Origin of the sequence: Prevotella sp. P5-50 (genome assembly GCF_002251295.1) — a bacterium.
Taxonomy (GTDB): Bacteria; Bacteroidota; Bacteroidia; order Bacteroidales; family Bacteroidaceae; genus Prevotella.
In genome coordinates this window covers 1-85,268 of record NZ_NPJA01000021.1, presented here as the reverse complement: position 1 = coordinate 85,268, position 85,268 = coordinate 1, and the positions used below count along the sequence as shown (strand labels likewise).

The window sequence follows — 85,268 nt, the reverse complement described above, 5'->3', positions numbered from 1 at the left end:
TGATACACAATTTCTACAAGACCATCATGAGCAGGCTTGACACCAAGGCTTTTGGGCTCAAGAAAACGAGTCGCATAAAGGCTTTTGTCTTCAGATTCATCTCCGTACCTGCCAAGTGGATCATGACAGCAAGGCAATACGTGCTGAATATCTATACTGAAAACCGGGCTTATGCAAGACCTTTCAAAACTGGATTCGGATAAAGTCCGTTCCTTATGGTTTTAATCTGCGTATTGCCTCAAGTCGCATTGTGGGGTAAGGGGAAGGTATGCACAAATCGGACAAAATTCACGCTCATACTATCATGATGCATAGTGTTCAAGCTCTTTACTGCAATTGAGATTGCCATTGAGATTGCTTGCGGATTTTAGGTATATTTCATACTCTCTTTAGTATGATATTTTGTTTTTATCTTTATGTGTGTGAAATCATGTATGATTCTATGGGTTTGTCAAACAAAAAATATCAGTATAATAATGATTCTGAATATTATTGTGTACCTTTGCATGTGAATCATATCTATTTAAGATTAAGTTTTGACTTTTCTGTTATCTATAGGCATATAACTATCAAATTATCAGTCAATAATATATTTTGATATGGCAAAAGTGGGCTACATAATGGCAACCTCTCAGTATGACAAACTGGAGGAAGACCGAAAGTGGATGAACGACTATGGTTGCATCCGTATCGTTGAAGAAAGTGACGAGAACGAACGCAACAGACCATTGTGGAAACAACTGATGGTTGCCCTGCAAAGGGGCGACGAACTTGTTATATCCAAGTTTTCCAATGCCTTGCGTGGCAGTCGGGAACTGGCAACATTTCTGGAATTTTGCCAAGTCAAGGTCATCCGTATTGTCAGCATCCATGACCAGATTGATTCAAGGAACGAGCTGTTTCCCGAAACAAGGCCGTCCGATGTATTGGAAATGATGGATGCTTTGCCGGAAGAGGTTCTTCCCCTGCGTAAGTCTGCGGAGCATGTCGTCAATTTACAGGAGAAGATGATAGTGTCACTACCTCCCGTCTCGTCAGCAAAGATGCAGAAGCTCGACAGAGAAAAGACAGTCATCAACCTGTATGTTGCAGGTCATCCCATTGATGAAGTATGGAGAGCCAGCGGTTTCAGAAGCCGAAGCTCTGTGTTCCGCATACTGAACAAACATGGCATCAAGCTGAACCGCGGCAATCATTCTGGGCCAATCAAGAGAAAGGGCATATCTGACAATCCACAAGACAAAGAATAAATAGCATGAAAAAGATACTGTTCCTACATGGTTTCTTTGCTACTGGCAGCTGTCCGATGGCGAGAGCACTGAGGGAGGCCTTTGATGGGCAAGCCATCGTGCTGACTCCCGATCTGCCTCTCCATCCCAAGGAAGCACTGAAATACATACGCATGCTTATCGACAAGGAGAAGCCAGACCTGCTCATAGGCAACAGTTGCGGGGCTTTCCTTGCACAGATGCTTTCTCCTGTCGTTGGCATCCCCGCCCTACTTGGCAATCCTCATTTCAAGATGACGGACTTCCTGAGAGAACGCATTGGCGAACATGAGTACAAGGCTCCGCGTATGGACGGTAATCAGACAATAGTCATCAACGAATCACTCATCAATGAGTTTGGGGAACTCGAAGCCACACAGTTTGATTATTGCAATCCGTATTACAAGGATCGTGTGTGGGGACTCTTTGGTGAACAAGACACACTGGCTCATTTTGAGCCGTTGTTCTTGCATCACTATAACAACAGCTATCACTTCCCTGGCGGACACACGCCCACAGAGCAGGAAGTCAGGACTTGGTATGCCCCGTTGGCACAGAAGATACTCATGGAGTATTCAGTTAAAGAAGAAAGATTTTTCCGTCACTTCAAGGGAGGAATGTACAAGTATATCCATTCCGCATATGACAGCGAAACTCAGGAACTCATGGTAGTATATCAAGCACTATATGGTGAGGAAGCATACTGGGTTCGTCCCGAGAAGATGTTTTTCGAGCAAATAACAAGAGACGGAAGGACATTTAACCGATTCACAGAAATAGACAGATAAAGATGGAAACATTCAAAGACGTTATATCAGGCGACCAACTGGTATTGGTCGATTTCTTTGCCACATGGTGCCAGCCATGCAAGATGATGCACCCCATCTTAGAGCAGGTGAAGGAATTGCTGGGTGACAGAATCCGCATCATCAAGGTAGATGTGGACAAGTATGGGGTAACTGCAAACCAGTATGGCATACAGTCTGTGCCCACACTCATGTTGTTTAGACACGGAGAAGTACTTTGGAGAACAAGCGGCGTTGTGCAAAGAGCAGAGCTGTTGGCAACGATTGACCCATTTTTGAAGTAAAGGTATAAACAATTTAAGCCACAGTAAGAATATGAAAAGTCAAGAACTATGCGAACTGAAAGATTATCTTTCATATTCATCCGTCAATCCTCAGCGCAGATATTTTGTAAAGACAGATAATGCCTTTACTCGCAAAGCACGTCTTCTACAGGCTATGCACAGAAAAGAATCGGGCTCTCCGTGTGGTTCTATAACAAAGAAAGGGACAACATACTTTCACCCCAATCTGGCAACGGACGGAAGTGATACAGGATGTAATTTTCTAAGTCAGGAAATCTTCGAATATGCAAAATGGCGTATCGAACAAAAAAAAGCATACGAAACCATCAATGAGGACAGGCTATTCAATAATTTCCTGTCAAGCCAACCCATGGCATTCAACTTGTTTGTTCCCCTGATGAACATTGCTCACACAGATGAGGGGAGAAGCAAACTTGCCAAAGTTGTGGCAGGACAAGTCACCAATTCAGATTCATCGACATTCAACAAAATCACAGAAGTAGGTATTGAGTTTATACCCCCATACTACTCAGGATGTCTGAATGACAAGACAGCGATGGATGCCTATTTTTTGTATGAGAGAACAGACGGAAAGCATGGTATTATCGCAATTGAGACAAAATATACAGACATATTGGGAACGAATCCGGCTTCCAATCCGTCTTTTGCTATAAGACAAGCTACGGAAAACATTGGAATCTCTCAATTGTTGACGGACGAAGGGATTGCAGGGATTACCAAGAGAGACATAAAACTCTCACAGGTATATAGAAATTTCTTGTTGACCGAAACAGTAAGGCTACATGAGCATCTTGACGATTCTATATCCATCATATTGTCTCCAAAAGAAAACATAAGCAATGAGGAGGATGAGAGTAGCCTAAGATCAATTCTAAAGGATGAGTATAAATACAAATTCCAATCTGTAACATTGGAGAATTTTGTATCTGCGCTTATAAGAGAATTTCCCGACATAGACATCTTCCGAGGATTTGAAAAGAGATACCTTGATTTTGAACGAGTGGAAAAGCTAATCAACCGTGCAGGAATCCATGAAAATTCAAAATGATAACGAATTTACGAGTAAATAATGAAAGCATACACATATATAGATAAAGGTAGGTTTGAATTGGTTGAAAAGCCTAAGCCTATGATCCAGGAGCCTACGGATGCCATCGTCCGTGTGACCATGAGCAGCATCTGTACAAGTGACCTGCATATCAAGCACGGCAGCGTACCAAGGGCTGTGCCTGGTATCACCGTCGGGCATGAGATGGTTGGCATCGTGGAAGAACTGGGCAGTGAAGTCCAAGGATTCTGTAAAGGAGACCGTGTGACGGTGAATGTGGAAACTTTCTGTGGAGAATGTTTCTACTGCAAGCATGGCTATGTGAACAACTGTACATCGCCACACGGTGGATGGGCACTTGGCTGCCGCATCGATGGCGGTCAGACGGAATATGTTCGTGTACCATTGGCACAGCAGGGACTGAACCATATCCCCGACGGTGTTACAGACGAACAGGCGTTGTTTGTGGGTGACATCCTCGCCACAGGTTTCTGGGCGGCACGTATCAGCGAAATCTCTACAGATGACACTGTGTTGATTATTGGAGCAGGACCTACAGGCATCTGCACTTTGCTTTGCACCATGCTGAAACATCCCAAGCACATCATTGTCTGTGAGCAATCAGCTGAACGTCGGGCTTTCGTTAAAGCGCATTACGCCGATGTATTGCTGACGACTCCAGATGAATGTTCCGACTTCGTAATGCAGCACAGCGACCATGGAGGTGCTGACCGAGTACTGGAAGTGGCTGGTGGTAAGGACACTTTCCAACTGGCCTGGCAATGTGCTCGTCCCAATGCAATAGTGACTGTTGTTGCCCTTTATGATGAGCCACAGGTACTGCCTCTGCCTCAGATGTACGGCAAGAACCTTACCTTTAAGACGGGAGGTGTGGATGGATGTGATTGCCAGGAAATCCTGCAACTCATCAAGGAGGAAAAGATTGACACCACACCGCTCATCACCCACCGTTTTCCGTTGGAGAGGATAGCTGAAGCCTATGAACTCTTTGAGCAGAAGCGAGATGGAGTCATCAAAGTGTCTATAACTCAATAAACAGATAAAGGAAAGATGAAGATACATCAAATCATATTCAACCCCACAGAAGGGACTCGACGTGTGAGCGAAATCCTACATTTTCTGCTTCTCACCTTTTTCCTGGCTTACATCCAGACTACAGAGGCGAAAGGTCAATCCTCATATTTTTCATATGGGGCAAGCATGATGAATGGGGATTTGTATTGCGGTCATCAGGAGGACAGTGTTTTTGCTATGCATAGCGTCATGAAATTTCCACAGGCTTTATACGTAGCAGACTACTTGCACAAGAAAGGACTGACACTGAGCGACTCTGTTCTTGTACACAAGGATAGCCTGGACGCTGAGACATGGTCGCCCATGCTGTCAAAATTTGAAGGGGCACGTTATTTCACGTTTGCTGAGTTAATAGAATGGTCTTTGCAGCAGAGCGACAATAATGCTTGCGACCTTTTGTTTGCATCATGTGGACAACCGGATGCAGTAGAGAAATATATCCATACGCTTGGATTCAAAGACATCCATGTGCGACTGACAGAGAAGGAGATGAAAAAGAATCCTCATAGAGCCATAGAAAACTCAGCTACTTCGAAAGAAATGACCAGACTCTTGGAGTGGTTCTATCTTCATAGGAATGACAACAAGAATCTCTCCTTTATCTGGAATACAATGGCAGATTGTAATACTGGTAAGCAACGCATAGCAGCAATCTTGCCCAAAGACGGCAAACTGATTCACAAGACAGGTTCTGGTTTTCCTTCTTCTGACGGAAGACAAGACAGAAACGATGTTGGAATCGTTCTTTTGCCCGACGGTTCTCACTTGTCTATTGCCATCTTCTTGCAAAAGTCAAAGGAGGAGAAAGAGGTGGCAGAGATCGCAGAACAATGTTTGATGCGCATCCAGGCGGATAAATTCCTACGCAACATGCCGCCAGACCTACAACACAAACAGACATTGGCTATACTCAGTGCTATTGATGGAGATAACAAAGCGTTGATGGCTGTCCGCAATGCCCGGAATGCTCCACCCAAGTATTCTGACCATGTGGAAACAAAGATGATTACCCCAAACATGCGCCTATATGAGCCCAAGGGAAGTCAAGACCAACACCTTCCTGTATTGTTGTATCTGCATGGAGGTGGCTGGACTTTTGGCAGCATCAACAGTTGTGGAAGATTCTGTGATGCCCTGGCTGCATCGGGCAAGATGAGAGTCATCGCTCTTGACTATCGCTTGGCTCCAGAGCATCCTTATCCTGAAGGACTGGACGACTGTATCTCTGCCGTCAATTACATCATCGACCATGCTGCAGAGCTACATATTGATGCCAACCACATCACCATTGGCGGTGACAGTTCGGGAGGCAACCTTGCTTTGGCCACGGCTTTGTCAGAAACATGCTGCGGCAAAATAGAATCCTTGCTTCTGTTCTACCCTGTGACAAAGGCTTTTGACGATGGTTCGGAATCATGGCAGCACTATGGTAAAGGCTTTGGTCTGGATACCGAAATCATGGAAGCTTTCAATCGGGCGTACACCATCAATGCTGACAATCGCTGTTCTGCCATTAGCGTAGGCCTGTGTAGTGATGAAGTGTTGAATATGCTTCCGAGAACCTTGCTCATCGCTGCTGAAAGGGACATTCTGCGCGATCAAGGATTGAATCTTGCAGAAAGGATGTGCGGAAATATACAACGGATAGAATATAAAGGAGCCGTACATCTTTTCATCACAGTTCCCGGCCAGGATACGGCATTTGACAGAGCAGTCAAAGATGCCATTGGATTTATTTGTAACAAATAATAAAACGAAATATTCAGTTATGAGCAAAATTGAAGAACTAAAGCAATTAATGTCTATTGAAGGCTGTAATACAGCACCAGACATCAAACGACATTTCGACCATATAGCAAAATTGTTGTTTGAATGTTTCGTCATTGAGTACGAAGGCTCACTCTATTTATTCAATGATATTGAGTTCTATTATTACAACAAGAACCATCGAGACATTATTACCCATCCACGTATCTCCAAGGCAATGCGATGGTATATAAACGATTTTGGTGGGATTGACTTAAATTTTGAAAGTTCGATAAAAGCCAAAATCATCTCCAATGACAAGAAGAAATCTTCAAAACATTATTTTTTGGATGATAATGCTTCTTTCGGCGGAATTCTTCTACGCAAATTAACGAAGGAAGATGGCAGTGAGATACTGGACGGTCCATGGGCTTGCGCTGAGCTTTTCAGGACTTTCAATGCAGTTAGTGGAGATGGTGATTTCCCTCGCCTGGTTGAACATAACAATGGCAGTGTAGCATATGTATGTGAGAAAAGAAAAAATCTTCGAACGCAGCAGCAAAACATTGAAAAAAAAGTATGTAGCATTATTGGAAAATTTGAGTCATATCCAAAATTTGAACTCCTATGCAACGACTTCGCGATATTCGAGGAGAAAAGATATAGGTATGTTCGTTGTGAAAATCTGATGCATGATTCCGACACTAATGAAGTGTATTTCTCCACATGGCTAAAGGATAAACGTGACGGCCATCCAGAGTTCTATCATAGGCTTATTGACTTGCTGAATGATATTGGAATAACGACAAAAGAGTTACATTACACGGAGGATTACTGGGCTCGTGACTACATGCCCATTCAATTGGGAAAAGAAGAGTTCGTGAAGTATCGTTATTATCCAGATTATCTTGTAAATAGCAACAAACCAGGCGATGCTGACACAATAACAGATTGCACAAAAGTGCTACATGGAATGGGTATAAACTGTCGGAAAACAAACCTTATTATTGATGGTGGTAATATGGTTTGTTGTGGCCCTTATATCGTCATGACTGATAAGGTATATACAGAAAATCATTACGAAAAGGGAGACATGGCGTTCAAGCATAAATTGGAATCAGAACTTGGTCATCCTGTGATAATCATTCCTTGGACTTTACATGGAGATTTCAACTCTGATGATACTGATAAATATGGGCACTCTGATGGTTTTCTCAGGTGGTGTGGAGATAATCGTATTCTAATGGGAAACCATGGTGATGAATATCCAGAAGAAGCAAAAGAGATAAAAGATATTCTGGTAGAATATGGATTCTCTGTCACAGAAATGCGTTTCAACGATATTGTTTCTTCTCCTTGTAAAGAACTTAACTGGGCATATATCAATTTTCTTCAGGTTGGAAAGCATATTGTTATGCCATCCTTCAATATCGAGGAAGACAATATAGCGTATCAGTATGTCAAAAACGCCTTTCCTGATTGTCATATACATCTGTTAGAAATGACGGAAATAGCAAAAGAAGGAGGAGCTTTGCATTGTATTAGTTGGAACATTCAAAGATGAGGACTGAATAAACCCAACAATAATGACCGCACCGAATATTGAATCATCCACACGAGAAGAGCGTTTGGATTACGTCTTGAACGAATGGCGATGTCTGCATAACTGCGAGATATGCGGCAAATGCCATGTTCTTAAAGGTCGAAGCGAAGAATCGCTATATGCCGACTATATAGACGGCAAGCGGTCGTATATGGATATAACATTGGAAATCAGAAGTAACAGATAATGGTGTCACAGAAATACATATATCCATCATTGTTCCCTGAGGAAGAATTGAATGAGAACATTTCTTCTGAGAGGAAAGAATATGACCTGACGAATCTCTTTGAGAGATTGGCAAAGTCAGATTTCCGTAGCCGTTTCCATCTGTCAATGAAAGACAGGGAATATATAATGGAAAAGGGGTTGCCTACGATACGAAATCACGCTGAGGACTTCATAGCAAAAAGACTTGCTCCGGCTGTTATACCGAACGACGGCAAGCAGACTCCTATGCGTGGGCATCCTGTTTTTTTGGCCCAACATGCCACTGGCTGTTGTTGCCGGGGCTGTTTCTTCAAGTGGCATCATATTCCAGCAGGCAGGGCACTGACAAAGGAAGAACAGGAATATGCTGTTGCTGTATTGATGGCATGGATTGAAAAACAGATGAATAAAGGATGAAGATAGAAGAAGCCATAGTATATGTGATTGTGAAGAGAAATGGCGGTATGACTACCGATCAAATTGCTGATGCCATCAATCGCCAAGGGTTGCACCAACGAAAAGACGGGCAACCTGTGACGAGCAATCAAGTGTATGCAACGATTTGCCGCTTTCCTGAAATGTTCACAAAAGAAGCAGGCAGGATTATGTTGATGATATAAACTTAATGAGATGACAATAGATACAACCAATATGTGCTCACACCTTCAGAAGAAGCTGTTTGAACCTGATGGTGTGTATTATCCGATATGGCAAGCCATGAAGGATGATGAGACCTTGACGGCTGTGATACGGAGCAGGCAGTTGAACATCTACAGGAATGGGAAGAAGATTCTCATTCTGGCAGGTAAGGCACAACCGAAGATAATACGAGAAGATAAATTGAATGAATTGATAACAATATAATGAATAGAACAATGAACCGACGAACGAAGGAAACGCAGAGTAATGTAGGCATTAACTCTGCTTTACAAGGAGGAGGAAGACCAAAGGTCAAATCATTTGGACAAAAATCGTGGATGCTTCCACAGCCGGTACTGATTATCGGCACATACGACAAGAACGGCAAGCCCAATGCTATGAATGCAGCTTGGGGCGGTCAATGGGACGCAAAGGAGATTATGATTTCCATGGGCGCACATGCCACCACCGCCAACCTGAACAACTGCCCTGATTTTACCGTGGCATTTGCTACAAAGCAGACCATGGTAGCTGCTGACTTCGTGGGCATCGTATCAGCCAAGAACGATGCCGACAAGATGGCGAAAGCAGGTTGGAAATGCGAGAAGTCAGAGAATGTAAACGCACCCGTCTTCACCGACTTTCCGATGACCTTGGAGTGCCGCATCAAGGAAAAGATTGACGAGTCGGAAGAGGGCTATTACATCGTGGCAGAGATAGTCAACATCCTTGTGGATGAGAACTATCTGGCAGAGGACGGCAAGCCCGACATGGAGAAGATGGAACTCATCGTGTTCGACCCGATACATCATGGTTACATCGAACTTGGCAAGACCATCGGAAAGGCATTCTCAGATGGCAAGACTTTGAAATGATGACACTCAGATACATCTTCCATAGTGGATTCCTGCTTGAAACGGCTCGGTGCATCCTGGTCTTTGACTACTGGATGGATCCTGCCGATGTTATGAGTGGGTACATGAATACATGTAAACATGTGTACGTGTTTTCAAGCCACTTCCACGAGGACCACTTCACGAAAGCAATCCTCAGATGGAAGAATAGCATCCCCAATATTACATACATCCTGTCAAAGGATATACTCAAACGAAGAAGAGCGCAGAAAGAGGATGCCGATGTATGGATGGCCAAAGGAACGGTATGGGAAGATGAAAACCTGAAAGTGACAGCCACGGGCAGCAATGACAGTGGCGTGAGCTGGATTGTGGAGACAGAAGGTAAAACCATCTTTCATGCTGGCGACTTGTGCAACTGGTACGCACGCTTTCTTGTTGACGGCACGCCTGAAGGAGAGGTCTTCAGTGAAGAGTTTGGTCAATACATCAATCCTGTGGCAGAGGAAAAGCGGTTCCTTGGTGAACTTAAAGACATCCGAAAGATTACCGACTCCTTTGACCTTGTGATGTTCCCTGTGGACGGACGCATCGGCAACGGCTATACGCTCGGAGGGCGTCAGTTTATCGACCGCTTCAAGGTTGGAATGTTCGTTCCAATGCACTTTGTCATGAGTGGGTTTGAGAGCTCGTGGCGCATGGAGCCTTTCTGCAAAGGAAAGGATGTCCCCTTTTGGTGCATCGGGCACGAAGGAGACAGCATAACAATATAATAATAACACATTAAATCGTTAAAACAATGGACACAAAAGAAAAAGTATTAGCAACAATGAAAGAGGCAGGTCAGCCTCTTAACGCAGGTAAAATCGCAGAACTCAGCGGTCTCGACCGCAAAGAGGTAGATGCAGCCATGAAGCAGCTCAAGGCAGAGGGCGCAATCGTCTCTCCTGTTCGTTGCAAATGGGCACCTGCAGAGTGATGGTACAGGACTCGACAACATATTATGTATGGATAGGCGGGTCTTGTGATTATGGCCATAAAGAGCGAGCTGGTGGTGCTGCCGTTGTGATTGAGCATAACGGTAGCATCATCAGCCGTGATGTAATCAGCGACTTGCATACCACAGAGTTCCGTATGATGCTAACGCTTATGGTGAAGGTAATGCAGGAAATCCCTGAAAGTTCCGACATTATCTTCCTGACCAATGCCGCCTATATTCAAAACTTTGACAAGACTCCAACATCAAAGTCGACCAACCGAACGAGCAGCGAGAGCAAAGATGCAAGCTCGCTTGCAATCTCTGCCGAGTCGCGAGGGAAGAAGGCGAGAGCCAACTCCGACTTGATTATTCAATGCATCGAGGAAAAGAAGAGACACAAGTCTGTTGGAGTCAAAATCGTACATTATCATAAGAGCCCATTGCTGATAGAGACCCATGATAGGGCTACGGAAGCAATGGCTAAGACAAGGAAGGAGTTTCATCAGAAGCTGCAATAGAATTTCTCTTTAAACATTCAGGCACGATTTGCGTCTAATTCTTAGGTAATGGCGTTTAAGCACCCATCGCTTTTTAGGTATTATAAATTTTTAATTTTTAGCTTATGAAAAGAATTTTTCGAATATTGATGATTGCCATTTGCTGCATGGTTTCATGCAATATGGCAGCGAATGCGGGCAACGACAAGCCTATCTCTGTAAATGCACTTCCTGCCAAGGCCCAGACCTTGCTCAATAATCATTTCAATAGTCAGAAGGTGATGCTTGCAACGATTGAATCGGGAGTTGTCAGCAGAAACTATGATGTGGTTCTGCAGAATGGCACGAAGCTGGAATTCGACAAAAAAGGAAATCTTACAGAGATAAACTGCAAGCAGGGAATCGTGCCAGCTCTGTTGATTCCGCAAACCATCAAGAACTACTTGAAGGATAATTATGCAGGACAATCGGTGAAAAAGATTGAAATGAACAAGAATGAATACGAGGTGGAACTGACAAACGGATTGGATTTGACCTTCAACAAGCATTTCCAATTAATAGATATTGACTGATCTGCATTTTGTAAATAGATGTTCCTGCATAGGGTGAAAACAACAGATAAATTATATGACTGTTTTAAGTAAAAAGTTACAGAGAATATGAATTATCTCCGTAACTTTTTACATTTTCATCTTATATGTTTTGGGAGCATTTCACTCCAAACCATACCGTATTAGAAATCACATGTATCTGGGTCTGCACCTATTCTGTCAGCTTTCAGCGATGCGATTTCAAACATTTCCTGCTAAGAGAGTTCAAAGTCGAAGACATCGAAGTTTTCCTTGATTCGGCTTGGAGTAACCGACTTTACCAGTGGCAGCACGCCTGTCTGCATCACCCAACGGATAACTACCTGAGCTACACTCTTGCCATGGTTGGCAGCAATCGACTTCAAGAGAGGATTATCCAAGACATTACCTCTTCCCTATGAGCTCCATGCTTCCACAAGAATGTTGTTCTTCTTGCAGAACTCAACACACTCCTTCTGGGTGAATCCAGGATGATACTCTATCTGGTCAACCATCGGACAGATGTTTGCCTTCGCCATTACTGGCTCTGCATGATGCTGCATGAAGTTGGAAAGACCGATGCTGCAAATCAAGCCCTCTTCATGCAGACGATCCATCGCTTTCCAAGTATCTACATTCTGCTGATTTGCATCCTTGCCAAACTGCAACTCGTTGGCTGGCCAATGGCTGAGGTTGAGATCGAGATAATCGAGACCTAAATCGCTCAAAGTCTTGTCAAACGCCTTCAAGGTCTTGTCGTAGCCACACTCCGTGTTCCAAACCTTGCTGGTAACAAAGAGATTCTCACGTTTGATTCCAATTTCCTTGATTTCCTCGCCCACGCTCTTCTCATTTTTATAGACAGCAGCGGTGTCGATGTGGGTGTAGCCTGCAGCGATGGCAGCTTTCACAGCTTCAACGCAGGTTGCTCCATCAGGAGTAAGAAAGGCTCATCTGATAGAATGGGCGCTGGATAACATGGCTGTGATTCTGAAGGATAGGGATAAGGCAGCAGGCTGATTTCCAAGATGAGTTTTCCGGAAAATCATTCATTTTTTCTGTAGTTTGGGTAATGCGTGTTTCCTGGATTCTTCGTATCTTTGCACCCGGAAATGATGATCATCATATAATCATAACTATAAGTATAAAAAATATGTATATTGAGAAAATAAAGTCGCCAACCGACTTGAAGAAGCTGGATTTGAAGGAGTTGCAGGTTGTGGCTGATGAAACCAGACAGGCTGTGCTGAACCGTGTGAGCAAGCATGGCGGTCATGTGGGGCCGAACCTGGGATTCGTGGAGGCTACCGTGGCGCTTCACTACGTTTTTAATGCGCCAAAGGATAAGCTCGTGTTTGACGTAAGCCACCAATGCTATCCGCATAAGGTGCTTACCGGGCGCGCTGCGGGATTCCTCGGCGATGTGGATGACATGAATGCCATTTCGGGCTATTCTTCTCCTGCCGAATGTCCGGAATATGATAACTTCGAGGTGGGGCATACTTCAACTTCCGTGAGTCTTGCCACCGGTTTGCAAAAGGCGCGCGACATCAAGGGAACCGATGAGAACATCATAGCCATTATCGGCGACGGCTCACTTTCTGGCGGCGAGGCTTTCGAGGGACTAGACGAGGCTTCGGAACTCGGCACGGGTATCATCATCGTGGTAAACGACAACGAAATGTCTATCGCCGAAAATCATGGCGGAATCTATAAGAACCTGCGTGCCTTGCGCCAGAGCAACGGCACCTGCAAGCACAACTGGTTCAAGGCGTGGGGCTTTGAATACAAGTACCTGGAAGAGGGTAACGACATCGAAAAACTCATCCAGATTTTCAAGAGCGTGAAGGATACGGATAAGCCTACCGTGGTTCACATTCACACAGAGAAAGGTCATGGATTTGCGCCAGCCGTAACCAACAAGGAGGCATGGCATTGGGGAATGCCTTTCAATCTGGAAGACGGCAGCCGACCAAGAAAGAATGCCGATGGAACTCTCCCGGTGGTTGCTCCAACAGAGGATTACGGCACATTATTCTCCGACTGGATGCTGGGCGAGATGAAGCAGGATAAGACTCTAATCGCCGTAACCGCCGGTACTCCTACCGCAGGTGGTTTTACTGCCGATAAGCGAAAGTTGGCTGGCAAGCAGCACATTGATATGGGAATCGCCGAAGAGCAGGCAGTAGCGATGATTTCGGGAATGGCAAAGGGCGGATTGCATCCTGTCTGGACCGTTTACAGCACCTTCATCCAGCGTACCTACGACCAGATTGCGCAAGACCTCTGCATCAATTCCAACCCAGCCGTAATCAACGTGGTAGGAGGCGGAGTGAACTCGATGAACGACATCACCCACATCTGCCTTTTCGATATTCCGATGCTCTGCAGCATTCCGGGGCTCATCTATCTGGCTCCAACCACCTGCGAGGAGTATTTCGCCATGCTCCGCTGGAGCATTCTGCAGGATAAGAAACCTATCGCCATCCGCGTGCCAAGCAATGGCGTGGTTCATACGTCCGAAGCCGTTGATGCTGAATATGGTTACGAGGCAAAGTACAAGGTGATGCACCAGGGCGAGAAGGTGGCAGTCATCGCCGCCGGTTCGTTCTATCAGAAGGGCGAGAATGTAGTCCGCCTGTTGGCTGATAAGGGCATCGATGCTACGCTCATCAATCCACGTTATCTGAACGAGGTGGATGCCGAAGTGCTGGATAGCCTGAAGGCAAACCATCAGTTGGTGGTAACCCTGGAAGATGGCTCGAAGGATGGCGGATTCGGCGAGCGTATCGCCTCTTACTATGGCACTTCAGATATGAAGGTGATGGTGGGCGGTATCAGGAAGGGACTCTTTGACAGATACGATGTGAAGAAGTTGCTTTCGGATAATCGCCTGCTCGATGAGCAGATTGTGGAAGACGTTTTGTTAGTTATTAATGATTAATGATTAGTTAGTCGGCATAGTTAGTTTTTATTTAACGAGAAATCCAAGCCGGAGAATCATCTCTAGCTTGGATTTCTTCTGTTTTATCATCGAATGTTTGTCTTAATCTTAGTCATCATCCCAATCTCTATCGTGCTTCCACTTCTTCTTGTCGTGCTTCCACTTCTTATCGTGCTTGTGATGCTTGTGATGCTTGCACGGCTTTCCTGGTCCATAAGTTACATGGGTTCCGCCTGGGCATCCTGGTCTTCCGTAGCTGCACTCAGAGCGAGGGCGGCGCTTGTCGTGTCCCCAGTTATGCTTTGGATACTTGGTGTAAATATGGTGAACATACACATGATTCTGCCAGCCGATAGGGCGATAGAAATAGTATGAGTTCTTAAATTTCTTCCATTGTCTGGCGGTCATCATGCGCTTGAGCTGCTTGTTGCGGTAATGCCAGCCGTAGGCATCGATGTCGCGATAGCTGCGGATGCCATTGAGATAATTGAGATTGATGTTCAGGATGCTGTTGCGCTGGGCGCTGCTCAATCCCAGTTCCACCACCATCTTATCTGTGATAAAACGGGCTTCTGCCTGAATATTTGTCAGTCTCTGAGCATTCATAGATGTAATCATCATCCATACTGCTACCAATGTCATAATCATTCTTTTCATAACAATCTTCTCTTTAAAGGGTTATTACTGCATTTATTTATTTCTGGTGCAAAGAAAGTGCAAACGAGTACAATGAAAGCTTGCTTTCAAATTGTCGAGTGCAGCCTTTCTTCTAACGTAGTGCAAAGATAGAGAGAATAGCTGAAAATAACAAGGGGAAAACCATAAACCAGCGTATGATTTTCCCTAAAAGCATCGGGGGAAACTCCCGTAATAAAATTGTAGTAACAGCACCCTCAAATTTGGGAAACATATTGCCTGTTTTCGACGTCTTATTCTGCAAATGAAACACACAGAATGAACGCAAAAAGAAAGGGTAAGTGTCTTTCACGCAGACGCTTACCCTTTATATTACTGAATTTCAGCATTTTCTGTCTATTCTTCGACAGCTGCCTGCGCCGCTGCTAGACGATGCTGATTATCAACAAGTTACAGAGCTATTGCAAACTACTGGCGACTCTTTTACGACACATTCTGCACGTTTTTACACGTTCATGGCAACGATAAACGTGTTTAATGGCTGATGATAGTCTTTTCTATGTCAACTTCATGTTTTCACTAAATTGGAATTTATTTGTTGATTTTATATATTCTCTACATCATATGCATCTACTATCTATATTTTAGGATTTCCTTTATAATCCCATGGGTATGCTGCATATCCCTTGTGTTCAGTCCATAGTTCTTTTGGAATGCAGTATCGGAAATATTGTTTTTCTGATATATTATAGCGTGTAGAAGCAACAGGCTCAATCGCTTTTGCCCTTGGACAATATTCTAGCGTAGGAACAGCGCCCTTTTCCCCAAAAGCATCAAACTGAAATAGCAAGGCTCGGGTCTTTAATGGCCCATTGCAAAATTTCCCATTGCACTCGATGGAGCGGATGAGTATTCCTCCGTATGACTTTTCATTACTCTTGAATGCAAGATCAACACCATAGTCATGGTTGAACCACTCTCCAGCCTCAGTCATACGCTTGTACGTTATATGCGCTGTGTCAGTTAAGTTATAATAAAACTCTATCTCGACCATGCGATATAACTCATCTCCCTTCCTGATGACAAAATTGTTAAGCAAATTCTTCGCAATGTCTTTGAAAATGCTTTCAATTTTAGAAGGATCTGTCTCTGTTAACACAAGACTATTTCTTAAACATTCCAATTCTGTCATATAATAATCAAATCAACTTAATCAATTATTACATTTATTGTATTGGCACAAGTTTGCCAAATGCTTTCCAACTAATATCCTTCTTATACTTTTTAACTACGGGAACATGCACGGTAACTTGTTCCAAAGGTACACCATAAAGTGACCCATCTATCTCTGGTGGCATCTCCGAATAGCAGTATATGTCCGTGAGGCTCTCACAGGAATAGAATAAACCGGAACTGATTTTAGTCACTCCCTCTGGAACAACGATTTCAACAAGCGATGAGCAATCTTGAAACACACTGCCATTTAATGCAGTCAAATTTCTTGGTAGCTCTACTTTTTTCAAACTCGTACATTCCCTGAAGGCAGAGCTTCCTATTTTGTATATACTATTGGGGAGCTCTATGCTAGTGAGTGCCCCACATTTCATAAATGCTGCATCAGGAACCACTTTTAACGATTCCGGGAGTTTAACACTTCTAAGAGAAGTGCAGCCATAAAAAGCATGAATACCTAATGCTTTAAGACTGTTCGGTAGAATAATAGAATCTAATGCAGTACAATAAGAAAAAGCCCCCTTTCCTATTAATAGGAGGCCCTCATTAAAGTTTATAGTTTTCAAATTTACACAATTAACGAACACCTCTTCTCCTATCTCTGAAACAGTCGAAGGTATCGTTATGGATGAAAGTTGCTGACAATTGTGAAATACGCCTGACTCGATACGAGCAACACTACTAGGAATAACAATCGATTTGAGCTTAACACAATTATAGAAGGCGCGATAACCTAGTGTGGAAAGTCCCTCAGGTAAGACTACACTCTCCAACTCAACACATTCTTTAAAAGCATTGCTGCCAATTTCTTTTACACTAGAGGGTATTGTTATATTTTTTAATCCATGGCAACGTGCAAATCCTTTAATTCTGGTTACACCTTCTGGTATAATTACCTTCTCGAGCTTTTCGTTTTGGTTACCTGCCTCGTCACCGAGAGCAACAATCTTATATGTCACTCCGTTATAATCTATAGACGAAGGAATTATGAGTTCTGTATCGTTCTCACGGCCATACCACCTTTTAAAAATAGCCGTATGGGTATTTTCGTCAATATCATAAAAATATCGACCACCTATCTCTAATTGTACAACATTTATGAAATTTCCATCATCATCCATACTACGATATTCAGAGCGTCTTATCTCTGTTTGCTGTGCGTACAATTGCATTATTGATAACGCAATCGTTAGAAATGTAAAAAGCTTCTTCATCATTTTGTACAAATTGTTTGTTTATATGAAAAATAATGTGGGCAGATATATTCCGATTTATCTGTTTGTTGAACTATGCTTTATTGCTTCCAACTACATACGAGCAGTATTTACTGAGCAGATTGGATAATGGCAAATCGCCTTTTTGGTATCTGTCAGCATCGAGTTTTAGAATTCTTTCGCATATAGTTTTCTTACCTTTATACAACGCATTGAGATATGGAATGCCATTTTCCTCTGTGATGCTCACCTCGTTGAAAAACTGCGTCAAGTCTTCTGCATCATAGACGATGGAATAACTTGGGCGCTTTGCCCCAGGAATGTCCTCTATGAGTATATTCTTATCGACAAGATCCTGTATGTCGCGTATGGCGGTGTCTTTCGAGCACTTTGCCAATGTTGCCCATGTCTTTGACGTTATCTTTGCCTCGTAGCCGTCAAGGAACAGATTGAGCATCTGTGTCTGTCGCTCAGTCATTGGAACAGACGAAGCTTTCTGCCAGAAGAAACTCTTATTCAGGATTGTGGTCACGATGGTGTCTGCCTCGTCAAGTGCATCTACCAATTTCTGCATGTACCACACCAACCACTCCGTTATATCGCCATCGCCATGCTGCATCCGCTCCAGAATGTCATAGTAGTGATTCTTGTCCTTGTTAATCTGTGATGAGACATTGTAGAAACGGAAATCGCTCTTTTCTCCACGAGCAAGAAGCATGTCTGAAAGGATGCGGGCCAACCGCCCATTACCGTCCTCGAAGGGATGTATGCTCACAAACCAGAAATGGGCAATGGCAGAACGGATGACGCTACTTACAGGCTCCTCTCCGTCAAACCAGGCAATAAACTTTTCCATCTCCTCTTCTACGCGGTCTGGCGAAGGAGCAATATAGTGAATCTTCTCACGTCCAAACATTCCGCTGACAATATGCTCCTCGTTTGTGCGGTACTGACCAATTTCGATCTGACTTCCTTCACTGTAGCCAGTTGGAAAGAAAGCTGCTTGCCAAGCACACAGCTTCTCTTTACTGAGGTTCATGTCATAGTGCTGAACCGCTTCCAACATTACACCAACAACAGAATCGACATAGTGTGAAGGCGCAGTATCTTTCACGTTCTCAATACCAAGTTTTCGGGCAATGGAAGAACGAACCTGCTCAACGTTCAGTCGTATGCCTTCTATTTCCGAAGAATATACTACATCGTATGTCAGGTTCTCTGCCATTGCACGGAGTTTGCTGTCAAATCCCAATGAACTTAACCTGCCATAAAGTAACCCCTGCTTACGGAATACTTTCTCCTGAAGGAGTGACACTTGGGACATGTCCCAACGAAAGTCCGTCCAATTGTCTCTTTCGTGTATATACATAACACATTCCTACTTTGTGCGACATAAAACAGTGATTAACGTCGCAAATTCTGCGACAAAGATACAAAATTAATGTCGAATAGCCAAACAAATCTGCAAATTACCACATATTATGCGACGTTTTTAGTCAATAATCGTCGGAAGCTTTCTTCCGAAGACTAAAAAAGGACCTGCCCAAACGGACAGGTCCCTTTCATTATATAAGAGTGCTAATTTACTCCTCTACGGCTGCCTGCGCAGCAGCAAGTCTTGCGATGGGCACGCGGAAAGGAGAACATGATGCATAGTTCATACCAATCTTGGCACAGAACTTCACAGAACTTGGTTCACCACCATGCTCACCACAGATGCCACAACGGAGATCAGGACGTGTTTCACGACCCTCTTTAACGGCATACTTGATGAGACGGCCTACGCCCTCTTGGTCGAGTACCTGGAATGGGTCAACCTTAAGAATCTTCTTGTCGAGATATACAGGCAGGAACGAAGCAATATCGTCACGGCTGTAACCGAAGGTCATCTGGGTAAGGTCGTTAGTACCGAATGAGAAGTACTGTGCTTCGCTGGCAATAAGACCTGCTGTAAGGGCAGCACGTGGAATCTCAATCATAGTACCAATCTCAAACTCTACCTTGATGCCATATTCAGCAAATACCTCCTTGGCAGCATACTGAATAACATCCTTCTGCTGTTTGAGCTCCTTGATGGTACCGATCAATGGAACCATAATCTCTGGCATAGGATTCTTTCCTTCCTTCTTCAGTTCACATGCTGCGCTGAGAATAGCACGGGTCTGCATGGCTGTAATTTCAGGGAAGGTAATACCCAGACGACATCCGCGATGTCCAAGCATCGGGTTGTTCTCTGCCAGAGAATCCACACGACGCTGGATGGTGGCGAGATCTACGCCCATCTCCTTGGCCATTACTTTTTGACCTTCGATATCGTGGGGAACGAACTCGTGGAGAGGTGGATCGAGCAGACGGATATTTACGGGCAGCCCGTCCATTGCTTCAAGAATTCCCTTGAAGTCAGCTTTCTGATAAGGAAGAAGTTTGGCGAGTGCCTTTTCGCGTCCTGCGATACTATCAGAAAGGATCATTTCACGCATAGCCACGATCTTCTTGTCCTCGAAGAACATGTGCTCGGTACGAGTCAAACCAATACCCTTGGCACCAAACTGACGTGCAACCTGTGCATCGTGTGGAGTGTCTGCATTGGTACGAACCTGAAGTTTGGTGTATTTATCGCAAAGGTCCATGAGTTCTTTGAAGTCGCCACTCAGTTCTGCAGCCTTGGTAGGTACTTCGCCTGCATAAACCTGACCTGTGGTACCATTAAGTGAGATGTAGTCACCTTCTTTATATACGACTCCGTCAATCTCAACGGTCTTAGCATGATAATCAACATTGAGTGAACCTACACCTGATACACAGCATTTACCCATGCCACGTGCTACAACGGCAGCGTGAGAGGTCATACCGCCACGTGCTGTCAGGATGCCTTCTGCGGCAGACATACCGGCGAGGTCTTCTGGAGAGGTTTCAATACGTACAAGTACCACTTTGTGGCCATCTTCATGCCATTCCTGTGCATCGTCAGCATGGAATACAATCTGTCCGCATGCTGCTCCTGGAGATGCAGGCAGACCCTGTGCAATAACTTTTGCTGTGGTAAGAGCTTTTTTATCAAAGATGGGGTGAAGCAGTTCATCAAGCTTCTGTGGTTCACAACGCATGATAGCGGTCTTCTCGTCGATTTTTCCTTCGTGAAGCAGGTCGATGGCAATCTTCACCATGGCAGCACCTGTACGTTTTCCGTTACGGGTCTGAAGGAACCAGAGTTTGCCCTCCTGTACGGTGAACTCCATATCCTGCATATCGCGATAGTGCTCTTCGAGTTTCTCCTGAATGCCGTTAAGCTGTGCGTAAATCTCTGGCATAGCTTCTTCCATTGAAGGATATTTAGCGACACGCTCTTCTTCTGAGATTCCTGCACGTTCTGCCCAACGCTGTGACCCCAGCTTTGTAATCTGCTGTGGTGTGCGGATACCAGCCACAACATCTTCACCCTGTGCATTAACGAGATACTCACCATTGAATACGTTTTCACCATTAGCAGCATCACGGCTGAAGCATACACCAGTAGCTGAAGTCTCACCCATATTACCGAATACCATGGCCATTACCGAAACAGCTGTACCCCACTCGTCTGGAATGCTTTCCATCTTACGATAGAGGATGGCACGTTCGTTCATCCATGAACGGAACACCGCACAAATAGCACCCCACAGCTGTTCAATAGGATTGTCTGGGAATACTTTGCCTGTACGTTCTTTGATAGCTGCTTTAAACAGCTGAACGAGTTTCTTCAACTCATCCACAGAAAGGTCTTTGTCGAGTTTCACACCACGCTCAGCCTTCACTTGTTCGATAATCTCCTCAAACGGATCGATATCCTCTTTATTCACAGGTTTCATTTCGAGTACGACGTCGCCATACATCTGTACGAAACGGCGATATGAGTCATAAACGAAGTGAGGGTTGTTTGTCTTCTTTACCAATCCTTCTGCCACCTCGTCGTTAAGACCAAGGTTCAGGATGGTATCCATCATACCAGGCATGGAAGCACGTGCTCCAGAACGAACAGACACGAGCAATGGATTTTCTTTGTCTCCGAACTTAGAGTTCATCAGTTCCTCGATGTGCTTGACAGCAGCCATGACATCATCGTTAAGCAACTGCATGATTTTCTCTTGTCCTACCTGATAGTATTCGTTGCAACAGTCAGTAGTAATGGTGAATCCTGGAGGCACAGGCACTCCAATAAGGTTCATTTCGGCAAGGTTGGCACCCTTACCACCAAGTTGTTCACGCATTTTTGCATTACCTTCAGCTTTTCCATTACCAAAGGTATAAACTCTTTTTTGGCTCATAAGTTAGCTTTGATATTTGTTTATTAATTATTGTTATTGATTTTTCTATTCGGCAAAGATAACATATTTCCTTGTATTATGCAAGAAAAGAGTAATTTTTTTCATCATTTCTTTATATAAGTCATTCATTACGGCTTCCTACATGACAGAGGTGGCAACTTATGCTTACTTATATTTATATAGGAAGTAAGTCCCATTAAACTCCCATTTTTATAGTACTTAGAAGAGACTTATTGAAGAGGTAAGCATAGGATCGTATTAACCCGAAGACATTTCCAAAACATCCCGAAGAAGAATAAAGTGTCATAAGTTCACGAAACACAAACAGGGGCGATCATTCAAAAGATGCCCCTGTCTGTATTTTATTGTAATAATCAAAATGTATGATTACAATATTATGCTTCTTCTTTCAACAACGGTACTAAGAAACTGAAGGTAGAGCCTTCTCCTAAGGTTGATTCCACCATCACGTCGCCACCATTCTTGCGAGCGAAATCTGCACAAAGCTGGAGTCCAAGTCCAGAACCTTCCTCACCACCTGTACCATAAGTGGTTTCTCCTTTATGGAACAAGGTATCAATACGTTCTGGAGCAATTCCGACACCATGGTCGCGAACGCTGATTTTGGCAAACTCGCCCGACTTCTTATAATATACCTCGATTCCCTTGCCTTCTGGGGTAAACTTAATAGCGTTTGAAATGAAGTTGCGCACCACGGTTTTCATCATATCGTTGTCAGCTCGTACTTTCAGATGCTCCTCAGAAGGAATATACTGAAGTTTGATCTTCTTCATCTCAGCAATCATCGTGAAGATATCAACCACACCAGGAACGATATCATCGAGTTCGAGATTCTGATAAGCCACTTCAAGGCGTCCAGTCTGACTCTTGGTCCACTTCAACAGGTTGTCAAGCAAGTCATGAGTCTCTTCTGATTCACGATTGGCCTTATCGAGCAAACCAAAGATCTCCTCGCCAACCATATCCGGCGTCACCACGTTGACACAGAGGTTAAGTACCATACGGATGGATGCCATAGGCGAACGCAAGTCATGTGCGATTACTGAATACATCTTATCACGGTTAGAAATGATCCTCTTGAGCTTTTCATTTTGCTCTATAATATAGCGTTTGGCTGCCACCAATGAAATCTGGTGCATGACGCGCATGATCAGTTCTTCCTTATTGAAAGGCTTCGTCAAAAAGTCATGAGCTCCAACTTGGAATCCATGTACAAGATCACTTGGGCTATTGAGAGCCGTCAGAAATATAATAGGTATATCTGCTGTCAGGGGATCTTTTTTCAATATAACCGCCGTGTCAAATCCGTTGAGTTCGGGCATCATTACATCGAGCAATATCAAGTCAGGATGTTCGCTACGTGCCACTTCTACACATTGATGGCCGTTAGACGCTGTGCATATTTGAAACTTCTCATTGGTCAGAAGAATCTTCAATAGCAACACGTTACTCGTCACATCATCGACAATAAGTATCTTATAGTCACTTCGGTTTATTTTAGATTCAAGTATGTCACCAAGTTCCATAGTTTTATAATCTTTAAGAGTTTTGACTGTGCAAATATAGTAAACATTTGGCAACCTGCCAAATGTTTACATAATTATTTTTGTCAATACTCTCTCCAAGACTTGATTCCTATATTGTCTAACGATACCGTACAGAACGCCTGGATAAAAGCAGAAGCCAATCGACTGTTGGTAATGAGCGGCACGTTGAGATCGATGGAGGCACGACGGATGAGATAACCATTACTCAGTTCTCCTTCGGTCAGATTTTTGGGGATATTGACTACCATATCCACCTTGTGGTCATGGAGGAGTGTAAGAGCCTGTGGCTGTTTGTCTGATTCGCTGGGCCAATAGACAGTCGTGTTTTCTATACCATTTTCTGTCAGATAGCGTGATGTTCCACCTGTAGCATAGAGTTTGTAGCCATGATCTACTAACATACGGGCAGCATCAATCATTTCAGCTTTCTGTTTAGGTGTACCTGTAGATAAGAGGACAGTCTTTTTCGGAATGCGATGTCCCACGCTCAGCATGGCTTTCAGCAAAGCCGTAGATGTATTGTCACCCAAGCATCCCACCTCACCTGTTGAAGCCATATCAACGCCAAGTACAGGATCAGCTTTCTGCAATCTGTTGAACGAGAACTGACTGGCTTTGATACCTACATAATCGAGGTCGAAAAGGTTTTTATGAGGTTTCTCAACAGGAAGACCAAGCATTACTTTAGTGGCAAGCTCAATCAAGTTGATTTTCAACACCTTTGATACAAACGGGAAGGAGCGTGAGGCGCGCAAGTTACATTCAATCACGAGAATGTCATTATCACGTGCCATGAACTGAATATTGAAAGGTCCGTTGATGTGAAGCGCTTTGGCAATCTGGCGACTGATGCGCTTGATGCGGCGAACTGTTTCTACATAAAGTTTCTGTGGAGGGAACTGAATCGTAGCATCTCCAGAATGGACGCCAGCAAACTCGATATGTTCTGAAATGGCATAGGCAAATATTTCGCCATCTTTAGCAACAGCATCCATTTCTATTTCCTTGGCATGTTCGATAAACTTGGAAACAACCACAGGGTGGTCTTCGCTCACATTTGCAGCCAACTGGAGGAAGCGCTCAAGTTCTTCACGATTGGAACAAACATTCATGGCCGCTCCACTCAACACATACGATGGGCGCACGAGAACTGGGAATCCTACCCTATCCACAAAGCGGTCTATGTCATCCATCGAGGTCAAAGCGCTCCATTCAGGTTGGTTGACTCCAAGTTCGTTGAGCATCTGTGAGAACTTTGCACGATCTTCTGCTCCGTCAATATCGATGGCAGACGTACCCAGAATCGGCACGTGCTGTTCTGCCAAAGGCATGGCAAGATTATTAGGAATCTGTCCACCAGTCGATACGATGACACCATGAGGCTGTTCGAGGTCAATAATATCCATGACGCGTTCGAAGGTCAGTTCGTCGAAATACAGGCGGTCGCACATATCATAATCGGTAGAAACCGTTTCCGGATTATAATTGATCATGACACTTCTCCAACCTTCCTTGCGTATGGTATTAAGAGCCTGCACACCACACCAGTCGAACTCTACACTCGAACCGATGCGGTAAGCTCCTGAGCCAAGTACGATAATACTCTTTCCATCTTGTTCATATTGAATATCGCTTTCCACCCCACTATACGTCACATAAAGATAATTGGTCTGGGCAGGATATTCCGCAGCAAGCGTGTCTATCTGTTTAACCACGGGAACAATACCCATCGACTTACGTATCTTACGAACAGCAAGTACAGCCTCATGCATATTGTTCATGGTTTCCTCAAGTCCGATGGCACGTGCAATTTGGAAATCGGTAAATCCATAGACTTTTGCCTCACGAAGTAATGTCGCATCAAGTTTTTCTGCCGATGTACCATCATTATTTTTCAGGCCTTTCAACGCCTCGTCGATATCTATGATGTGTTTCAGTTTGTAGAGGAACCACTTATCGATACGGGTAAGTTCGTGAATACGGTCAATATCATATTGCGGAAGATGCATAGCCTTTGAAATGACGAAGATGCGCTTATCGGTAGGTTCACGGAGGGCCGCGTCAACATCCTCAATCTTCAGTTCCTTATTTTCCACGAAACCATGCATTCCCTGTCCTATCATGCGCAGTCCCTTCTGTATAGCCTCTTCAAAGGTACGTCCGATAGCCATGACCTCACCTACAGACTTCATAGATGATCCAAGTTCCTTGTCAACACCACGGAATTTGGACAAGTCCCAACGTGGAATTTTGCAGACCACATAGTCAAGGGCAGGTTCGAAGAATGCACTTGTCGTTTTGGTAACCGAATTATTGAGTTCAAAGAGTCCATAACCCATACCAAGTTTGGCAGCCACAAATGCCAAGGGATAACCAGTTGCTTTAGATGCCAAAGCAGAAGAACGACTCAGGCGTGCATTAACCTCAATCACTCGATAGTCTTCCGACTGTGGGTCGAAAGCGTATTGTACATTACATTCTCCAACAATTCCGATATGACGGATAATCTTGATGGCAAGGGCACGGAGTTTGTGATATTCTGAGTTTGTCAAGGTCTGAGAAGGAGCAACAACTATTGATTCGCCCGTATGTATTCCCAGCGGGTCGAAGTTTTCCATATTGCAGACGGTAATGCAATTATCGTAACGGTCTCGCACCACCTCGTATTCAATCTCCTTCCAACCTTTGAGAGATTTCTCGACCAATACCTGTGGAGAGAAAGAGAACGCTTTTTCAGCAAGTTTGTTGAGTTCTTCTTCATTATCGGCAAAACCAGAACCTAATCCGCCAAGTGCGTATGCTGCACGAAGAATGACAGGATAGCCCAATTCCGCAGCAGCTTTGCGTGTTTGTTCTATGTTTTCACAAGCCTCACTCTTAATAGTCTTTACGTTGATTTCATCGAGTTTCTCCACAAAGAGTTCGCGGTCTTCTGTATCCATAATGGCCTGTACGGGAGTTCCTAATACGCGTACGCCATATTTATCGAGCACTCCACTCTGATAGAGTTCTACTCCACAGTTCAACGCGGTCTGACCACCAAAAGAAAGCAGGATACCGTCTGGTCGTTCTTTTTCTATCACACGTTCAACAAAATATGGTTGAACGGGTAAGAAGTATATTTCATCGGCTACCCCTTCTGACGTCTGTACGGTAGCAATATTCGGATTGATAAGTACGGTTTTCACCCCTTCCTCGCGTAATGCTTTAAGGGCTTGTGAACCAGAATAATCAAATTCTCCAGCTTCTCCGATTTTGAGCGCTCCACTTCCAAGGAGCAATACTTTTTTGATATTATCGTATTTCATTATTGTTCTTATTACATAAAAATGGTTTGATGGATTATAATGCCTCTACGAAGCGGTCGAACATAAACTCAGTATCGACTGGTCCAGAACAAGCCTCAGGATGGAACTGGCTGCTAAACCAAGGGTTGGTCTGATGGCGAATGCCTTCATTAGAACCGTCGTTCATATTGACAAAGAGTTCGCGCCATTCTTTTCCTAGTGTAGAAGCATCAACGGCATAACCATGGTTCTGACTGGTCACATAACAACGGTTGGTACCTACTTCGCGAACTGGTTGGTTGTGGCTGCGATGTCCATATTTCAACTTATAGATTGAGGCGCCACCCGCCTTGGCCAACAATTGATTTCCCATACATATTCCACATATAGGTTTACGGCTAACAGACATCTGCTTACGGATAATATCAACGGCATCTCCACACATGTCAGGGTCGCCAGGTCCGTTAGCCAAAAAGAGTCCATCAAATTCCATTCCAGTATAATCGTAGTTCCATGGCACCCGAATAACTTCCACTCCACGATTGATAAGACAACGAATGATATTGGCTTTCACTCCACAATCGACGAGTACCACTTTTCGTCCTGCGCCTTCATTATATCGGATGATGTCTTTACAGGAAACACGATCCACGAAATTCACACCTTCATAATCGGCTTCTGGAATATTGTCAGGTTCGTCGTCCATGAGTATTTTACCCATCATCACACCATGTTCACGAAGAACCTTTGTCAATTGGCGGGTGTCAATACCTGTTATACCAGGTACTTTTTCTCTTTTCAACCAGTCGGCAAGACTTTCGTTAGCATTCCAATGGGAATATTGCTCACTATAATCGCTTACGATAATAGCAGAAGCATAGATACGGTCGCTTTCCATGAAGGTCGGTAGGCCGTTCTTTTCGAAAGAAAACTGAGGTACTCCATAGTTTCCAACCAGCGGATATGTAAGCGTCATGAGTTGTCCGGCATAAGATGGGTCTGTTAATGACTCGGGGTAGCCCATCATAGCCGTGTTGAACACGACTTCTCCTGCTACTGGTGCATCATAGCCGAATGATTTTCCTTTGAATTGCGTTCCGTCTTCCAGAACAAGTGTTACGTCTTTCATTATTTATTATTTTGTTTCCTGATTATATACATTTTCTATATAGTTCACGAATGCCATGAGGCAGAGTCTTGTACCTCCTGGCGTTGGATAGTCGCCTGTAAAATACCAATCGCCATGATGATTGGGACAAGCTTTATGAAGGCCTTCTATGCTTTGGAATACCAGTTCTATAGGTGTTTCCACATCAGCAGGGCACAACATTTCAACCATCTTAACGTTGAGTTCTTCTACGGTAAACGGACGGTAGAGTTCCTTGACAGCACACTCCATGCTTCCGTCGTTTTTCTGAAGTTCGTCTTTACACTTCCGATAAACCGTATCTATGAGAGACTCCATATGTCTGTCTTTCAACAGTTGGATGCACGCACGGAAGGCGCAAAATTCCTCAAGGCGCGCCATGTCGATACCATAATAGTCTGGATAACGAATCTGTGGAGCGCTACTAACGATAACGATTTTCTTGGGTTGAAGTCGCGCGAGTATTTTTATGATGCTTTCCTTCAGGGTTGTTCCTCGCACAATAGAATCATCGATAATGACGAGATTGTCGCGTTGAGGTTCCAGAATCCCATAGGTTACATCATAGACATGTGAAGCCAAGTCGTTACGAGAATTTCCTTCGGTAATAAAGGTTCTCAATTTAATATCTTTCCATGCCGCCTTTTCCGAGCGCACGTAATCTTTAAGGATATCCTCCAATTCCTCTGGAGTAGGTATGTGGCCAAGATTCGAGATACGCTCTATCTTGCGTTGGTTGATATACTGTTTGAAACCACGCAACATACCATAGTATGCCACTTCTGCGGTATTGGGGATAAATGAGAATACCGTATGATGGACATCCTTATCGATAGCCTTGAGAATGCTACCAGTCAATTGTTCTCCTAAGAGGAGTCGTTCTTTATAAATATCCTCATCATTACCACGGCTGAAATAAATACGTTCAAACGAACAAGCTTTATCGCCACGTTGAGGAATTATTTGCCGTACATCCACCTTACCATTCTGCTTGACGAGTAAAGCCTGTCCGGCTTTGAGTTCGCAGACGGCATCCGAAGAAATATCAAAGGTGGTTTGCAATACAGGCCGTTCACTTGCTAAAGCCACGACTTCATCGTCACGATAGTAAAATGCCGGTCTGATTCCCCACGGATCTCTCATGGCAAACATTTCGCCACTTCCAGTCAATCCACACACAACATATCCTCCATCAAAGTCGGGCATCGTGGTTTGAAGGACATTACTCATTTCTACGTGTTGATCGATATAATCGGTAATATCGCGTCCTTCCAACCCTTGGCGTTGAGCTTCTACGAAGTTACGCTCCACTTCTCGGTCAAGGCGATGGCCCATCCATTCCAGCATGATATAGGAGTCTGAATAGATGCGTGGACATTGGCCCTGTGCTGTGATTTTCTGAAAGACATGGTCAATATTTGTCATATTGAAATTACCACAAATACAGAGATTCTTCGCCTTCCAGTTGTTTCGTCGCAGGAATGGATGAACATAAGTCAGTCCAGACTTTCCTGTAGTGGAATAGCGAAGATGGCCCATATAAAGTTCTCCAACCATGTCTTGTTTTACGCGCGAGAAAATTTCTGTGATAGCGTCTTTACCTTCAGCCTTTTCACGAAACATATATTCGTTTCCGGGCTCAGTATTTAGTTTTACCGTAGCAAAACCTGCGCCTTCTTGTCCGCGGTTGTGCTGTTTCTCCATCATCAGATAGAGTTTGTTGAAACCATACGCCCATGTACCATACTTCTTTTCGTAGTATTCTAACGGCTTAAGTAGCCTGATCATGGCCACACCACATTCGTGCTTGAGTTCTTCCACGTTTTTGTCTCCTTTGTTTATTTGTGTTTGTATTGTCTGTTCTTCTCTCTTTTCACTACGTCGCAAAAAAAAGTCGGTAACTGTTGAAATCATTCAACGGTTACCGACTTTGCGAGATTACGGGGTTGGTCAACATCAAGACCTTTACATACTGCAACATGATACGCCAGCAATTGCAAGGGTATTGTTGTCAATAACGGTTCAAGACATTCGATGGTGTCTGGCAGTTCGATGACTTCATCGGCAATTTTGCTGATAGTATTGTCGTCGTGACTGACAATAGCGATAACCTTTCCCTTACGAGCTTTTACTTCCTGGATATTGGATAATACTTTCTCGTACATGGCATTATGTGTTGCGATGACCACCACAGGCATGTCTGAGTCAATCAAGGCAATCGGACCATGTTTCATTTCTGCAGCCGGATAACCTTCTGCATGAATATAGGAAATTTCCTTCAGTTTCAAGGCTCCTTCAAGGGCAACCGGATAACTGAATCCACGTCCGAGATATAAGAAATTTCGTGCATAGGTGAATGTACGACTTAAATCTGCGATACGGTCGTTAAGTTGAAGTACTGTTTTTATCTTGTTGGGGATTTCGTGGAGTTCTTTCACCACATGCATGTAATTCTCCGTGGAGATTGTTCCTTTTTCTTTTGCCAAAGCAAGAGCCAGCATGGTCAATACGGTAACCTGTCCAGTAAAGGCTTTAGTAGAAGCGACTCCTATCTCTGGTCCTACGTGAATATACGAACCGGTATCTGTGGCACGGGGAATACTTGATCCGATGGCATTACATATTCCATAAATAAATGCGCCGTGCTCTTTGGCAAGTTGTATGGCGGCAAGGGTGTCTGCGGTCTCACCGCTTTGTGAGATGGCAATTACCACGTCTTTTGACGTAATGACGGGATTACGATATCTGAACTCTGACGCATATTCCACTTCTACAGGAATGCGACAGAGTTGTTCTATCATTTGTTTGCCTATCAATCCTGCGTGCCACGACGTACCACAGGCTACGATGATGAAGCGATTGGCATCAAGCAGTTGTTTCTTATAATCGATTACTGCCGAGAGTACTACGTTGTCGGTATCCACGTTGACGCGTCCTCGCATACAGTTGGTCAGACATTCGGGCTGCTCAAAGATTTCCTTAAGCATGAAGTGTGGGAATCCACCTTTTTCAAGTTGTCCAAGGTTAATATCCACCTTTTTCACCTTGAGTTGCTGTTCCTCTCCAAAAATACTTACCACTTTAAGTTCTTCTCCGCGACGGATCACGGCGATATTTCCATCTTCGAGATAGACGACCTTGTCGGTATATTCCACCAGTGGTGTTGCGTCTGAACCTAAGAAGAATTCGTCTTTACCTATTCCGACCACAAGTGGACTCTGCTTACGGGCTGCAATAATCTGATTGGGGTCGCGTTTGTCGATAATGGCAATTGCATAGGCGCCAATGACCTGGAAGAGAGCTACCTGTACGGCTGTGAGAAGATCGACATCCTTATGCTCCATAATATACTCTACCAGTTGCACGAGTACTTCTGTATCCGTATCAGAACGAAACTCTACGCCTTTGGATTGAAGTTTACGCTTCAAGTCTGCGTAGTTTTCTATAATACCATTATGTATAATTGCGAGATTCTTGGATTCAGAATAGTGAGGGTGTGCATTTACGGCAGATGGTTCTCCGTGGGTAGCCCAACGGGTATGAGCAATACCTACTGTTCCGCTTACATCCTTGTCTTTGCAATATTCCTCCAGGTTATCGACCTTGCCTTTTGTCTTACAGACATTAAGGTTGCCATTATCATTGATAAGGGCAACACCGGCAGAATCATAACCACGGTATTCAAGACGTCGCAAGCCTTTTATCAAGATGGGATAGGCTTGTTTGTTGCCTATGTATCCTACTATTCCACACATATATTTCCTCGTTTATAAAGTTTGTGTTCGCTATTTCGGGTGCAAAGATAAAAAAAAATCGGCTATCATGTGCAACGATAGCCGATTTTTTTATTAATAGAATTTGAAATATCTTCTTGCGTTGTTGTAAGAGATGTCTTCTACCATCTTTCCGAGCAACTCGCGATCGTCGGGAAGAAGTCCCTTTTCTACGTCATTTCCGAGCATATTGCAAAGGATGCGACGGAAATATTCGTGACGTGGATAGCTGAGGAACGAACGGCTGTCGGTAAGCATTCCAACGAAACGGCTGAGAAGGCCAAGTACCGAGAGTGCGTTCATCTGGCGCTCCATACCATCTTTCTGATCGTTGAACCACCATCCTGAACCAAACTGGATTTTTCCAGGTTCTCCGCCTTGGAAGTTACCGAGCATAGTAGCGATTACTTCGTTGGCGCAAGGATTCAACGTATATAATATGGTACGTGTGAGCTTATCTTCCATGTTGAGCTTGTTGAGGAACTTCGACATGGCCTTAGCGGTATTGAATTCGCCGATAGAGTCGAAACCGGTATCAGGACCGAGAGCATTATACATCTTCGTGTTGTTATCGCGGATTGCTCCGTAGTGGAACTGTTGGGTCCAGTCTGCATCAGCATCCATTTCTGCCATAATGGTCAGGAAACAGTTTTTGTACTGACGAGTCTCTAAGGCAGAGAGCTGCTGACCACGAAGTGCCTTTTCGAAAATCACTTCAATCTGTGAATCTGTATATTCCTCATCATAGAATTCTTCAATTCCATGGTCTGAGAGTTTACAGCCATTGGCACTGAAGAAATCGTGACGTTTCTTAAGAGCGTCAACCATATCGGCAAACTTGGTAATGGTTACTCCGCTAACCTCTTCGAGCTGGTGAACATAAGCGCCAAAATCAGGTTTTTCGATATTCATGGCCTTGTCAGGACGCCATGCTGGAATCATCATGGGATCATCGGCTGCCTTGCTCTTTGCATATTCAATGTGGTTGTGAAGGTCGTCAACGGGATCATCGGTAGTACATACGCACTCCACATTATAGTGTTTCATGAGACCTCGTGCAGAGAACTCAGGCTGCTTGAGCTTCTCATTACACTCGTCGAAAATCTCACGTGCGGTCTTTGGAGACAGAAGTTTTTCGATTCCGAAAGCGGTTTTCAACTCAAGGTGTGTCCAGTGGTAAAGTGGGTTGCGAAGAGTATAGGGAACAGTCTCAGCCCATTTCTCAAATTTTTCCCAATCGCTGGTGTCCTTTCCTGTACAATAGCGCTCATCCACGCCATTGGTACGCATTGCACGCCATTTGTAGTGGTCGCCGCCGAGCCAAAGTTCAGTAATACTGTTGAATTTGTGATCCTTGGCTACCATCTCTGGAATCAGATGGCAATGGTAGTCGATGATTGGCATTTTGGACGCATGATTGTGGAAGAGGTCCTGAGCCACTTCGTTGTCAAGAACGAAGTTTTTGTCATTGAATTGCTTCATTTCTTATTGTTTTAGTTTGATTCGTTTTAATTTTAACCTTGCAAAGGTAGCATTTTTTTTTGTTTTATAAAATATTATATATTAAAATATTGTCTTTTTTTACGTAAACGATGACGGAAAGACAACCTAAGATTTACGTTTTTCCATTTACTTTTCTTCTCTCCTTCCCCTTCATCTCCCATCCTTCTCCCATCAAGTTCGCATGATTGTAGAAAGATAATGGGACTTAATTGGGACTTAATTGGGACTTGCTTGGGACTATAACATAAACTTCCATATTCACAAATCCCGAACCCATCCCGAACCCATCCCGAAGGCTTCCCGAAGCCGAGAGCAGAGCCCAAAAAGCAGTAATAATTTCTCATTAGCACGACTCATTTTCACGAAAGTTTAGTTACATTTCTTCCACTTCTTGCTCCACCATTCTTCCTTCATTATTTCCAAACCATTTGAGATTTTTCCGACTCTCTCCACGTTTCTATGTTTGTTTTTGCTGATTTTCAACTAAGAACCACATAGAATAGCGAAAAAAGCAGGATTTTTCTTTGTAATTCGATTGATTTGCAGTAACTTTGCAAGAAATATATATTTTAAATAAAGAGAAAAGAAGAAATGATTACAGTCACAAACTTGGCTATTCAGTTTGGAAAGAAGACGCTCTACAAAGACGTCAACATGAAATTTACCAATGGGAACATTTACGGCATTATCGGTGCCAATGGTGCAGGAAAATCTACATATCTTCGAGCTATCAGCGGAGAACTTGAACCCAACAAGGGCACTATCGAACAAGGACCTGGTGAGCGTATGTCTGTGCTCGAGCAGGACCACTTCAAATACGATGCATTCTCGGTAATGGATACCGTCCTCATGGGACACCAGCCACTTTGGCAGAACATGAAAGAGCGTGAAGCACTCTATGCGAAAGACGAAATGACAGAAGAGGATGGAAACCGTGCCGCAGAACTGGAAATGGCTTTCGCCGAAATGAATGGATGGGAAGCAGAAAGCGAAGCCGCACAACTCTTGCAAAACCTTGGTGTGGCAGACTCACAGCACTACAAGCAGATGGAAGAAATATCAAACAACGAGAAGGTGCGCGTCATGCTGGCCAAAGCACTTTTCGGTCACCCCGACAACCTTCTGCTCGACGAGCCGACCAACGACCTCGACCTCGATACCGTACAATGGCTGGAAGAATATCTTTCAAACCTTGAACAATGCGTATTGGTAGTCAGCCACGACCGTCACTTCCTCGATGCCGTTTCCACCCAGACCGTCGATATCGACTTTGGAAAGGTCACCCTTTTCTCAGGAAACTATTCTTTCTGGTATGAATCAAGTCAATTGGCACTCCGTCAGGCTCAGAACCAGAAAATGAAAAACGAAGAAAAAAGAAAGCAGTTGGAGGAGTTTATCCGCCGATTCTCTGCCAATGTGGCAAAGTCAAAGCAAACAACATCACGAAAAAAGATGTTGGAGAAACTCAACGTGGAAGAAATTCGTCCGTCAAGCCGCAAATATCCAGGAATTATATTCACTATGGACCGCGAACCTGGAACACAAATCCTCGAAGTAGAAGGACTCAAGGCTGTTGACACAGACGGAACCGTACTCTTTGACAATGTTAACTTCACCATCGAAAAGGGACAAAAGACCGTATTTCTGTCACACAACCCCAAAGCCATGACTGCTCTCTTCGAAATCATCAACGACAACAGAAAAGCCGATGCAGGAACATACAAATGGGGCGTTACCATTACAACAGCATATCTGCCGTTGGACAACACCTCTTTCTTCGAATCCGATATGAATCTCGTGGAATGGCTCTCACAATGGGGAAAAGGTAACGAAGTGACTATGAAGTCGTTCCTCGGAAGAATGCTCTTCAAAGAAGAAGATGTGCTCAAGCATGTCAACGTACTCTCAGGAGGTGAGAAAATGCGCTGTATGATTGCACGTATGCAATTAAAAAATGCCAACTGCCTCATCCTCGACACACCAACCAACCACCTCGATCTGGAGTCTATTCAGGCATTCAACAATAACCTTGTCAACTTCAAGGGAAATATTCTCTTCTCTTCACACGACCACGAATTCATCAATACCGTTGCCGACAGAATCATCGAACTCACACCAAAAGGAACAATTGACAAACTGACAACCTATGATGACTACATTTATGATGAGGCCATCAAGGAACAACGCGCGTCTATGTATGAGTAAATGAAAACATGGCACAGAATTTGCATGTTCCTTAAGAAAACAAATAAAAACATTATGAAAGAGAATAAAGAAGAGCAAATAAATTGCGAAGAACAGGAAATGAATAAAGAGGAGGAATGCACACAGCAAGAATCCGCTCAGCAAGAATCTGCTGATAACACACAGCAGGCAGAAAACGAAAATCCTGAAGAAGAAGAAGAAGAAAAGGATCCGCTGGCTGCTGCGCAAGAGGAAATCGAACAACTCAAAGACCAAGTATTGAGAAAGGCTGCGGAATTTGAAAACCTCCGCAAGCGCACCATCAAGGAAAAAGCAGAACTCATACTCAACGGAGGCGAGAAGGCAATTGTCACTATCCTGCCCATCATCGACGATATGGAGCGAGCTATTGAGAATGGCACCAAGACGGACGATCCTAAAGTGCTCAGAGAAGGCATGGAAATCATCTATCATAAATGTATCAAAGCATTGGAGTCGCTCGGAGTGAAGACCATCGACACAACAGACGCAGACTTCGATACCGACGAACATGAAGCAGTTGCCATGGTACCTGGTATGGGCGACGATAAAAAAGGAAAAGTCATCGATTGCATCCAAACAGGATACAAACTCAACGACAAAGTCATTCGCCATGCCAAAGTGGCAGTTGGACAATAAAGATTCATAGAATCAAAAAAAATAAGACAACACAATTATGGCAAAGAGAGACTATTATGAAGTTCTGGGCATTGACAAAAATGCCACAGAAGACCAAATAAAGAAAGCCTACCGCACCATCGCCATCAAATACCACCCTGACAGAAACCCTGGCGACAAAGAAGCCGAGGAGAAATTCAAGGAGGCGGCTGAAGCGTATGATGTGCTCCATGACCCTCAAAAACGTCAGCAATACGACCAATTCGGATTCAACGGACCACAAGGTGCGGGAGGATTCGGAGGATTCGGCGGACAAAGCATGAACATGGACGATATCTTCTCTATGTTCGGCGACATCTTCGGAGGTGGCGGAGGATTCGGAGGATTCGGCGGAAGCAGAAGAAGTGCCGGACCCAAAGAACATCGAGGAAGTGACCTTCGCCTGAAAGTCAAACTCACCTTGGAAGAAATCGCCACAGGAGTGACCAAGAAGTTCAAAGTGCGCAAAGACGTGCCTTGCTCACATTGCCACGGAACTGGATCAGAAGACGGCAGCGGCACAGAAAACTGCCCCACATGTCATGGTTCGGGAGTAATCACACATACCACACAAAGTCTTTTCGGCATGATGCAGACACAAGGTGTTTGTCCTACATGCGGCGGAACTGGCCGTGTCATCAAGAACAAATGCAAATATTGTGGCGGTACTGGCGTAGAGAAAGGTGAAGAAGTAGTTGAAATCAACATCCCTGCAGGAGTCGCACAGGGCATGATCGTCAACGTTCCTGGCAAGGGTAATGCCGGACACAACAAAGGAGCTAACGGAAACATTCAAGTATATGTGGAAGAAATCGAACACGACACCTTCATACGAGACGATAACGACCTCATATACAACCTATTGCTCGATTTCCCAACAGCATCACTTGGAGGTGAAGTGGAGATTCCGACCATCTACGGAACACGCCTGAGAGTGAAAATCGAACCAGGCACACAACCTGGCAAGACTCTCCGTCTGCGCGGTAAAGGCCTTCCTTCCGTACAGGGCTATGGACGTGGCACAGGAGACCTCGTTGTCAACATCAGCGTTTATGTGCCAAAGACACTCAGCAGCGATGAAAAGAAAGCAATAGAAAGCTTCAAAAGTAGCGACAACTTCAAAGGTGACGCTTCAACCAAGCGATCTATCTTCCAACGCTTCAAGAATTATTTCAACTGATTCTGTTTCAAAAACACATAAAAAAGTATAGTCCATGACCTATCAGGAAACTTGCGAATACCTATTCAGCAGAACCACAGCTTTCGAAACTCAAGGAAAGAGTGGCTACAAAGAAGGATTAGAAAACACACTGGCGCTGGACGAACATTTCGGTCATCCACACCAAAAGTATCTCACCATCCATGTGGCAGGTACCAACGGCAAAGGTTCCGTTTCTAATATGCTCTCTGCAGCACTACAAAGCTGCGGATACAGAGTAGGACTATACACCTCTCCACATCTCGTCGATTTCAGAGAAAGAATTCGTGTCAACGGCGAGATGATTCCAGAGGACTATGTGATGAATTTCGTTGAAGACGAAAGAAATTTTTGGGAACCATTGTCGCCGTCATTCTTTGAAGTGACGACGGCAATGGCTTTCAAGTATTTTGCAGAACAAAATGTTGATATTGCAATTATTGAAGTAGGGCTTGGGGGACGACTCGATTGTACCAACATCATCCACCCTATCCTATCCATCATCACCAATATCAGTCTGGATCATACAGAATTCTTAGGAAACACCATCGCAGAAATAGCACGAGAGAAAGCAGGCATCATCAAACATGCCACAACGGTCATCATCGGAGAAAACCAAAACGAGACACGACCTGTCTTCGAAGAAAAGGCACGGGAAATGGAAGCACCCATCATCTTTGCCGAAGACGACAATTTCATCAAAAGTGCAGAAATAACTGACCAAGGCGACATCAAATGCGAAACAGCAAAATACGGAAACGTATTTTGCGATCTCGGAGGAATCTACCAACCAAAGAATATCAATACCACATTACACGCCCTTCAGATTCTTGAAGACAAAGGCTATCTGATCATTGACAAAGACGCAACAAGCGGAAATGTGCTCAAAGCATTCGACAACGTCAAGAAGCTCACAGGATTGGCAGGAAGATGGCAAACAATAAGTTCGTCACCACATGTAATTTGCGACACAGGACATAATCCTGGCGGTTGGCACTTCATCAGCCAACAGCTAAACCATGTGATTGCCCATTGCCACCAATTACATATTATATTTGGAATGGTCAACGACAAAGATGTAGATGCAATACTTCAGATGCTTCCAAAAGAGGCAATCTACTATTTTACTAAAGCCAAAACAAAACGAGCACTCAACGAGCAGATTATTTTCGCATTGGCACAGAAGTATCAACTGAAAGGAAAGACGTATTTATCTGTAAGTGAGGCATATCACGAAGCAGAGAAAGCTGCAGGAAACAACGATGTTATATTTGTTGGAGGCAGCAACTATATCGTCGGAGAATTGCTCAAAGATGGCATTTAGTTGTTTTTAACATTCCTTTTGCTCAATTTTTCGCCATTAAATTTGTTAAACTCACTTTTTTTTGGTTACTTTGCAATATAATTTAGTAACTAAAAACAACTGATTATGGCGAACACAACGGAAAACGTTAATTTGTGTGGTTTGAATCGCAAAGATTTTCAAACCACAGTAAACGGGAAAAAAACAGATTTATATATCCTACGCAACCGCAAAGGATACGAAGTAGCAGTAACCAATTTCGGTGGAGCAATTGTGGCCATCATGGTTCCAGATAAAGACGGAAAAGTAGCAAACGTCATTCAGGGACATGACAACATCCAAGATGTTATCAATAGCCCAGAGCCTTTCCTCTCAACACTTATCGGACGCTACGGAAACCGTATTTGCAAAGGTACCTACACCCTCAACGGTAAAGAATACCAGCTTGCTCTCAACGATGGTCCTAACCATCTGCACGGCGGTCCTACAGGTTTCCACTCTCGCATCTGGGATGCCAAGCAAATGGGACCTCGCGCCTTGGCTTTATCATACATCTCATCGTATGGAGAAGAAGGATTCTCAGGTGAATGTCGCATCAACGTGGAATATACTTTCACAGACAACAATGAACTGGTTATTGAATATCTTGCCACAACCAACAAGAAGACCATCATCAACCTGACTCACCACGCATTTTTCTCATTGGCAGGTATTGCTAACCCCACACCTGCCGTTGACAACGTAGAATTACAGCTCAACGCAGATTTCTATCTTCCTATTGATAAGGTATCAATCCCTACCGGCGAAATTCTTAAGGTCGAAGGAACTCCATTCGATTTCCGCACACCAAAGCCAATCGGTCAGGATATCAACGCCGACAACGAGCAACTGAAAAATGGATCTGGATACGACCACAACTACGTTCTTAATAAAAAGGAAGAAGGAGAACTCAGTTTTGCCGCTAAACTAAAAGAGCCTAATAGCGGTCGTACCATGGAGGTTTATACCACAGAACCAGGACTCCAACTCTATACAGGTAATTTCGAATCAGGAATCTCTGGAACTCACGGTTCAACTTATCCTTGGCGTAGTGCTGTTTGTCTTGAAGCACAACACTTCCCCGATACTCCAAATCGTCCTTACTTCCCTTCTGTAGTACTCCGACCAGGTGAACAGTACAAGCAGAAAACCATCTATAAGTTTGGAGCAGAAAAATAATATAAAACAACAAAAAGAGTGGCTGATAGCTATCAGCCACCCATTTTGTGTATAATAGCTATCTTTGTATAACAGGAAAAATCAAAACATAGAATTATAATACACAATTCTTATTGTTCTATAATCGAAAACACATTTTTCGTAATTACTAACAACATTAAAATCCTATAAAACCAATGTCACAAACAAACAAAAACCAGAAGAACCTCGTAGCTATCATCACAATGTTCTTCATCTTTGCCATGATTAGCTTTGTAACAAACATGGCAGCTCCCTTCGGAAACATTTGGGGTATGTCATACAACTGGGCAGGTATGGCCGGCAACCTCATGAACTTTACTGCCTACCTCATCATGGGTATTCCTGCCGGAAACATGCTCATCAAGTACGGATACAAAAAGACCGCGCTTATCGCACTTATTATTGGTGCAATAGGTCTGGGTGTTCAGCTGCTCTCTGGCGTAGTCAACAATATCTTTGTTTACCTACTCGGTGCTCTTATCTGCGGATTCTGCGTATGTATGCTCAACACCGTAGTAAACCCCATGCTTAACCTACTCGGTGGCGGCGGTAACACCGGAAATCAGCTCGTACAGGCAGGGGGTACCCTCAATTCTCTTTCTGCAACAGCAACTCCTATCCTCACTGGTTTCCTCGTAGGAACTTTGACAAAGGATTCTTTCCCCGATGTTGCACCACTTATCATTACAGGTATCGTAGTATTCTTGGCAGCCTTCTTCGTCATTTCTGCCATCCAGATTAACGAGCCTCAAGGTGACTTGAAGAATGTAACATACGAAAAATCACCTCTCGCTTTCCGCCATTGTCTCCTCGGCATCATCGCCATTTTCTTCTATGTAGGAATCGAGATTGCCACTCCTGGTATGATGAACCAATGGATTAGCCGTGAAGGAGGATTTGAAGGTGCAGCAGCCGTTGCAGGATCATTGGCTGGTATCTACTGGTTCCTGATGCTCTGTGGCCGCCTTATCTCAACAGTTATCTCAGGTAAGGTTTCTACCCGTGCACAGATGATTACCGTTTCAACAGTAGGTATTGCACTTATTGTCGCTGCCATCTTCACAGGTGATGTGACTACAACACTCAATATCGATCTCAACATCATCAAGATTGAGAACGCTACAGTTCCTTTGTCTTGTGTGTTCATTTTCCTCTGCGGTCTCTGCACATCTGTCATGTGGGGAGGAATCTTCAACCTTTCAACAGAAGGACTTGGCAAATATACCGCTAAAGCATCAGGCCTGTTCATGGTCATGGTATTCGGTGGAGGTATGATGCCTTTCTTCCAGGATCTCGTACTCGTTCAACAGCTTGGAATCAGCTACCTCAATTCTTATTGGCTGATTGTTGCCATGTTGGCATACATCCTCTACTATGCGATCTGGGGATGCAAGAACGTAAACAAAGACATCAAAGTGGATTAAGACAACATGATTTGTCACGTTCCACATTATAAAAAGATACTTCAAACCTTTAAACAACAAGACTATGAACATCGAATCAGTAAGAACACGTTTTGCCAAGCATTTTGATGGCAAGGAAGGTAATGTTTATGCATCACCCGGACGTATCAATCTCATCGGTGAACACACCGACTATAATGGAGGATTTGTTTTTCCAGGAGCCGTAGATAAAGGTGTTGTTGCAGAAATGCGTGCAAACGGAACAGAAGATACCGTTATGGCTTATGCCATTGACTTGAAAGACCGCGTAGATTTCAAACTCTCTGATCCCAATGGACCTAAAGCTAGCTGGGCACGTTATATTTACGGTATCGCATTGGAAATGAAAAAGCTCGGAGTACCTGTTAAAGGATTCAATATTGCATTCTCAGGCGATGTTCCCTTGGGTGCAGGTATGTCATCTTCTGCTGCCATGGAGAGTTGCTTTGCCTGTGGTCTCAACGACATCTTCGGTGATAACAAGGTAAGCCAGTGGGATATGGTATTGGCAGGTCAAGCTACAGAACACAACTACTGTGGTGTGAAATGCGGTATCATGGACCAGTTTGCTTCTGTATTCGGAAAAGCAGGTTGTCTGATGCGTCTCGACTGCCGTTCTCGCGAATTTGAATATTTCCCATTCAAACCGGATGGCTACCGTTTGGTATTGCTCGATTCTGTTGTAAAACACCAGTTGGCAGGATCTCCTTACAACGACCGCCGCAATTCTTGTGAAAATGTTGTTCGCCATATTGCTGCCAAACATCCAGAAGGAAAGTTTGAAACACTTCGCGACTGCACATGGGAACAACTTGAAGAAGTCAAAGCCGAAGTGGGCGAAGAAGACTACAAGCGTGCTAAATTCGTGTTGGGCGAAAAAGACCGTGTACTTGCCGTTTGCGATGCTCTGAACGAAGGCGACTATGAAAAAGTTGGCGAGTTGATGTACAAGACTCACGAAGGTCTGTCAAGAGACTATGAGGTTTCTTGTGAAGAACTCGATTTTCTCAATGATCTTGCCAAGGAATGTGGAGTTACCGGTTCACGTATCATGGGTGGCGGTTTCGGAGGTTGCACCATCAACCTTGTCCGCAACGACCTCTACAACCAGTTTATCGCCACAGCAAAAGAGAAGTTTAATGCCAAATACGGCCACGAACCAAAAGTCTATGATGTTGTCATCGGCGATGGTTCACGTAAGATTTGCTAATCAGAACCAGCTATTTAAAGTGTATTCCGGTCTGAAAAACAACCCTTTAATTCACGTATAGAATAGCGCGTTTTATTTCTCTATAAAACGGAAATGAATATCAATTTCATTTCCGTTTTTTTATGCTATGTAACAAGAAACTATAAAAAATAGTGTAAGCACAACACTTTTCTCCGTAATATCTTTGTCAATTCAGAAAATAGTCGTAACTTAGCACGCAGAATTAGAAAACATAACTAACAACTAAAAACTCTTCGCAATGAGAAAAATCAATTCAATGCTTATTGGCCTTGGCACCATTGCCATTCTTTCAGCATCATGTGCCCCTAAACAAAATGCCACATTAACAGTTTCCGGACTTGACACAGCTAAGTTTGACACCATCCTTCAAGAAAAGCCCGTCAAACTGTATGTACTTAAAAACAATAATGGCATGGAAGCCTGCATCACCAACTATGGTGGTCGCGTGGTAAGCCTTGTGGTGCCCGACAAAGACGGTAAACCCACCGATGTTGTCCTTGGATTCGATAATATCGCTCAGTATGCTGATACGATCAAAACACCTTCTGATTACGGATCAAGTGTAGGTCGTTATGCAAACCGAATCAACAAAGGTAAGTTCACCCTTTCAGGTACAACCTACCAGTTGCGTCAGAACAATGCCCTCCATTGCCTTCACGGAGGTGGAAATACCGGATGGATGCATAAAGTCTATGATGCCGAACAGGTTGGTGACTCTATCCTCAAACTCACCATCGTAGCTCCAGACGGAGAAAATGGATTCCCCGGTACTGTTACCGCCACTACCACTTATAAGGTAACTGCCGACAACACCCTTGACATCGTTTGGGAAGCCACTACCGACAAGGAAACGATCATCAACATGACCAACCACAACTACTACAATCTTAGTGGTGATTTCACCAAACCTTGTTATGACCAAATACTCTATGTTAATGCTGATAATTTCACTCCCTCTGACGCTACCAACATGACAACGGGTGAGATTCTTCCTGTAGCTGGTACTGCAATGGATTTCCGCACTCCTCATGCTGTAGGTGACAGTATCCATTCTGACTATCAACAGATCAAGAATGCCACAGGCTACGACCACAACTATTGTCTGAACACTTATAAAGACGGAAAGGGCGATGATACACAGGTATGTGCTTCACTCTATAGTCCCAAGAGTGGCATCTTTATGGAGATGTTCACCAACGAACCAGGTGTTCAGGTATATTCTGGAAACTTCCAGGGGGTTGGTGCTGATGCGAAGATAGCCCGGAAACATGGTCTTACCTATCCCAAGCATGTAAGCATCTGCTTGGAGAGTCAGAAGTATCCCGACAGTCCTAATAAGAAAGACTGGCCTCAGCCCACACTTAAACCCGGTGAGAAATACTACAGTCATGCTGCCTACCGTTTCTCAATCAAATAATATGTTTTATTCACTAATATACCTATAATTATTATGAATAGTATTTCAGGAGCAATTGCAATGTCTGGTTTCAAGACCATCGACTTTGTAATTCTCGCATTCTACCTAATCTTGTTGGTTGGTTTAGGATTATTTTTAAGTCGCAACAAAGACGGAAAAGAAAAAAGTGCCAACGACTACTTCCTTGCTGGCAACACACTAACATGGTGGGCTGTAGGTGCATCATTGATAGCTGCTAACATTTCTGCCGAACAGTTTATCGGAATGTCAGGAACAGGATTCCGTGACGGTATCGCTATTGCCGCCTATGAAGTAATGGCAGCTGCCGCATTGGTAGTCATTGGAAAGTTCTTGCTTCCCGTCATGCTTGAGCGTAAGATTTTCACTATTCCACAATTTCTCCGTGAACGCTATAATGATGGCGTAGGCCTTGCCTTCTCTATTCTGTGGCTTTTCCTTTATGTCTTCGTCAACCTGACTTCTGTAGCATGGCTGGGCGCTTTGGCCATCGAACAAATTCTCGGTCTTCAAGGTCTTGGCGTCAGCATCTTCGGCATGGAGGTTTCCATCCGTATGTTGATCATCCTCGGATTGTTCATTGTGGCAGGAACCTATTCTATCTATGGCGGACTTGCCTCTGTGGCTTGGACCGATGTGATGCAGGTCACCTTCCTCGTAGGTGGCGGTATTATTACCGCTTACATCGCATTACAGGAAATGGGTATAGTAATGGGAACCGACGCATTAGGCGCCCTTGGACAGGTTTATAACGACATGACGACAGGCGCCCATGCACAGGATGTTCATTTCCACTTAGTCATCCAGCAAAGCCATAATGCTGATGCCTTTGCCAATGTTCCTGGTATTGCCGCTGTAGTAGGTGGAGTTTGGCTTACCAATCTCGGTTATTGGGGTTTCAACCAATATATCATTCAGAAAGGACTTGCCGCCAAGAGTATCAACGAAGCCAAGAAGGGTCTTATCTTCGCCGGTTTCCTTAAGATTCTCATTCCTTTCATCGTAGTACTTCCTGGCATTTGCGCCTATTATATTATGGAGAATCCCGAATTCTTCAAGAACATGGAATTGGCAGGCAATATCAACGTTGCCGATGATGCCTATCCTTGGCTCATCCGCAACTTCACACCTACAGGTATCAAGGGCTTGAGTTTTGCCGCTCTTGTAGCTGCCATCATCTCTTCTTTGGCTTCTATGTTCAACTCCACCTCAACCCTTTTCACGATGGACATATACAAGAAGTACATCAACAAGGGTGCGAGTGACAAGCAGTTGGTAAATACCGGCCGTATCGTAGCCGTTGTGTCATTGGTTATAGCCCTTGTTACCGTTAAACCGTTGCTGGGCGGACTTGACCAGGCATTCCAGTACATTCAGGAATATTCAGGTTTCATCTATCCAGGTATCATCACCGTCTTTGGTCTTGGTCTGCTGTGGAAGCGTGCCTCTTCTACTGCAGCAGTATGGACGGCCATCCTAACCATCCCCATGGGTGTACTCTTCAAGGTTTGCTTCCCCGATGTAGCCTTCCAGTTCCGTGCTTCCTACATTTTCATCATCCTTGTCACCTTCTTCATCCTTGTATCATATCTCGATAAGAAATATGTAAGTGCAGAAACTCCTTCTGCCGCAGATCAGAAGCAGATGATGACATGGGCACGCATCCTGGCAGTAGCTGGTCTTGCCATGATTATCGTGGCTGCAATAGTAGTAATTCTCGGCGCCACTCACGATGTGAAGTCTCCAGAAACAAATTTCATCGACTATCTGAACGACATCGGTTTCCAGGCATTCATCTTCTTCGGCGTACTCGTAGGCTGCAATGCCGTATGGCTCTACAGCAACTCACATGATAAGGTCAAGGACGAGAAAGCCCTTCCTATCAATCTCTCTATCTTCTCTACCGACCGCAACTACACATACGGTGCCGTAGGAATCTGTGTCATTACCTTGTTGCTTTACGCCATACTTTGGTAGTATTATGACAAGTTTCTATCAAGATAAAACAAAAGTCCTCGTATCGGTCGATTGTATCATTTTCGGATTCGACCAGAACGAACTCAAGATCCTGATCGGCAAACGTCAGATGGATCCTGGGCGTGGTGAATGGAGTCTCTACGGAGGCTTCATCCACCTCGATGAGGGCATCGACGAAGCTGCCGACCGCGTGCTCTACGAACTTACCGGTATGCGCAATGTATATATGCGTCAAGTAGGCGCTTTCGGTAGTGTTGACCGTGACCCAGGTGAACGTGTGGTCTCTATTGCCTACTACGCCCTGATCAACGTCAAACAATACGACGACGAACTGCGCGAACAGCATGGCGTGGAATGGGTGAGCATAGACAATATCCCCCCACTCTATTCTGACCATAAAATAATGGTGGAGAAGGCACGTCGCATCATGAAAGAAAAGATTCGCACCGCACCAATTGGCTTCACGCTGTTACCGAGTCTCTTCACCCTTACCCAACTTCAACATCTGTATGAAGCTGTCAACGGCGAGGAACTCGACAAGCGCAATTTCCGTAAGCGCGTGAAGGAAATGGACTTCATCGAGAAGACAGAACTGATAGATAAGACCAGTTCACGTCGTGGCGCCTATCTCTACCGTTTCAACAAGAAAGCGTACAACGAAGATCCTAATTTCAAACTATAGGATTGCTGTGCCACACGACACAGTTATCCTTGTCTAATTTATAAATCTAAACATCATGTTAGAAGAACTGAAAGAAAAAGTATTCCAAGCCAATCTCGACCTTGTGAAACACAATCTCGTGATTTTCACGTGGGGCAACGTTTCTGCCATCGACCGCGAAAAGGGATTGGTAGTCATCAAGCCCTCTGGAGTCAGCTATGACACCATGAAGGCATCCGATATGGTTGTTGTAGATCTCCACAGCGGCAAAGTAGTGGAAGGTGACCTCAACCCCTCATCCGACACTCCTACCCATTTGGTACTCTACCGTGCCTTCCCTGAAATCGGAGGTGTAGTCCATACCCACTCTACCTATGCCACCGCTTGGGCACAGGCAGGACGCGACATTCCCAATATCGGTACTACCCATGCCGACTATTTCCACGATGATATTCCGTGTACTGCCGATATGACAGCCGACCAGATGGCAGAATACGAATACCATACTGGTGTTGTCATCGTCAACCGCATCTCTTCTGGTAATATCAATCCCGTCCACACCCCTGGTGTCTTGGTCAAGAACCATGGCCCTTTCTCATGGGGTAAAGATGCCGACCAGGCAGTCTATAACGCCGTAGTGATGGAACAAGTGGCAAAAATGGCATTCATCTCTCTGTCGGTCAATCCCGACACCACGATGAATCCCCTGCTCGTTGAAAAGCATTTCTCACGCAAGCATGGTCCCAATGCCTACTATGGCCAGAAGAAGAAACAATAGATTTCATACTTCAACAATTCATGGATCCCATCCTTCATTAACAAAACAGTAGAAAAATGACAAATAATGCAAAACAAACAATAGAAAGCGGTAAGGCTGTACTCGGCATCGAGTTTGGTTCTACCCGCATCAAGGCTGTTCTCATCGATGAGAACCACCACCCCATAGCACAAGGTGCTCACGAATGGGAGAACCAGCTCGTTGACGGTCTGTGGACCTACAGCATCGACGCCATTTGGAAAGGTCTTCAAGACTGCTATGCAGACCTCCGTGCCAATGTACGCAAGGAATATGATGTCGAATTGGAAACGCTGGCAAGCCTTGGCTTTAGCGCTATGATGCACGGCTATATGGCATTCAACCAAGACGAGCAGATACTCGTGCCCTTCCGTACTTGGCGCAATACCAATACGCAGAAGGCTGCTGCCGAACTTTCAAAACTGTTTCAATACAACATTCCCTTGCGCTGGAGCATCAGCCACCTTTACCAATGTATTCTCGATGGAGAGGCACATGTGAAAGACATCAAATATCTGACCACTTTGGCAGGATATGTTCATTGGCAGCTGACTGGCGAATTTGTACTCGGCATCGGCGACGCTTCAGGTATGATTCCCGTTGATCCCAACACCAAGACCTACGACGCAACCATGGTTGACAAGTTCAACACCCTCGTTGCCTCTAAGCACTATCCCTGGCAATTACTTGACATCCTCCCCACCACGCTGAATGCAGGAGAAAAGGCTGGTTGCCTGACGGAGAAAGGTGCCAGTCTGCTCGATGTATCGGGTCATCTGAAGGCCGGATGCCCCTTATGTCCTCCTGAGGGCGATGCTGGCACAGGCATGGTAGCCACCAATGCTGTCAAGCAACGCACAGGAAACGTAAGTGCAGGCACCTCGTCGTTCTCTATGATTGTATTGGAGAAAGAACTCTCCAAACCCTACGAGATGATCGACATGGTGACCACTCCTGATGGTTCTCTCGTCGCCATGGTTCATTGCAACAACTGCACCAGCGACCTCAACGCATGGGTCAATATTTTCAAGGAGTACCAGCAGTTGCTCGGCGTACCTGTTGATATGAATGAGGTATTCGGTAAACTCTATAACCACGCTATGACAGGCGATGCAGACTGTGGCGGACTTGTAGCCTACAACTATTTCTCAGGCGAACCGGTAACCGGACTGGCTGAAGGTCGCCCCCTCTTTGTGCGCTCTGCCAACGACCATTTCTCATTAGCCAATTTCATGCGTGCCAACCTCTATGCCTCTGTTGCAGTATTGAAAATCGGTAACGACATCCTTTTCAACGACGAACACGTGAAGGTAGATCGTATCACCGGACACGGTGGACTTTTCAAGACCGAAGGTGTTGGGCAACGCGTATTGGCAGCAGCCATCAATTCTCCCATCTCTGTCATGAAGACTGCAGGTGAAGGCGGAGCATGGGGTATTGCCCTTTTGGCAGACTACCTGGTCAACAACGACAAGCAACAGACCCTTGCCGACTATCTCGAGCACAAGGTATTCAACGGCAATACAGGTACGGAGATCGCTCCTGACGCTCATGACGTGGCAGGATTCAATGCCTATATTGAAAACTACAAGAGCGGTCTCGCCATAGAACAGGCTGCCACAGCAAACAAAAAATAAATCCAATACAAATTTAAAATACAATACTAATTATGCATTACAATTATTTCCTATCAGCAGCCTTTGCCCTATGCGCTTCTCAGGTTTCTGCAGAAAGCATCAAGGCAACACTCAAAACCGACCAAGGTAAGAACACCATCAACCGTGAGATCTACGGACAGTTTGCCGAACATCTCGGATCTTGCATCTATGGTGGTCTCTGGGTGGGCGAGAACTCTCCCATCCCCAATATCAACGGCTACCGAAAAGACGTGTTTGAAGCACTCAAAGACTTGAACGTTCCTGTACTCCGTTGGCCTGGTGGATGCTTTGCCGACGACTACCATTGGATGGACGGTATCGGTCCTCGCGACAAGCGTCCTTCGCTGCGCAACAACACCTGGGGCGGAACGATTGAAGACAACTCTTTTGGCACACACGAATTTCTGAACCTCTGTGAAATGCTGGGTTGCGAACCCTACGTCAGCGGTAACGTTGGAAGCGGAACAGTCAAGGAGATGGCACAATGGGTGGAGTATATGACCAGCAACGAAGATACTCCGATGGCACGTCTGCGTCGCCAGAACGGTCGCGACAAGGCTTGGCACGTGAAGTATTTCGGTATCGGCAACGAGGCATGGGGCTGTGGTGGCAACATGACACCAGAATACTACTCAGACGAATTCCGTAAATTCAATACCTACCTGCGCGACCAACCAGGCAACCACCTCTACCGCATCGGAAGTGGTGCTTCCGACTGCGACTACAAATGGACCAGCGTATTGATGGATCGCATCGGCGAACGCATGAACGGCGTATCGCTCCACTACTATACCGCGGCAGGTTGGAATGGTTCGAAGGGTTCTGCTATCAAGTTCGACAACGACCAGTACTACTGGGCACTCGGCAAATGTCTGGAGATAGAAGAGGTCATCAAGAAGCACAAAGCTATCATGGATGAGAAAGACCCCAACCATAGAGTAGATCTTGTGGTTGACGAATGGGGCACCTGGTGGGACGAAGAACCTGGTACCATCGCCGGTCACCTCTATCAGCAGAATGCCCTGCGCGACGCTTTTGTGGCTTCTCTCTCCCTCGACGTTTTCCATCGTCATACCGACCGTGTGAAGATGGCGAATATCGCACAGGTTGTCAACGTACTGCAATCCATGATTCTTACCGACCAAGAAGGCACAGGCCACATGGTACTCACCCCAACCTACTATGTTTTCAAGATGTACGCTCCTTTCCAGGATGCCACCTATCTGCCCATGACAATAGCCTGCGACACCATGAAGGTGCGCCACGAGTATTTCACCCCTATGGATGCTCAGAAGGCTAATGGCTATCGCAACCTGCCCTTGCTGTCCTATTCTGCAGCCAAGACCAAGGATGGTCAGATTGTCATTGCCCTTACCAATGTCAGCCTTGACAAAGAACAGGCGATCGACATCGCCCTCGAAGGTACAAATGCCAAGAGCGTCAACGGACAGATTCTTACCGCTAAAAACGTAGCAGACTTCAACGATTTCGATCACCCCGACCGCGTAAAAGTTGCCGATTTCAAGCAAGCCAAACTCAAGAAAAACGTGCTCTCGGTGAAGATTCCTGCTAAGAGTTTGGTAGTAATGACCTTGAAATAAGCGACATTAAAGGACTTTATTTAGGAAATTCACAAAAAAAGCAATACACAAAGTAATCTTTTCGGATTTTTTCTGTATATTTGCATGTGATATTACAACAAAACTAACGTTATCAAAATAAAACATTGATTATGAACGACAACAAAATCATGAACAAGGCTGCAGATAATATTCGTATTCTCGCAGCTTCAATGGTAGAGAAAGCCAAGTCTGGACACCCCGGAGGAGCTATGGGTGGTGCCGATTTCATCAACACCCTCTATAGCGAATTCCTCGTATATGATCCAGAGCATCCTGAGTGGGAAGGACGCGACCGTTTCTTCCTCGACCCAGGTCACATGGCTCCTATGCTTTACTCACAGCTCGCCCTCATCGGCAAGTTCACCCTTGAAGACCTTAAAAACCTCCGTCAATGGGGTTCCGTAACTCCTGGTCACCCTGAGCGCGAAATCGCCCGTGGTATCGAGAATACCTCTGGACCTCTCGGACAAGGCCATTGCTTTGCCGTAGGTGCTGCCATTGCTGCCAAGTTCCTCAAGGCACGCATGGGCGACGTGATGGGACAGACCATCTATGCCTACATCTCTGACGGTGGTGTACAGGAGGAAATCTCACAGGGCGCAGGACGTATTGCCGGAACATTAGGACTCGACAACCTCATCATGTTCTATGATGCCAACGATATCCAACTCTCCACCAAGACAGAAGTGGTGACCAATGAGGATACCGCCAAGAAATACGAAGCATGGGGATGGTACGTACAGAAGATCAATGGTAACGACGTTGACCAGATTCGCGAAGCCATCAAGAATGCTCAGAAGGAAACCGATCGTCCAAGCCTGATCATCGGCCATTGTGTCATGGGTAAGGGCGCTCGCAAGGCTGACAACAGCAGCTACGAATGCAACTGTGCTACCCACGGCGCTCCACTCGGCGGCGATGCTTACGTCAACACGATGAAGAACCTTGGTGCTGATCCTGAGAATCCATTCCAGATCTTCCCAGAAGTGAAAGAGATGTACGCTAAACGCGCAGAAGAACTTAAGAAAATTGTGGCAGAGCGTTACGCACAGAAAGCTGCATGGGCAAAGGAGAATCCTGAAAAGGCTCAACTCCTGGAAGAGTGGTTCAGCGGTAAAGCTCCCAAGATTGACTGGAGTCTCGTACAGCAGAAGGCAGGTGCAGCTACACGTGGTGCAAGCGCTACCGTACTCGGTGTATTAGCAGAACAGGTGCCCAACATGATCTGCGCCTCTGCCGACCTTTCAAACTCAGATAAGACCGATGGATTCCTCAAGAAGACCCACGACATCGTACGTGGCGATTTCAGCGGTGCCTTCTTCCAGGCTGGTGTTGCAGAGCTCACCATGGCATGCTGCTGCATCGGTATGGCTCTCCACGGAGGTGTAATCCCTGCATGCGGCACATTCTTTGTATTCTCCGACTATATGAAACCTGCCGTACGTATGGCAGCCCTCATGGAACTCCCCGTGAAGTTCATCTGGACCCACGATGCCTTCCGTGTAGGTGAAGACGGACCTACCCATGAGCCCGTAGAGCAAGAGGCACAGATTCGCCTGATGGAGAAACTCAAGAACCACCACGGCAAGAACTCCGTACTCGTTGTACGTCCTGCCGATGCAGAAGAGACCACCGTATGCTGGCGCATGGCGATGGAGAATACCGATACTCCTACCGCCCTAATCTTCTCACGTCAGAATATCGACATGCTGCCCGCAGGCAACGACTACAGCCAGGCCACCAAGGGTGCTTATGTAGTAGCAGGTAGCGACGAAGACTACGATGTCATCCTGCTCGCTTCTGGTTCTGAGGTATCTACCCTTGAGGCAGGTGCTGACCTGTTGCGCAAAGACGGCGTGAAGGTTCGCGTAGTCAGCGTACCTTCAGAAGGTCTGTTCCGCAGCCAGCCTAAGGAGTATCAGGAGAGCGTTCTCCCCGCAGGCAAGAAGAAGTTTGGTATGACCGCAGGGCTTCCCGTCACCCTCGAAGGTCTCGTAGGAGCCGACGGTACTGTATGGGGGCTCAACAGCTTCGGCTTCTCTGCTCCCTACAAGGTGCTCGACGAGAAACTCGGTTATACTGGCGAAAACGTCTATAAGCAGGTGAAGGCCCTGTTGGCATAAACAATCTCAAAACACAATTAATATGGAAGTAAAGACAGTTGGCGTGGCATGCGACCACGCAGGATTCGCTCTCAAGAAGTATGTGCTTCAGTATCTTGAAGAGCATGGTTATGCCTATAAGGACTACGGCACATGGAGTGACGCCTCCGTCGATTATCCCGACTTCGGTCATGCTTTGGCAGAAGGCATCGAGAGTGGCGAGGTATATCCAGGTATAGGCATCTGCGGTTCAGGCGAAGGTATTGCCATGACCCTCAACAAGCATCAGGGTGTTCGTGCCGGACTGGCTTGGATTCCTGAGATTTCCCACCTCATCCGTCAGCACAACGATGCCAACGTCCTGGTCATGCCAGGTCGTTTCATCGACAACAAGATGGCGGAGAAGATTATGGACGAATTCTTCAAAACCACTTTTGAAGGCGGTCGCCATCAGAAGCGTGTTGACAAGATTCCCGTAACTCGCTAAACTGGTAACGGGAGGTATCCCCCTCCCCGTCTCCCACATAGATTCCCGACCCACCATCATAGGTGCGGTCGGGATTTTTTGTATTCCCTCCGAAAAGGTTGCACCTTACACAGAATAAACCATTAAACTTCTGTAATCATAACGACAAACAAATCTCCAACAGAATGGGCACAGACACTTGATGATGAAGTAATAGCATCTGCATTGTTGGATCGTTGACTGTACAAATGTGAAGTGATAAACTTAAAGGGAAGCTGTTATAGAATGGAGAACAGATAGACAATTTTCGATAAAAACAGTAAAAATAATAAAAAACAAACTGGTGGGTTAACTTTACGAAAAATTGGTGGGTTTAAATTTGCTTATTACAATGGAGCAGTGAGAGCAGAGAATAAACCAAAAATTATTCTTTGCCGAATGAGATAAAAACAACCTATGACGTAAATCTTACGCTAGAATCTTTAGAATAATCTTTAACTAGAATCACAGATCATAAATCAGAAATAAAAGTCCGCGGTATCTGTGGGATGTTAAAAAGGGAGGGTACATGAGAGGTACATAAAGAAAATGTGTGTTCTCTTTGCTTTCGCTGCTTCAAAATTTGGATATTAAAAGTCTATATCGTATCTTTGCAAGCGAATTAAGAAAAACGAAAAAAGAAAGATATGAAAGATTCTTCAACGAAAAAAGCATTAAATCTGAAAGCACTTACTAAGAGTTTGGTATGGGACGTGCAGGAAAACGACATCTTCCGCATTTTGGACGGCGGCAGTAAAGACCCCGACTTCAAGGAAAATATCCGTCGCTACACAGACATCATACGCTCTGCATTCAATGTAGAAGAAATAAAGAAAGACTCTCCTGCTATTCGCGCTGCCTACGAGAAACAAGGATATAAGGTTGGAGCATTCTCTATCGATGAGAATGCAAAAATGATTATTGCCATCCGTAAACGCCCTATTATGCGCGTTACTGACCTGACCTACGAAAATATCCGCCACATTACTGCTTCCAAACTTATGGAGGTGCTGGAACGTAATTTCGGAGGTGGATGGGACTCACTGTCACAGTCTATCCAAGACATCATAGAAAGCGGTTTTGAAATCTCTACCACTACCTTGCCAAAAGACAGACTCCATAAGAAAGGTGGTATGTATGAAAAGAAGGTCGCTGATGGCTTTGAGGTTCTTGAAGTAGAAAAAGGTACATGGGTTGAGGCGATCTTCGCAAAACTTAAACCAGAGACTGTTAAACCAAGAATGAAATTTGAAACTCACGACGAGGACGAAATCCCTGAAGACAATTACAACAGTCCTGACGAGGATGACGATTCGTTTGACGATGACGTGATGAACGAAGATAATTATCGTACCACTTTTGAGATTGAAAGTGATCCCGACGAAGAGGCGGAAAGTATTTCCGATTTCGGCGGAGAAGATTAAAAAGAAACGAATAGAACACCAAATAAAATGGTGGAAAAGGGCTTCAAATGATGAATTTGAGGCTTTTTTTATGTTTTTTCAAAAAAAAACTCAAAAAAGTTTGGTGGGGAAAAAAAAACGTCGTACCTTTGCAACCGCAAACAAGAAAACAACGCGCTTGTAGCTCAGTTGGTAGAGCACCTGACTCTTAATCAGGGTGTCCAGGGTTCGAACCCCTGCAGGCGTACAAAGAGAGAAAAATATTATTTTTCTCTCTTTTTTTTTGTATCTCACCTACCCGATTAATGGCCCACACGGATTACGGCTCACCCGATAAACCTAGGGGGAAAGCTTTTTGATTCTACAGAAAATTTATATCTTTGCACCATGAACAATCAAGGATTATTAACATCGGCACAGTTGATACTGCCATCAGAGATACTTTCAAATTTTGAAGTAGTACGTGTAGAAGAAGAGGCATCCCTTATTCGCATCTATCTTGACGAATCGGTTATGGCTGAATATAAAGAGAACCCGGAGATTGAATTCAAAGGGTTCTGTGAGGCCGTAACTATACGTGACTTCCCGATCCGCGACAAAGGTGTTGATCTAATCGTCAGAAGACGCAAATGGTACGACAAGCAGAATAACCGATACTTCTCCGACTCTTATGAGCTGAAGGCTGAAGGAACCCGCTACTCCAAGGAGTTTGCGGCTTTTTTAAAAGGAGTGTATGGAGACGATTCCTACGACCTCCCGTTCGCTTGACCACTATTATCACATAAACGGGTATACGTTTGAAAAGCAATACAAGGAAGTGCTCAGCGGCTATCGCGAATGGTCCGAACTATCGCATGCAGAAGACTGGCTTGTCTTTCCCGAAAACATAGGTGAAAGCATCTGCATTGACGAAACGGCTCCAAGCAACGGTGAACTGTACACGATAGTAAGCAACAGATCTTCACATGGGGGTAAAGGTACCATCATTGCTATTGTAAAAGGTGTGGCGGCAGATGTTGTCACGGAAGCACTTATGCGCATTGATGAGGACAAGAGACTGATGGTTAAGGAGATAACAATGGACATGTCGAATTCCATGCGACTTATAGCCAGACGCTGTTTCCCGAATGCAATGCGTACCATAGACCGCTTTCATATACAGAAACTTGCATGTGATGCCTTGCAGGAGATGCGCATCGCGCATAGATGGGACGCTATTCAAGCAGACACGGACACCAGGGAAGAGGCCAAATGTTTGGGTGAAGCATACACTCCAATTGTGCTTGCAAACGGTGACACCACAAGCAGTTGTTGGCTCGCAGCAGATATTTGCTTTTCAAATCTGCCGACAAATGGACAGAAAGTCAGAGACAAAGAGCTGAGGTGCTCTTTGAAACATATCCTGATCTTAAAGAAGCATATTCGCTTACGCATATTCATTAAGAATGATATTTTCCAAGAATACCGTCAAAGATGCTGCAAGACTCTCGCTTGCACGCTGGTATAACAAAGTGGACGACTCTGTCTTTAAGAGTTTCAATGTTATTGCCGCCACGCTTTACGAGCATTATGATGAAGTCTTGAACTTCTTTGTCAACAGGGCAACTAATGCTTTTGCAGAGTCATTCAATGCTAAAATTAAGGCGTTTAGAGCTGCTTCAAGGGGAGTAACGGATATAAAGTTCTTTCTTTTCAGACTTACAAAGCTATATGCTTAATCCCCCTGGTTTGTCGGGTGCGCCATTAAATGGGAGGGAACTTGCAAAAATAAATAGGAGAGAAACGATGCTTCTCTCCTACTCTATATTGTTGCATGCTATTGCTTATTGCATATCATATACAACCTGCATGAGCTTCTTGCCGATTTCGTCAGCCTCTTCCATGGTTGGGGCTTCACTATACACCCGGATGATAGGCTCGGTATTGGACTTACGCAGATGTACCCATTTGGTGGGGAAATCAATCTTCACACCGTCGATATCGTTAACATGGGCTGTGGCGTCGGCAGAGAACATCTGCTTCACCTTGACGAGGATGGCGTCAACATCGGTATCAGGAGTGAGGTCGATGCGATTCTTGGCTATCTGATAGTCGGGGAACTGAGCACGCAGTTCGCTAACCTTACAGCCTTTCTGGGCAAGAGAGGTAAGGAAGAGGGCTATGCCTACAAGGGCATCACGACCGTAATGACATTCGGGATAGATGACTCCACCGTTTCCTTCGCCACCAATAACAGCATCTACTTCCTTCATCTTGGTAGTCACGTTTACTTCGCCTACGGCTGATGCGTAATAAGTTCCTCCATGACGCTCTGTGACATCGCGCAGGGCACGAGTGGATGACAGGTTGCTGACGGTATTGCCTTTGGTCTTCGACAGGACGTAGTCTGCCACGCTGACGAGCGTGTATTCTTCGCCAAACATACGACCATCTTCACAGATGAAGGCGAGGCGGTCAACATCGGGGTCAACAACAATACCGAGGTCGTATTTACCGGTTTTCATCTCGTCCATGATGCCTTGAAGGTTTTTCTCCAGGGGTTCGGGGTTATGGGCGAAATCACCTGTAGGTTCGCCATTAAGTATGGTGTATTCCACTCCCAGCTCATCAAGGAGTTTAGGGAGAATGATGCCTCCTACGCTATTGATAGTATCGACACATACTTTGAAGCCAGCCTTTTTGATAGCTTCCTGATCTACGAGGTCAAGTCCAAGTACTTCTTCTATGTGCCAACTGTCGGCTTCGTCGCAATTGATATAATGACCGAGGTGATCTACATCGGCATAATCGAAGCACTCACTTTCTGCCGTTGCCAACACTTCAGCGCCATCGGCAGCGGTAAGAAACTCTCCATTGCTGTTGAGCAATTTGAGGGCGTTCCACTGGCGTGGATTATGTGAGGCGGTAATGATGATACCACCATCGGCACCGAGCATGCTTACAGCCAGTTCTGTGGTAGGTGTAGTGGCGAGACCGATATTGACCACATCGAATCCCATACCGATGAGTGTGCCACAAACCACATTATCGACCATTACTCCCGACATGCGAGCGTCACGTCCTACGACGATGGTTGGACGATGGTTGTTGAAATCGGCTTTAGCACCATTATTGCCCTGCTTTTTGATGAACTGGGCATAAGCCGTTGTGAACTTTACAATGTCAAGAGGATTAAGCGTATCGCCTGTGGGACCTCCTATAGTTCCACGGATACCAGAGATAGACTTGATGAGTGTCATGATGTTGGTTTATATTAGTGTGATTTTAATTGTCTCGTTGATAGGTAATGACGTAAAAGGCAGGATAAACCGACTGACTGGCAGTCTGTGTGCCTTGTGAATGGGGTACGATAAGTTTCACCTTAGCAATCTCGTCACCTTCCTGGAGGGGGCGTCCTACGTTGATATAAAGCAAGGGGACAAGCCATCCGGAGGGTACGGAAGATGTGCCGTGGTAGAGTTGCATCATGCCCGAAACGAAGGATGCCTGGAAGGTGCTTCCATTGCGCTGTACGGTCATCTTATCCACATACTGTGACACGTCGATATACTGACCATTCATATAGATGGTTCCTACTATATCGTTGCGGATGAGCATAGAGTCGGTCAGGATATTTGTTTCAGAGAAGCGACAGAGCACGTTGACGGTTTTTCCACTCTCTACCTGCTGTCCGCAGCCTTTACGGATAATCTGCATATAGACGCCACTCTTGTCGAGCAACACATATTGATTTTTCTTAAGATCAGTGGTTTGTCCTTGTTCTTCAAACTGTTTTTCACTAATGACGTTGATAGCCGAATCGACAAGAAATTTGCTGATAGCCTGTCGTTCCTTCTTTTTCAAGTCGCTATAGGTTTCATAGTCGTTACAAGCTGCAAAGAGCGATACGACCATCGCCAGTAGCATCAGATAGGATGTTTTTTTCATTCTTTGTTGTTACTATTGGGTTTATCGGCACAAAATTACGAATTATTCCGCAATTATTGTCACGTTTAGACTACTTTAACTTGTCTTCGTATGCCAAAAAAGCTCTTTCCACCACTTTCACGGCCTCTTCTATGGTGCAATGCAACTTGCCACCTGAGGCATTGAGGTGTCCTCCCCCGTTGAAAAAGTCGGCAGCCATCAAGTTGCATGGGAAATCATCAACCGAGCGAAGGCTTACCATAACGAGATTGGGTTTCTCAGTATCTTCTCGAAGCGAGATAGAAAGTCGTAATCCTTTAATTTGCAATGGCATATTAACAATTCCCTCCGCATCTCCTTTAATGAAGTTGAAGTTTTTTTGGTCTTCACGCGTGAGGGTGTAATAGGCAGCGTGACGCTTAGCATCAACCACGAGGCGATTGCACAACACATGGCCTACAAGGCGCAGGCGCGACTCGCTGTAATTATGATAGACATTACGATAAATCTTATCCTTATTGATGTGCTTGGTCAGGAGTTGGCTGATGATATAAAATGTCTCAGGCGAGTTGGAGTTGAAAGTAAACCCTCCTGTATCTGTCATCATGCCACAATAGACGGCTGTTGCAAAATGGCGTCCGAGCTGTTCAAACAGTCCCAACTGCCAAGCCACACGGAACACAAGTTCGCTGGCAGATGACATATTGGGATGGGACACGCAGACCTGACACGCTATGCTGGGGTTGAGATGATGGTCTATGAGTACACGGGGTGCAGTACATGCCTCCAGGGCGGCTTCCATATCGTCGGTACGAGACAGAGCGTTGAAATCGAGACAGATTACAAGGTCAGCTATTTTCAACACCATATCGACATAATCGCTTCGCTTATCGTAGCGTACTATCTTTTCGGTATTAGGCAACCATTGCAGATAGTCTGGAAACTGGTCAGGTACCACCATTACGGGTTCCTTGCCCATGCACTTGAGAACTTCTGCCATTCCCAATACCGAACCTATGGCGTCACCATCAGGACTGACATGACAGCATAAAACGATGTTGTTGGCATGATGTATAAGGGAGCGCAGTTTACTGCACTCCCCTTCAGTCATAATGTTATTCAGCATCAAAACAATTTGTTAGGATAGACACCTTCATTTACCAGTTTCTTAATTCTCTTCACGGTATCTTCACGGTCGGCTGCGTAGGTCACTCCAAACCACTTAGAGGTGGTGTCTAGTACCTTAACGGTAGCAGTCTTCTCGTTGATGAGTTTGTTGACCATCAATGGAATGAAAAATTCTGCCTTCAGATTTTCTATGTTCTTCGGATCTGAGAGGAATGCTTTAAACTCATCCTGTGAATAGTTGAAATAGTCGGGAGTGAAGCCCCACATGTTCATTGACACAGGAGTATTGTCTGCTACTTCAATCCATTTACCATTTTCATCCTTATAGCGGATGGCTTCTGTTACTGCACCGGCATTTGAACCATCTTCTGCGCAACGTACAATCTCGGTACGTTCAACAACGGTTGTCAGATGTCCTTCTGCATCGGTAGAGCAGATGCCGCGTGCTACGGTACCATTCTCGCTCAGGGTGTTTCCTACGCGGAATCCAACCATAGCATACTGGTTTTTAGCACCTTCAGGCAGTTCGCTAAGGAACTTTCCGATGACCATAAAGGCGTCGCGATTATAGAAGTCATCGCAGTTGATGACACAGAATGGTTCTTTGATAACATCCTTACCCATCAGTACGGCATGATTGGTACCCCATGGTTTCTGTCGTCCTTCTGGAACGCTAAAGCCTTCGGGTAATGCGTCAAGTGCCTGGAAGCAGAGTTCGCATGGAACCTTATGTTGATACTTAGCAAGAATCTGTGTACGGAACTGCTCTTCAAAGTCTTTTCTGATTACCCATACGATTTTGCCAAATCCGGCTTGTATGGCATCATAGATACTATAGTCCATAATGGTTTCACCATTAGGTCCCAGTCCGTCAAGTTGTTTGAGTCCGCCGTAACGACTTCCCATTCCGGCAGCCAATAAGAATAATGTAGGTTTCATAATTCTGTTAATTCTGATAGATTATATTTTTCTGCAAAGGTACGAATAAGTGAGCGGAATACAAAAAGAAAAACACGTTTTCTTTTTTTATTCCCGAACGAAAGTACCTTGGTACAAGCGAAAGAAAGAACCAAAGCGCGTTAGCTCTGAGGTTCTTTCTCTTTCACCGTAACTTTAGCTTTTACGGGACGGCTCTCGTTAGCAAGTCTGTTGAGTGCCGTTACATAATAGACATATCGTCCTGGTTCTCCAACAATCTCATGATGACAATCAGCTGTGATGCAAACGATATGTGAGGCATCATCGAGATTGACCGGTTCGCCTTTTGCAAAGTGATATACCACATAGCGTACAGCCTCATTCTGCCATGCCTTACCCTTGGGTGGTGTCCAGAAAAGCACCTGCTGGTTGGCAATACGTAAAGGTTTGAGTTTACGTACCTTTTTAGGAGCCTTATCACACAGATGGGGCATAAGGGGTTGAAGTGCGGGTTTCTTCCAATACACCTGTCGAAGATTGGTGCCATAGTTGCCAACATTATCTACGGCAGCTTTCGCATACCACAACACCGTACCTTGTATTCCAGGCAATTCTGCATGATATTTCATCTTGGCAGGCAACTGATTGCGACTGGGTTGTTCCGGGTCAGGAAACTTCACGGTACGCTCCACATCCTCGCCGATAAATAGCGGACGCGCAGCGGCATGATCATTCCACCATTTCACGAGTTCGGCATAATCAGCCGCAGGATGACCAATCTGCCAATACAGCTGTGGAACTGTATAATCAACCCATCCGTTGTCTATCCATTTGATGACATCGGCATAGAGATCATCATAGTTTTGAAGACCGCGTGTACGGCTTCCTTCTGGGTCGTTCGCTTTATTACGATAGATGCCGAAAGGACTCACTCCAAATTTCACCCATGGCTTGACCCGATGGATCGTTGTGTTGAGTTGCTCTATCAACAGGTCAACCTGATAGCGTCGCCAATCACCACGATTGCTGAAGCCTTGGGGATCAGCCTTATACTGTGCGTCATCAGGAATATCCACTCCTGCCACAGGATAAGGATAGAAATAGTCATCGATATGAAGTCCGTCGATATCGTAACGTTTCACGATGTCCTCAACTACTTTACAGATATAATCACGATTCTCCTGAAGAGCAGGATTCATCACCACTAATCCGTCATAGCGAAAGCTCCATTCTGGATGTTTTGTCACGATATGGTTTGAAGCCAACATGTAAGACGACTTAGTCTTGGCACGATATGGGTTGATCCAGGCATGGAGTTCCATGCCCCGCTTATGACATTCATCAATCATCCATTGCAAAGGATCCCAATAAGGCACAGGTGCTTTTCCCTGTACTCCTGTCAGAAAATGACTCCATGGCTCTATGCTGCTTTCGTAGAGTGCATCACATGCTGGACGAACTTGAAATATAATGGCGTTGGCACCATCTTTCTGCAGTTCATCCAGTTGGTAGGCAAGTGTTTTCTGCATCTGTTGCGTTCCCATGCCTTGAAACTGTCCGTTGACACATTGAATCCATGCGCCACGGAATTCACGTTTTACAGACTGTGCCGACAGTCCTAAAGATATCAGCATACACATGATGCCGAGGAGGATAATGTTTTTTCTCATATTGCTCATTGTGCAGTATCATTAAAGAAATCTTTTTTCTGACTACGCGCTTCGTCGAGCGAAAGCAGTTGTTGCTGTTGTTGTTGATAATCGTCGCGCAGGTGTTGGTAACGCTCGTCAAGTCCGTTGACGATCTGAGTCTTTTCGGTTTCGCTCATCAAGCGGGCAGCAACGGTTGCGTTTTGCGAAGCATCCTTCATCCACACCACAGGGCCTCCATAGACGGGTGCAATCTTCAATGCCACATGGAGTTCGCTCGTTGTGGCTCCACCTATCATGATCGGGATATGAAGTCCTGCACGTTGCATTTCACGCGCCACGTTGACCATCTCTTCCAGACTGGGTGTTATCAGTCCTGAGAGTCCTATCATATCGACGCCCTCTTCTATGGCTTTCGCCACAATCTGTTCGGCAGGAACCATGACACCCATATCTACAATATCATAACCATTACAAGCCATGACGACCGCTACGATATTCTTACCAATATCATGAACGTCGCCTTTGACCGTAGCTAACAATACTTTTCCTGCCTTACGGTCGCTATCGCCCTTCTCTTGTTCGATATAGGGTTGTAGAATCTGCACAGCCTGTTTCATGGTTCGTGCAGTTTTTACCACCTGTGGCAGAAACATCTTGCCTTGTCCGAAGAGTCGTCCCACCTCATTCATACCCGCCATTAGCGGTCCTTCGATGATCTCTACCGCACGTGCGTACTGTTGCAGTGCTTCTTCCAGATCAGAGGCAAGATAGTCGCCCACACCTTTTATCAACGCCTGTTGCAACCTACTTTCCACATTCCCTTCACGCCATTGTTCTTTGCGTTGGTTTGTTGCGGCATCAGCAGGTGTCTGTGCTTTGAGGGCCTGTTGTTGTTCCAAGAGTTTGTTTGCCAACTGCGTGAGTTCATCGGCAGCTCCTGCATGACGATTAAGAATCACATCCTCAATAACCTTCAGTTCATCGGCAGGAATATCGGAATAGAGCACTTTCGTGGCAGGATTGACAATACCGAAATCCATTCCCCGTTGAATGGCATGATAGAGGAATACCGCATGCATGGCTTCGCGGATGTAATTATTTCCACGGAAGGAGAAAGAGAGATTGCTGACACCCCCGCTCACATGGGCACCAGGAAGGTTTTTCCTGATCCATTCGGCAGCACGGATGAAGTCGAGCGCATAACTGTCATGTTCTTCCATACCTGTTGCCACAGCCAGAATATTAGGGTCGAAGATTATATCGAGCGGATTAAATCCAACACGTTCTGTAAGAATACGATATGACCGCTCTGCAATCTCAATACGTCGCTCAAAACTGGTCGCTTGACCTTGTTCATCGAAGCACATCACCACAACTGCCGCCCCATAGCGTTTGACGTCCTGTGCATGGCGTATAAACACCTCTTCTCCTTCTTTCAGCGAAATGGAGTTGACGATGGATTTACCCTGTACACATTGCAGTCCGGCAGTAATCACCTGCCAATCTGAAGAGTCGATCATCACAGGAACTGCAGCAATATCGGGCTCTGACGCAATGCGATTGAGGAAATTGACCATTTCGCTCTTCGCATCAAGCAGTCCATCGTCCATATTGACGTCAATGACCAAGGCCCCATCCTCCACTTGTTTGCGGGCAATGGCAACAGCCTCATCGTATTGTTTCTCTTTGATGAGTCGCAAGAACTTACGCGATCCTGCCACATTACACCGTTCACCAACGTTGACAAAATGGACCTCTGGAGTCACCTCCAGCAATTCAAGTCCACTCAGTTGCATATAGGGAGACGCTTCAGCCGGACGATGCGGTGTCTTTCCAGCAACAAGCGGGAGGTATTCGGCAATGAAGTGTTCGTCAGTACCGCAGCATCCGCCGATGATATTGACAAGTCCCTCGTCAATCATAGCGCCAATCTTCGGAGCCATGGACTCAGGAGTCTCATCATAGAGTCCCATTGAGTTGGGGAGTCCTGCATTGGGATAGGCACTAATATAATAAGGAGCACGTCGTGCCAGTTGGCGAAGGAATCCTATCATCTGGTCTGCACCGAAAGAGCAGTTGAGACCTACCGAAAAGATAGGGTAACTGCTGATGCTGGCAAGGAAAGCCTCAAGTGTTTGTCCGCTGAGCGTTCGTCCTGCAAGGTCGCTCACGGTAGCGCTAACCATGATAGGCAGTTCGATATTGCGTTGTGTCATTACCGCCATGGCAGCATCTATAGCCACTTTAGCGTTCAGCGTATCAAATACCGTTTCGATGAGAATAGCATCCACCCCACCCTCAACAAGTGCGTCCATCTGCTCTACGTAGGCATCATAGAGTTGGGGGTAAGTCAATTCGCGGGCGGCAGGATTACTGACATCGGGAGACATTGAGCAGGTTTTATTGGTAGGTCCCACACTACCAGCCACGAATCGTGGTTTATCGGGTGTGGAAAATTCGTCTGCCATACGTCGGGCGATACGAGCACCGGCAAGGGCCACTTCGTGACAACGGTCTTCCATGTGGTAGTCCGCCTGCGAAATACGTTGTGCATTGAAAGTATTTGTCGTGATGATATCAGCCCCTGCAATAAGATATTTTTTGTGAATATCCTCTATCACATCAGGACGTGTCAGACAGAGGATATCGTTATTCCCACGCATCTGTCCACGTTGGTTGGTATAGATATTTCCACGAAAGTCCTGTTCAGTAAGTTCATACTTCTGAATCATCGTTCCCATAGCTCCATCAAGCACAAGGATGCGTTGTTTGGCAATTTCTTTGAGTGTTGTCATTTAGTAGTGTTTCATTGCACGGTCCATTTCCCTGCGGTCTTCTTTCTCTTTGAGGGTCTGACGCTTGTCAAACTCCTTTTTACCCTTACAGAGTGCAATATCCATCTTAGCGCGTCCGTGTTCATCAATAAACACGAGAAGTGGCACGATAGTATAACCCGTCTGTTTGGTGGCAGACTGCAATTTCTGTATCTCACGTTTGGTAAGCAGGAGTTTGCGGTCTCGTTTCATCTCATGGTTGTTGTATGAACCATAGAAATAAGGTGACACATTCATGCCCTTGACCCATATTTCTCCATTATGTATAAAGCAATAGGTATCTACCAGACTCGCTTTACCAAGTCTGATAGACTTTATTTCTGTACCTGTCAGTACGATTCCTGCGGTATATGTTTCAATAAAGAAGTATTCGAACGAAGCCTTCTTGTTTCTTATCTGCACAGGACTTTTCTTACGTATTTTCTCGTCGTCCTTATTCATAGCAATCTTCTCATTCGTTTGTCACAACGACAAAATGATCGATGTGTTGGTCTATATATGTTGCAATTTCTGAGGTCCACTCTTCTTCCTTTTCTACAAAAGTATCGTCAAGGTCATCAAACTCCGGCATTTGCTCAAAAAGTGCCATAAACTCCTCTTCACTGCACTCCCGCTCAATGGTAACATGATATTTCTCATAGAGCGTATGTGCATCGTATATGAGTTTGGAGAGGTCACGAAGTCCCCACTGTTTGATGGCCTTGGCAAATGGATTTTTGAAGATAAAAGGTCCGTAACCATTGTGGATGAGCTGTACAAAACCACCGTCCATTACCTCTTCATGGAGTGCATTCCACGCCAACAGGGTTATTTGGTCTGCATTGAGCATGCCCATATTATCTGCTGTAAGCTGTCCTCCTATGGCTTGGTGTATGGCGTTGACGAAAGCATCGACGAAGGCATCCATACCTTCTTCGGCAGCCTGTCTCAGTGTCAGGTCTTGTATTTTAACTTCGTTTGACATAGATATTTTGTTTGATGTATAGTTATGGATTATATCAGTTATCTTGATAGGCCTCTTCTCCTATCTGCTCACGTGCACCGATAGTGAGTTTGCGTAAGTCGTAATAAGAACCGTTGTAGATATTGAAATCAACATCCCCTTTAATGCCCGGCAAACGTCCCACATCGGTATGTTGCCAGAACTTCCAGTTACCTTGATACTCCACCTTGTCCACATAATAGTGAGCAATCCAATAGGGATATTGGTCGAAGACGGGGTCGCTGAGGTAACGCATCTTAAATTTATAATAAGTATAGATGATGGGCTTCACACCATATTGGTGTTCTACCAGCTGCAACCAGAGTAGAATGCTCTCCTTAAACTCTTGGTCGGTTTGAGTGTTTGGTTTCTTCTCTACGTCTAATACCGGTGGCAAATCGCCATTCTCCAGTTTCACTTCGCTGATAAAATGCTCGGCTTGGTCTTTTGCCGATGACCGAACACTATAGAAATGATAGGCGCCTCGTGTAAAGCCGTGTTCTCGAGCCTGTTCGAAATTATCATGAAAGTTTTCGTCTATCAGACTGGCACCTTCTGTGGCTTTGATCATAACGAACCGGATGGGGTATTTATCTATCATTCCATTGTCACGAAGTTCGTCCCAGTCAATCTCTCCCTGATGATGAGAGATGTCGATACCGTGAATTTCATAACCTTCAGGGTAATTGACGTCACCATAGAGTGCACGCCATCGGAAGCCGAAGGGTCCAACAAAGATATAGTAGAAAAACCAAATATACGCCGCTACAAGTAAGAATCCGCCTAACCACCAGGACCATCCTGGAAGACGACGTAACAAACGCACAAAGAGCCCTGGCCGCTTGCGGCGGACAGGACTCGATATGCGTCTTTTATGTTGCTTTCTACGTGAAGTCGGCATAAATCAGATTAAGCCTGCTCCAAAGCCAGTGTTCTGGTTGTCTGATCACATACTTCTGATGGACCCCAGTACTGGATTGGGCCGGGATAAACATAAGCAGTCTCTTTAGCCCACTGCGCTCTATGAGCGGCAAAGAACTTGAATGGTGCACCATCAAGCTCTACAAGAGCCTTGCGGATAACGGGCTTGTTCTTACCATTACGACGCTCAATGTTCATCATCATAGTGATGGGCACACCACCGGCAATCCATTGTTCTGCAGGTGCTGTTGTGTTCTTGATGATTGACATATAACCAGTCTTGCCATTAGCAATCAGGCGTGAAGCGTTGAAACCGAGTGAATAGCAATAGTCTGCATCATAGTTTGATGGAGCAGCGCAACGGCCTTCGTAACCAAAGAAGTGATGCTGTGCAGCAAACTTACCATTGTACTTACCCTCTTTCGCCCAAAGATCAAGTTTAGCCTCAACCATGCAAGAGAGGAGCTTCTCTGTTTCGATCAATGACACCTGAACGTTTCCATGAGGGTCGCGGTCGAGACAAAGCTGACGAGCCACGTCTGCAGGAAGTGATTCGAGTACTGCGAGGTTGTCCTTGGCAATAGCGTTCTTTACGAAAGAAATCTGTTCTTCTGCATTAGCAAATACGCGAGGCTCACCTGTTGCAGGATCAGTCAGTACTTCGTTCAGTTCGGCAATCAGTTTCTTGATAGCAGGAATGAACTCGATAAGTCCTTCTGGAATAAGTACGGTACCGAAGTTATTACCTTCGTTGGCACGGACTACCACTGCATTTGCGATGTAGGTTACAACATCGTCAAGTGACATTTCCTTAGCCTCTACCTCTTCTGAAATCAGACAGAGATTTGGCTGGGTCTGAAGTGCACATTCCAAAGCAATGTGTGAAGCAGAACGACCCATCAGTTTGATGAAGTGCCAATATTTGCGGGCTGAGTTACAGTCACGCTCAATATTACCAATGAGTTCACTATAGGTCTTACAAGCGGTATCAAAACCAAACGAGGTCTCAATCTGAGCGTTCTTCAAGTCACCGTCAATAGTCTTAGGACAACCAATTACCTGTACGCCGTATTTCTTTGCAGCATAATACTCTGCAAGAACACAGGCATTTGTATTAGAGTCGTCACCGCCAATGATAACCAAAGCCTTGATGCCAAGCTCCCGAAGGATTTCAATACCCTTCTCGAACTGATCTTCCTTTTCCAATTTGGTACGTCCAGAACCGATAATATCGAAACCACCGGTATTACGGTAGTTGTCCATGATCTCGGCTGTTATTTCCATATAATTATGGTCAACCAAACCGCCAGGACCAAGAATAAATCCATACAGTTTATTTGCTGGGTTAAGAGACTTAACACCGTCAAAAAGACCAGAAATAACATTGTGTCCGCCAGGAGCCTGACCACCAGAAAGGATAACACCTACGTTAAATGCAGGCAGCTGTGTGGCTTCACCTGGTTCAAAGGTAATTACAGGCATTCCATAAGTGTTAGGGAACAATGCCTTGATCTCATCCTGATTTCCTACTGATTGTGTTGGTTCACCCTCTACAGCTTTTACAGCACCCTGAAGAGCCTTGGGTAATTTGGGCTGATACGCAGCTCTTGCAATTTGCAATGCACTTTTTTCCATAAGTTGATTTTATTTACTTTTTGAATAATGAACTCTTTTTTGGGTTACAAAAGTAGTCATTTTCTTCAAAAAATAAGAATTAAAATGGCAAAAAACACATTTTTAATATTTTTTTAAACGATAAAGATTGTAAATTAGAATATTATCTGTATCTTTGAACAAAAATTAAAATAAATCACAAAAAAACAAAGGAGGAATATTATGGCAAACAAAAGAGCACTAAAAAAGAACGTCAATCTGATCTGTGATGAACTTTACATCGATTTTATTGCCGCTTCACTTTATGGCAATACCCATGACGATAAAATTTTAGCAAATATTCTAGAGACAATAGACAAGATGCAAAGCAATACGCTCAGCCGCATTTCTCATCCAGAACCAGGCATGAGCAAAGGCAAATATTTCAAAGACCTCAAAATACAATTCAAGACTTCTGTCCTTGAAATAGCAGATCAAATCAGCAATCTCTAAATAATGAATATGTGGAAATCATTCTGTAACTGGCTGTTATATAAACGTATGGGGTGGACTGCAGATGTCACAGAACCCCACCCCGACAAATACATCATTTGCTTAGCTCCACACACCAGCAACTGGGACTTTCTTATTGGACAACTGTATGCTGGAGCAAATAGCATCAGCAGTAACTTTCTCATGAAGAAAGAATGGTTCTTCTGGCCTCTGGGACCTATTTTCCGACGTATGGGAGGCATTCCTGTATGGCGTTCAAAACACACAAGCATGACCGATAACTTGGCAGAATATGCCAAGCAATCAAAATGTTTTCATCTCACCATTACACCAGAGGGAACACGATCGCCCAATCCAGAGTGGAAGAAAGGCTTTTATTATATTGCTTTGAAAGCAGGAATACCTATTCTGCTTTATGGAGTAGATTACAAGAAACGACGCATCCAGTGCACCAAGACCATTATTCCTAATGGCAATATTGACGACCAGATGCATGAAATAAAAATATATTTCAAAGATTTCCAAGGTAAGAAACCTGAGAATTTCTGTTTAGGAGACATCTGATGAAAAAACTGACGCTGATACTATTGCTGGTTTGTATGCTGCCAAAAGGGACATATGGACAGACTACAGACGATGCACTATTACGTAATCGCTTAGAATCATATTTTTCTCACTACAAACCCATTGGCGCGCAGTTCTTACGGCGCGCCCATCTGTCTGCATGCGAAATTGATACTACTGAGAGAAACATCACGATACTGGCCAATGAGACGTTTGCCGAACAGGCATTCACGCCGCAGTCGGTAGAACGTATCGAACAGGAGGTACGAAAACTGTTGGTTGGACAGTATGCGGACTACAGTTTCTCGATACTTACCCACAACAGAGATATTCACGAACTCATCCCCAACCGACTACGCGAAAAACCGGATAAGAAGCGCCAATGGAACAATATCGACTACCATGGAGCACCATGGGTCAGAAACGTTTCCTCACCTATTAGTATCCGACATGGTCTGGATGGACGTCATGTGGCATTATGGGCAAGCCATGGCTATTATTACAACATTGCCAAAGAAGAATGGGAATGGCAACGTCCACGCCTTTTCGCCACAAGCGAGGACTTATATACGCAAACCATCGTAGTGCCCTATCTCATTCCTATGTTGGAAAACGCAGGAGCCATTGTGTTTACCCCGCGCGAAAGAGTATGGCAGAAAGAAGAAATCATCGTGGATAACGACGGTTCGAAGCGCAACTATATCGAAGCGACTGCCAGCAACAAATGGAAAAACACCCCCAACAGCGGATTTGCTTTCCACCAGGGGCCTTATGTAGATGGGGAGAATCCCTTTCAGGCGGGTACAGCACGCATGGTGAAGACGACGGGCAGCAAAACCCGCTATTCCCTTGTCAGTTATCAGCCCGAATTTCCCCGTACTGGAAAATATGCCGTTTATGTCAGCTATCAAACATTACCCAACAGTATTGACGATGCTCACTATACCGTATGGCACCGAGGAGAACGAACTGAATTTCGTATCAACCAACGCATGGGCGGAGGAACATGGGTCTATCTCGGAACATTCGAATTTGACAAAGGGTATAGTGAATTCAACCGGATAACCCTCACCAACCACAGCAGCAAGAACGGCGTGATTACAACCGATGCTGTCAGGTTTGGCGGAGGAATGGGCAATATTCAACGGGGAGATCGGGTCAGCGGAATGCCTCGGGCTTTGGAAGGCGCACGCTATTATGCCCAATGGGCAGGAATGCCATACAGCGTCTATAGTTCAAAAAACGGACAGGATGACTATGGCGACGATATCAACGCCAGATCCAACATGGTCAACTATCTGGGGGGCGGTTCACCATTCATGCCCGATAGTGCCGGACTCCATGTACCCATAGAACTCTCATTGGCTGTCCATTCCGATGCAGGACTCCGTCGCGACGGACAAAGTCTGATAGGCACACTGTCAATCTGTACCACCGATTTCAACGAAGGACTGCTGGGAAGCAAAGTGTCCCGACTGGCTTCGCGTGATTATGCCGATGCCCTTTTGGATGGTATTGTTACTGACATGCGGTATAAGTATGGAAAGTGGAACCGTCGTGAAATATACGACCGCAACTACTCTGAAACCCGTCAACCCGACGTGCCGAGTGCTATCATCGAAACGCTCTCTCACCAGAATTTTGCGGATATGCGCTATGCCCTCGACCCCAATTTCCGCTTCACGCTGGCACGTTCACTCTACAAGACTACGTTGCGCTTCATGAGTGAAATGCACAATAAAGAATATGTCGTCACCCCATTGGCTCCTACCAATTTCCGCATCAGCCTTGACAACAAAGGTATGGCGCGTCTGGAATGGGACGGTGTGGATGATCCACAGGAGAAGACAGCCTCGCCCTCTGGATACATTATATATAAAGGTATAGAAGGTATGGATTTCGACAATGGTACCGTGGTCCGCAGCAGAAACAATTACGAGGTCCGACTGGAACCCGGATTGCTTTACCACTTCAAAGTGGCTGCCTTCAACGATGGCGGCAAGAGTTTCACAACAGAGACTCTTTCAGCTGTCTATCAGCCTGAAGCAAAGGGAAACATTCTCATCATCAACGGATTCAACCGACTGTCTTCACCTGCAGTGAGATTCTCTGACACCGAACAGGGTTTCGACCTGGACGAAGACCCTGGAGTAACAAGAGGTTGCATGCCTGGATGGATGGGACGCCAGTTGAATTTCGACAATAACAGCAGGAGCTTTGGCGACAGCGGAGACGAGATGGCTGGGACTTTCTTGGCTGGTAACGACTTCAACTATGTTTCAACTCATGCCAAGGCGATTGTTGCGGCAGGAAAATACAATATCGTCAGCGCTTCGGTAAAAGCCGTGGAAAGCAAACAGTTGCCGTTGGAGCAATTCGACATGATAGACCTGCTATTAGGACTGGAGCGTGACGATGCACACAGTTTGGTATATTATAAAACCATGAAGCCCGCCCTGCAACATCTGTTGCGCCAGTACGCCAACCAGGGCGGTTCTCTACTGGTGAGCGGCGCCTACGTCGGTTCTGATATGAAATCAGACGAAGACAAGAACATGCTCGCAGAGGTATTGAAATGCCAAAGTGCCTCGTCTTACAAGGCTGCCAACGACAGCATCACGGGCATGGGAACCACCTTCGATTTTTACCATCAGATGAACGAAGAGCATTATGCGGCAACGGCAGCAGACGTGATAAACCCCGTAGGGAAATCCTTTGCCGCCATGCGCTATGCAGACGGTCAAACGGCAGCTGTTGCCTATCAAGGCAACGACTATCGCGCCTTGACCATGGGATTCCCCTTCGAATGCATCAAAAGCGATAAAAAGCGCAATACACTCATGCGTGGCATGATCAATTTCCTGATCAACAGACAGTAATAACTCAAAACAAAACAATATTAACTCAAAAAATCAACAATCTATGTACAGAATCCAGAGCAACCCCACAGGAACCCGCAGTATAGAAGTCAGCGAGCAACACCTTGCAACAATCGAGAAGTATCAACTCTTCCGCGATCTTATTGACTCCAATGGGTATATTGACGAACAGGTCTTAGACAAACTCAAACTCAACATTCGCGCCCTGCTCGAATCTGAAGCCACAACAGACAAGGCACTTCTTGACCTTTGCCTCGACGTCATCTACCATCATAACATGAAAGCTTTCGGCTTGCAACAGCTCATTCTGCTGTTCATCAACTGGAAGAACCAAAACGAAGATCCTATCGGAGTGGACGCTGACGTCATACAGGGCACTCCCCTCAACTAAAATACATATACATTGGCAAACAGCAAATATCAACTGACAGACTTTCTTCCTACTACGAAGAAAGAAATAGAACTACGCGGCTGGACAGAACTCGACGTTATTCTGTTCAGCGGAGACGCTTATGTAGATCACCCGTCGTTTGGCGCAGCAGTCATCGGACGCATACTGGAAGCCGCCGGCTATAAAGTGGCTATCGTACCACAGCCCGACTGGCATGGTGACTACCGTGACTTTAAGAAACTGGGACGACCACGCCTGTTTTTCGGCATCTCACCGGGATGTATGGATTCCATGGTCAATAAATATACAGCCAACAGACGGTTGCGTTCCGAAGATGCATACACCCCTGACGGGCGACATGATATGCGTCCTGAATATCCAACGGTGGTCTATAGTAATATTCTCCGTCAGCTCTACCCAGATGTCCCTATCGTACTTGGAGGCATCGAGGCTTCTTTGCGACGCCTCACTCACTACGACTATTGGCAAGACCGATTAAGGCCGTGCCTGCTTTGTGACGCACCGGCTGATATCATCTCATACGGCATGGGAGAGAAAACCATTCTTGAAATTGCCCGTTGCTTAAACGATGGACTGCCCCTCTCTTCACTTCACGAATTGCCCCAGGTCGTCTATCTTGCCCGTCGCAACGAAATTGTCGATGGCATCAGCGATCATGATATCGTGCTCCATAGCCACGAAGACTGTCTTAGAGACAAGCGGAAACAAGCCGAGAATTTCCGGCACATCGAAGAACAGTCGAATATGATGCACGCCCAACGCCTCATTCAAGCCGTCGGCGACAAATATGCTGTTGTCAATCCGCCCTATCCGCCCATGACAACCGAAGAACTGGATGCCTCGTTTGATCTGCCCTACACGCGCCAACCGCATCCGAAATACAAAGACAAGCGGATTCCGGCGTATGAGATGATCAAATACTCCGTCAACATCCATCGAGGATGCTTCGGAGGATGCGCTTTCTGCACCATCTCTGCCCATCAGGGAAAATTCATTGCCTGTCGCTCCAAACAGAGCATCTTGCGCGAGGTTAAACAGGTCATGGGGATGCCTGGCTTCAAGGGTTACATCTCAGACCTTGGCGGACCTTCTGCCAATATGTATGGCATGCGAGGACGCAATCTGAATGCGTGCGAGAAGTGCAAACGACCCAGTTGCATCCACCCGCAGATTTGTCCCAATCTCAATACCGACCATACCGCCCTGCTGGATATCTACCGTAGCGTCGATGCTATTCCCGGCATCAAGAAGAGTTTCATCGGCAGCGGTGTGCGCTACGACCTCATTCTGCATCATAGCAAAGACGAAGAAAGCAACAAGGCTGCCATGGAGTATGCCCGCGAACTCATCACCAAACATGTCAGCGGACGACTGAAGGTAGCTCCAGAACACACCAGCGACAACGTATTGCAGCTGATGCGCAAACCGCCATTCAGACAGTTTGACGATTTCAAGCACATCTTCGACCGCATCAATCGCGAGGCACACCTCAACCAACAGATCATCCCCTATTTCATCTCCAGCCATCCAGGCTGCAGAGAAGAGGACATGGCACAACTGGCTGTGCTCACCAAACGCCTCGATTTCCAGTTGGAGCAAGTGCAAGACTTCACACCCACCCCCATGACCGTTTCTACCGAGACATGGTACACAGGCTACGACCCTTACACCCTCCAGGAGGTGTATAGTGCCCATAGCCCAAAGGAGAAACTTGCCCAACGCCAATATTTCTTCTGGTACAAACCAGAGGAACGCAGATCCATAGAACAGAGTCTGCGACGCATCGGGCGTTCCGATCTGATTAGAGAACTATGCCCAGGATCTGGCGGAAACACATACCGCCAACAGCCGACAGGAATGCCTCACTATAAGAAATACAACAATGAAAATCATCGAACAGAAAATACAGGGAAAGGATCCGGAAAAGAAATGCGAGGACGGAATCGTCGTAACAGATGATTTCATCGCAGTCATTGATGGGTCAACAGCCAAGACCAACTACCGGCACAGCCGGTTTCGTTCCAACGGGCGACAGGCCATGCGGTTGACCGGCAAATACATCAAGAAAATGCCCAAGGGAATTGATTGCCATCAGTTTCTGATAGGGGTGACCAACTATATCCGTAGAGAGTATAAGAAATCGGAAACAGAACACCTCCTCCTGCATCCGGAAGATCGCCTCACCTGTTCTGCCATCATCTATAGCCGCCTTCAACGGCAATTATGGCTGGTGGGCGACTGCCAATGCTTGATAGACGGCGAACTGATAGACAATCCGAAACCCGAAGAGGCTGTTCATGCCGCCAAACGGTCTGAATATGCCAAAAAGCTGTTGAGTCAGGGCACTACCGTAGATCAACTGCTCACCAAGGACACCAGTCGCGAATATATTATGGCTGATATGGTGGAGAGCATGAAACAACAGAACGTCAGTTATGCCGTGATAGACGGTTTTCGCATTGCCGAACAGTTTGTGAAGGTCATCACCCTTGATTTCCAACCTCACCATATCGTCATGGCAAGCGATGGCTACCCCTTCCTGCGTGAGACACTCGATGAGAGCGAACGGCTGCTCCGGCAACAGCAGGAGAACGACCCACTCAATATCGACACGTTCTTAGCCTGCAAGGCATTCCTCAACGGCCAGGATTCATTCGACGACAGGAGTTACATCCGCTTCGAAATCTGATTCCATCGTTCCAGAAACAATGGCAGGCTAATCATCAAAAATCCACGGAGTGTTTAGGTTAGAGGTTAAAGGTTAGAGGTTAGAGGTTAGAGATTCTATTTGAAGATTATTTTTAAGATTTTAGTTAAGATTTCGAGCATCTCCGATGCGATCCATAACAAAACCTTTCCCAAAAGCGAGGTACTCGAGCGCATTTTCAGTCGAGATGTTCGTTAAAGATTTTGTTTGCTGCCTCCCTGAATTACAGATTATTTCTTGCGAAGCAACTTCTTAATCAAGATTTCCCCCAAAGATTTCTTGCCGTAGGCAACTAAAAAAAATCCACGGAACACACGGAGAACACAGAGAAAAATTTTCGTAGGATGATAAAGACCACTCCCTCAGACTTCAGACCTCAGACTTCAGACCTCAGACCTCAGACTTCAGACTTCAGACCTCAGACCTCAGACTTCAGACCTCAGACCTCAGACTTCAGACCTCAGACCTCAGACTTCAGACCTCAGACCTCAGACCTCAGACCTCAGACTTCATCATTCGTTTTTCAGCTTGGGTAGTGATAAATGATACTTCACCGCCATGAAACGTATCAGACAGGTTGTAGTAAACGAGACGATGACAGTCACCTCAATAGGAACATTCAAGACCACCAGTCCCCAATACGCAAGACCGCCGGCAACGGCAGCAATGGCATAGATCTCCTTGCGGAAAATCACAGGTTCGTTGTTGAGAAGCACATCACGGATCACTCCTCCAGCCGCCCCTGTAATACATCCCATGATGATGGCGACCCAAAACGGCTGTCCAAAGACGATAGACTTCTGAATACCGGCAATATTAAAGAGAGCCAGACCCAGTGTGTCAAAAGCAAACCATGCGTTGCTCAACCTTTTAAGGTGTCGGGCAAAGACAATCACAAACAATAACGCCATTGCCGTACATTCTATATAAATAGGATTGGTCATCCAGAAAGGAGTAGTTCCCAGCATCACGTCACGTATCGTACCGCCGCCGATAGCCACCGCAATTCCGCAAACATAGCCGCCAAACCAGTCAAATCTTTTGGATGCAGCATGCCGAATACCGGATATCGCAAAGGCAAATGTTCCGAGAAACTCAATAATCTGCTGCACCAGGATATCATATTCCATATTCATTGTTTATACCTTTCCCCCCAATAGTTAACCATTCTTTCATAGAGTTTTTCTTCTGCCGGCGAGTGTTGCCCATGCCATATCCGTTCGTCAACAAGAGCATCAGGCATATATTGCTGTGGTGTGAAATGACCGGGATAGTCATGCGGGTAGAGATAACCGTCATGATAGCCCAACTGCTTCATGAGTTGCGTAGGCGCATTGCGAATAGGAAGCGGAACAGGCTGGTTGCCAGTCCGTCTGACAAGTTCCAAGGCAGCATCAATACCTAAATAGGCAGAGTTGCTTTTCGGACTCGTTGCCAGATACACAGTAGCTTCTGCAAGCGGAATGCGCCCTTCAGGCCATCCGATCTTCTGCACCGCATCAAAGGCTGCATTAGCCAGCAATAACGCATTAGGATTGGCCAATCCGATATCTTCTGAAGCAGAAATCACCAAACGGCGTGCTATGAATTTAGGATCTTCCCCACCCTCTATCATCCTCGCCAACCAATAGAGTGCCGCATCGGGATCAGACCCACGGATACTCTTGATGAAAGCAGAGATAATATCGTAGTGCATCTCACCATCCTTGTCGTAAGCCAGCGGATTCTGTTGCAAGCGCTCAGCCACCATTTTGTCGTCAATAACAATAGGCTTACTCTTGTCCGATGCTTCTATCACCAGTTCCAAGATATTGAGAAGCTTACGCGCATCGCCACCGCTGAACCGCAACAAGGCATCCGTCTCTTGCAGCGTAATATCCAACTCTTTCAGATAGACATCCTTCGTGATAGCCCTGTCGAGCAACTGCAACAAATCATCTTTTTCCAATGATTTCAGCACATAGAGTTGACAGCGGGAAAGTAGAGGTCGTATCACTTCAAACGAAGGATTTTCGGTAGTAGCGCCAATAAGCGTCACCACACCTTTCTCAACAGCCCCCAACAGAGAATCCTGTTGCGACTTAGAGAAGCGATGAATCTCGTCGATAAACAATATCGGTGATGCCTCGTTGAAGAAGCGCCCTTTCTGTGCACGTTCTATCACATCCCTTACATCCTTTACCCCACTCGTCACGGCAGAGAGCGTATAGAATGGAGTTTCAAGCCGATGTGCTATGATCTGCGCCAAGGTAGTCTTGCCGACTCCCGGTGGTCCCCACAATATAAACGAGGAAATCCGCCCAGCGTCTATCATCTTGCGCAAGACAGCCCCTTGTCCAACAAGGTGCTGCTGTCCTATATAGTCATCGAGCGTCCTTGGACGCAAGCGTTCTGCCAATGGTTCTGCCATAGATTCTTATCAATTTTGATACAAAGGTACTCTTTTTTTTTATAATACCATCGTTTTCTGTAAGTCAAATGAGCACAACCGAATTTTATTCGGATTTTGCCATGACGAGAAAACGAAGAACGAAGTTCATGGTTTTCGTTAAGTCAAATGAGCACAACCGAATTTTATTCGGATTTTGCCATGACGAGAAAACGAAGAACGAAGTTCATCGTTTTCCAAAAGTTTTTTTCAAGACTCTTTATCATCATCGGATCTTAACGGAACTTAAACAGATTTCTTGCGAAGCAACCCCCATAAGAATCCACGGAACACACGGAGAACACGGAAAGATTACAGTTAAATTCTTGTAAAGATTATAGTTAAGATGTCGAGCCGTAGGCGATCCATAATAAAATTCCTCCCAGAAGCGAGGAACTCGAGCGCATTTTCAGTTGAGATTTATATTAAAGATTTTACAAGGGAGATAATCTGCGAATCCCTAAAATATTTCTTGCGAAGCAACATCTTAAAAAAGATTTCCTCCAAAGATTTCTTGCGAAGCAACTAAAAAACATTCCGTATAAATTCCGTATAAATTCCGATGATCCGATGATTGATTTCTGGCCAAAGGCCATATTTTCTCAAAGATTTCCTCCAAAGATTTCTAGCCTTCAGGCTACTAAAAAAATTCATTTCCCAAAACTGTTATCTGTTATCTGTTATTTGTAACGCAAAAAATTCATTTTTGGAAACTGTCAACTGTCAAACTGTAACGTCTGGTGTGAATTGGCATTGTCCAAGAAACAGAAACCTGTCCTCGTGTTTTAAGAATTCGAAACCTATTTTTCCTTTCCAAAAACTGTAATACTGTAAGCTGTAAGAATTGAAAGTCATGATGTCAATGACCTGTCCCTGTGACATCTCTGTCACTGTGACATCTAGAAAAAAATGCGAGACTTTGCAACCAAACATGATTTCATCGCGTCAAATAAGCGAATATAAAATTTATCAATCATGAAAAGAGCAACATCAACTATCATTATCTTATTGGCAACAATATGCCAACTGAGTGCACAGAATCTTATTGGAAGAGTAACAGACGAGAATGGACAACCAATGGAGTTTGCCACAGTTTCACTCCGTTCCCTTCCCGACTCTTCCATCGTGGCAGGATGCATAACTGACGCGAAGGGACAGTTCTGCATCGAAAGAAAGAATGCGGGCGACTTCATACAGATTTACTCCATAGGATATGGAACGAAGAACCTACCAGTTTCTGCATTCACTACAACACAGACAATCAAGATGCAGATTGAAGCTAATTTGCTGAATGAAATCGTCGTCAGCAAGACTCGTCCGAAGACAAAGCTCCTTGGCGATGCTGTGGTAACTACCATCGAGGGGTCGATACTTGAACATGCGGGCAATTCGCTTGAGGTGCTTGCCAAAGTGCCTGGAATGATTACCAAGAATGGAAATCTGGAAGTGATTGGACGTGGAACACCTACTTATTATATAAATGGAAGAAAGGTGAGCGACGACTCTGAGCTCCGCAACCTTATGTCGGAAGACATCAAGTCGATAGACGTCGTAAGCAATCCCGGAGCCGAATATGGTGGCGAGGTGAGATGTGTAGTGCGCATCCGCACCGTAAAGCGACAGGGTGACGGCTTTAGCTATGCGCTTACGAGTCAGGCTCAGCAACACATATACGACAATCATGATTTCGACCCGTCATGGTCGGTTCTCGACCTCAACTATCGCACAGGCGGTTGGGATATCATTGGAAAACTTGTCTATTACAATCAGCACAGCTATCAGATAAGTGACCAAATGAGTGGTAACACATTCGTCAAGATGCCAGATGGAAGCGTAAAGCATAACCTGATGGAAGGTCCTTTCGCTTTCATTGGTCACAATAGCGGAATAAGCGGCGATCTCGGATTGAACTGGCAGATTAATGAGAACCATTCTCTTGGAATGAAGATGAACTATGGCGGAATGCTGTTTGGTAATCAAGATAACGTATTTGAGGACAAAGTATATGCAAATGACGAGCTGATTGACATTGTACATTCTGCATCCCATACCACCACACCTTCTTCTCACACCTTTACGGGCAATATCTACTATGACGGTAATATCAACAAGCTGCATGTGAACTTCAACGCCGATTTCAGCGACTCAGGCTACAAAAAGGAAACAAACGTGAACGAAAGCAGTCAGAACGACCCTGCCTTCGTAGAAAACTTATCAGACGGTTATGCACGAATGGGCGCAGGTAAACTTGTACTCTCCTACCCCATCTGGAAAGGTCTGTTTAAGATCGGAACAGAGGAGACATACGTAAGCGCAAAGCAGGAATACAACTCGACCAAAATGGAGATTCCTTCGTCGAAAGCGAAGATTGCCGAGAACAACATCTCTGGCTTTGCTGAATATGCCATACCTTTCAAACATGTTCAGTTGGTGGCTGGCTTAAGATTCGAGCATGTTGATTTCGAATACACCAACGAATGTAGCCCGAAGGATAATATCAGCAGGACACATAACAACTGGTTTCCTTCATTCAACGCATCAACCAAGATTGGTCCTGTAGGTATAAATCTTGGATATACCACAAAAATCAAGCGACCACGATATGACCAGCTAAGTACAGAGCTTCAGTACAACAACCGGTTCATGTATCAGACGGGCGACCCTACGCTCCTGAACGAGATACAGAACACACTCTCGCTTAATGCCAACTGGCGATGGCTCACTCTTACCGGAGCATACGAAGTGGTTGACAATGCCATCTACCAGCTCGGCTATCCATACGACGATGACTGCACAGCAATGGTCAAGTATTCCAACGCGAAGGAGACTGTCCGCAAACTCAACATCTATCTCAATGCATCACCAACCTTTGGCATATGGAATCCACGCTACACCGCAGGTATGGAGAAACAGTACTTCAATACAACCGTTATCGACCCGCGTGAATCAACAGGTACGCGTGTAGTCAAGCGTAACGACCCGATGTTCTTTGTTCAGGCAAACAACTCATTCAAGTTGAAGCAGGGATGGCTGATTGATCTTGACTATCAATACACATCGCCCTTTGACTACGTGATGTACAAGTTTACCAAACCGAAACATAGTCTTAATCTTGCAGTCAGCAAGTCGTTTCTCAAGCACGATGCACTCAACGTCCGTCTTGCATGGAATGACATCCTAAACAAGACAAAGGAACACGTATGCACCGACTATGGCAACTTCATCCACAGCCAGAACAATGATTACAATTCTCCATGCGTCCAGCTTCGCCTCTCTTATCGTTTCAATACGGCAAACAGCAAGTATAAGGGAACTGGTGCTGGAGCAGATGCAAAGAGCAGGTTATAGAAAACTGCCAAACTGTAACGTCTGGTGTGAATTGGCATGGTCTAAGAAACAGAAACCTGTCCTCGTGTTTTAAGAATCCGAAACCTATTTTTCCTTTTCAAAAACTGTAATACTGTAAGCTGTAAGAATTATAAGTCATGATGTCAATGACCTGTCACTGTGACATCTACCAGTGTATTATTCTTGATGTCGTTGACCTGTCCCTGTGACATTTCATTTTAATAACATTGTTTTTTACTTTTATGTGATTTTACATTTACGTCTATGTTGCATATTCAAAATTATAAATAAACATTGAGCCTTGCAAGCCTACCGCATAGTTAAGCGTTTTACCTCCTGATTTCCATATATGTTAACCTTGATGACATTCGTCATCGAGCCTATCCTTGGTATCGTCTTGATGACATTCGTCATCGAGCCTATAGACATAGCAAAGCCTTCCAAAGATGCCCGAAAGCACCTCTGGAAGGCTTTGTATCTATCTATAATTATGCGAGTTACGCTGCGCGCAATACACCCCCTAAAACGGTGGGTATCAGCACGTTAGAACTCTTTTTAAGACTAAGAGATATGTTATATGAATGGCTGAGTGTCATTTTACGCTTATTTGTTCTCTATTTGATGTTCGCGTGCAATGGCGATGGCTCGTTGTAGGCGGTCAGCAAGTAACTCCTTCGATGGGAGCTCGGTGTAGTACTGCGCAACGCGAATGTCGCTATCATCGTCAAGCATGAAATACTGAATGTGTTCCGTGTTGCCTTCGCTGCAGAGGATAAGACCGATTGGTTCTTCCTCCCAGGGTTTTCGGTCGTTCTTGTTCAAGTATCGCAGATACAGTCGCATCTGTCCTTCGTATGCTGGCTTGAACTTGCCAAGCTTGAGATCGATCGCCACAAGACGACGCAAACCGCGATGGAAGAAGAGGAGGTCGATGAAGTAGTCCTCGGAATCTACGGTGATGCGCTTCTGGCGATCCACGAAGGTAAAGTCACTGCCCAGTTCCTTGATAAACTCAAGCAACTGGTTGAGGATGCTGTTCTCAAGGTCTTTCTCTGAGAAAACATCGGGCAACCCCAGCATATCCAGGAAGTACGTGCTGCGGAAGACTATATCTGGGTTCAGTGTGTCCTCTTCCCTCAGTTCCTTGAGCTCACGCCTTATCACTTCCTCTGGACGCTGGCTGATGGCTGTTCGCTGATATAGCTGACTGTCTATTTTCTCGTCGAGCGTACGGGTGTCCCAATGCTCTATACGACACATCTCCATGTAGAATTGACGTTCGAGAGAATCTTTGAGTGACATTAGAGAGCGTAGATGCGTCCAAGTCAATTGGGTACGCGCTGCGTACATAATGTCATCCTCCGAAAAAAGGTACGCACTGCGTACACAATGTTTCAGTTTCTCAGTTCCCCATCCTGTGCCATACCTTTCAGTCAGTTTTACTGACAGGTTCTTGAGTATCTGCTTGCCATATTCTGCACGCTGATTGTAAAGTACATCTTCCTTGATGCGCTTACCAACATGCCAGTTCATCAAGCACGCTTCTACATTGACGTAAGTTGCCACATGCCGCCTTGCCTGATCTATTATAAGGCATACGTCATTGAAGAGAACTGCACTTTCTGGCTGTTGCAGTATTTGGAGGTTATTGTCTGTGCCCATTGAATTTCTTCATGATTTTCATCAAACTTTTAAAGTGCAAAATTATAAAATAATTTCGACATAGCCATCCTTTAGCCACCAGAAAATATGATTTTTTATATAAGTTTAATACGTTAAATATTCACCTTTTCGTATCTAATCAGAATCCATACGGTCACTTTTCTACCGTTTAGAGCGTATAACACTGATAATCAACTAATAATAGATACTTCTTCTGTAATACTATAAGCTGTAAGGATTGTAACGCAAAAAATTCGTTTTCAGAAACTGTCAACTGTCAAACTGTAACGCCTGGTGTGAATTAGCGTTGTCCAAGAAACAGTCCCTGTCCTCGCGAAACCTATTTTTCCTTTCCGAAAACTGTAATACTGTAAGCTGTAAGAATTGTAAGTCATGATGTCAATGACCTGTCCCTGTGACATCGTTTCTTTTTATTTACTTCAACTCAAAGGTTGCCATGAAAGGCACCTTCTCACCATCTATGCTATCCTCATAAAAAAAGCGGTAAACGCCTGGTTTGTTGGGAAGAATATCGGGAAAAAGATGGGCAGTAATGGTGCCGCTTTGACCATCGTTTAAAACATGACCGATGGCCGTGAACGAGCAATCGGTGGGCACAACAAACCAATTGCCATCCGCTCCTTGGGCTGTGATGCTATAGGCATCGCCATACACAAATTCCTCGCCACTATGGTTGGTAATCGTGAATCTGATTTCCGTGGTGCCCAATGGATAGGAAGGCTTCTCCGCCTTGAGGGAGATGCCTTGGTAGGTGCTCACGCCTTCCCTGTTGTCGATGATAGGGTCCAACTTGCCCTCAAACCTGATGGCGGGCGAGTTGTAAATCTGCCTACGAAACTCCAGCTGCTTCTCCTTCGTGTTCCAACGGAGCGCAACATCAATGGAGTTGGATCCCATTCCAAATCCAACAACATTTCGCAAGGCCGGGGTCTTGTCTTCCGACAGGAACTTCCGCTCAAGTATCCGCATAATGGCGTTCAGTTCCCTATGCGAATATTTACGCGCCGAAGCCTTGCGATAGGTTCTCTTCTTGCTCTTGACAACTCTCTTTTTGCTAATGGCAACCCTCTTTTTGCCAACAGTTGCCACTTTCTTTTGCTGAATGGCCATTGATGGGTTGCAAGCAGCACAAGTGGTTTGCATTGAAAGGAACATTGTCAATCCTAATATTATTGCATTGAGGAGTTTTGGCTTCAGTCTCATAGTTATCAGCAATTAATAATTTAACATGTAGAGAGATATGAACTCTTATAGTATATTTCTTTTCTTATGAGAAAAGTTCAATTTATTTTGCAAATACTATATTTTAGTTTATCCACAAAATGATGCTATGATATTATTTTGTCTCTCATAATCTCTTCAATCATTGCGTTCCTTTTTGTCCGTGATAAGTTCTTTCATATCCACAGACAAGAACTGTGCAATTTCAAGAACGTTGTAAGGTTGGGTTGAGAACGGTTACATACGTAAGCATTGACCGTACTGAAACTCCTTCCTAACTTCTTTGCAAGCCATGTTTGGCTTATCCCTTTGTCCTCTAAGACTGCTCTTATGCGATTTAACTTCATGTTTTTATCGTTTTTACGCTACAAAAATAATATTTTATCGTGATAATCCATCCAAATCCCTTGAATATCTGCTGTATTCCGTCGTAATTTAGACAAAATAGAAATATAATCTGCAAAAATGGGACTAAGCAATTGATTTCCCAACATGGCAAGATACATATATGCGTTCATAAATATTTGTTCTATTTGCCATGTTCTTAAAATGTCAAAATCGGAAATTTATCATTGTTTTCAGTGTTAATTTATGTTTTCTCATGCTTTCATTTTGGGGTTTCTTGATTTTGTTGTTCCTAATTTGTTTCTTTCGTCATTTTACCATTCCAATTAGTATTGATTATCAGTACATTACGAGCAATCAGTAAGATTTCAAGAAGAAGATAATGAGTAGGTACAATCACAGAATCTTCCCTGTTTTTTTCTTTTCCAAAACTGTTATCTGTTATTTGTAACGCAAAAAATTCATTTATGGAAACTGTCAACTGTCAACTGTAACGCTTGCGATTGACATTGGTTTTGCTCTTATAATGTCTAAAATGTACGTTTTTTTGTCTGAAC

Annotated in this window: 68 protein-coding genes, 1 tRNA gene and 4 pseudogenes; 46 read left to right on the top strand and 27 right to left on the bottom strand. The window is 45.0% G+C overall.

The genetic code is table 11. The annotated features are described in order from the left end of the window. From CIK88_RS05765 to CIK88_RS05685, 16 genes and pseudogenes are all read left to right on the top strand, one after another. A pseudogene (locus CIK88_RS05765) lies at positions 1–203 on the top strand (IS1380 family transposase); the annotation flags it as partial. Between the two features lie 396 nt (positions 204–599). Next, positions 600–1,250 (top strand): recombinase family protein, encoded by a 651-nt coding sequence (locus CIK88_RS05760; protein WP_094435138.1) that lies wholly within the window; start codon positions 600–602, stop codon positions 1,248–1,250. A gap of 5 nt (positions 1,251–1,255) precedes the next feature. Then, the gene (locus tag CIK88_RS05755; RefSeq protein ID WP_094435136.1) at positions 1,256–2,056 is read left to right on the top strand and encodes a YqiA/YcfP family alpha/beta fold hydrolase; all 801 of its coding nucleotides are present in this window, start codon (positions 1,256–1,258) and stop codon (positions 2,054–2,056) included. A 2-nt stretch (positions 2,057–2,058) separates the two neighbouring features. Beyond that, positions 2,059–2,358: a thioredoxin gene (trxA, locus tag CIK88_RS05750; RefSeq protein ID WP_094389607.1), complete on the top strand. Its 300-nt coding sequence runs from the start codon at positions 2,059–2,061 to the stop codon at positions 2,356–2,358. A 31-nt stretch (positions 2,359–2,389) separates the two neighbouring features. Beyond that, positions 2,390–3,427: a hypothetical protein gene (locus tag CIK88_RS05745; RefSeq protein WP_094435134.1), complete on the top strand. Its 1,038-nt coding sequence runs from the start codon at positions 2,390–2,392 to the stop codon at positions 3,425–3,427. Positions 3,428–3,448: 21 nt separating this feature from the next. Beyond that, complete coding sequence (locus CIK88_RS05740) at positions 3,449–4,483, top strand: alcohol dehydrogenase (RefSeq protein WP_094390368.1); 1,035 nt, start codon at positions 3,449–3,451, stop codon at positions 4,481–4,483. Between the two features lie 15 nt (positions 4,484–4,498). Further along, positions 4,499–6,271 carry an alpha/beta hydrolase fold domain-containing protein gene (locus CIK88_RS05735; protein WP_094390367.1) on the top strand — a complete coding sequence of 591 codons (1,773 nt, stop codon included), beginning with the start codon at positions 4,499–4,501 and terminating at the stop codon, positions 6,269–6,271. A gap of 19 nt (positions 6,272–6,290) precedes the next feature. After that, the gene (locus tag CIK88_RS05730; RefSeq protein WP_094383327.1) at positions 6,291–7,832 is read left to right on the top strand and encodes an agmatine deiminase family protein; all 1,542 of its coding nucleotides are present in this window, start codon (positions 6,291–6,293) and stop codon (positions 7,830–7,832) included. Between the two features lie 225 nt (positions 7,833–8,057). Further along, positions 8,058–8,495, top strand: coding sequence for a DUF4186 domain-containing protein (locus CIK88_RS05720; RefSeq protein WP_094383290.1), 438 nt, complete (start codon positions 8,058–8,060; stop codon positions 8,493–8,495). Next, positions 8,492–8,698 (top strand): hypothetical protein, encoded by a 207-nt coding sequence (locus tag CIK88_RS05715; protein WP_094390364.1) that lies wholly within the window; start codon positions 8,492–8,494, stop codon positions 8,696–8,698. Before CIK88_RS05720 ends, CIK88_RS05715 begins: the two co-directional genes overlap by 4 nt. Positions 8,699–8,708: 10 nt before the next feature. Then, the gene (locus tag CIK88_RS05710; protein WP_094390363.1) at positions 8,709–8,942 is read left to right on the top strand and encodes a hypothetical protein; all 234 of its coding nucleotides are present in this window, start codon (positions 8,709–8,711) and stop codon (positions 8,940–8,942) included. Between the two features lie 113 nt (positions 8,943–9,055). Continuing rightward, positions 9,056–9,592: a flavin reductase family protein gene (locus CIK88_RS05705; protein ID WP_094435150.1), complete on the top strand. Its 537-nt coding sequence runs from the start codon at positions 9,056–9,058 to the stop codon at positions 9,590–9,592. Then, on the top strand, positions 9,592–10,344 hold the full coding sequence (locus CIK88_RS05700; RefSeq protein WP_094435132.1) for an MBL fold metallo-hydrolase: 753 nt from the start codon (positions 9,592–9,594) through the stop codon (positions 10,342–10,344). The genes CIK88_RS05705 and CIK88_RS05700 overlap by 1 nt, the downstream gene beginning before the upstream one ends. A 26-nt stretch (positions 10,345–10,370) precedes the next feature. Further along, positions 10,371–10,550 carry a transcriptional regulator gene (locus CIK88_RS05695; protein ID WP_094380885.1) on the top strand — a complete coding sequence of 60 codons (180 nt, stop codon included), beginning with the start codon at positions 10,371–10,373 and terminating at the stop codon, positions 10,548–10,550. Then, positions 10,550–11,068 carry a ribonuclease H gene (locus tag CIK88_RS05690; RefSeq protein ID WP_094435130.1) on the top strand — a complete coding sequence of 173 codons (519 nt, stop codon included), beginning with the start codon at positions 10,550–10,552 and terminating at the stop codon, positions 11,066–11,068. The genes CIK88_RS05695 and CIK88_RS05690 overlap by 1 nt, the downstream gene beginning before the upstream one ends. Positions 11,069–11,172: 104 nt before the next feature. Further along, positions 11,173–11,619 carry a PepSY-like domain-containing protein gene (locus CIK88_RS05685; protein WP_254046853.1) on the top strand — a complete coding sequence of 149 codons (447 nt, stop codon included), beginning with the start codon at positions 11,173–11,175 and terminating at the stop codon, positions 11,617–11,619. A 233-nt stretch (positions 11,620–11,852) separates the two neighbouring features. Here CIK88_RS05685 and CIK88_RS05680 read toward each other — a convergent pair. Continuing rightward, a pseudogene (locus tag CIK88_RS05680) lies at positions 11,853–12,527 on the bottom strand (aldo/keto reductase). Between CIK88_RS05680 and CIK88_RS12695 the strand changes: the two are divergent. Beyond that, positions 12,514–12,636: a hypothetical protein gene (locus tag CIK88_RS12695; protein WP_256387347.1), complete on the top strand. Its 123-nt coding sequence runs from the start codon at positions 12,514–12,516 to the stop codon at positions 12,634–12,636. The pseudogene CIK88_RS05680 and the gene CIK88_RS12695 overlap by 14 nt on opposite strands. Before the next feature lie 133 nt (positions 12,637–12,769). Further along, positions 12,770–14,560: a 1-deoxy-D-xylulose-5-phosphate synthase gene (locus CIK88_RS05675; protein ID WP_094435128.1), complete on the top strand. Its 1,791-nt coding sequence runs from the start codon at positions 12,770–12,772 to the stop codon at positions 14,558–14,560. A 108-nt stretch (positions 14,561–14,668) separates the two neighbouring features. Here CIK88_RS05675 and CIK88_RS05670 read toward each other — a convergent pair whose 3' ends face one another. From CIK88_RS05670 to uxaC, 11 genes are all read right to left on the bottom strand, one after another. Further along, complete coding sequence (locus CIK88_RS05670; RefSeq protein ID WP_144269583.1) at positions 14,669–15,217, bottom strand: hypothetical protein; 549 nt, start codon at positions 15,215–15,217, stop codon at positions 14,669–14,671. A gap of 616 nt (positions 15,218–15,833) precedes the next feature. After that, on the bottom strand, positions 15,834–16,388 hold the full coding sequence (locus tag CIK88_RS05665) for a hypothetical protein (RefSeq protein WP_094435124.1): 555 nt from the start codon (positions 16,386–16,388) through the stop codon (positions 15,834–15,836). A 34-nt stretch (positions 16,389–16,422) separates the two neighbouring features. Beyond that, on the bottom strand, positions 16,423–17,646 hold the full coding sequence (locus CIK88_RS05660) for a leucine-rich repeat domain-containing protein (protein ID WP_094435122.1): 1,224 nt from the start codon (positions 17,644–17,646) through the stop codon (positions 16,423–16,425). A 70-nt stretch (positions 17,647–17,716) separates the two neighbouring features. Next, positions 17,717–19,012: a Fic family protein gene (locus CIK88_RS05655; protein ID WP_094435120.1), complete on the bottom strand. Its 1,296-nt coding sequence runs from the start codon at positions 19,010–19,012 to the stop codon at positions 17,717–17,719. A gap of 214 nt (positions 19,013–19,226) precedes the next feature. Next, entirely contained in the window at positions 19,227–21,947 is a 2,721-nt protein-coding gene (ppdK, locus tag CIK88_RS05650; RefSeq protein WP_094390356.1) for a pyruvate, phosphate dikinase, read from the bottom strand. Positions 21,948–22,342: 395 nt separating this feature from the next. After that, entirely contained in the window at positions 22,343–23,494 is a 1,152-nt protein-coding gene (locus tag CIK88_RS05645) for a hybrid sensor histidine kinase/response regulator (RefSeq protein ID WP_094390355.1), read from the bottom strand. 83 nt (positions 23,495–23,577) lie between these two features. Further along, entirely contained in the window at positions 23,578–26,823 is a 3,246-nt protein-coding gene (carB, locus tag CIK88_RS05640; protein ID WP_094435118.1) for a carbamoyl-phosphate synthase (glutamine-hydrolyzing) large subunit, read from the bottom strand. A 34-nt stretch (positions 26,824–26,857) separates the two neighbouring features. Beyond that, on the bottom strand, positions 26,858–27,931 hold the full coding sequence (gene carA, locus CIK88_RS05635; RefSeq protein ID WP_094390353.1) for a glutamine-hydrolyzing carbamoyl-phosphate synthase small subunit: 1,074 nt from the start codon (positions 27,929–27,931) through the stop codon (positions 26,858–26,860). A 6-nt stretch (positions 27,932–27,937) separates the two neighbouring features. Beyond that, positions 27,938–29,770: an amidophosphoribosyltransferase gene (locus CIK88_RS05630; RefSeq protein ID WP_094435146.1), complete on the bottom strand. Its 1,833-nt coding sequence runs from the start codon at positions 29,768–29,770 to the stop codon at positions 27,938–27,940. An 89-nt stretch (positions 29,771–29,859) separates the two neighbouring features. Further along, complete coding sequence (gene glmS / locus CIK88_RS05625; protein WP_094390352.1) at positions 29,860–31,704, bottom strand: glutamine--fructose-6-phosphate transaminase (isomerizing); 1,845 nt, start codon at positions 31,702–31,704, stop codon at positions 29,860–29,862. Positions 31,705–31,797: 93 nt separating this feature from the next. Beyond that, positions 31,798–33,204, bottom strand: a complete 1,407-nt coding sequence (gene uxaC, locus CIK88_RS05620; protein WP_094390351.1) for a glucuronate isomerase — start codon at positions 33,202–33,204, stop codon at positions 31,798–31,800. Positions 33,205–33,816: 612 nt separating this feature from the next. Here uxaC and CIK88_RS05615 point away from each other — a divergent pair. The 20 genes and pseudogenes from CIK88_RS05615 (at position 33,817) to CIK88_RS05520 (ending at position 56,395) form a co-directional block, all read left to right on the top strand. Next, on the top strand, positions 33,817–35,430 hold the full coding sequence (locus tag CIK88_RS05615; RefSeq protein ID WP_094435116.1) for an ABC-F family ATP-binding cassette domain-containing protein: 1,614 nt from the start codon (positions 33,817–33,819) through the stop codon (positions 35,428–35,430). 54 nt (positions 35,431–35,484) lie between these two features. Then, complete coding sequence (locus CIK88_RS05610) at positions 35,485–36,087, top strand: nucleotide exchange factor GrpE (protein WP_173815646.1); 603 nt, start codon at positions 35,485–35,487, stop codon at positions 36,085–36,087. Between the two features lie 37 nt (positions 36,088–36,124). Beyond that, complete coding sequence (dnaJ, locus tag CIK88_RS05605; protein ID WP_173815108.1) at positions 36,125–37,285, top strand: molecular chaperone DnaJ; 1,161 nt, start codon at positions 36,125–36,127, stop codon at positions 37,283–37,285. A 34-nt stretch (positions 37,286–37,319) separates the two neighbouring features. Beyond that, positions 37,320–38,627, top strand: a complete 1,308-nt coding sequence (locus tag CIK88_RS05600; RefSeq protein ID WP_094435114.1) for a folylpolyglutamate synthase/dihydrofolate synthase family protein — start codon at positions 37,320–37,322, stop codon at positions 38,625–38,627. Positions 38,628–38,732: 105 nt separating this feature from the next. Beyond that, the gene (locus CIK88_RS05595; protein WP_094435112.1) at positions 38,733–39,824 is read left to right on the top strand and encodes an aldose epimerase family protein; all 1,092 of its coding nucleotides are present in this window, start codon (positions 38,733–38,735) and stop codon (positions 39,822–39,824) included. 176 nt (positions 39,825–40,000) lie between these two features. Next, positions 40,001–41,269: an MFS transporter gene (locus CIK88_RS05590; RefSeq protein ID WP_094390344.1), complete on the top strand. Its 1,269-nt coding sequence runs from the start codon at positions 40,001–40,003 to the stop codon at positions 41,267–41,269. 64 nt (positions 41,270–41,333) lie between these two features. Beyond that, the gene (gene galK / locus CIK88_RS05585; RefSeq protein ID WP_094435110.1) at positions 41,334–42,497 is read left to right on the top strand and encodes a galactokinase; all 1,164 of its coding nucleotides are present in this window, start codon (positions 41,334–41,336) and stop codon (positions 42,495–42,497) included. A gap of 259 nt (positions 42,498–42,756) precedes the next feature. After that, positions 42,757–43,935: an aldose epimerase family protein gene (locus CIK88_RS05580; RefSeq protein ID WP_094435108.1), complete on the top strand. Its 1,179-nt coding sequence runs from the start codon at positions 42,757–42,759 to the stop codon at positions 43,933–43,935. A 33-nt stretch (positions 43,936–43,968) separates the two neighbouring features. Beyond that, positions 43,969–45,930, top strand: a complete 1,962-nt coding sequence (locus CIK88_RS05575; protein ID WP_094435106.1) for a sodium/sugar symporter — start codon at positions 43,969–43,971, stop codon at positions 45,928–45,930. 4 nt (positions 45,931–45,934) lie between these two features. Further along, positions 45,935–46,612, top strand: a complete 678-nt coding sequence (locus tag CIK88_RS05570; RefSeq protein ID WP_094390340.1) for an NUDIX domain-containing protein — start codon at positions 45,935–45,937, stop codon at positions 46,610–46,612. 55 nt (positions 46,613–46,667) lie between these two features. Next, complete coding sequence (locus CIK88_RS05565) at positions 46,668–47,369, top strand: L-ribulose-5-phosphate 4-epimerase (RefSeq protein ID WP_094390339.1); 702 nt, start codon at positions 46,668–46,670, stop codon at positions 47,367–47,369. 56 nt (positions 47,370–47,425) lie between these two features. Next, complete coding sequence (locus tag CIK88_RS05560; protein WP_094435104.1) at positions 47,426–49,024, top strand: xylulokinase; 1,599 nt, start codon at positions 47,426–47,428, stop codon at positions 49,022–49,024. A 32-nt stretch (positions 49,025–49,056) separates the two neighbouring features. Further along, on the top strand, positions 49,057–50,646 hold the full coding sequence (locus CIK88_RS05555; protein WP_094390337.1) for an alpha-N-arabinofuranosidase: 1,590 nt from the start codon (positions 49,057–49,059) through the stop codon (positions 50,644–50,646). Positions 50,647–50,777: 131 nt separating this feature from the next. After that, the gene (locus CIK88_RS05550) at positions 50,778–52,790 is read left to right on the top strand and encodes a transketolase (RefSeq protein ID WP_094435102.1); all 2,013 of its coding nucleotides are present in this window, start codon (positions 50,778–50,780) and stop codon (positions 52,788–52,790) included. A 22-nt stretch (positions 52,791–52,812) separates the two neighbouring features. Continuing rightward, positions 52,813–53,256, top strand: coding sequence for an RpiB/LacA/LacB family sugar-phosphate isomerase (locus CIK88_RS05545; RefSeq protein WP_094390335.1), 444 nt, complete (start codon positions 52,813–52,815; stop codon positions 53,254–53,256). A 135-nt stretch (positions 53,257–53,391) separates the two neighbouring features. Next, complete coding sequence (locus CIK88_RS12720; RefSeq protein WP_336410092.1) at positions 53,392–53,475, top strand: ATP-binding protein; 84 nt, start codon at positions 53,392–53,394, stop codon at positions 53,473–53,475. Positions 53,476–53,921: 446 nt separating this feature from the next. Then, positions 53,922–54,698, top strand: a complete 777-nt coding sequence (locus tag CIK88_RS05535) for a hypothetical protein (RefSeq protein WP_094435100.1) — start codon at positions 53,922–53,924, stop codon at positions 54,696–54,698. Positions 54,699–54,851: 153 nt separating this feature from the next. Next, a tRNA-Lys gene (locus CIK88_RS05530) sits at positions 54,852–54,924 on the top strand. Positions 54,925–55,064: 140 nt separating this feature from the next. Beyond that, on the top strand, positions 55,065–55,445 hold the full coding sequence (locus CIK88_RS05525) for a hypothetical protein (protein ID WP_094435098.1): 381 nt from the start codon (positions 55,065–55,067) through the stop codon (positions 55,443–55,445). Then, positions 55,411–56,395, top strand: a pseudogene (locus tag CIK88_RS05520) (transposase). The gene CIK88_RS05525 and the pseudogene CIK88_RS05520 overlap by 35 nt, the downstream one beginning before the upstream one ends. A gap of 105 nt (positions 56,396–56,500) precedes the next feature. Here CIK88_RS05520 and glmM read toward each other — a convergent pair. The 10 genes from glmM to CIK88_RS05470 all read right to left on the bottom strand — a co-directional run bounded on the left by glmM (position 56,501) and on the right by CIK88_RS05470 (position 68,653). Then, positions 56,501–57,916: a phosphoglucosamine mutase gene (gene glmM, locus CIK88_RS05515; RefSeq protein ID WP_094389469.1), complete on the bottom strand. Its 1,416-nt coding sequence runs from the start codon at positions 57,914–57,916 to the stop codon at positions 56,501–56,503. 25 nt (positions 57,917–57,941) lie between these two features. Then, on the bottom strand, positions 57,942–58,604 hold the full coding sequence (locus tag CIK88_RS05510; protein WP_094435096.1) for a DUF4827 domain-containing protein: 663 nt from the start codon (positions 58,602–58,604) through the stop codon (positions 57,942–57,944). Positions 58,605–58,674: 70 nt separating this feature from the next. Continuing rightward, positions 58,675–59,709 (bottom strand): bifunctional oligoribonuclease/PAP phosphatase NrnA, encoded by a 1,035-nt coding sequence (locus CIK88_RS05505; RefSeq protein ID WP_094389471.1) that lies wholly within the window; start codon positions 59,707–59,709, stop codon positions 58,675–58,677. Continuing rightward, positions 59,709–60,650, bottom strand: coding sequence for a nucleotidyltransferase (locus tag CIK88_RS05500; protein WP_094435094.1), 942 nt, complete (start codon positions 60,648–60,650; stop codon positions 59,709–59,711). The genes CIK88_RS05505 and CIK88_RS05500 overlap by 1 nt, the downstream gene beginning before the upstream one ends. A gap of 140 nt (positions 60,651–60,790) precedes the next feature. Then, positions 60,791–62,299: a glycoside hydrolase family 10 protein gene (locus tag CIK88_RS05495; RefSeq protein ID WP_254046237.1), complete on the bottom strand. Its 1,509-nt coding sequence runs from the start codon at positions 62,297–62,299 to the stop codon at positions 60,791–60,793. 5 nt (positions 62,300–62,304) lie between these two features. Continuing rightward, positions 62,305–65,076, bottom strand: coding sequence for a methionine synthase (gene metH / locus CIK88_RS05490; RefSeq protein WP_094435090.1), 2,772 nt, complete (start codon positions 65,074–65,076; stop codon positions 62,305–62,307). After that, the gene (gene smpB / locus CIK88_RS05485; protein WP_094389475.1) at positions 65,077–65,556 is read right to left on the bottom strand and encodes an SsrA-binding protein SmpB; all 480 of its coding nucleotides are present in this window, start codon (positions 65,554–65,556) and stop codon (positions 65,077–65,079) included. It lies immediately after the preceding gene. A gap of 10 nt (positions 65,557–65,566) precedes the next feature. Further along, positions 65,567–66,079: a DMP19 family protein gene (locus tag CIK88_RS05480; RefSeq protein ID WP_094435088.1), complete on the bottom strand. Its 513-nt coding sequence runs from the start codon at positions 66,077–66,079 to the stop codon at positions 65,567–65,569. Between the two features lie 34 nt (positions 66,080–66,113). Further along, positions 66,114–66,998 carry a glycoside hydrolase family 25 protein gene (locus tag CIK88_RS05475; protein ID WP_094389477.1) on the bottom strand — a complete coding sequence of 295 codons (885 nt, stop codon included), beginning with the start codon at positions 66,996–66,998 and terminating at the stop codon, positions 66,114–66,116. A gap of 8 nt (positions 66,999–67,006) precedes the next feature. After that, the gene (locus tag CIK88_RS05470; protein WP_094435086.1) at positions 67,007–68,653 is read right to left on the bottom strand and encodes a diphosphate--fructose-6-phosphate 1-phosphotransferase; all 1,647 of its coding nucleotides are present in this window, start codon (positions 68,651–68,653) and stop codon (positions 67,007–67,009) included. Positions 68,654–68,854: 201 nt separating this feature from the next. On the opposite strand from CIK88_RS05470, the gene CIK88_RS05465 reads away from it, so the two are divergent. The 7 genes from CIK88_RS05465 (at position 68,855) to CIK88_RS05435 (ending at position 76,222) form a co-directional block, all read left to right on the top strand. Beyond that, positions 68,855–69,124, top strand: a complete 270-nt coding sequence (locus tag CIK88_RS05465; RefSeq protein WP_094435084.1) for a hypothetical protein — start codon at positions 68,855–68,857, stop codon at positions 69,122–69,124. A gap of 9 nt (positions 69,125–69,133) precedes the next feature. Continuing rightward, the gene (locus CIK88_RS05460; RefSeq protein ID WP_094435142.1) at positions 69,134–69,688 is read left to right on the top strand and encodes a 1-acyl-sn-glycerol-3-phosphate acyltransferase; all 555 of its coding nucleotides are present in this window, start codon (positions 69,134–69,136) and stop codon (positions 69,686–69,688) included. Further along, entirely contained in the window at positions 69,688–72,567 is a 2,880-nt protein-coding gene (locus CIK88_RS05455; protein ID WP_094435082.1) for a xanthan lyase, read from the top strand. The genes CIK88_RS05460 and CIK88_RS05455 overlap by 1 nt, the downstream gene beginning before the upstream one ends. A gap of 43 nt (positions 72,568–72,610) precedes the next feature. Beyond that, positions 72,611–72,958: a hypothetical protein gene (locus tag CIK88_RS05450; protein WP_094389481.1), complete on the top strand. Its 348-nt coding sequence runs from the start codon at positions 72,611–72,613 to the stop codon at positions 72,956–72,958. A 12-nt stretch (positions 72,959–72,970) separates the two neighbouring features. Beyond that, positions 72,971–74,938 carry a YgiQ family radical SAM protein gene (locus tag CIK88_RS05445; RefSeq protein ID WP_094435080.1) on the top strand — a complete coding sequence of 656 codons (1,968 nt, stop codon included), beginning with the start codon at positions 72,971–72,973 and terminating at the stop codon, positions 74,936–74,938. Continuing rightward, positions 74,862–75,668 carry a hypothetical protein gene (locus CIK88_RS05440; protein WP_094435078.1) on the top strand — a complete coding sequence of 269 codons (807 nt, stop codon included), beginning with the start codon at positions 74,862–74,864 and terminating at the stop codon, positions 75,666–75,668. The genes CIK88_RS05445 and CIK88_RS05440 overlap by 77 nt, the downstream gene beginning before the upstream one ends. A gap of 362 nt (positions 75,669–76,030) precedes the next feature. Beyond that, positions 76,031–76,222, top strand: coding sequence for a hypothetical protein (locus CIK88_RS05435; RefSeq protein WP_094435076.1), 192 nt, complete (start codon positions 76,031–76,033; stop codon positions 76,220–76,222). Here the strand turns inward: CIK88_RS05435 and CIK88_RS05430 are convergent. Together CIK88_RS05430 and CIK88_RS05425 are read right to left on the bottom strand one after the other, a co-directional pair. After that, the gene (locus tag CIK88_RS05430; protein ID WP_094435140.1) at positions 76,199–76,816 is read right to left on the bottom strand and encodes a trimeric intracellular cation channel family protein; all 618 of its coding nucleotides are present in this window, start codon (positions 76,814–76,816) and stop codon (positions 76,199–76,201) included. The genes CIK88_RS05435 and CIK88_RS05430 overlap by 24 nt on opposite strands. A 2-nt stretch (positions 76,817–76,818) precedes the next feature. Further along, a complete protein-coding gene (locus tag CIK88_RS05425; RefSeq protein ID WP_094435074.1) occupies positions 76,819–78,096 on the bottom strand; it encodes a replication-associated recombination protein A in 1,278 nt (425 codons plus the stop codon). Positions 78,097–79,089: 993 nt separating this feature from the next. On the opposite strand from CIK88_RS05425, the gene CIK88_RS05410 reads away from it, so the two are divergent. Then, on the top strand, positions 79,090–81,462 hold the full coding sequence (locus tag CIK88_RS05410) for a TonB-dependent receptor domain-containing protein (RefSeq protein ID WP_094435068.1): 2,373 nt from the start codon (positions 79,090–79,092) through the stop codon (positions 81,460–81,462). Positions 81,463–82,065: 603 nt separating this feature from the next. Here CIK88_RS05410 and CIK88_RS05400 read toward each other — a convergent pair. The 3 genes and pseudogenes from CIK88_RS05400 to CIK88_RS05390 all read right to left on the bottom strand — a co-directional run bounded on the left by CIK88_RS05400 (position 82,066) and on the right by CIK88_RS05390 (position 84,713). Then, positions 82,066–83,124, bottom strand: a complete 1,059-nt coding sequence (locus CIK88_RS05400; protein ID WP_094391713.1) for a YhcG family protein — start codon at positions 83,122–83,124, stop codon at positions 82,066–82,068. Positions 83,125–83,559: 435 nt separating this feature from the next. After that, positions 83,560–84,348, bottom strand: a complete 789-nt coding sequence (locus CIK88_RS05395) for an immunoglobulin-like domain-containing protein (RefSeq protein ID WP_144007179.1) — start codon at positions 84,346–84,348, stop codon at positions 83,560–83,562. 156 nt (positions 84,349–84,504) lie between these two features. After that, positions 84,505–84,713 (bottom strand): annotated as a pseudogene (locus CIK88_RS05390) (helix-turn-helix domain-containing protein). Positions 84,714–85,268 lie beyond the last annotated feature (555 nt).

Bases quoted from the DNA above. Each gene is read 5' to 3' on its own strand.
- trxA (WP_094389607.1), top strand. From the start codon at position 2,059: ATGGAAACATTCAAAGACGTTATATCAGGCGACCAACTGGTATTGGTC.
- CIK88_RS05595 (WP_094435112.1), top strand. From the start codon at position 38,733: ATGGCGAACACAACGGAAAACGTTAATTTGTGTGGTTTGAATCGCAAA.
- CIK88_RS05450 (WP_094389481.1), top strand. From the start codon at position 72,611: ATGTACAGAATCCAGAGCAACCCCACAGGAACCCGCAGTATAGAAGTC.
- CIK88_RS05410 (WP_094435068.1), top strand. From the start codon at position 79,090: ATGAAAAGAGCAACATCAACTATCATTATCTTATTGGCAACAATATGC.
- CIK88_RS12695 (WP_256387347.1), top strand. From the start codon at position 12,514: ATGGCAGCTTTCACAGCTTCAACGCAGGTTGCTCCATCAGGAGTAAGA.
- galK (WP_094435110.1), top strand. From the start codon at position 41,334: ATGAACATCGAATCAGTAAGAACACGTTTTGCCAAGCATTTTGATGGC.
- CIK88_RS05560 (WP_094435104.1), top strand. From the start codon at position 47,426: ATGACAAATAATGCAAAACAAACAATAGAAAGCGGTAAGGCTGTACTC.
- CIK88_RS05510 (WP_094435096.1), bottom strand. From the start codon at position 58,604: ATGAAAAAAACATCCTATCTGATGCTACTGGCGATGGTCGTATCGCTC.
- CIK88_RS05570 (WP_094390340.1), top strand. From the start codon at position 45,935: ATGACAAGTTTCTATCAAGATAAAACAAAAGTCCTCGTATCGGTCGAT.
- CIK88_RS05690 (WP_094435130.1), top strand. From the start codon at position 10,550: ATGGTACAGGACTCGACAACATATTATGTATGGATAGGCGGGTCTTGT.
- CIK88_RS05440 (WP_094435078.1), top strand. From the start codon at position 74,862: ATGAAAATCATCGAACAGAAAATACAGGGAAAGGATCCGGAAAAGAAA.
- metH (WP_094435090.1), bottom strand. From the start codon at position 65,076: ATGACAACACTCAAAGAAATTGCCAAACAACGCATCCTTGTGCTTGAT.
- CIK88_RS05465 (WP_094435084.1), top strand. From the start codon at position 68,855: ATGGCAAACAAAAGAGCACTAAAAAAGAACGTCAATCTGATCTGTGAT.
- CIK88_RS05645 (WP_094390355.1), bottom strand. From the start codon at position 23,494: ATGGAACTTGGTGACATACTTGAATCTAAAATAAACCGAAGTGACTAT.
- CIK88_RS05655 (WP_094435120.1), bottom strand. From the start codon at position 19,012: ATGTATATACACGAAAGAGACAATTGGACGGACTTTCGTTGGGACATG.
- CIK88_RS05600 (WP_094435114.1), top strand. From the start codon at position 37,320: ATGACCTATCAGGAAACTTGCGAATACCTATTCAGCAGAACCACAGCT.
- CIK88_RS05495 (WP_254046237.1), bottom strand. From the start codon at position 62,299: ATGAGAAAAAACATTATCCTCCTCGGCATCATGTGTATGCTGATATCT.
- CIK88_RS05740 (WP_094390368.1), top strand. From the start codon at position 3,449: ATGAAAGCATACACATATATAGATAAAGGTAGGTTTGAATTGGTTGAA.
- uxaC (WP_094390351.1), bottom strand. From the start codon at position 33,204: ATGAAGCAATTCAATGACAAAAACTTCGTTCTTGACAACGAAGTGGCT.
- CIK88_RS05755 (WP_094435136.1), top strand. From the start codon at position 1,256: ATGAAAAAGATACTGTTCCTACATGGTTTCTTTGCTACTGGCAGCTGT.
- CIK88_RS05460 (WP_094435142.1), top strand. From the start codon at position 69,134: ATGTGGAAATCATTCTGTAACTGGCTGTTATATAAACGTATGGGGTGG.
- CIK88_RS05545 (WP_094390335.1), top strand. From the start codon at position 52,813: ATGGAAGTAAAGACAGTTGGCGTGGCATGCGACCACGCAGGATTCGCT.
- carA (WP_094390353.1), bottom strand. From the start codon at position 27,931: ATGAAAGACGTAACACTTGTTCTGGAAGACGGAACGCAATTCAAAGGA.
- CIK88_RS05430 (WP_094435140.1), bottom strand. From the start codon at position 76,816: ATGGAATATGATATCCTGGTGCAGCAGATTATTGAGTTTCTCGGAACA.
- CIK88_RS05435 (WP_094435076.1), top strand. From the start codon at position 76,031: ATGATAAAGACCACTCCCTCAGACTTCAGACCTCAGACTTCAGACCTC.
- CIK88_RS05745 (WP_094435134.1), top strand. From the start codon at position 2,390: ATGAAAAGTCAAGAACTATGCGAACTGAAAGATTATCTTTCATATTCA.
- CIK88_RS05610 (WP_173815646.1), top strand. From the start codon at position 35,485: ATGAAAGAGAATAAAGAAGAGCAAATAAATTGCGAAGAACAGGAAATG.
- CIK88_RS05715 (WP_094390364.1), top strand. From the start codon at position 8,492: ATGAAGATAGAAGAAGCCATAGTATATGTGATTGTGAAGAGAAATGGC.
- CIK88_RS05505 (WP_094389471.1), bottom strand. From the start codon at position 59,709: ATGCTGAATAACATTATGACTGAAGGGGAGTGCAGTAAACTGCGCTCC.
- CIK88_RS05675 (WP_094435128.1), top strand. From the start codon at position 12,770: ATGTATATTGAGAAAATAAAGTCGCCAACCGACTTGAAGAAGCTGGAT.
- CIK88_RS05555 (WP_094390337.1), top strand. From the start codon at position 49,057: ATGCATTACAATTATTTCCTATCAGCAGCCTTTGCCCTATGCGCTTCT.
- CIK88_RS05500 (WP_094435094.1), bottom strand. From the start codon at position 60,650: ATGAAACCTACATTATTCTTATTGGCTGCCGGAATGGGAAGTCGTTAC.
- CIK88_RS05525 (WP_094435098.1), top strand. From the start codon at position 55,065: ATGAACAATCAAGGATTATTAACATCGGCACAGTTGATACTGCCATCA.
- CIK88_RS05455 (WP_094435082.1), top strand. From the start codon at position 69,688: ATGAAAAAACTGACGCTGATACTATTGCTGGTTTGTATGCTGCCAAAA.
- CIK88_RS05395 (WP_144007179.1), bottom strand. From the start codon at position 84,348: ATGAGACTGAAGCCAAAACTCCTCAATGCAATAATATTAGGATTGACA.
- glmM (WP_094389469.1), bottom strand. From the start codon at position 57,916: ATGACACTCATCAAGTCTATCTCTGGTATCCGTGGAACTATAGGAGGT.
- dnaJ (WP_173815108.1), top strand. From the start codon at position 36,125: ATGGCAAAGAGAGACTATTATGAAGTTCTGGGCATTGACAAAAATGCC.
- CIK88_RS05760 (WP_094435138.1), top strand. From the start codon at position 600: ATGGCAAAAGTGGGCTACATAATGGCAACCTCTCAGTATGACAAACTG.
- CIK88_RS05695 (WP_094380885.1), top strand. From the start codon at position 10,371: ATGGACACAAAAGAAAAAGTATTAGCAACAATGAAAGAGGCAGGTCAG.
- CIK88_RS05535 (WP_094435100.1), top strand. From the start codon at position 53,922: ATGAAAGATTCTTCAACGAAAAAAGCATTAAATCTGAAAGCACTTACT.
- CIK88_RS05670 (WP_144269583.1), bottom strand. From the start codon at position 15,217: ATGAAAAGAATGATTATGACATTGGTAGCAGTATGGATGATGATTACA.
- CIK88_RS05615 (WP_094435116.1), top strand. From the start codon at position 33,817: ATGATTACAGTCACAAACTTGGCTATTCAGTTTGGAAAGAAGACGCTC.
- CIK88_RS05705 (WP_094435150.1), top strand. From the start codon at position 9,056: ATGCTTCCACAGCCGGTACTGATTATCGGCACATACGACAAGAACGGC.
- CIK88_RS05580 (WP_094435108.1), top strand. From the start codon at position 42,757: ATGAGAAAAATCAATTCAATGCTTATTGGCCTTGGCACCATTGCCATT.
- CIK88_RS05710 (WP_094390363.1), top strand. From the start codon at position 8,709: ATGACAATAGATACAACCAATATGTGCTCACACCTTCAGAAGAAGCTG.
- CIK88_RS05480 (WP_094435088.1), bottom strand. From the start codon at position 66,079: ATGTCAAACGAAGTTAAAATACAAGACCTGACACTGAGACAGGCTGCC.
- CIK88_RS05720 (WP_094383290.1), top strand. From the start codon at position 8,058: ATGGTGTCACAGAAATACATATATCCATCATTGTTCCCTGAGGAAGAA.
- CIK88_RS05590 (WP_094390344.1), top strand. From the start codon at position 40,001: ATGTCACAAACAAACAAAAACCAGAAGAACCTCGTAGCTATCATCACA.
- CIK88_RS05665 (WP_094435124.1), bottom strand. From the start codon at position 16,388: ATGACAGAATTGGAATGTTTAAGAAATAGTCTTGTGTTAACAGAGACA.
- CIK88_RS05735 (WP_094390367.1), top strand. From the start codon at position 4,499: ATGAAGATACATCAAATCATATTCAACCCCACAGAAGGGACTCGACGT.
- CIK88_RS05660 (WP_094435122.1), bottom strand. From the start codon at position 17,646: ATGATGAAGAAGCTTTTTACATTTCTAACGATTGCGTTATCAATAATG.
- glmS (WP_094390352.1), bottom strand. From the start codon at position 31,704: ATGTGTGGAATAGTAGGATACATAGGCAACAAACAAGCCTATCCCATC.
- CIK88_RS05470 (WP_094435086.1), bottom strand. From the start codon at position 68,653: ATGGAAAAAAGTGCATTGCAAATTGCAAGAGCTGCGTATCAGCCCAAA.
- CIK88_RS05400 (WP_094391713.1), bottom strand. From the start codon at position 83,124: ATGGGCACAGACAATAACCTCCAAATACTGCAACAGCCAGAAAGTGCA.
- ppdK (WP_094390356.1), bottom strand. From the start codon at position 21,947: ATGAGCCAAAAAAGAGTTTATACCTTTGGTAATGGAAAAGCTGAAGGT.
- CIK88_RS05565 (WP_094390339.1), top strand. From the start codon at position 46,668: ATGTTAGAAGAACTGAAAGAAAAAGTATTCCAAGCCAATCTCGACCTT.
- CIK88_RS05575 (WP_094435106.1), top strand. From the start codon at position 43,969: ATGAATAGTATTTCAGGAGCAATTGCAATGTCTGGTTTCAAGACCATC.
- CIK88_RS05550 (WP_094435102.1), top strand. From the start codon at position 50,778: ATGAACGACAACAAAATCATGAACAAGGCTGCAGATAATATTCGTATT.
- CIK88_RS05730 (WP_094383327.1), top strand. From the start codon at position 6,291: ATGAGCAAAATTGAAGAACTAAAGCAATTAATGTCTATTGAAGGCTGT.
- CIK88_RS05685 (WP_254046853.1), top strand. From the start codon at position 11,173: ATGAAAAGAATTTTTCGAATATTGATGATTGCCATTTGCTGCATGGTT.
- CIK88_RS05475 (WP_094389477.1), bottom strand. From the start codon at position 66,998: ATGCCGACTTCACGTAGAAAGCAACATAAAAGACGCATATCGAGTCCT.
- CIK88_RS05700 (WP_094435132.1), top strand. From the start codon at position 9,592: ATGACACTCAGATACATCTTCCATAGTGGATTCCTGCTTGAAACGGCT.
- CIK88_RS05425 (WP_094435074.1), bottom strand. From the start codon at position 78,096: ATGGCAGAACCATTGGCAGAACGCTTGCGTCCAAGGACGCTCGATGAC.
- carB (WP_094435118.1), bottom strand. From the start codon at position 26,823: ATGAAATACGATAATATCAAAAAAGTATTGCTCCTTGGAAGTGGAGCG.
- smpB (WP_094389475.1), bottom strand. From the start codon at position 65,556: ATGAATAAGGACGACGAGAAAATACGTAAGAAAAGTCCTGTGCAGATA.